Here is a 104,901-nt window from a genome sequence, read left to right on the forward strand (position 1 = left end):
GGACGGTGGCGGGCGCGGGATTTTGGTCGGGCACAAAATAAGTGTGGGAGCTGGCTTGCCTGCGATGGCGGTGGGGCAGGTCAGCTTATCGGCTGCTGGCACAGTGTTGACCGAGCTTGGTGTCACAGATCAGGCGGCCTTGAGCGTGTTGTTGATCCTGGGGAGCTGCCTGCCTCTTGTCAGTCAAACTTGTAGCTGATCGCGGTCTGCACCTGGCCTTGGTTCACGTTGCCGGTCTCCTTGACGATGGTGCTGTTCGCCGCCGAGCCGACCAGGTGCGTCCAGCTGGCGCTGGTCAGCAGCGACCAGTGGTTAGCCAAAGGGAACTCGAAACTCTGGGTCAGCGTCAGGTTCTGGAAACCGGCGCTGGCGTTATAGGCACGAATGCCCGAGGCCGCGGATTCCTTGTCGTTTACGCCGAAAAAGGTTTGGGTCTGGCGGGCATCGGCAAAGTGCGCCATCAGGCCCGTGCTGCCAATGATGCCGTCACCCAGCGGGTAACCCAGCTCGCCACCGACCTTGCCCAACACACCGCCCTGATCACGCGCGCCGCCTACGGCCTGGCCGACTTGCGCGTACACGCGCCAGAACTCGGCCGGGGCGTATTGGATGAAACCACCGACTTCAGCCATGTCCGACACATCGCGCAAGCCGCGCAGTGAACCGTTGGCCGTACGGCCAGGCAAGTAATTGATGAAGGGCCCGGCGGTGATGCCACTGGTATTGAGTGCGCTCCAGGTCAAGCCGTCATCAGAGCCGAGGCTGACACTGCCCCAGTCCAGGTCGAAATAGGGAATCGCCTGGGTTTCGTAACGGCCGCCGGTGGGGTCTTGGGGTTGATAACTGATGCCTGCACCGACTTCACCGGTAATGCCGTCCGCCAATACCGTGCTGGAAAAACTCCACAGCCCGAGCAAACCGGCGAATACAGCAGAAGTAACCTTGTACATCGAGCGTTTCCTTATCTGAACGTACGCGCATTCACGCGCGAAGGGCACCCCTGGCGCAAGCACTCATCTTGTTTGTAGCAAGCTACAAAAATTGTAGCTTGCCCGACACATATAACCACGGGACTCAAGCAAAACCCCAGCCCCGCTGGGCTTTAAGCAGTTGGCACAGTCCCTGCTAAAGCCCTGTTGCAAGCGCATAGAGCGTTCTCTTCAAGCCCTCCAACTTCAAGGACAGGCAATGATCCAGTGGCATATCGTGTGCGACTTCGACGGGACTATCACCCCGACCGACGTCATCGACAACGTCCTCCAGCGCTTCGCCGGGCCTGAGTGGGAAACCATCGAACAGGAATGGCTGGATGGGCACATCGGTTCCCGCGAATGCCTGAGCCGCCAACTGGCCTTGATCAAGGCCACACCGGCTGAACTGTTGGCGTATTTCGACAGCGTCGAGATCGACCCGGACTTCCCGGATTTCGTCGATCACGTCATGGGCCAGGGCGCGACCATCGAAGTGGTCAGCGACGGCATCGAGCAAGGCATCGCGCGCATTCTGTCGCGTAACTACGTGACCTTGCTGCCGATCCTGGCCAACCGTCTGCGCCAGGTCGACCAGAACAGCTGGCGCATCGACTTCCCGTATTCCAGCGACGCCTGCCGTGCCGCGTCCGGCAACTGCAAGTGCAAATCCACCCCGCGCAACAAGCGCGTGCTGGTGATCGGCGACGGCAAGTCCGACATGTGCGTGGCCTCTACCGCCGACTTCGTCTTCGCCAAAGGCAGCCTCGCCAAATACTGCGAAGCCAACAACATTCCCCATGCGCGCTTCGACACCTTTGCCGAACTGCCCGCATTGCTGGCCAAGCTGCCCCAGGGCATCGCGGCCAACGCCACCACCTTTACTGCTGCTGACAATCAGGAACTCTTCCACCATGTCTGATATCCGTATCGCCACCGCCGAAGACCAGATTCTTCTGGATAAAGAAGCCAAGTACTGCTCCTACGGCGACACTGTTCACTACATCGAGCCACCGCGTATTTTCAGCCGTTGCGAAGGCTCCTACGTGTGGGACACCGAAGACCAGGCTTACCTCGACCTGCAAATGTGGTACTCGGCCGTTAACTTCGGCTACGCCAACCCACGCCTGAACAACGCGCTGAAACAGCAGATCGACACCCTGCCGCAAATCGCCAGCCAGTACCTGCACAAAGGCAAGATCGAGCTGTCGGAAATGATCGCGGTCGATGCCAAGAAGAAATTCGGCCTCGACGGTCGCGTGCACTTCAACGTCGGTGGTTCGCAATCCATCGAAGACTCCCTGAAGGTCGTGCGTAACGCCACCAACGGCAAGAGCCTGATGTTCGCCTTCGAAGGCGGCTACCACGGCCGTACCCTCGGCGCTTCGTCGATCACTTCCAGCTACCGCTACCGTCGTCGCTACGGCCACTTCGGCGAGCGCGCCAACTTCATCCCGTTCCCGTACCACTTCCGCGGCCCTAAAGGCATGACCAAGGAAGAATACGGCAGCCACTGCGTGCAGCAATTCGCCCGTCTGTTCGAGACCGAATACAACGGCGTCTGGGACCCGAAAGTCGGCCAGAGTGAATACGCAGCGTTCTACGTCGAGCCGATCCAGGGCACCGGCGGCTACGTGATTCCGCCGATGAACTTCTACCGCGAACTCAAGCACGTACTGGATCAGCACGGCATCCTGATGGTGTCCGACGAAATCCAGATGGGCTTCTACCGGACCGGCAAACTGTGGTCGATCGAGCACTTCGACGTGCAGCCGGACGTGATCGTCTTCGGTAAGGCGCTGACCAACGGCCTGAACCCACTGGGCGGCATCTGGGCCCGTGAAGAGTTGATCAACCCGAAGATCTTCCCGCCAGGTTCGACCCACTCTACCTTCGCCTCCAACCCACTGGGGACGGCGGTAGGCCTGGAAATGTTCAAGATGACCAGCGAAGTCGATTACGGCGCAATGGTTATGGCCAAGGGCAAATACTTCCTGGAAGGCCTGCAAGACCTGCAGAAACGTTTCCCGATCATCGGCGACGTCGACGGCCTGGGCCTGGCCCTGCGCTGCGAAATCTGCGGCCCGGATGGTTTCACGCCGGACAAGGCGACCCTGGACTACATGGTCGAAGAAGGCATGAAGGGCGACATGGTCGTGGATGGCCAGAAACTCGGCTTGATCCTCGACGTGGGCGGCTACTACAAAAACGTGATTACCCTGGCACCGTCCCTGGAAATCAGCTACCCGGAAATCGACTTGGGCCTGAAGTTGCTTGAGCAATTGCTGGTGCGAGCGACCCAGCGGTGAGCCATTACGAGATCGACCTCGGTGAAGGTGATGCCGGCTTCGTTCTCGGTGAAGGTCCGGTCGGGATCCTGTTGATCCACGGCCTGACCGGCACCCCGACGGAATTGCGTCAAGTTGCCAAAGGGTTGGCCAAGGCGGGTAACTGCACAGTGTACGTGCCGACCCTGGCCGGGCACTGCGGCGACAACAGTGACCTGCAGGCCACCGGTTGGCTGGATTGGTACGAAGGCGTGCGCAAGACCTTTGCCCAGGTCAAGCAACGCCACGCGCAAGTGTTTGTCGGTGGCTTGTCCATGGGTGCGGTGATGTCGATGTACGTGGCTGCCGAGCACCCTGGGCAAGTCGCCGGGCTGTTGATGTATTCCACGACCTTGAAATACGACGGCTGGAGTATCAACAAGCTGGCGTTCCTGACGCCGTTGCTGATGAAAATTCCATTCGGCGTGCACATCTGTCGCTTCGAAGAGAAGCCGCCTTACGGCATCAAGAACGAGCGCCTGCGGGCCATCGTCGAGCGTCAGATGAAGGAGGGCGAAAGCAGCGAGGCCGGTTTGCTGACCATGGAAGGCATCACGGTGCGCGAGTTGCATCGGATGAATGCCGTGGTCAAGAAACGCATGCCTGAGGTCAAGGTGCCGGCACTGGTGTTGCACTCCATCGAGGACGACATCACCAGCCGCTGGAACGCCGATTACGTGGAGCGCCACCTGGGCGGGCCCGTCACCAAGATCCTGCTGGACAACTGTTACCACATGATCACCGTCGACCTGCAATACCGTCGGGTGATTGAGTTGAGCGCTGAGTTTGTCGAGCAACACGCCGCTACTGCCCAGGTGTCCGAAGACTACCGACAGCGTGCCTAAGCTTAAGGACAAGACGTGATCACCGCCCAAGCCTTCTCGACTATCCGGGCCATCCAGCGCAGTGCCTGGAACGACTGTTTTCCCGGGGCCCTGGAGGATTGGGACTTTTACGTTGCTGTGGAAAACGCCGCTATCGATGATTTCAGGTGGCGTTACCTGGCTGTTTACGACGATGAAACGCTGGTGGCGGTTGCCGCCGCGTTCATCACTTATTATCGCCTCGACACCACGGTGTCGGGTGCAGGCAAGCGCTTTACCGAGCGTCTGGAGCGACTGTGGCCGGGTGTTTTGCGCCTGGAGTTGTATGCCATCGGCTCGCCGGTGGCCGAGCGTTGCGACGCAGGCATGGCCAGCCATGTTGCCGAGGCGCAGCGCCCGTTGTTGATCAAGCACTTGCTGAAGGCTGCGCGCCAGGACGCCAACGCGTTCGGGATTGGCCTGGTGGCGGTCAAGGACGTGCCGACCAACGACCCGTGCTGGGCTGACAGTTGCCGCCTGGCAGGTTTTCAGAGCATGCCGAGTTTGCCCAGCGGGTTGTTGACGGTGCCTTACGGCTCAGTGGACGCCTACCTGGGCTCGCTGTGCAAGGCCACCCGCAAGGACTTGCGCCGCAAACTGCGGGCGCCGGGCCCGCGGGTAGAGTGGCGGCACAACATTGATGATGTGTTACCTGAGGTGATGCGCCTGTACGAAGACACGCTCAATCGCGCGGACTTGCAGTTCGAGCGCCTGCCGGCGAGTTACTTCACCGGCATCCTTGAACGGTTGGAAGGCCGCGCGGTTTGTGCGCTTTATTGGGTGGACGAGCACCTGGTGGCGTTCAACCTGATCCTGTTGGACCAGCACCGTTTGATCGACAAGTTTTTCGGGCATGACCGCGAGTTCAGCCGGGAGTACAACCTGTATTTCAGAAGTTGGCTGACCAATGTCGGTTATTGTATTCAACACAATATTCCGGTTTACGAGTGCGGTCAGGAGGGGTACGCCAGTAAGCTGCGCCTGGGTTGCGAGTTCCGCGGCAACAGCATGTTCTTCCGCCACCGTAACCGGCTGCTCAATGGCCTGCTCAAACTCGTTAAAATGTATATAAGACCGGACCGATCCGACCCTGCCATGGCTGCTGCGATAAGCGAAACCTGATGATCACCAAGACCCGCCAGAAAGCCCGCCCCTTTGCCATTTCGCGCTGGAGCGTCCAGCGCAAGCTGGTGCTGGCGTTCTGGCTGGTCAGCGTCATCCCGACCATGATCGCTGCCGAGTTGGCGGCGACCACGCTGTCGCAGATATTCGACAGCAACGTGCGTATCTGGCTGCAAGAGTCGACCAAGATCGTCAAGGACGAGATCGGCGACATCCTTCATGACAACGCGCGCATGGCCAAGCTGTTCCTGCGCTACACGGCTCCGCCGTTGAACAAACAAGCTGCCAAGCATGACCGGCTCACCGCCGATATCGCCGAGGCCACCGATATCGACGTGGTCTCGCTGATTCGTGTCAGTGACCACAAGATTATGTTCAGCACGGCCCCTGACGATGTCGTCAAGCAGATCAACCTGACCAGCAACGCGGTGTTGCAAACCATCCAGGTGGCCGGCGTGACGACGGGCCTGGTGGTCTCAACGTTCGAAACCACCCAAGAGGGCGTCGACTACGTGCTGTTGGTGGCCACGTACCTGGACAGCAGCTTCCTCACCAGCGTGGCCGATGTGCACTCCCTCGACCTGCGCCTGTACCTGGCCAACCCCGCGGGTTTTTCCGAGATATTCTCGACTCAGCGTTTCGAAAATCACCCTTCGCGCATCCCGAAGAATGTCGAAACGGCTATGCGCAGCACCAAGCAGCCGAGTGAGCAGTTCACCAATAATTACAGCGGCCTGTATTGGCCCATCTTCAACGACGCCGGCGACTTGCAAGGCGTGATCTTCAGCGGCCTGCTGCGTCATACCAGCCTGGTTGGGCTGGTGAACCAGAGCAATTTGTTCGTGCTGATATTCCTGCTGAGTTCGGCGTTGTCCCTGGGCGCCGGCGTACTGGTGTCACGGCGCCTGACCAAGCCTTTGCGGGACTTGTCCCAAGGCGTCGACGCGGTGATCTCGGGCGATTACGAACATCGCGTATTGGTCAGCGGCGGCGATGAGCTGGCGCAGTTGAGCAGCACCTTCAACCACATGACCGAGCGGCTGGGCGAGCTGCACTACCTTGAGGCCCAGTTACGCCGCCGTGATCGGCTGCATGCGCTGGGCGAAGTCGCGATGGGCCTGGCCCACGAAATCCGCAACCCGTTGGGCATCATCAAGACCGCCACCCAGCTGCTGCACCGTCGCGTCGACCTGCCGGAAACCGACAAGCGCCACCTCGAATACGTGATCAGCGAAGTCAGCCGCATCAACGACCTGATCACCGAGTTTCTCGACTTCGCCAAACCCAACCCGCCCCTGCGGGTGTTGCAGGCGGCGCGTCCGGTGGTGGAAGAAATCCTTGGCTTCTGCAGCCCGGAGCTGGCGACCCATAACATTGATGCGAAAATCGATGATCAGGCCCCCGGCGCGACTATCTATGCCGATGCCAAGCAGCTGAAGCAGGCCTGCCTCAACCTGATTCTCAACGCCATTGATGCGATGCCCGACGGCGGGCGCCTGACCTTGGGCATTCGCAGCGCGGGTGGCAACACAGTGATTAGCATCGCCGACACCGGCCAGGGCATTCCGGCGGATATGATCGAGCGGATCTTCACACCGTTCGTCACCACCAAGGCCTCGGGCACGGGCCTGGGCCTGGCCAAAGTCTATTCGATCATGGAAAGTCACGACGGCAGCATCGAATGTGCCAGTGAGAAAGATGCCGGCGCCACCTTCAGCCTGTACATTCCGGCCCACGGTGAAGACGACGGCGACGATGAGGAAGGTCATGACGCATAACGTATTGGTAGTCGACGACGAGCCCAAGCTCTGCGACTTGCTGTCGTCGGCATTGAGCCAGAACGGCATTCAGGTATTCACCGCAAGCAACGGCCTGCACGCGCTGAAGGTGCTGGAACAGGAAGACATCGACCTGGTGATCAGCGACTGGCGCATGCCGGGCATGGACGGGCCGGCGCTGTTGGCCGAGATCAAGCTGCGTTTCCCTGAGCTGCCGGTGATCGTGATGACCGCCTACAGCACGGTGAAAAATGCGGTGCAGTCGATGCGCAATGGTGCCTATGACTATATTGCCAAGCCGTTCGATATCGATGAGCTGGACATTACCGTAGCCAAGGCCCTGCAGTTTCGCGACATCATGCGCGACAACGCACGCTTGCGCGCCGAGCTTGACCACCATGCGCAGTTTGACAGCCTGGTAGGCGACAGCCCGGCGTTTCGCGAGGTGCTGCATGCCATCGATTCAGTGCGTGACAGCAACGCAACCATCCTGCTGACCGGCGAAAGCGGCACCGGCAAGGAAATGGTTGCCCGTGCCATCCACAAACACGGCAGCCGTGCCGACAAACCGTTCGTGGCGGTCAACTGCGCGGCCATCCCCGAAGGGCTGCTCGAAAGCGAAATGTTCGGCCATCGCAAAGGCGCGTTTACCGGCGCCGTGGCGGATCGGGTCGGGCGCTTTATGCAGGCCGACAAGGGCACGCTGTTTTTGGATGAAGTGGGCGATATGCCCCTGGCGTTGCAGGCCAAGATTCTGCGTGCCTTGCAGGAGCGAGTGATCGAGCCGGTGGGCGACCCGCGCGAGCGCAAGGTGGATGTGCGGGTAATCGCCGCCACCAACAAAAACCTGCTGGATGCGGTGGCCAATAAAGAGTTTCGTGAAGACCTGTATTACCGCCTCAACGTGTTCCCGATCCCATTGCCGGCCCTGCGCGAACGCGCTGAAGACATCGTGCCCCTGGCCCGACACTTCGCCCAGACCCTGAGCGCGACCGCCGGTAAACGCATCACCGGCTTCAGCCCCGAGGCGTTGCAGGCCATGGCCGCTTACCACTGGCCGGGCAATATTCGCGAGCTGCAAAACTGTGTGGAGCGGGCGACCATCGTGGCAGCCAAGCCGGTGATCGAAGACATCGACCTGCCGGCTTACCTGTTTGCGTCCAAGCCTGCCGAGGACGGTGTCACGGCGCTGCTGGGTGACACACCGGGTGTGCCTGCCGATCTGGATGCGGCGCTGGCTGAGGTGGAGAAAACCTACATCATGGCGGCGTTGAATGAGAGCAACGGCGTGCAGGCGGCGGCGGCGGCGAAGATCGGGATTTCCGAGAGAAGTTTCTGGTATCGGCTGAAGAAGCTGGGGATTCAGGTCGACAAGATCGTGCGCTGATCTCCCAGGCACACATCATTGCTCTAAATGTGGGAGCTGGCTTGCCTGCGATTGCGGTGTATCAGTCATCAGATCTGGTGCAGACATACCGCCATCGCAGGCAAGCCAGCTCCCACATGTTTACCCAGTTGGGTCAGGTGTGGACGCGCACCCACACACTCACCAATACCGTCGCCGCCATCAACCACGCCACCGCTGCCACGGCGAGTGACGCCTCCAGGCGCATGCGGTCGACCATCACATACAGCGTCGCCAAATACACAAAATACGGAATGATCGACCACATCCCAAACAGGATCGTGGTCTTCAGGTCGTCCACCGAACGGCCCTTGCCGACGATGTAATGCGCAATCAACGCAAAGGTCGGAAACAGCGGCACCAGCCCTGCGATGTAATAGTTCCTGGTCTTGGCCAGTGCAGCCAGGATCAACACCACCGCCGCGCCCAGGGCGGCTTTCAAAAACAGATCCACACCGTGCTCCTTAGTGGCTCAAGCCGTATTTCTTGACCTTGTCGAACAGGGTGGTCTTGGCCATTCCCAGCTCCTGGCTGGCTTGGGTCAGGTTGCCACCGCTGCGTTGCAGGGCGTCATTGAGCAGGTTGCGTTCGAAGGCTTCGACCGCCTCGGTAAAGGCCAGGCCATGGTTGCTGGTGCCGTTGCCGCTTTTCTTGAAGGCGGGCAAGCCCAGGGCGAAGCGTTCGGCGACGTTGCGCAGTTCCCGCACGTTGCCGGGCCAATCGTGGCTCATCAGGCTCGACACCGTCTGGTTGTCCAGTTCCGGCACGCTGCGATCAAAGCGCAGCGACGACTGCTGCAGGAAGTGTTCGAACAATTGCAGGATGTCTTCGCGGCGTTCGCGCAGCGGCGGCAGCTCCAGGGTCACTACGTTGAGACGGTAGTAAAGGTCACTGCGGAACTGACTGGCGCGGCTCAGCTCGTCGAGGTCGGACTTGGTCGCGGCGATCACCCGGCAATCCACCGCCACGCTCTGGTTCGAACCGAGGCGTTCGAGGGTGCGTTCCTGCAGCACCCGCAGCAATTTGATCTGCAGGTTGATCGGCATGCTTTCCACTTCATCGAGGAACAGCGTGCCTTCGTGGGCGTGCTCGATCTTGCCGATGCGGCGTTTGCCCGCGCCGGTAAAGGCGTTGGCTTCGTGGCCGAAAATCTCGCTTTCGAACAGGTTCTCCGGCAGGCCACCGCAGTTCAAGGCGACGAACTGGTGGGAATGGCGCCGGCTGAAATCATGCAGGCAGCGTGCGACCAATTCCTTGCCGGTGCCGGTCTCACCTTCGATCAACACGTTGGCGGAGGTGTCGGCGACGTTGGCGATCAGCTCGCGCAGCGTCTGCATCGCCGGTGAGCGGCCGATGATGCGCCCTTCCAGGGAGTCGCGCTCAGCCAGCTGGCGGCGCAGCGACCACACCTCGCGCGCCAGCCCGCGTTGTTCCAGGGCGCGGCGTGCCACGTCGACCAGGCGCTCGGGTGAGAAGGGTTTCTCCATGAAGTCATAGGCGCCGTTGCGCATGGCACCGACGGCCATCGAGATATCGCCATGGCCGGTGATCAGCACCACCGGCAGGCTTTTGTCCAAGGCCTTGAGGCGGGTCAACAGCTCCAGGCCGTCGATGCCCGGCAGGCGAATATCGCTGATGACGATACCGGCAAAGTTTTCCCCGATGCGCTTGAGGGCCTCTTCGGCACTGCCGACGCCCACACTGGGAATGTCTTCCAGCGCCAGGGCTTGCTGGCAGCCGAGCAGCACATGGGGGTCGTCTTCGACGATCAGAACGGTGAGGTCGTCTTTAGAGGCAGTAGCGTCTGTATTCATGTCGACTCAGCTTTTTGGGTGCCTGCCAGCGGCAGGCACAAGACAAAGGCCGTACCACCGGTGGCCGGGTGTTCCACGGCAAGGGTGCCGCCCGTCGCCGCCGCGAGGCTGGCGGAAAGCGTCAGGCCCAGCCCCAGGCCTTGCTCGCCGGGTTTGGTGGTGAAGAACGGTTCGAATAGATGTTTGCGGGTTTCGGGGTCGATGCCATGGCCATTGTCGCGCACATGCAAGCGGTACTTGCCGTCGGCGCTGTGGCCGTCCAGCCACAGTTCGGGCGTGGGCTGCGCTTGCATCGCGTCCAGGGCGTTACCGATCAGGTTGACCAGAATTTGCTCCAGGCGTGTCTGGTCGATCTGCAATTGGGCGTTGCTGAAGTCGCGGTGCAGGGTCAACGGCAGGCCATCGAGGCGGGCGCCCAGTACCTGGAACGCGGCGTCCACGGCTTTGCCGAGGTTGGCTTCGCCCTGGTCATCGCCACGCCGGGCAAACGAGCGCAGGCTGGCGGTGATGCGGCCCATGCGGTCGATCAGTTCGTTGATGGTCTTGAGGTTGGCGCTGGCGGTGTCCAGCGCGCCACGCTCCAGGAAGCGCACGGTGTTGCCCGACAGGGTACGCAGCGCTGCCAGTGGCTGGTTCAACTCATGGGCAATGCTGGTCGACATCTGGCCGATGGCGGCGAGTTTGCCGGCCTGGACCAATTCATCCTGGGCGTGGCGCAGGGTCTCTTCGGCCTGGCGCCGTTCGCGAATCTGGCCCTTGAGCCGTTCGTTGCTGGCGCGCAGGTCGGCAGTGCGTTCGGCAATCCGACGCTCCAGCTGGCTGTTGGCTTCCTGCAAGGCTTCGCGCGCGGCAAGGCGGGTGGCGATAACCTTGCGGCGCTCGTTCCAGGCAATCAGCAGGAATGCGACCAGGCCAAACGCGACGGCCACCAGAATGCCCTGGTTGATCGCGGCCCGCCGCAGGTCGTTGAGCGGGGTCAGCAGGGTGAAATTCCACGGTGTATCACTCAGCGGGCGGGTCTGGGCCAGGTAGCTGACTTCATGCTCGTCATTGACCACTTCGCTGTTGGCGGGGAAGGTCAGCTTCTCGGTGCCTTCGTTAAGGCGCTCGCGGGCCAGTGGCTCCAGCTCGTTGAGCGTCGCCCAGTAATATTGCAGGCTGTGCGCCAGGCGTTCCTTGGTGTCATCGCTCAGCGGGCGCACGGCCTTGAGGCGGCGGGCCGGGTCGCTGGAGAGGATGATGATGCCGTTCTCGTCGCTCACAAAGGCTTCGAGGCGCGCGCGCTGCCAGCGTTCTTCCAGGGCTTCGAGGCGCACTTTGACCACCGCGACGCCAATGATCTTGCCGTGCTCTTCCAGGCCATGGGCCAGGTAATAGCCGGGTTCGCCGTTGGTGCTGCCAATGCCATAGAAACGGCCGGGCTGGCCGCGCACGGCATTCTGGAAATAGGCACGGAAGGACAGGTCTTCACCTTGGTAACTGTCGGCATCGCGCCAGTTACTGGTGGCCAATACGCGGCCGGTAGTGTCCATCACGTAGATGGCCCGACTGCGACTGCGTCGGTTCAGGCCTTCGAGGTAATCGTTGACCGTTTTGCGGGTTTCCTGGTTCGGGTCGGCCAGCAGCTTGGAGACGCTCGACTCCAGCTCCAGGAGGCTGGGCAGGTAGGTGTATTTGCTCAGCTCGCTTTCGACGGTGCGGGCGTGCAGCTCCAACTGGCGTTCGCCGTTGTCGCTGAGGGTGCGGATGCCATAGTACTCACTGACCCAGAAGCCGATATAACCCAAGCCGATCATCAGGGCGATGATCAACGGCGGCAGGAACAGTTGGCGAATCAGGCGTGGTTTCACGGCAAGTGATGGCGGTGCGGCGCGAAATTGGTTGGGGTCGCATTTCATCACAGATGCCTTGGGTCAACCAGAGCTTGCCGGCCTGCTCGGTCCAGTGTGGGAGCGGGCTTGCTCGCGAATGCGGTGTGTCAGTCGCTGAATGTATCGACTGATCCAGCGCATTCGCGAGCAAGCCCGCTCCCACATTGGCCTTGTTTTTCAGCAGTGGCAGCAATGTAGGGCTTAGTGCTGCAGGATTTTCTCAAGGAAGTGCTGCGCACGTTCGGAGCGGGCGCTGATATCGCCGAAGAATTCCTCTTTCGGGCAGTCTTCGATGATCTTGCCGGCGTCCATGAAGATCACGCGGTCGGCCACTTTGCGGGCGAAGCCCATTTCGTGGGTCACGCACATCATGGTCATGCCTTCCTGAGCCAGTTGCACCATCACGTCGAGCACTTCGTTGACCATTTCCGGGTCGAGGGCGGAGGTCGGTTCGTCGAACAGCATGACAATCGGGTCCATGGCCAACGCGCGGGCAATCGCCACACGCTGTTGCTGGCCGCCGGACAGTTGGCCGGGGTGCTTGTGGGCGTGTGCCGACAGGCCGACGCGCTCAAGCAGTTGCAGGCCTTTCTTGGTGGCTTCTTCCTTGCTGCGGCCGAGCACCTTGATCTGCGCGATGGTCAGGTTTTCGGTGATGGTCAGGTGCGGGAACAGTTCGAAGTGCTGGAACACCATGCCGACGCGTGAGCGCAGTTTTGGCAGGTTGGTCTTCGGGTCGGCGATCGACGTGCCGTCGACCACGATGTCGCCTTTCTGGAACGGTTCCAGCGCGTTGACGCATTTGATCAGGGTGGATTTGCCCGAACCCGATGGCCCGCACACCACGATCACTTCGCCTTTTTTAACCTCGGTGCTGCAATCGGTCAGCACCTGGAAGTCGCCATACCACTTGTTGATATTCTTGATAGAGATCATACGGCAAACCTTTTTTGCAGACGCTTGACCAGCAGCGAGGCGGAAAAGCTGATGATGAAGTAGACGACACCGGCGAAGATCAGGAACTCGTTGGAGCGGCCGATGATGTCGCCGTTGGAGCGGGCGGAGTTGAGGAAGTCCACCAGGCCTACGGTGTAAACCAGCGAGGTGTCCTGGAACAGGATGATCGACTGTTGCAGCAGCAACGGGGTCATCTTGCGGAACGCCTGGGGCAGGATGATCAGACGCATGGTCTGGCCGTAGGTCATGCCCATTGCCTGGGCTGCGCCCATCTGGCCCTTGGGAATCGACTGCACGCCGGCCCGTACGATTTCACAGAAGTACGCGGCTTCGAACATCATGAAGGCCACGACGCAGGAGGCGAACGCCCCGATCGGGGTGTCTTCGCCGGTGATCCAGCGCAGCACGAACGGCACTGCCAGGTAGAACCAGGTAATGACCAACAGCAGCGGGATCGAGCGGAAGTAGTTCACGTAGGCGCCGGCCAGGCGCGACAGCAGTTTGTTGGACGAAAGGCGCATCAGCGCGAGCACGGTGCCCAATGCGATGCCGCCGATCACGCCCATGACCATTAACTGCAAGGTCATGACCATGCCGTTCCACAGGCCCGGAATGGCGGGGATGATGCCGCTGAAATCAAAGTCCATTATTTACCCCCCACGGAGATCAGGCCGGGCACGGCGACTTTCTTCTCGACCAGGCGCATCAGCAACATCAGGCTCATGTTCAAGGTGAAGTAGATCAGCGTGGCCAGGGTGAAGGCCTCAAACAGGTTGGCCGAGAACTCGGCGGTCTGTTTGGTTTGCGCCAGCAATTCCATCAGGCCGATCAAGGACGCCACGGAGGAGTTCTTGAACACGTTGAGGAATTCCGAGGTAAGGGGCGGAATGATGATGCGGTAGGCCTGTGGCAGCAGCACGTTCCAGTAGATCTGTGGCAGCTTGAAGCCCATGGCACGCGCGGCGGCTTCCTGGCCACGTGGCAGCGCCTGGATGCCGGTACGCACCTGTTCGCACACACGGGCGGCGGTGAACAGGCCCAGGCACACGACAACGCTCAGGTAAGCCGAGGTGGTCGGGTTGAGGTCTTGTTTGTACCAGTCCTGCAGGTTTTGCGGGAGCATATCGGGTATCAGGAAGTACCAGATAAACAGCTGAACCAGCAGCGGCACGTTACGAAACAGTTCCACGTAGCAGGTCGCGATGCCCGATACGAGGCGGTTTGGCACAGTGCGCATGACCCCCAGAATGGAGCCCAGCAACAAGGCGATAATCCATGCCACGACGGCGATGGCAATGGTCCAGCCCAAACCGGAGATGTACCAGTCGAGATAGGTCTCGCTGCCCACGCCGGTGGACTTGAAGAACACGCCCCAGTCCCAGTTGTAATTCATTAGGGTCTCCCCTCGAAATCGATCGATGTACAAGCACCCGCTTGGGGAAGATCCTTTCCCGCCCGACGTTGAACGTCAGGCACACACGATCGGCTCGAAAACCGCCAGGTCGAGTGTTCCACATTAAAGCCAGCAGGTAGTAACAGACGCCTGAGGGAGGGTTGGCTCCCTCAGGAGATAAGGTTAGTCAGGAATCAGATTTTTACGTCAGGCGCTGGTTTGTCGCTTGGGTTAGCGATCAGCTCCTTAACCTTTTCACTCATCGGGAAGTTAAGGTTCAGGCCTTTAGGTGGGATCGGGCTTTCGAACCACTTGCTGTAGATCTTGTTGATTTCGCCGGATTTGTACAGGGCGACGATGGCGTCATCCACGGCTTTCTTGAAGGCCGGGTCGTCTTTACGCACCATGCAAGCGTAGGCTTCAAAGGACTGCGGCGTACCGGTGATGACCCAGTCGTCAGGCTTCTTGGCCTTGGCTTCTTCACCGGCCAGCAGGGCGTCGTCCATCATGAAGGCTACGGCGCGGCCGCTTTCCAGCATCTGGAAGGATTCGCCGTGGTCTTTGGCGGAGATGACGTTCATGCCCATCTGCTTGTCGGCGTTCATCGCTTTGATGATGCGCTCGGAGGTGGTGCCGGCGGTGGTCACGACGTTTTTGCCTTTCAGGTCGGCAAAGTCAGCGTAGGACGGCTTGCCATCCTTGTCTTTCTTGACCAGCAGACGGGTGCCGATTTCGAAGATGTTAACGGTGAAGTCGACTTGCTGGGCGCGTTCGGCGTTGTTGGTGGTCGAACCACACTCAACGTCCGCAGTGCCGTTCTGGATCAACGGGATACGGGTTTGCGAGGTCACCAGGTTGTACTTGGTTTTCAGATCGGGTTTGTTCAGGTCTTTTTTCAGTTGTTCGACGATAGCCAACTGAATGTCGTGGGAGTAGCCCACTGGTTTGCCCGAACCGTCTGCGATGTAGGAGAACGGAATGGAGCTGTCGCGGTGCGCGAGAGTGATGGTGCCGGAGTCGTTGATTTTCTTCAGTGTGCCGGTGAGTTCGGCGGCGAAAACTGGAGTGCTGATCAGAGCAGCAGCGATAGCTGCGCCCAGGATATGGGGAACGATGCGCATCAATACTTCCTCGACATTTGTTTTTTTTATGAAGCCGGCTAAACGGCTCTCTTGTACAGCGAATGCCCGTAACGGCTCCTGAAGCGTCCTCAGGCAATCGTCAGGGAGTGTAGAGCATGAGTCGTGCCATACCTGAAACAAAAGGTTATCTGTTTGATTTATAAGGAGATTAACTTTGTGTTACTGGCAATTTATGGCTATCAGGTCCGGCAAACCGAATGGTGCGGGGTGTGCTGTTCGGAAAACCGAATGCCACGACCGGCATAAAAAAGCCCCTGGGCCATACGGCGCAGGGGCTTTTTTACGCGGTGCGGATCAGGCCGCTTCAATCTTCGTGCGGTTCTGCTCAACCTTGGACAGGTAACGTTGCACGTTTTCCTGTTCTTGCGCGGTGGTGAACAGGCCAAGCTTGGTACGGCGCCACAGGACGTCCTGAGGTTGAGTCGCCCATTCTTCGGCACACAGGTAATCGACTTCGCGGGTGTACAGGCCACCGCCGAGGTGGTCGCCCAGGTCGGCCAGGGATTGCACGCCTTCCAGCAGGCGCCAGGTGCGGCTGCCATAGGTCGTGGCCCAGCGGCGCGCGATCTCGTTAGGCACCCAGTCGAACTTGGCGCGAATCGCCTCGGCCAGCGCTTCTGGCGTGGTCATATTCTCGCCGCCAGGCAGGCTGGCGGTGGCCGTCCAGCTTGGGCGCATCTGCGTGAAGTAAGGCGCCAGCTGTGCCATCGCCGACTCAGCGAGTTTGCGGTAGGTGGTGAGCTTGCCGCCGAACACTGAAAGGATCGGTGCTTCGCCCGTGCCGCCCGACAGCGACAGTGTGTAGTCGCGGGTGATGGCCGACGGGTTATCCGACTCGTCGTTGCACAGTGGGCGCACGCCGGAGTAGGTGTGGACGATGTCGGCGCGGCTCAGTTGCTTCTTGAAGTGAGCATTCACCACGTTGAGCATGTAGTCGGTTTCACCTTCAGTGATCGCCACTTTCGCCGGGTCACCGGTGTATTCACGGTCGGTGGTGCCGATGATGGTCAGGTGGTTCAGGTACGGAATGGTGAAGACGATGCGCTGATCTTCGTTCTGCAGGATGTGCGCGTGAGCGCCTTCGTACAGTTTCGGCACGATCAGGTGGCTGCCCTGGATCAGGCGGATGCCGTAGGGCGAATCCAGCTTCAGGTCTTCCTTGATGAACTTGGCGACCCATGGGCCGGCGGCGTTCACCAGTGCACGAGCACGGATCGAGAACAGGCTGCCATCGGCGCGTTCCATGTTCATTTCCCACATGCCGTTGCTGCGGTGTGCGCTGACGCAACGGGTCTGGGTGTGGATGTGCGCACCTTTTTCACGCGCGGCCATGGCGTTGAGTACGACCAGACGGGCGTCGTCGACCCAGCAATCGGAGTATTCGAAGCCTTTGGTGATCTCGCTTTTCAGCGGGCTGTCAGGGCCGAACTTGAGGCTTTTAGAGCCGGCCAGTTTTTCGCGCTTGCCCAGGTGGTCATAGAGGAACAGGCCGGCGCGAATCATCCACGCCGGACGCAGGTGCGGGCGGTGCGGCAGCACGAAGCGCATCTGCTTGACGATGTGTGGCGCTTTGGCCAGCAGCACTTCACGTTCTGCCAGGGCTTCGCGCACCAGGCGGAATTCGTAATGTTCGAGGTAGCGCAGGCCGCCGTGGATCAGCTTGCTGCTGGCGGAAGAGGTGTGGCTGGCCAAGTCGTCCTTTTCGCAAAGGAATACCGACAAACCGCGACCGGCTGCGTCTGCTGCAATGCCGACGCCATTGATCCCGCCACCGATTACGGCAACGTCATAGACTTCGGCAAGCGGTGGAGCAGGCAAGGTGGAAGGGTTCATCGGCTGGCCTCGCGATTTATTCGTCTTTGAATTCGAACATTAATGTTCATTTGCGAAAATGGTAGCTGATAAACGCGCGCACAGCCACCCGACTTCGATTGAAAAAACTCATCGAAGGGCGGGGAAAGGAACAATTGTGAACATGAGCTTAGGGCAGGCTCAAGAGATGGGGTGTCGGATCTAACGCTATCGCGGGCAAGCCCGGCTCCCACAGCTGACCGAGTTCCAGCATGAGAATGCGGTCAACTGTGGGAGCGGGCTTGCCCGCGATGAAGTCAGCCCAGGTGCTAAACCACTTCCAGCCGAACCTTGTGCTGGTTCAACAACTGCACCAGTGCCGGCACTGGCTGCTGATCCGTCACCAGACAGTCGACCAAACTGATCGGCCCCAAGCGAATCATGGCGTTGCGCCCGAATTTACTGGAGTCCGCCGCCAGGATGACTTGGCGTGCATTGGCGATGATCGCCTGGGAAACCCGCACTTCCTGATAATCAAAGTCGAGCAGGCTGCCGTCTTCGTCGATGCCGCTGATACCCACCAGGGCAAAATCAACCTTGAACTGGTTGATGAAGTCGACACTGGCCTGACCGACCACACCGCCATCACGGCGCACATTACCGCCGGTCAACAACACATCGAAATCGTCCTTGGCACTGAGCATGGTGGCGACGTTGAGGTTGTTGGTGATGATTTTCAGGTGATTGTGATTGAGCAGCGCACGCGCGATCGATTCGGTCGTGGTGCCGATATTGATGAACAACGAGGCGTGGTCGGGGATTTGCGCGGCAATGGCTTCGCCGATGCGTTGTTTCTCATCGCGCATCTGGTCGGCACGCATGGCGTACGCGGTGTTCTCGACACTGGAGTCATAGGCGGCGCCGCCGTGGTAGCGGCGCAGCAGATTGGCGTCCGCCAGCTGGTTGATATCGCGGCGGATGGTTTGCGGGGTGACAACGAATAGCTGCGCCATCTCCTCGATACTGACGTAACCGCGTTCGCGGACCAGTTCGAGGATTTGTTGCTGGCGGGGAGGCAGATTCATGGGGCGTCCTTTGGGCTGCCATACAAAAGTGGCCCATGATGACGCAGCAAGCGGCTCCCCGCCAGTTACAACCCTATATGGATCCGGCGGTTGGCTTATTCAGCGCCTTCGTGCGGTTCCCAGTCGCGGGTGCGGCTGACCGCTTTTTGCCAGCCGGCGTAGAGTTTTTCTTTGGCGGCTTCATCGAGCATCGGCTCGAATTCGCGTTCGATCACGGCTTTGCCGCGCAACTCGTCCAGGCTGCCCCAGAAGCCACAGGCCAGGCCTGCCAGGTAAGCGGCGCCGAGTGCCGTGGTTTCGCGCATTTGCGGGCGCTCGACCTGGGTACCCAGGATATCGGCCTGGAACTGCATCAGGAAGTTGTTGGCCACCGCGCCGCCGTCCACGCGCAGGGCTTTGAGGCGTTCGCCCGAGTCCTGTTGCATGGCGTCCAGCACGTCGCGGGTCTGGTAGGCAATCGACTCCAGGGCTGCGCGAATAATGTGATCCACGCGTACGCCACGGGTCAGGCCAAACAAAGCGCCACGGGCATACGGGTCCCAGTACGGAGCGCCCAGGCCGGTAAAGGCCGGCACCAGGTAGACGCCGTTGCTGTCCTTGACCTTACCGGCGAAGTATTCGGTGTCGGTGGCGTCCGCGATGATCTTCAGCTCATCACGCAGCCACTGCACGGTGGAACCACCGTTGAACACCGCGCCTTCCAGCGCATAAGCCACTTCGCCGCGTGGACCGCAGGCGATGGTGGTGAGCATGCCGTGTTTGGATTTGACGGCTTTGTCGCCGGTGTTCATCAGCAGGAAGCAGCCGGTGCCATAAGTGTTCTTGGCCTGCCCGGCTTCCACGCACATCTGGCCGAACAGAGCAGCCTGTTGGTCGCCCGCGATGCCGCCGATAGCGATACCGCTTTTGGTGCGGCCGTAGATTTCTGAAGACGACTTAACTTCCGGCAGCATCTCGCGCGGCACGTCGAGAATCTCCAGCATCTTCGCATCCCACTCCAGCGTGTGGATGTTGAAGAGCATGGTGCGCGAGGCGTTGGTGTAGTCGGTGACGTGGGTTTTGCCGCCGGTAAATTTCCAGATCAGCCAGCTGTCGACGGTGCCGAACAGCAATTCGCCATTGCGCGCACGCTCGCGGCTGCCTTCGACGTTGTCGAGGATCCACTTGAGCTTGGTGCCGGAGAAGTACGGGTCGGTGACCAGGCCAGTGGTGTCGCTGATGTATTGCTCGTGGCCATCGCGCTTGAGCTGCTGGCAGATCTCGGTGCTGCGGCGGCACTGCCAGACGATTGCGTTGTAGATCGGGCGGCCGGTGATCTTGTCCCACACCACGGTGGTTTCACGCTGGTTGGTGATACCGATGGCAGCGACCTGGTCATGGTGCAGACCGGCTTGTGCCAGGGCCTCGACCATCACCGCGCTTTGGGTGGCGAAGATTTCCATCGGGTCATGTTCGACCCAGCCGGCTTGCGGGTAATGCTGAGCGAATTCACGCTGGGCGGTGCAGACCACGTTGGCATCGCGATCAAAGATGATCGCCCGCGAACTGGTGGTGCCCTGATCAAGGGCAATGATGTAGTTCTTATTCTGAATGTCGGTCATGTCGATTGCCTTGGACGGAAATAAGGAAGTGAGTAATCAGCCTGGGCCGCAAAAGGGCAGTGGGCACCAGGCTGGCGGTATCAGGAAATACGCGTCTTGCCGTTGACTGCCGTGTCAGTTGTTACTTCAGCTATAGCAGGTGCGGCGCTTGGCAGATGACGGGCAATCAGCCCGCGATAGGCCGCAGCACCGAGGCATGCGCCGACAATTGGCGCGAAAATCGGAATCAGGAAGTAAGGAATATCGCGGCCGCCAGTAAAGGATATTTCACCCCAGCCGGCGAAAAAGGTCATCAGCTTGGGCCCGAAATCCCGCGCCGGGTTCATCGCAAAGCCGGTCAACGGGCCCATGGCGCTGCCAATCACGGCGATCAACAGGCCGATCAGCAGCGGGGCCAGCGGGCCACGTGGCAGGCCATTGTTATCGTCGGTAAGGGCCATGATCACGCCCATCAGGATCGCGGTGATGACCATTTCAACCAGGAACGCCTGGGCAGTGCTCAGCAGCGCATGCGGGTAGGTAGAAAACACCGACGCCAATTCCAGGCTGGCCTGGGAGCCGCGAACCATGTGGTGGGTTTGTTCGTAATCGAAAAACAGGTTGCTGTAGAGCGTGTAGACCAGCGCGGCGGAACAGAAGGCGCCGGCGATCTGGGCGAGGATGTAGAAGGGCAGTTTGCGCTTTTCGAAATCGGCAAAAATGCACAGGGCGATACTGACCGCCGGATTGAGGTGTGCCCCGGAAATACCGGCGCTCAGGTAGATCGCCATGCTCACGCCGACCCCCCAGATGATACTGATTTCCCACAACCCAAAGCTGGCACCCGCGACCTTGAGCGCAGCGACACAGCCTGTACCGAAGAAGATCAGAAGCGCAGTCCCCAGAAACTCGGCCATGCATTGGCTCGAAAGTGAAGGCTGTTGAAGAGCAGTTGTCATGGCAAACCTCGATTGTTGTTCTTGTTGGGCGCACAACCTCAACGGGCCGTTGCGCAATTTTCACCGTCATCAGAATCCCCATCCTGGCGACGGCTTACTGCTGAACACTCAGGGGCTATTCCTACAGTATTCGGAAACGAAAAAATATAGACAAGAATGACCGCTGTCAAAGGTCGAAAGTGAACCATTGGTCATTTTCGAACTATTGGTCTGGTGAATGATCATGCCTGGCCCTGTCAGCACTCATTTCAGGAGGCGCGCCCTAGAGCGTTTTACGTGGGCTTGGCCTAGAATTGAGCCTCTTTTAGCCGCGACCGGAGTAGCCATGACCCCCGCACTGGACCTGTTGAAAAAAGTTCGCGCCGAACATCATATTCACAGTTACGAACATGACCCCAAGGCTGCGTCGTATGGCTTGGAGGCCGCGGAAAAGTTGGGGCTCGATCCAGCGCAGGTGTTCAAGACCTTGCTGGCCAGCAGTGAGAAAGGTGAATTGCTGGTGGCGGTGGTGCCGGTCGTCGGAAGTCTGGATTTAAAAGCGTTGGCCCACGCGGCGGGGGTGAAAAAAGTCGAGATGGCCGACCCGGCAGCAGCGCAACGCTCCACCGGCTACCTGTTAGGCGGCATCAGCCCGTTGGGGCAAAAAAAGCGCTTACGCACGTTCATTGATGTAACGGCGCAGCCGTTCGCGACGATTTTTGTCAGTGCGGGAAGAAGGGGATTGGAAGTTGAACTGCCCGCGGCGGTGTTGGCTGAGCATACCCAGGCCAAATTTGCGCCGATTGGTCGGGGCTGAAATTCATATTTTGAAGAGTATGAGAGCCAATGTGGGAGCGGGCTTGCTCGCGAATGCGGTGTGTCAGTTGATAGATTCATTACTGAACCACCGCATTCGCGAGCAAGCCCGCTCCCACATGTTTTACCCGGTTTCGTCAGTTGCTTAGTGCGCGGGGCTGTAGCGGCGAACGCCGGATTCGACCTGAGGAATCTGCGCCGCCGTACTGCCGGACGCTTGGAACAACACCAGATGCTCCGCCGCCACCCGAATCCCCACCTGCGCACCCACCTGATGGTCGGCATGGCTGGGGAAAATCGACTCCAACTGCGCGCCCGTAGGCAGTTGCAGGCGGTACAGCGTCGAGGCGCCGAGGAACGTCTTGCCGACGATCCGCGCTTTCAACGCGCTGTCCGGTGCGTAGACGATGTCATCCGGGCGCAGCAACACGTCCACCGCGCCACCTGTTGGCCAGGTGTAGGCGCGATTGCCGCGCAGGTCACCCAGTTCGGTGCTGACCGATTCCGGTGAGCTCAATTGACCGCGGATGAAATAGCCCTGGCCGATAAAGCTCGCGACGTAAGGTGTCTGTGGTTCGTGATAGAGGTTGTATGGCGTGTCCCACTGCTCAAGACGGCCTTCTTTGAAAACCCCCACGTGGTCGCTCACGGCGAAGGCTTCTTCCTGATCATGGGTGACCAGAATCGCGCTGGTGCCGCGTGCCTTGAGGATGTCGCGCACCTCATGGCTGAGCTTGCGCCGCAGTTCGCCGTCAAGGTTGGAGAACGGCTCATCCAACAGCAACAGTTGTGGCTCCGGCGCGAGGGCGCGGGCGAGGGCGACGCGTTGCTGCTGGCCGCCGGAAAGCTCGTGAGGAAAACGCTGGCCGAGGTTGTTCAGGTTGACCAGTTCCAGCAGCTCGGCGACGACACGGTCTTTTTGCGGGTGCTTGCGAATGCCGAAGGCGATGTTGTCGGCCACGCTCAAGTGCGGAAACAGCGCGTAGTCCTGGAACACCATGCCGATCCGGCGTTTCTCCGGTGCCAGGGTGAACCCGGCACTGGAAATCACTTCGCCGGCCAGGCTGATTTCACCTTCGTGCACTGGCTCAAACCCTGCAATCGCGCGCAAGGTCGTGGTTTTGCCGCAGCCCGAAGAGCCCAGCAGGCAGCCGATGTCGCCGGCGTTGAGGTGCAGGTTGAGGTTCTGCACCACCCGTTGATCTTGATAGCCGCACGCCAGGTTGCGCAGGGTCAGCAGTAATGGCTGGCTCATGCGTGGTGATACGACGGCGGGACGAGGAATTCCAGCAGCGCCTTTTGTGCGTGCAGACGGTTTTCCGCCTGGTCCCAGGCCACCGAACGCGCATCGTCGAGCAGGTCGAGGCTGATTTCTTCGCCACGGTGAGCGGGCAGGCAGTGCATGAACAGCACGTCCGGCGCAGCCAGGTCGAGCAGCGCACGGGTCACCTGGAACGGTGCGAACAGCGCGAGGCGCTTGGCGGTCTCATCTTCCTGGCCCATGGAGGTCCAGACGTCGGTGCTCACCAGGTGCGCGCCGATGACCGCGTCACGCGGGTCGCGCACCACGGTGACCCGGTCACCGGCCTGTTCCAGGAACCGCGCGTCAGGCTCGTAGCCTTCCGGGCATGCGACGCGCAGTTGGAAGTCGAACTGGATCGCCGCTTCTATATAACTGTTGCACATGTTGTTGCCGTCACCGATCCAGGCCACGGTCTTGCCCTGGATCGAACCACGGTGCTCCAGGAAGGTTTGCATGTCGGCCAGCAGCTGGCAGGGGTGCAGGTCATCGGACAGGCCGTTGATCACCGGTACCCGCGAGTTCGCGGAAAATTCGGTCACGGTGCTGTGGGCAAAGGTACGGATCATCACCGCATCGAGCATGCGCGACATGACCCGGGCGCTGTCGGCAATCGGCTCGCCACGCCCCAGTTGGGTGTCGCGCGAGGACAGGAAGATGGCTTGGCCACCCAGTTGGATCATGCCGGCTTCGAACGACACGCGGGTGCGGGTCGACGACTTCTCGAAAATCATCCCGAGCACACGGTTTTTCAAAGGCTCGAACAGTACGCCGCGGTTACGCAGGTCTTTAAGCTCAATGCCTCGACGGATCACGCTGACCAGCTCTTCGGGCGTGCAATCCATCAGGGAGAGAAAGTGCCTTGCGCTCATCATTAACTACCTTTTTGCAACAGACCGCAGATACTCAAAGCCTTGTTTATTGTTACAACGGGCGAGACCTGCGGCGAAAGCCGCACGGGGCGACGAAATAGGGGAAGGCGCGATCTTATAATTAAATGTCGCGTCTTACCAATAGGGCTACGGTTTTTAAGGGTGTTCAAGCAGGGCGCCAAAGCGCTTTTGAAGACTGATTCCTGACAGCAGCACCCCATTTGTACACTGGCGCCAAGACCTTTTGCAATGTGTGAGGGCGGGCCCAGAGCGGGTTGTGTCGGTTTCAGCAACGCTGTGTAAGGTTCTGAAACATTTGCACATGTTTAGCCATGTCCTGGCCTGATGCTTGCCGATTCACAAGACGAACGTTGCTGGTGCCCGCCCAGGCGACGGCCCATAGTTGGGCCAAAGCCCAATAAAAGAGACTGGCCATGACCAAGACTCTCCACCACCGTGCCTGCCATCTGTGTGAAGCCATCTGCGGCCTGACCCTGGAAACGACCCAGGCCGAGGACGGCAGCCTGGCGATTACGTCGATCAAGGGCGACCCGCTGGATACGTTCAGCCGCGGGCACATCTGCCCAAAGGCCGTGGCGCTGCAAGACATCCAGAATGACCCCGACCGCCTGCACCAACCCATGTTGCGCGTGGGCAGCGAGTGGCAGCCGATTCCCTGGGATGAGGCGTTTGCGTTGGTGGCCGAGCGATTGGCAGGTATCCAGGCCAGGCATGGGCAGAATGCGGTGGCGGTGTATCAGGGCAACCCTAGCGTGCACAACTATGGGTTGATGACCCACAGCAACTACTTCCTCGGTCAGCTCAAGACACGCAACCGGTTTTCCGCGACCTCGGTGGACCAGTTGCCCCACCACCTCACCAGCCACCTGATGTACGGGCATGGCCTGTTGCTGCCGATTCCGGATATCGACCACACCGACTTCATGCTGATCCTGGGCGGCAACCCGCTGGCGTCCAATGGCAGCATCATGACCGTGCCCGATGTGGAGAAGCGCCTCAAGGCCATCCAGGCGCGCGGCGGCAAGGTGGTGGTGGTTGACCCTCGGCGCAGTGAAACGGCGGCGATTGCCGATCAGCATATGTTCGTGCGGCCCGGCGGCGACGCGGCGCTGTTGTTCGGTTTGCTCAACACGTTGTTTAGCGAAAACCTGACCCGTGACAGTCATTTGCCGGTTGAGGGGCTCGACGCCGTGCGCAAGGCGATCGCCGGGTTTACCGCCGAAGCCATGAGCCGCCAGTGTGCGGTGCCTGCCGAGCAGATCCGCCAGCTGGCACGGGACTTCGCGGCGGCGGACAAGGCGGTGTGTTACGGGCGCATGGGGGTTTCGACCCAGGCATTTGGCACGCTGTGCCATTGGCTGGTGCAGTTGATCAATCTGGTGACCGGCAACCTTGATCGCGTCGGTGGCGCCTTGTGCACCACGCCGGCGGTGGATTTGGTGGCATCGACCGGTGGCGGGCATTTCAATCGCTGGCAGAGCCGCGTGTCCGGGCGCCCCGAATACGGTGGTGAGTTGCCGGTGTCCGCGTTGGCCGAAGAAATGCTCACCGAAGGCGACGGGCAAATCCGCGCCCTGGTGACGGTCGCCGGTAACCCGGTGCTGTCGACGCCCAACGGACGCCAACTTGAGCAAGCCCTGGACGGGCTGGAGTTCATGGTCAGCATCGACCTCTATATCAACGAGACAACCCGTTACGCCGACCTGATTTTGCCGTCCACCTCGGCGTTGGAAAACGATCACTACGACACCACGTTCAATATGTTCGCTGTGCGCAACGTCACCCGTTTCAATCGCGCGATTCTGCCCAAGCCTGCGGGCGCGTTGCACGATTGGGAGATCTTTGTCGGCTTGGCCAAGGCCTTCGCCGCGCAGACCGGCGTGGCGCTCAAACCGACCATGGCGCCTGCGCAGATGATCGACCTCGGGCTGCGCGCGGGAACCTACGGTGATGCGTCCCGCCACCAACTGTCGGTGGCGATGCTGGCGGATCATCCCCATGGCGTGGACTTGGGGCCGCTCACGCCCAACCTCGCCGCACGCTTGAAAACCGCGAATGGCCAGGTGCAGGCGGCACCAGCAGTCATCCTCGCTGACCTGGCGCGCTTCGCGGCGCAACCTGAGCCGGTGGCGAATGAGCTTCTGTTGATCGGCCGTCGCCATGTGCGCAGCAATAACTCGTGGATGCATAACTATCACCGACTGGTGAAGGGCAAGCCGCGTCATCAACTGCACATGCACCCGGATGACTTGGCTCGTCGGCAATTGAGCGATGGCCAGCGCGTGCGTGTCAGTTCGCGCATCGGCATGATCGAAGTGGAGGTGGTTTCCAGCCTGGACATGATGCCCGGTGTGGTCAGCTTGCCCCATGGTTGGGGCCATGGTCGCCCGGGCGTGCGGATGGCCATTGCCAGCGGGCAGCCAGGGGCGAGTGCGAATGACTTGACTGACGAGCGGCAGTTGGACGAATTGTCTGGAAACGCCTCGCTGAACGGGGTGCCGGTGCAGGTGGCAGCCGCATAAGGCCTGAGCACCGCGCTGGAATTTTGCGTTACAATGCGCCACCGTGCCGACCTGTGAGTCGCGAAGTTCCTGCAGAGGTGTTCCATGGATATCATCGAAACGATCAAAGAGCAGATTGCCAACAACACCATTCTGCTTTACATGAAGGGCGCGCCAAACGCTCCTCAGTGCGGTTTCTCCGCGAAAGCGTCCCAGGCCGTTATGGCGTGTGGCGAGAAATTCGCTTACGTGGATATCCTGCAAAACCCGGAAATCCGCGCCAACCTGCCGAAATACGCTAACTGGCCAACTTTCCCACAACTGTGGGTAGCCGGTGAGCTGGTCGGCGGTAGCGACATCATCGTTGAGATGGCGGCTGATGGTTCGCTGCAAGCGTTGATCAAAGAGGCAGCGGTAAAAGCAGCCGGCAAGACTGAAGCTTGATGCTTGTGTAAAAAGCACTGCAATAAAAAGCCCCGCTTCTCCTGAGAGAGCGGGGCTTTTTTGTACCTGTGCGCGGGGGGGTTATTCACCCATCTGCGATTGCAGGTAGTTCTCCAGGCTGACTTTGACGATCAGGCCTTGTTGGGTTTCCAGCCAGTCGATATGTTCTTCCTGGTCTTCCAGGATATCTTCCAGCAATTCGCGGCTACCGAAGTCGGCCTTGATTTCGCAGTGCGCGATAGCGGCCTTGAGGTCGCTGTGGCTCTTCTGTTCGAACTTCAGGTCGCTGGTGATCATTTCCTGGGTGTGTTCGCCGATGTTCAGCTTGCCCAGGTCCTGCACGTTCGGCAGGCCTTCCAGGAACAGGATGCGCTTGATCAGCGCGTCCGCGTCCTTCATGGCCTTGATGGACTCTTTGTATTCGCGCTTGCCCAGCTTTTCCAGGCCCCAATCGTCATACATGCGCGCATGCAAAAAGTACTGATTGATCGCGACCAGTTCATTGGCAAGGATTTTGTTGAGTTGCTGGATGACTGAGATGTCGCCTTTCATGACTGGGGTCCTGCCCTGTAATAGCTGTCTATAAGCCGGAGTTTGAGCGGCGAACCCCCTAGTGTCAAACCTAAGTTATTGAATAATAAATGAAAATAAATCTGAATAAGAATGTTTGTGTTCCGCGTCTTGGCGCTAACTAATTGAATTGCAGACATAAAAAAACCGGACACGTGGTCCGGTTGTTTAAAACACGCTGATTTAAGCGTGTGTAAATTCTGCTGAATAGGGGAGCGCGGCCTGGGCTGTCTGCAGCTGCGTCAGGGTCTCCCGTACCACTTGCTTGGCGAGGCAAGCGCATTTGCCACACTGGCTGGCAACGCCGGTGGTTTCACGTACTTCCTTGTAGCTGCAGCAACCTTCATAGATTGCTTCGCGGATTTGTCCGTCGGTGACGCCAGTACAAAGGCAGACATACATAAGGGAGAACCATCGCGGGTTAAGGCTTAAGTGCGATGGATCTTAATGTTAACGAGAATGATTGTCAAAGTAGATTCGTAGCTGTTTGCGGCCTCACCGCCGTCGCGCTGACGAACGGTTTTTTCAGTGTATGATGGTCGGTCTTTACGAAGCGTGACTGCGTCACAGGGCTGTCGCTTATAAACGGCAGACTTGGAAGCGGTCCTTTTACTTCAATCGTCACCCTTGCATCAGGAGATATCCAATGAGCGTACTCGTCGGCAAACAAGCCCCGGATTTCGACGTACCTGCCGTCCTCGGCAATGGCGAAATCGTTGACAGCTTCAAGCTGTCTGAAGCCATCAAAGGCAAATACGGCCTGGTGTTCTTCTACCCGCTGGACTTCACCTTCGTCTGCCCTTCGGAGCTGATCGCTCTGGACCACCGCATGGACGATTTCAAGGCGCGCAACGTTGAAGTGGTAGCCGTTTCCATCGACTCCCATTTCACCCACAACGCCTGGCGCAACACCGCTATCAATGATGGCGGCATCGGCAAAGTCAAATACACCATGGCTGCCGACATGAAGCACGACATCGCCAAGGCCTACGACGTTGAATCCGAAGGCGGCGTGGCTTTCCGTGGCGCGTTCCTGATCGACGACAAGGGCGTTGTGCGCTCGCAGATCATCAACGACCTGCCGCTGGGCCGTAACATGGAAGAGCTGATCCGTCTGGTCGACGCTCTGCAATTCCACGAAGAGCACGGCGAAGTTTGCCCTGCCAACTGGAAGAAAGGCGACAAAGGCATGAACGCTTCGCCAGAAGGCGTTGCGGCTTACCTGACTGAGAACGCTGGCAAGCTGTAAGCCACGCTCGAAGCAAAAAAAACCGGCCTGAGAAGGCCGGTTTTTTTATGCGCGGGAAACGACCTCAGTCGTTGAAGTCTTCCCAGCCGCCCATCTGCTTCCAGCGATTGACGATGCCACAGAACAGCTCGGCGGTCTTCTCGGTGTCGTAGCGCGCCGAGTGGGCCTCACGGCCGTCAAAGTCGATGCCGGCAGCCTGGCAGGCTTTGGCCAGCACGGTCTGACCGTAAGCGAGGCCGGCGAGGGTGGCGGTGTCGAAACTGGAGAACGGGTGAAACGGGTTGCGCTTCATGTCCAGTCGCGTCACGGCGGCGTTGAGGAAGCCCAGATCGAAACTGCTGTTGTGGCCGACCAGGATCGCGCGTTTGCAGCCATTGGCCTTCAACGCTTTGCGCACGCCACGGAAGATATCGGTCAGCGCCGCTTCTTCACTCACCGCCATACGCAGTGGGTGGTCGAGTTTGATGCCGGTGAACTCCAGGGCTGCCGCTTCGATATTGGCGCCTTCGAATGGCTCGACACGAAAGAAGTGGGTGTGTTCCGGGAACACAAAACCCTGTTCGTCCATGCCGATGGTAGTGGCGGCAATTTCCAGCAGGGCGTCGGTGGCGCAATTGAAGCCACCGGTTTCTACGTCGATGACAACCGGCAGATAACCGCGAAACCGCTCGGCCATCGGGTGACGGGAACCGCCACCACTGTGCTCGTGTTCGTCATCGTAATGGTCTTCACTCACTTGCTTTCCTCCAGCAGGCGCCAGCGCAGTGTTTCACCGGCGCGCAGCGGGATAACAGTCAGCTCGCCAAACGGCAGGCTGGCGGGGGCGGTCCAGTCTTCACGAACCAGGGTAATACGGTCGGTGTTCGCCGGCAGGCCATAGAAGCGCGGGCCGTTCAGGCTGGCGAAACCTTCGAGCTTGTCCAGGGCATTGCGCTGTTCAAACGCTTCGGCGTACAGCTCGATCGCAGCAAACGCGGTGTAGCAACCGGCACAGCCACACGCGGCTTCTTTAGCGTGCTGGGCGTGGGGCGCGGAGTCGGTGCCGAGGAAGAATTTCGGGTTGCCGCTGGTCGCGGCATCGAGCAAGGCCACCTGGTGGGTATTGCGCTTGAGAATCGGCAGGCAATAGAAGTGCGGCCGAATCCCGCCCACCAGCATGTGGTTGCGGTTGTAGAGCAAGTGATGCGCGGTGATGGTCGCACCGACGTTGGCCGAAGCTTCGGTGACGAACTGCACGGCATCTGCGGTGGTGATGTGTTCGAACACCACCTTGAGGGTCGGGAACAGCTCGACCACACGGCGCATGTGCTCGTCGATGAAGATCTTCTCGCGATCAAAGACGTCCACATCGCCACGGGTGACTTCACCGTGGATCAACAGCGGCATACCGACTTCAGCCATGGCTTCGATCGCCGGCAGAATCTTGTCGATACTGGTCACGCCGGAGTCAGAGTTGGTGGTCGCGCCCGCCGGGTACAGCTTGGCGGCGTGCACGAAACCACTGGCCTTGGCCTGGCGGATTTCTTCAGGCTGGGTGCGGTCGGTCAGGTAGAGCACCATCAACGGTTCGAAGCGGCTGCCGGCCGGTCGTGCAGCGAGGATACGCTGGCGATAGGCGTCGGCTTCTGCGGCATTACGCACCGGAGGTACCAGGTTAGGCATGATGATGGCGCGACCAAACGTGCGCGCTACATCAGCCACGGTTTGGGGTAACGCAGCACCATCGCGAAGATGAATATGCCAGTCGTCGGGACGCAGCAGGGTCAGGCGGTCGGACATTGGGGATTCCAGGCGGGTCAATCTGGTGGGAATGCTACCGGAAAAGACTCTTGCAGGCACTCGCTATCAAGTTTTACAGGACGCTACCGATATCCCAAGGTATGCCTTAACGACGTATGACGCTTTGAAGTGTTGTAGAAACCAGTGGAGCCGCCCGTGCGCCAGCATTATCTAGCCCTGCTCAGTGTGTTCGCCAGCCTGCCTGCGATGGCCCTCACGTTCCAGACACGTCTGGAGAATATTGAGTGGAAGGTGGAAGGCGACCAGTTCGAGTGCCGCTTGACCCAACCGATCACCGATTTCGGTTCGGGTGAGTTTGTGCGCCGGGCCGGCGAGCAGGCGACATTTCGTCTGAAAGCCTACAACGGCGCACTCGGCGCGGGCTCGGCGACCTTGTTGGCCGCCGCTGCCCCGTGGCAGCCGGGCCGGGGTGATATCAACCTCGGTGCTGTGCGTGCCGGCAGTGGCGACGTGTTGTTCAACAGCTCTCAGGCCCAGGCCGGCCGGTTGTTCATGGGCTTGCTGGAAGGGCGCAGCCCAACCGTGCGGCATTACGCGCGTGAAGGCGGCTACTCGGAAATCCGTTTGCTGCCGGTGAAGTTCAACAAGGCCTACAACGACTATCAACTGTGTACCACCAAGCTGTTGCCGATGAATTACGATCAGGTCAAACAGACTGAAGTCGGCTTCCCGGGGGGTGGCATTGAGCTGGATGCGGCAGCCAAGAAGAAGCTGGCCGTCATTGTCGCGTTCATGAAAGCCGATCCTACGGTCAACCATATCGAGTTGAATGGCCATTCGGACAACAGCGGCAACCGCCTGACCAACCGCGACGTCTCGCGCCGTCGGGCCCTGGCGGTCACGGACTACTTCAAGGCCAATGGCATCCCCGAATCGCAGATCACCATGCGCTTCCACGGTGAAAGCTACCCCCTGGCGCCGAATACCAACGCCGCCAACCGGGCACGTAACCGTCGCGTGAACATTCAGCTCGAACGCGTGGCAGCTCCCGAGAAACCCGCGCCTCAGGCGACTGGCCCGAGCAACCCTGCGCACACGTCATAAAATGCGCTTATAAGGTGCGACCATCAGTCGCCCACTCGACATAATCTGTCGCTTTATCTTCATTTGCTGTCGCGCCTCTGTAAATCCACGGTTTTGGTCGGTAGAATCAACGGCTTTCCGTACAACCCCGTGGAGTGATGGCATGGCCGACGTAAACAAGGTCGTTCTCGCGTATTCCGGCGGCCTGGACACTTCGGTGATCCTCAAGTGGCTGCAGGATACTTATAACTGTGAAGTGGTGACCTTCACCGCTGACCTGGGTCAGGGCGAAGAGGTCGAACCTGCACGTGCCAAGGCGCAAGCCATGGGCGTGAAAGAGATCTACATTGACGACCTGCGCGAAGAATTCGTCCGCGATTTCGTCTTCCCGATGTTTCGCGCCAATACCGTCTACGAAGGCGAGTACCTGCTGGGTACTTCCATCGCACGTCCGCTGATCGCCAAACGCCTGATCGAAATCGCCAACGAAACCGGCGCCGACGCCATTTCCCATGGTGCTACCGGCAAGGGCAACGACCAGGTGCGTTTCGAACTGGGCGCCTACGCGCTCAAGCCTGGCGTCAAAGTGATTGCCCCTTGGCGTGAGTGGGACCTGCTGTCCCGTGAAAAGCTGATGGATTACGCTGAAAAGCACGCTATCCCGATCGAGCGTCATGGCAAGAAGAAGTCCCCGTACTCGATGGACGCCAACTTGCTGCACATCTCCTATGAAGGCGGCGTGCTGGAAGACACCTGGACCGAGCACGAAGAAGACATGTGGAAATGGACCGTCTCCCCGGAGAACGCTCCTGACAAGGCCCAGTACCTGGAACTGACCTACCGCAACGGCGACATCGTCGCGCTGGATGGCGTCGAAATGACCCCGGCCACTGTGCTGGCGACCCTGAACCGTATCGGTGGTGAACACGGTATTGGCCGTCTCGACATCGTCGAGAACCGCTACGTCGGCATGAAGTCCCGTGGCTGCTACGAAACCCCGGGCGGCACCATCATGCTGCGTGCGCACCGCGCCATCGAGTCCATCACCCTGGACCGTGAGGTGGCTCACCTCAAAGACGAGCTGATGCCCAAGTACGCCAGCCTGATCTACACCGGCTACTGGTGGAGCCCAGAGCGTCTGATGCTGCAGCAGATGATCGACGCCTCCCAGGTTCACGTGAACGGTGTGGTGCGTTTGAAGCTGTACAAAGGCAACGTGATCGTGACCGGTCGCAAGTCTGACGAGTCGCTGTTCGACGCCAATATCGCCACCTTCGAAGAAGACGGCGGTGCTTATAACCAGGCGGACGCGGCAGGCTTCATCAAGTTGAATGCACTGCGCATGCGCATTGCTGCCAACAAGGGCCGCAAGCTGTTCTGAGTGCTCCCCTCGTTGTGAAAAAATGGCCCCTTGATCAAAGGGGCCATTTTTTTTGCCTGTCTATAAAGGCGCGCGGTTAAATAGGGTGTGATGTTTATTGTTTGGCTCGGTTGTTTAAGTTTTGTTGAATCTCGAAGTTAATGAGTGGCTTCTCGGATGGTGGTGTGTTTATTTCTGAACGGTTGAATGAATTTTTTACACCTGCATAGGAACTATGTCTTACAGAAGATTCACTACATAACTAAGGTGAGTGTGTAGGGCGCTGAATATTCCGTAGGAAATAAGGGTGTAAGTCGGTATGTTGGATGGAACTGAAACAGTTGATTGTATTTCACCTGCTCGCTCGCCTGGCAGCGACAAGCAAGGGGTGTTTCCTGAGCACCCTGTGCGGCGCTTACACCGCGTGCCGCTTATGGGGTGGATGTTTAACTCACTCTATCCAAGACCCCGGAAAGTTCTGAAAGTCTCCGTAAAACTCGATACGCCTGAAGTTGTGATTTTTTGTAGGGTAATTCCTATATCGTTGTGGGTTGGGTCTCTGCTTGCTGTTGCTTGGGGGGGAGCGCTATGCCAACGAAGAAACGACTAGGCTATTGTGCTTGCTCTAAATAATTCGAACAGCGAAATTGGACTTTCTCATGAATAAAGTGCTGATCGTGGATGATCATCCCGTCATTCGTCTTGCTGTGCGCATGCTAATGGAACGTCATGGTTATGAGGTCGTTGCCGAGACTGATAACGGCGTCGATGCGTTGCAACTTGCACGGGAACATGTGCCGGACATTGTCATACTGGATATCGGGATACCCAAACTTGATGGGCTGGAAGTTATTTGTCGCCTGGCGTCTACCAAGCAGCCTGCACCGGTCAAGGTGCTGGTGCTGACGTCTCAGGCGCCTGGCCATTTTTCGATGCGCTGCATGCAGGCGGGGGCGGCAGGCTACGTATGCAAGCAACAGGACCTGACCGAGTTGTTGAGTGCCATCAAGGCCGTCCTCTCCGGCTACAGCTATTTCCCTAACCAGGCACTCAACTCGGTCCGCTCCACCATGGGCAATGCCAGCGAAGCGGACATGGTCGAGCGCTTGTCGGGGCGCGAGATGATGGTGTTGCAGCAACTGGCCCGTGGCAAAACCAACAAGGAGATCGCTGACGGTATGTTCCTCAGCAACAAAACCGTCAGTACCTACAAGACTCGCCTGTTGCTCAAGCTCAATGCGCGCTCCCTAGTGGATCTGATCGAGCTGGCCCAGCGCAACGGCCTCGTTTAGAGGTGGGTGCCATTGCGCACCGAAGCTAGAACCACCGGCAGAAAAAAGCCTCCGTCAGGGAGGCTTCCGGTCGTCAACGGGTCGATCAGAGATCGAAGTCGTAATCGGCCAGTTGTTTTTGCAAGCGTCGCTCTTCCAACAGGTTGTCGATGGTGCGGCGTTTGCTCAAATTGGTCTTGGCCACCTCTGCAACAGGTGCTTCCCCATCGTCATCAGACTCTGCAACCAGGTCGTCGTCTACATCCAGTTGTTCTTTGCCAGTGCTCATAAGGTTAACTCCAGGCTAAGACTGCCGTTGGCGCTCCTTATAACGATAATCCATGAACGGGTAAAAAAGATTTTTTCAATCGACTGATCGAGAAAACCAATGAACCCTCAATCGTCGGACGTCTTTTCCTTGTATTCGCACAGGTCTTCGATGCGGCAGCTGCCACAGCGCGGTTTGCGGGCCTGACAAACGTAGCGCCCGTGAAGAATCAACCAGTGGTGGGAGTCGAGCAAATATGGCTTGGGCACGAACTTCATCAGCTGCTTTTCTACTTCCATCACGTTCTTGCCACGGGCGATGCCGGTTCGGTTGGCGACGCGAAAGATATGGGTGTCCACGGCCATGGTCAGTTGCCGAAACGCGGTATTGAGCACGACATTGGCGGTTTTACGACCCACGCCTGGGAGTGCTTCGAGGGCTTCGCGAGTTTGTGGCACTTCGCTGCCATGCAACTCGACCAGCAGCCGGCAGGTTTCGATGACATTCTTGGCCTTGCTGTTGTACAGCCCGATGGTCTTGATGTACTCCGACAAACCTTCCACGCCCAAGGCGTAAATGGCCTCGGGCGTATTGGCCACCGGGTAAAGCTTGGCCGTCGCCTTGTTGACGCCGACATCAGTGGACTGGGCCGACAAGATCACCGCAATCAGCAACTCGAACGGCGAAGAGTAGGCCAGTTCGGTTTTGGGCTCCGGATTGTCTTCGTGAAACCTGCGGAAAATTTCCAGGCGTTTTGCGGCGTTCATGGGGCAGGCGGTTCCTTGCAGGCGATCAACGTGGTGTTCAAGGTAGGTGCAGGCGTTGCAGGATAAACCATCGCCAGTACGGCCGGCAGCGACCGTGGCCGATCAGGTGCCACCGTAGGTGTCCACCAGGCGTTGCGCGTCATCCAGCTTGCGCTGGGCGGCTTCCAGCTCATCTGCGCTGACGTGCGCTTGGCGTTGTAACTTGCTCACATCGGCGCGAGCATAGGCCAGGGCGGTTTTCAGCTGACGCAGTTGGGCATCGATGGGGCGTTTTTCCACACGCTGCAAGTCTGGCCGGGGTTGCTCACTGCCGGCTTCGGCGTCATGCAAGGCTTGCTCTGCGCTGGACAGCGCGACGCTCAAGGCCGCCAGTTGCTGTTCGTCTGCGTTCAGGTCCTGGGCTTTTTTAAGTTCGGCGCGACGCATGGCCAGCTGGATTTTGGCGCGTTTGAGCGCCGGGTCTTTTTGTGGCGGCGGGGGCGCCGGGCTGCTCACTTCCAGGGCTGCAAGTGCCTGCTCTGCCGCTTCGAACTGTTGTTGCAGGACGATCAACTGCGTCTGTTGCTCGAACGTCGGTGGGTGACCAAACGCTTTCAGGGACTTATGCAATTGGGCACGGCTCATTGCGACAGTGATTTTGGCCTTCTTGACCGCCGCATCCCTGGCCGCCTGAGCGGTATCAGCGGGTACCGGCGCAACCGGCGCCGAGCGCTTGGCCCGTGCCAGTCGCTCGGCGAGCTTGTGCGCTTCTTCCCGCTGCAGGCGCGCACTGCGTTGTTCGCAGCGCCGCCGCGCGCGGTCGCGCTTGAGGCCTCGTTCCTGGCGTTGCTGATCATCAGCCGCCAGGCCACCCACAATCGGCACCACCGTGGCCGCTGGGCGCATCTCAATGCAGTCGACAGGGCAGGGCGCGACACACAGGTCACAACCTGTGCACTCATCCATGATGACGGTGTGCATCAACTTGGCGGCGCCAACAATCGCATCCACCGGGCAGGCCTGGATGCATTTGGTGCAGCCGATGCACTCGGCTTCGCGAATATAGGCGACTTGAGCCGGGGCCTCGCCTCGGCTGGTGTCGAGTTCCAGAACCGGCACCCGTAGCAATTGGGCAAGACCTGCGATGGTTTCCTGCCCACCGGGCGGGCACTTGTTGATCGCCTCGCCAAGCGCGATGCCCTCGGCATAAGGCTTACATCCCGGGTGCCCACATTTGCCGCATTGGGTCTGCGGTAGCAGCGCGTCGATACGTTGAATCAGAGTCATGAGGGAATCACTGGCATGCCGGTTAAGCAATCAGGGCCTGTCGGGGTGGGCAGGCCTGTCGTGGCGAGCGGGCTTGCCCCGCGTAGGGCTGCGAAGCGGCCCCATTGAGGGCCACTGCATTTTACACCGATGACGCCGGGTGCTCGGTTTAGGGCTGCTGCGTGCCACAACGCGGGCAAGCCCGCCTGTCACAACAGCCCTCACACCAGGCTGTTTTACTTGATGCGTTGACCCGGCTTGGCGCCGCTGTCCGGGCTCAGCAAGTAGATTTCTTCGCCGCCAGGGCCAGCCGCCATCACCATGCCTTCGGAAATGCCGAACTTCATTTTCCGTGGCTTGAGGTTGGCGATCATCATGGTCAGGCGACCATCGAGCTTGGACGGGTCCGGATAAGCACTTTTGATCCCGGAGAACACGTTGCGTTGCTCGCCACCGAGGTCGAGGGTGAGGCGCAGCAGCTTGTCGGCACCTTCCACGGCTTCGGCCTTGACGATCAGCGCAACACGCAGGTCCACGGCGGCAAAGGCGTCGAAGTCGATTTCCGCGGAAATCGGGTCCTTGGCCAATTCGCCATTGCCCGCCGGTGCCGCTTCGCCGGTGTCGGTCTGGCTGGCGACCAGGTCTTCTTTCGAAGCATCGGTCATGGCCTGCACTTTCACTGGGTCGATACGCGTCATCAACGGCTTGAACTCGTTCAACTGATGGTTGCTGAGCAAGGTGGCGTGGTCGTTCCAGGTCAGTGGCGCAACGTTGAGGAACGCCTCGGCATCGGCGGCCAGCAGCGGCAGCACCGGTTTGAGGAAGATCACCAACTGGCGGAACAGGTTGACGCCTGTGGCGCAGATCGCCTGGACTTCCGCCTGCTTGCCTTCCTGCTTGTTCAGCGACCACGGCGCCTTGTCGGCGATCCAGGCGTTGGCACGGTCGGCCAGGCCCATGATCTCGCGCATGGCGCGCGCAAAGTCGCGGGCTTCATAGGCGTCGGCAATGCTTGGCGCGGCAGCCAGGAACGCTTCGGTCAGCTCCGGTGCGGCGTTTTCTGCCACCAGCAGCCCGGCATTACCCTTATGGATAAACCCGGCGCAACGGCTGGCGATGTTGACGACTTTGCCGACCAGGTCCGAGTTGACCTTCTGTACGAAGTCTTCCAGGTTCAGGTCCAGGTCGTCGACGCCACGGCCCAGTTTGGATGCGTAGTAGTAGCGCAGGTATTCCGGCGACAGGTGGTCCAGGTACGTGCGCGCCTTGATAAAGGTGCCACGGGACTTGGACATTTTCTGGCCGTTGACCGTCAAGTAGCCATGCACGGCAATACCGGTCGGTTTACGGTAGCCCGAGCCTTCGAGCATCGCCGGCCAGAACAGGGCGTGGAAGTTGACGATGTCCTTGCCGATGAAATGGTACAGCTCGGCGGTGGAGTCCTTGGCCCAGAAGGCATCGAAGTCCAGCTCCGGCGTGCGGTCGCACAGGTTCTTGAAACTGGCCATGTAGCCGATCGGCGCGTCCAGCCACACGTAGAAATACTTGCCTGGCTCGCCCGGGATCTCGAAACCGAAGTACGGTGCATCGCGGGAAATGTCCCACTGTTGCAGGCCGGCATCCAGCCATTCGGCGATCTTGTTGGCCACGGCCTCCTGCAGCGTGCCGCTGCGGGTCCAGGTTTGCAGCATCTGCTGGAAATCCGGGAGCTTGAAGAAGAAGTGCTGGGAATCCTTGAGCACCGGGATGGCGCCGGAGATAGCTGACCGCGGGTTCTTCAGGTCAGTCGGTGCGTAGGTGGCGCCACACTTCTCGCAGTTGTCGCCGTACTGGTCTTCAGTGCCGCATTTGGGGCAGGTGCCCTTGATGAAGCGGTCGGCCAGGAACATTTTCTTTTCCGGGTCGAAATACTGCGTGATCGAACGCGTGGCAATGTGCCCGGCGTCGCGCAAGCGTGTGTAGATCTGGCTCGACAGCTCGCGGTTTTCGTCGGAGTGGGTCGAATGGAAGTTGTCGAAATCCACCAGGAACTCGGCAAAGTCGGCGCTGTGTTCAGCCTGCACATTGGCGATCAGTTGTTCCGGGGTGATCCCTTCCTTTTCGGCGCGCAACATGATGGCCGATCCGTGGGCGTCGTCCGCGCAGACATAAATGCATTGATTGCCGCGATGCTTCTGGAAGCGCACCCACATATCGGTCTGGATGTACTCAAGCATATGGCCAAGATGGATGGAACCATTGGCATAGGGCAGGGCGCTGGTGACGAGGATCTTGCGTGGCTCGGACATGGGGCTCGGCTACTTGATGAAACGGAGGTCGGCCACTATAAAGCGCCGGGAAATATATTTCACCCCGTGGTGCTGTTTCTGAATCTTCCCAGGCCTGCGAAAGCATGCCGTTGGGCGCCCGGAACGGTTAGGATAGCCGCCTGTTTCAGTCAGTCTTTTTTCGGGAGTAGCCCATGAGCGCCGTCAATCGCGCAGCGGTGGAAGCCGTTCTTCGCCAATACACCGACCCCTATTTGAACCAGGACCCGGTCAGTGCCGGCTGTGTACGTGCCATTGAGGTCCAGGGCGACCAGGTTTCGGTTCAGTTGCAACTGGGCTATGCCGCAGGCCTGTTCAAGAGCGGCTGGTCGCAGATGCTGCAAATGGCCATCGAGGGCCTGGACGGCGTGCGTTCGGCCAAGGTCGACATTCAGTGCGTGATCGCCCCGCACAAGGCCCAGGCGCAGATCCCGGGCCTGGCCAACGTCAAGAACGTGATCGCCGTGGCGTCCGGCAAGGGCGGCGTGGGTAAGTCCACCACGGCGGCCAACCTGGCGCTGGCCCTGGCTCGTGAAGGCGCCCGCGTGGGGATTCTCGACGCCGACATCTATGGCCCGAGCCAAGGTGTGATGTTCGGCATCGCCGAAGGCACCCGACCGAAGGTCAAGGACCAGAAATGGTTCGTGCCGATCGAGTCGATGGGCGTGGAGGTCATGTCCATGGCCTTCCTGACCGATGACAACACGCCGATGGTCTGGCGCGGGCCGATGGTCTCCGGCGCGCTGCTGCAATTGGTCACCCAGACCGCCTGGGGCGACCTGGATTACCTGGTGATCGACATGCCGCCGGGCACCGGTGATATCCAATTGACCCTGGCGCAGAAAGTCCCGGTGGCCGGCTCGGTGATCGTGACCACCCCACAGGACCTGGCGTTGCTCGACGCGAAGAAAGGCGTGGAGATGTTCCGCAAGGTCAATATCCCGGTGCTGGGCGTCGTGGAAAACATGGCGGTGCATATCTGCTCCAACTGCGGGCATGCCGAGCACCTGTTTGGCGAAGGCGGCGGTGAGAAGCTGGCGACCCAGTATGGTGTCGAATTGCTCGCCTCGTTGCCGTTGGCGATGGAAATTCGTCAACAGGCCGATGGTGGCAAGCCCACCGTGGCGGCCGAACCCGATGGGCCAATCGCTATGATCTACCAGGAGCTGGCTCGTCACGTCGGCGCGCGGATCGTCCTGCAGGAAGCCGCGGCTCCGGCGATGCCGACCATCACGGTCAGCGACGACTGATTCCGGTTGAAGGAAAAAAGCCTCGACCTTGTCGGGGCTTTTTTATGCCTGCTGATCAGTCAACGGTTCTCAATGACTCATTTACGCAATTGCGCGTGTAAGCATTCGCTTACTTTTTCGTAAGTGTTTGGGTTTTTTACCGGCCATAGACATCTCGAAATATCGAGAGATTTTTCTATCTAGTTGAAAAATAACAGTTATTTATACTTGATCAGGCGTTCAATTCTGCCTTTGTGCAGCTTGGATCCCGTTGAACTTCCCTCGGAACTCTCTAAGATCAGCCCTGTGTCCACGGATTGACACAGCCATCAAGGAACGATGGTTAGGGAACGTCGCAGGATGCGATTCATCAGGATGATGAAAAGGAATACAGGGACTAGGGAAAAAATGTGGGCGGGTCATACCGCCCCTTTTTTCGTCTGCAGGAAAGTGAAACCTACCCTGTGGAAATGCAAAAAGGCCCGCAAGGGGCCTTTTTTATTGGGCGGCGGCGCTTTTAGCGCTCGAGTTGGGCAATCTTGCCTTTCTTGCCATCCCACTCCGCTGCATCCGGCATCGGATCTTTACGCTCAGTAATATTCGGCCAGATTTCCGCCAGATCGACGTTCAACTGAATGAATTCCTGCATCTCTGCCGGGACTTCGTCCTCGGAGAAAATAGCGACGGCCGGGCATTCTGGTTCACACAGGGCGCAGTCGATGCACTCATCCGGGTGGATAACCAGGAAGTTCGGGCCTTCGTAGAAGCAGTCCACCGGACACACTTCGACGCAGTCGGTGTACTTGCACTTGATGCAGTTGTCGGTAACGACGAAGGTCATTTCTAATTTTCTCCTCAGGCGGCGGCAGCGAAACCCCTTATGGTGGGGCTCGCGAGGTTCGGGAGCGATAGTCTGCAGGCCAGGCTAAAAGCCCGCAGCATCCCAAACCGCGCGAGATTCTATCAGCTTGCAAGCGTCTGCGTTATATCCGAGTCTTCAGTGCATATAACATTTCGAGCGCTTTGCGCGGCGTCACGTCGTCCAGGTCAAGCTTGGCCAACTCATCCAGCACCGGATGGGGCAGGCTGGCGAACATATCGCTTTGATGCGGCGCGCTGGGTTTGGTGCTGGCTTTGGCCGGGCTGGCCACGGGAATCTCGTGGGGCAGCGCGGTTTCTTCCAGGCGGCTCAGGTGCTCACGGGCACGGGTAATCACCTCGCTCGGCACACCGGCCAACTGCGCCACAGCCAAGCCGTAACTCTGGCTCGCCGGCCCTGGCAGCACATGGTGCAGGAACACGATACGCTCGTTGTGCTCGGTCGCATTGAGGTGCACGTTGGCCACCAACGGCTCGCTTTCCGGCAGCACCGTCAGCTCAAAATAGTGGGTAGCAAACAGCGTGTAGGCGCGCAGATGCGCCAGCCGTTCGGCTGCTGCCCATGCCAGCGACAGGCCGTCGAAGGTGCTGGTGCCGCGACCGACTTCGTCCATCAGCACCAGGCTGCGTTCAGTGGCGTTGTGCAAGATGTTGGCGGTTTCGCTCATTTCCACCATAAAGGTCGAACGGCCACCGGCCAGGTCATCGCTGGAGCCTATCCGCGTGAAAATGCGGTCCACCAGCGACAATTCGCAACTGGCTGCCGGCACAAAGCTGCCGATATGTGCCAGCAACACAATCAATGCGGTCTGACGCATGTAGGTGGATTTACCGCCCATGTTCGGACCGGTAATCACCAGCATGCGGGTATCGTCGTCCAGCGACAGGTCGTTGGCGACGAACGGCGTGGTCAACACCTGCTCCACCACCGGGTGGCGGCCCTGCTCGATACGCATGCACGGCTCGCTGACAAACCGCGGGCAGTTCAAATCAAGGTTCAGCGCCCGCTCGGCCAGGTTGCTCAACACGTCCAGTTCCGCCAGGGCGGCGGCGGTGTCCTGCAATGGCGCCAGGCGGCTGATCAGGTCTTCGAGCAACGCCTCATAGAGCATCTTTTCCCGCGCCAGGGCACGGCTCTTGGCCGATAGCGCCTTGTCTTCGAACTCTTTAAGTTCCGGCGTGATAAAGCGCTCGGCACCTTTAAGGGTTTGGCGACGTTGATAGTCGATCGGCGCCGACTCGGCCTGCTTGCTCGGCAACTCAATAAAGTAGCCGTGCACGCGGTTGTAGCCGACCTTCAAGTTGGCCAGGCCGGTGCGGGCTTTTTCGCGTGCTTCGAGGTCAATCAGGAACTGCCCGGCGTTTTCGCTCAGCGCCTGCAGCTCATCCAGTTCGCTGTCGTAACCGGTTTTCAGCACGCCGCCGTCACGGATGATCGCTGGCGGGTTATCGATGATGGCCTTTTCCAGCAGCGCTGCCAGGTCCGGGTAGGTGCCGGCCGTCACGGCAAGTTGTTGCAGGTGCGGCGTGTCCAGTTCGGTCATCGCCACTTGCAGCTGTGGCAGCGCGCTCAAGGCATCGCGCAGGCGCGCCAGGTCACGGGGTCGCGCATTGCGCAGGCCGATCCGCGCCAGGATGCGCTCGATATCGCCGATTTCCTTCAGCTGTGGCTGCAGCTTTTCGAAGCGATAGCCATCCAGCAGGCAGGTAATAGACGTCTGACGCGCTTGCAGCACGGTCAGGTCGCGCAACGGACGGTTCAGCCAGCGGGTCAGCAAACGGCTGCCCATGGCGGTCTGGCAACGGTCGACCACTGATTGCAGCGTGTTGTCGCGACCACCGGCCAGGTTGGTGTCCAGTTCCAGGTTGCGACGGCTGGCGCCATCGAGTACCACGGTGTCATCCAGGCGTTCATGGCGCAGGCTGCGCAAATGCGGCAGGGCGGTGCGCTGGGTTTCCTTGGCATAGCTGAGCAGGCAACCGGCGGCGCCGATGGCCAGGGTCAGTGTTTCGCAGCCAAAGCCTTTAAGGTCCTGCACCGAGAATTGCTGGCACAGACTTTTCAGCGCTGAATCACGCTCGAAATCCCACGGCGCGCGGCGCTTGGTCCCGCGACGCTTCTCCGCCGGCAAATCCTTTGGCCAATCATCCGGAATCAACAACTCCACCGGATTGATACGCTCAAGTTCCGCCAGCAGGTTCTCCCAGCCCTTGATCTCCAGCACGCTGAAATTACCGCTGGTGATATCCAGGACCGACAGGCCGAACAAACGCTCATCACCCAAAACGGCGGCAATCAAATTGTCGCGACGCTCGTCCAGCAACGCCTCATCACTCACCGTGCCCGGCGTAATAATGCGCACCACCTGACGTTCAACGGGCCCTTTGCTGGTGGCCGGGTCGCCGATCTGCTCACAGATCACCACCGACTCGCCCAGCTTCACCAGCTTGACCAGGTAGCCCTCCAACGAATGGTAAGGAATCCCACACATCGGAATCGACTGCCCCGCCGACTGCCCGCGCGCGGTCAAGGTGATGTCCAGCAGCTTGGCGGCCTTCTTCGCGTCTTCATAGAAGATCTCGTAGAAGTCGCCCATGCGATAGAACATCAACTGATCAGGGTGCTGGTTTTTCAGACGCCAGTACTGCTGCATCATCGGCGTGTGGGAGGACAGATCGGACGTGTTTTTACTCATCAGATAGTTAGCAAATTCGTTAAAAGGAGTGGGGCAAAGATGGGGCGCTTGGCCCTGCTAATTTTGCGATGGCGGCAAGGTTAACACGCGAGGTCGAGGGTTCGCAGGTCACAAACAGCCAGGTAAAAGCCAAAAATGGCGCAACGCCCAATGGCCATCACTATTAAGGATGAACACTCAGTAAGGAACACCGAACCCGTGGCGAGGGAGCAAGCTCCCTCGCCACGGGTTCGCGGTGCTTGTGCTATCGCTTAACTGATCGGAATCAGGCGCCGCGCCCGTGTTGGATTCGCCCCTTACTGAAGGTTACCGGGCGAATCCAACACCTTCACCACATCATCAACCACGGCCTTGACCATCTCCTGCAAGTAATGCGACGCCCAGGCGTAACGGTCCGTCTCTTTGGTCATGGCCGCATCTTCGGCGAGTTGCTTGGCGACGTGGAGGAGGTCCGAGGCGTGGTGTAAAGCTTCGTGCAGGGAGACGCCGCTGTTGACGCGAAATAGCGGTTGGTCGGAGTGGAAGGAGAAGGGCGTGACGCCGAGGGTGGTTAATGCAGACGGATTTGTAGCGGTCATCGGTAAAAACTCCCATATCAATTGAGAGCTACCACATTCGTTATCAGGCGAATTGGGTGGCAGCTGTGCGCAGGCTGATAAACCGGAGATACAGGAACCCGGCAGACCCGAAGGTCTCCCACGCACAGCCGCCATTGCACGAAATGGTGGGCGAAAAAAACGCCTGCAAATCGGGTTTTGGGGGCGCTTGGTGCGCCTGCATCTTGCCGGGTTATCAGGCCCGGTCGCTGAATTGGCAGCGACGGAAGGGAGGGTAGCGTGGGGGCGTGCTGGGTGCAACTGAGGAAATGGATATGTCGCTATGCTGCTGTCGAAAAGCACATTGGGGCATGGATAATGAACGTGTCTTCTAGGGCCAACTAATAAGTTGGCCCAATAAAAAGCCCAGCACAGTGCCGGGCTTCAGAAAGCGGTGTGGGAAGCAATCAGGCTCTTTTCGCCTCTGCTTTCATCATCACGAGATTCTGCTGCTTGGTAGCCTCGGTCAGAACTTCGCTGTAAACGCGCTTTTTTTGATCGGATTTTGCGTCACGAATAAAGTCGGCAAAAGAGCTTTTTGCGCCTTTGGACAAGCCCAGCTTGATCGAAATCATCAATGCGCTCCTGATGGTGGCCCGAGCCTGGCCTCTAGATCGGCCCGCGTATGCTGCTCAGGGATATGGTAGTCAATCTTATCCACGCCCGCTTTGTAAAGCCGTCCAGAGTTGTCGATATGCTTGATGAGCAAATCCACATGAACGTCGCCTCGATACTCTAGCTTAAGGGCATTCACTACGTCACGCGCTGCAAAGTATTGCTCGATGAAATGCTCTTTATGAATTCTTCTGCCTTCGGCCTCCTCGCGAGCTTTCACGAAATCCCAAGCGAGCATGGGGTCTTGATATACGTATAAGATCTGTACGAATCTTCCCTTTTTCAATGAGCGTTCAACATTACTTCTGGCGACTTTGAGATTCGAAAAGGTGCCGTCGAGTAGGAGGGACTGTCGTTGATTCAGTGCTTGATCAATTATTTTTTCGACCAAAATCGATACCCCTCGTTGGAAAAGCCACGAATTGGGCCCCTTGTAAGCGGCAAATTCGTTGCGAAGTTCATCAGGGTTGATTCGCAGAATTGGGGTGTCGGCGAATAGATTTACAAGAGCAATCGATGCCTCTGTTTTTCCTGCGCCGGGCGATCCTGCCATGAAGACGGAAACTGGCGACTCCTCCGACGGATAGATCGCTTTGTCTGTCAGGCGTCTGGCAATTGACTTTTTATTTGAGCGCGCAAAACGCAGTGCTTCTTCTGAAATCTCGATTTCCGCGGGTGTCATCCTGTCGGTGTCGTGAAATGCGGTGTGTTCCATCAAAAGCATCCCCATCTGCTCCAGCGGTGTGTCAAAGACTATCACTCGGTTAAAACATCGCGACGGGCCGAAACTTCACTTAACACATCCTTATTTTGCATAAAATATGCAATTTAGCATTTGCCAACCCCCAAAACTCCCGCCATTATCCCCGTTATGCAAAAACGCAACGTTTCTATCGTCTTAAGAGAATTGCTGGACCGCGACCGGATCTCCCCCACGGAGCTTCACCGGCGTACCGGCGTGCCTCAATCCACGTTGTCACGGATCCTCAGCGGCAAGATCGTTGATCCGTCGGACAAGCACATCTCCCGCATCGCCGAGTATTTCCGCGTCAGCACCGACCACTTGCGTGGGCGTGCAGCCGTGGGCGCTTTGCGCGATGACGGGCGTGACCCGATGCATTCGGAACTCAAGGACATAAGCCTGTGGGATGACGACACGCCCGTTAATGATGACGAGGTGTCGATCCCCTTTCTGCGCGAGGTTGAATTGGCTGCTGGATCAGGAAGATTCGTCATCGAGGAAAGCGAGAAGGCCAGCCTGCGGTTCGGCAAGCGCAGCCTTCGCCATAACGGTGTGCAGTTCGACCAGGCCAAGTGTGTGACGGTGCGCGGCAACAGCATGTTGCCGGTGCTGCGCGATGGCGCGACGGTGGGGGTGAATGCGGGCAAGAGCGGCATTGGCGATATCGTTGATGGCGACCTGTATGCGATCAATCACAATGGCCAATTGCGGGTCAAACAGCTCTACCGCCTGCCTTCCGGCATTCGTCTGCGCAGCTTTAATCGCGATGAGCACCCGGACGAAGACTACAGCTTCCAGGATATCCAGGATGAGCAAATCAGCATCCTCGGTCATGTGTTCTGGTGGGGCATGTACGCCCGTTAACCTCCTTGCGTAAGACAAAGCCCGCCACCGAGCGGGCTTTTTTTCGCCTGCAAAAAACCGGTAAACCCTTCACCCGCAAGGCTTGAAATGCATTCGTGCATTTAATGGGGAAAAATAAATGCATTTGTGCATTGACTGTATATGCATACATGCATATTCTCCATCTCAAGCCAGCCAACATGGTGGTGGAGGCGGCAAGGATGCTGCCAAGGAAAGTGACAAGGACGGCACGCAACATCGGCAAGGACGCCATCGAAGCGATGGCAGGGATGCCAGGTAACACCGGCAAGGATGCCGACGCTCTTTAGTTACACCGCTTCAAAAAACAGGCAGCGATGAACCGGCCTTAACGGTTCAGAGGGTTGGCAACTGACCCGGGTGTGCAGCGTAAAGCACCAGAAGCAGTTATCCGGCAGACAGGGATCGTGGTCGGAAAAACATTGAGGAAAGAACCGTACCGCGCCAGTAGCGCCGAACGTTCGAGGAAATCATTACTGAAAAGCCCGGGCAACCGGGCTTTTTGGAATGCCGACCTATCGAAGCATGTGTGAATGAAAAACGGACTATTGAGTGCTCAGCCAGGAGGCGTGACATGACAAATGAACAGCAAGCGTTAGCGGAAATGCCTATCTGGCTGGTCATCGTATTGGCAGTGATCGGCGGGGTGTCCGGTGAAATGTGGCGCGCCGACAAGGAAGGCGCACGTGGCTGGTCGCTGATCCGCCGCCTGGCCCTGCGCTCCGGCGCGTGCATGGTCTGCGGTGTTTCGGCCTTGATGCTGTGCTACGCCGCCGGCATGTCGATCTGGACCGCCGGCGCGATTGGTTGCCTCACCGCAATGGCCGGTGCCGATGTCGCCATCGGCCTTTATGAACGCTGGGCCGCCAAGCGTATCGGGGTCAACCAAGGCTCCGGCCAAGACCCGCAGTAACCGTTGCAAGGACGCTACTTAATATGACCCTTATCGAAAAAACCTCCCAACTGCCCCTCGCCATCGGCGCGGCGCTGCACGCGGCCTTCCCGGACTTGAAGGTTGGCAATCACCAGGATTTTCAGGGCGCCGTGGATAAAACCGGCGTGTTGATCACGGTCGAAGGCAATGGCCCAGGCATTCGCTCTCGCGAAGGGCGCAAAGCGCATGCCCTGACGATTTCGCTCCGGGCCATGGTGGCGCCGGGTGCGCTGCCGTTTGATGCCTGCGACCTGGCCAGCCAGCTTATGGACCAGGTGCTGGATAACCGCTGGGGCCTGCCCTTGGCCCAGTGCGATTTGCCGATAAATATCGTCGCCGCTCCGGTTGCTGCAACAACAGCAGAAACGGACTACGACACCTGGACTGTCTCCTTCACCCAGACCGTCTACATCGGGCCGGTATTACTCACAGATCCTACCGGCCAGCCGCTGTTTGCCCGCACCTGGGAAGTGTCGAACATCGACGATCCCGACCAATACAAACCCCTGGCGGAGTAGCCCATGTTCGACGCGCTGTTACGCATGCAACTGGGGCCGATTGTCGAGCGCCTGGCAGAAATGGAAACGCAACTTGAAGACCTGTATCGACGCGCCGAGAGTTTTTGTCGGATCGGCACGTGTCAGTCAGTCGACGCCGCCAGCAATACCTGCAAGGTCAGCCATGGTGATTTGCTCACGCCGGCGATCCGTTTTTTCAACCCCAGCGCGGGTGCGCAAACCGAAACGCGCATCCCGTCCGTGGGTGAACAATGCCTGTTACTCAACTACGGCGGCGGCGAAGGCGGTGGTCAGTCGGTGGCCTTGTTCGGCCTCAACAGTCGTCAGTTTCCGCCAGTTTCCGACGTTGCCACAGTGACCCGGCGGCGCCATCAGGACGGCACCCAAAGTGACTATGACGACGCCAGCCACACCTTCAACTGGGCCAACGGCCCCACCACATTCAGCGGTTCCCGCGAACAGGTAGACGTCAAGGTCGGCGCCGCCAGCTTGGTCATGAGCGCCCAGAACATCACCCTGCAAATCGGCGGCACCAGCCTGGTACTGGACGCTGGCGGCGCGCACTTCAGCGGCCCGCTGGTGGACCATCAAGGCCGCGTCATCAGCCCTCGATAAGGACATTCCATGCTCGGCATCGATCGAAACACCGGGGCAGCCGTCGATGACTGGCTGCAATTCGTGCAGCGCGCCACCCGAGCGCTGACCACCCCGGTGGGCACTCGGCAGAAACGCCCACTGTACGGCTCGCTGATCCCGCAACTGCTCGGCCAAAACCTTGGCGACGACCTGCTGATCCTCGCCCAAAGCCACGCCGCGCAAGCGTTCTACAACAGCCACAACGGCATCGGCGATTTTCAACCCCAAGTCATCGTCGCCACCCGCCAAGGCGCCGGCCTGCTCTTGCGTTTCGCCGGCACCTGGAAAAACCGCCAACAAACCTTCGAGGTCGTGACATGAGCATGCTGATCCCCGGCCAGAATCAACTGGCGGAACCGGCCATCATTGCGGTGGATGCGTTCGAGCCGCTGCTGGCCGAATTCAAGGCGTTCGTTGTTGACTACGTCGCCACCCGAGCACCGCAAAGCGCGGCCAAACTGAAGGTCAGCCTCGACAACGAAAGCGAGTTGCTGACCCTCGCTCTGGAAGCGTTTTGTGTACGTCTGCAAACCCACGAACGCAAATACAATGCGCGTATCAAGCAGATGCTGGCGTGGTGGGCCACCGGCAGCAACCTGGATGCACGCTTGGCCGATATGGGCCTGGAACGCCAAGTGCTCGACCCCGGCGACCCGGCGGCGTTTCCGCCGGTGCCGCCGACGTTGGAGAGTGACGACGACGCTCGCTTGCGTTATTACCTGGCGCCGCATGCACCGGCAGCCGGCTCGCGGATGCAGTATCGCCGCGAGGTGTTCACCTTGGGCGAGCGACCGTCGGTGAAGGTGCAAAGTGCCACGCCGGGCGTGGTGACGGTCAGCTACACCTTTGACCCGGACGGCTACGCGGCGCAGGTCAAGGACGGCAACGCGCGTCGAACGGCGCCCGGCGAAGTGATGGTCACGGTGCTTTCTCGTGAGGCCGACGGCAGCCCATCCGCCGATTTGCTTGACGGCGTTCGTCGCCATTTCGCACGGCCGGATGTGAGGCCAGAGACCGATCTGGTCAGCGTGCAAGGCGCGCACATCCTGCGCTACAAAATCCGTGTGGTCGCGAAGATCAACGCCGGTCCGGACTCGGGGCTCACTCAGGTAGCGGCGCAGAAATTACTGCAAGACTATGCAGAATCCTGTCATCGCCTCGAGGGGCGGGTAGACCCCAGTTGGATCGACTACGCGATTCACAGCGCGGGTGCAGCGCAGTTGCAAATCGTTGAACCGCTCGAACCCATTATCAGCAACGCCTTCCAGGCCCCGTATTGCACGGGTGTCGAGGTGGAGGTGCGCACGCTATGAGTGAGCCCAAAGCGAGTTTGTTACCTGGCAACAGCTCACCGTTGGAAAAGGCCCTGGATTTGGGATTCGGGCAATTGCTCGACCGCGTCATTCCGCCGTTTCCGGTGTTGATGAATCCACTGCAAACGCCTGGCGAGTTTCTGCCTTACCTGGCCGCCGACCGAGGCGTCAGTGAATGGGATGCCGATGCCAGCGAACCTGAAAAACGTTTGACGGTCGCATTGTCCTGGCAGATTCAGCGCCAGGCGGGTATGCCCAAAGCATTGAGCTACGCGGTGGAGTCACTTGGATTCACCCCCAACATCATCGCCTGGTATCAGCAGCGTCCGTCGGGATTACCTTACACCTTCGACATACAGGCGATCATCGGGCGAAGTTGGTCCAGTGGTGATCACAACCGGCTGATTCGCCGCATCAACGCGGCACAAAGCGAACGCGACCGGGCGACGATCACCATCGTGCATGAAACCTCGCAGGGGTTGCGACTCGCCGCAGCGGCTGATCCGGGGCTGAGTATTCTGGACGACAGCCAACCGGGTGCTTTGCCCGACATGAAGCTACACAGCACTGGATCCTTCTGCAGCGCAGCTCACACACCACTGACTGATGGCGAGCTGCAGTTGGAAGGCGTGTTGCCTGAATTCGGGTTAGCCGCCCGGCTTAATAGTGCCGGGTTTGCCCGGCACTTCACCATTAACGACTACGACCTCAGGGCGCAGCCATGACAGATGACATTACGCGCCTGGTGCGCTTCACCTCCAAGGGTTTGGATGAAGTGCTGCAGGCAAAGAACCAGGGTTTGAAAGGCGAAATCACCCATATCGGTGCTGGCACCGGCCGCTACAACCCAGACGGCACAGAAGTGGCTTTGCGTGATGAGCGCCAACGGGCCGCCATCGTGGATTACGAGGACCTGAGCAACCGGCAACTCAGAATGGCCGCGCTGTTTGATGGCGAGGCCGAATATGAGATTGGCGAGTTTGGTTTTTACCTCGCCAGTGGGACCTTGCTGGCGGTGTATTCCGTGGCGGGGAAGTTGCTGACCTATAAAGCGGCAGCGGCGCGGGTGCTGCAGAAGTTTACGCTGGATATTTCACCGTTGCCGGTGGACAGCGTGACGATTGTGGTGGGGAGTGACAACCTCAATATTTTGTTGGGGGAGGATATTGCAGTGCTAGCGACGGCGAATATCGACAACATGGCGCGTCATACTGAGTTGCTGTTTCGTGTGATGTCGCTGGAATCTGGCCGTTAAGGCGTAAACAGTTAAGGAGTTTTAAACGTGAGTCTAGAAACGACTATTGCGTCGCTGGTGACAGCGGCGAATAACTTGACCACATCGGTCAATGGAAAGATCGGTAGTATCAATGCGACAATGGCTGGGGCCTTGTCCCAGTTCAACGAGTGGCGCAGCCTAAAGGATGTCGAGGGAGACCCGAACTATCCAGGCACCATTCGCAGCACTATTCTTCAAGGGCATGTTTACGGTACGGGAGGCGTATATGAAGCATTGGCAATAGGCGATTTTAAGTCTACCGACTTGGGCGCGAGTACCAATGTCTATATGCATTTTCAGGTTCCGTTGAATCTTAATGTCAACGCAGAAATGTTCTGGTTCAATATCAAAGGTTACAGCTACGGGACGGCAAAAATTATCGATGAAACGTTGGTCGGGTATTGCTATAAACCGAATCGAACGCTGCACAATGTTTCAACCTTTGGCAATATGACACCTGCTGTTTACGTTGATGCGAACGGAAACATTGTTATGCGAATTTTGATTCCTAATATTTATTACACCACCGTCCGTATCGACACTATGCGAGTGGGTAATGGTCGTCTGTTTAATTTGGGTGATCTCAAAACCAAGGTTTCGTTGGCAGATACCGTCGTTTTTAGTTAAGGAAATAGAGCATGTCTGAAATATCTAGCAATGAGAGTCCATCTGTAGGTATAGCTGTGCCGACGCCTGAAATTGAATGGGCAGCCATTCGTGCTCGTCGCGATCAACTATTGCGCTCAACCGACTTCACTCAATTGCCGGACTATCCTGCAATTGCGGCGCAGCGAGCAGAAATAGCGGCCTATCGTAAGGCTTTGCGTGACATCCCAGAGCAGGCGGCAGAACCTTCGAAGATTGACTGGCCCGTACTACCCACCTTCCTGAAGTAACCCACCGCGAAAGCGGTTTTTTTTCGCCTCTCCAAAGTCCCTCCCGTAGGGGCTTTGGCGTTTTCCATACGGAGAATTCCACCCATGCACAACCGCCAAACCTACACCGTCCTCATCCCATTCCCCACCGGAGGTGGCCACTGGTCCACCGTCGGCGAGGAGTTGGAACTGCTCGACGTCGAAGCATCCGCTCTACGCACCGCTGGCCGCCTGGAACTGACCAGCGTCCTCAACTCCACCCCCAAGAAGGCTGACTAACCATGGCTGAGGTTCTTAACTTCGAGCACAACGGCATCACTGTAAATGCCACTGAATCCCCGGAGGCCATGGGTGGCCTGGGCGATAATGTTATCGGTCTGGTCGGCACCGCGCCGAATGCCCACGCGTCGATCCCGAAAAACGCGCCGTTCCGCATCAACAGCTTTACCACCCAGGCGCTGCTGGACCCGACCGGCGCTGAGTCGGGCACGCTATTTCAGGCGGTTTACCAGATCCTCAAAGTGGTGAAGGTGCCGGTCTATGTGGTGATCGTGGAGGAGGGCGCAACCCCGGCCGATACGATCAACAATGTGATCGGCGGCAACGAGCCGACCACCGGCCGCAAGCTGGGCCTGGCGGCCTTGAGCAGCGTGCCTGAAGACCTGACCATCATTGGCGCCCCAGGCTTCACCGGCACCAAGGCCGTGGCCGGTGAGTTCGCTGCCTTTGGCAAGCGCATCAAGGCCCGTGTGGTGCTGGACGGCAAGGATGCGTCCGTCGCTGACCAAGTGACCTACAGCGGCGAGCTGGGCGGTGCCGACCTCGGTTTCGACCGCTGCCTGCTGGTGCACAACATGCCGTCGGTGTACTCCAAAGCGGCGAAGAAAAACGTGTTCCTGTCGCCATCCTCGCTGGCTATTGCTGCACTGGCCAAGGTCAAGCAGTGGGAAAGCCCAGGCAACCAGGTGACGTTCGCCGAGGACGTGTCCCGCGTGGTCGAGTACAACATCCTCGACACCTCGACCGAAGGCGATCTGCTCAACCGCTATGGCGTGAGCTACTACGCGCGCACCATCCTCGGTGGTTTCTCGCTGCTGGGTAACCGCTCCCTCACCGGCAAGTTCATCAGCTATGTCGGCCTGGAAGATGCGATCAGCCGCAAGCTGGTCAAGGCCGGCCAGAAAGCCATGGCCAAGAACCTCACCAAGTCGTTCATGGACCAGGAGGTCAAGCGCATCAACGACTGGCTGCAAACCCTGGTGGCCGACGAAACCATTCCCGGCGGCAGTGTGTACCTGCACCCGGAACTGAACAGTGTCGAGAAGTACAAGAACGGCACCTGGTTCATCGTCATCGACTACGGTCGTTACGCGCCAAACGAACACATGATTTATCAACTCAATGCCCGCGATGAAATCATCGAGCAGTTCCTGGAGGACGTTCTCTAATGTTTACCAACCGTGTAAGACAGGCCATTGCGGCCACCCTTCAAGGCCTGCCGTTGTCCGCGACCGTGGAGGAGTTCACCCCGCCGAAGATCGAGTTCGACATGGAGGCCATGTCCGGCGGGCGCTTTATTGCCGAAGAAATGGCCAAGAGCGGCAAGGTGCTCGGCGCCACTTTGGTGCTGCAAGGTGCGGGGCCGGAAATCATGTTGGCCCTGGGCGTGCGCCTGGGTGACGACATCTTGCTCAACGTGCGTGAAGCCGGGCAAGACCAGGACGGCAAGACCTACTTCACCTACCACACCGTCGGCGGCAAATTGAAGTCCCTGGCCGAGGCGAAGCTGAAGATGGGCGATAAGGTCACCACCACCCTGGAATTGTCCTGCCGCACCTACAACCGTCTGGAAAATGGCATTTCGGTGATCGACATCGACGTGCGCACCCAGAAGTTTGTGCTTAACGGCGTCGACATTCTCGGCGATGCACGCCGCGCGGTGCTGATGCCGTAAGCCTTCACGGCACCTGAAGTGGACACTGTCAGTGTGGGGGCGGGGTTGCTCGCGAATACGGAGTGTCAGTCAATACATGTGTGACTGATAGACCGCATTCGCGAGCAAGCCCGCTCCCACATGGACCGGTGTTGTCTTGCAGATACTTTCTCATCAAGGAATTGCCCCATGGCCTGGATGCCACCGCTGCACATTCTGCTGTCCCCGATCACCGCCGACACGGGCGCGACGATCCAGCAGATTCAACTCAAGCCGTTGTTTTACGCCGCGCAGAAAGACGCGCTGGCCCGGGCCGGTGATGACGAGGACGAGCAGTTTTTTGAACTGGCGAAACTCGCCACCGGCCTGTCGGAAAAAGAGCTCGACCAACTCAAGCGTCCGGACTACGTGAGCATCGCGCAGTACGTGCATGAAATATCGACGCGCCCTGCGGCGTTCTTCCTGGATCAACACCAGGAGGCGTCCCACGACGAGCCCGTGCATCTGCTGCTGCCCCTCGACGCTGCCGGTCGCAGCCTCACCGAACTATCGCTGGAAATGCCCGCCTTGCGCGCCACCAAAGTGATGAAAAAACTCACCACCAACAAAGAGCGTGCCGAGTTCATCACCGCGCACTGCACCGGTTTGATGATCCCCGATCTCGCCGGCCTGACGGTGCCCGACTGGACGCAACTGCAGGAGCGCATCGACGATTTTTTAAATCAACCGGCGGACTTCTTTCGCAGCGCGACATCGAAGTAATTCTCGATGTGGTGCCGTTGATTTACTCGGTCAATGAGGCGGAGATCCTCGACTGGGACGCCGGCAAAGCATTGCGCCGCTACGACATTGCGATCACTCGCCTTGGCGTTAAACAGGAGTAAGCGGGATGCAGAACAAGTATTCGCTCGCGAATGCCATGGCCAAGGATAGCCATGACATTTTCGGTCGTGCAGACGGCGCATCTGATGCCGATATCGTCAGCTCAGGTGCTCTCGGGCCAGACAAAACTGTCGACACCACGGCGCTGGAGCCGTTATCCGGGATGGTGCTGGAATTGGCCAATGCCGGCTTGAAACTGAATGAATTCGCACAGTCGTTGGGCGTATTGCGCGAGAACGTGGATTCGCTTGCAACGTCGTTGTCTTCGCTGAAGGCGGCTGATGCGCCATTGGTGAACACACAGGTACACACCGACACAACCAAGGTTGCCGAGTTTAAATCGACCCGGTCTGAAGACCGGCGCATTACTCGGGAAGCAATGACGGTGGGCAGCGGGCAGGTTCTCGACCCGGTCGCAGCACTTCGGTACACGAATGCCCACCGTTCGTTTGATGCGACGGCGACTTCGGAAAAGTCGACAACGGTTCTGCGCGAGGAGTCCAGCGCAAGCGAAAAACGGCTTTCCAAGACGCTGGAGCCTGTGTCGGTTTTGCTTGAGCCCACATGGCTGCAAGTGAAGACTGGCGTGATGAATACGGCCAATGATTTGGCCAGTCAATCGCCGGTTATGGCCAAGACGGTTAAAACGGCTGAGGCGGTCATTTTGCCGGTGGTTTCGCCGGTGTTCACCGGGTTTTTCGCGGGCTTGGGGGACACGATCAAAACCCGTGTGACCGGTAATCTTATCGATGTGACACTGGGTAAGTTGGGCGGCGGGGTTGGCAAGTTGTTCAAGGACAAGGGCTTTGAAAAGGAAAAGTCCTGCTGCTGTTCAGCGGCGGCCGAAAAGCCCATCACAAGTAGCCGTTCTGCACCGCAAGGTTCTTCCGGGAAAAAGAACGCCCGAAAACCACAGTCCGAAAACACAAAAAAGTCGCCAAACCCCAAAAAATCCCAGAACACACCCAAGAAGCAAACGTCTGCACCGAAACCAGCCGCCACAAAACGCTCTTCGGCAAAAGGCGCTGGTTGGGGGGCATCGCTGCGTGGCGTGGGCGAACGTCTTTCCACGTTGTTTTCCCGGCAACAGTCTGTCGGTTTCCATGCTGGGCCCGCGGCGCCAGGTTTACAGCCTCGCGCAGCCAGTACAAACAGGCGTAAGAACAACACGGCGTCATCTCAATTACCCACAGGCAGAGGGCCTGGGTTGATCGAAGCCTTGGAGCGAGGACGTGTGCCGTTGCCCTCCGACGTTCATGCCAATACCCCGTCACGCGTGCAGCCTGTCAGCCGTGAGCATCTGCCCGTTCCAACGGCGCGTTCACTGCAAATGCCCGCTTCAGGCGTGTGGGGGGCGATGGGCAAACTGGAGTCGTCCGCCGCCCGCCGCCTCGGCCCGTTGAAGTACGTAGACACCGCCCTGGACGTGGTTCAGGGCGTGCGCAACGGCGACGCCAAAGCTGTCGGTGCCGGCCTCTCAACGGCAGGTGGCGCCTGGGCTGGCGCGTCTGCCGGCGCCGCGATCGGCACGCTGGTATTTCCCGGTGTCGGCACGGCTGTCGGTGGCGCTATCGGCGGCTTGCTCGGCAGTGAAGCGGGCACCTGGCTGGGAGACAAATTGTTCGGCTCAAGTGATCGCCTGCCTGCACCCGGTGCGGTGAGCAAAGAACTCAACGCTGCGCGTACCGACAACGTGCAAGTCACCCTCGCGCCGAGCATTCAAATTACTGGCGTGAACCCCGCCGATGCCCAGCAAGTCGTCAACCAGGTGATCCAGGCCCTGCAATTTCAATGCATGCCGATGGTCACCGACAGCCTGGGGATTCGGCGCAACGCGGCACTGGCCGATCCTCCGGGAGGTGATTGATGCGACAACAAATGGTCCTCGGCGAGTTTATTTTTGGCCTGTCCCGAGGCTTCGCCTATTCCTCGCTGGTGCGTACCAGCGACGGTGGCTGGAGTGACCTGGCGATTATTGCCAGCAAGCCCCAGTCGCGGCAAAGCGGCCAGAAGCTGGAGAAACTCACGTTCACTGGGGCAGCGATGTACGCCATCGGCATGCAGCGCCTGGACGAGTTACGCGCCCTGCAAAATGCCCGGATACCGTTGCCGCTGGTCGATGGCATCGGCCGTAACTGGGGCCTGTGGCGAATCAACTCGGTGATGGAAACCCAAAGCAACGTGATTGATGACGGCACGGCCATGGTCATGGCCTGGACTATGGAACTGGAGGAATTCGTCAATGCGTAGAGTGCGAAGTATTGCCGGTGATTCGGTCAACCTGTTGCTCTACCGCGAATTGGGCCGTTGCGATGACGCGGCGGAAGAAACCCTTTGGCGCCTGAACCCCGAACTTGCCGAGTACGGGCCGGTACTGCCCGCCGGTGTGTGGGTCATCGTGCCGGAAATGCAAGCGCGGCCGGCTGCTGTGCGGCCTGTTCTGGCGTGGGATTAAGGAGGCAACATGGCACAGGGATTTACGCCGATCGTGGAGTTTTATGGCGCGAATGCCGCGCTGCTCAATCAACGCCTGATGCATTGGAGCCATACCGACGCCGCAGGCATCGAGTCTGACCGGCTGGAGTTGACCCTCAATATCGAAGGGCTGGAAGGCTTGCCCAGCCTGAGCGGCAAGATCGGTTTGCGCGTGGGTTACCAGGAATCGGGGTTGGTGGAAAAAGGCGAGTTCGTGATCACCCAGCGCACGCCCGTGCTGTTTCCCATGCGCTTGATGATCGTGGCGACTGCCGCGCCTTTCAGCATGCTCGACGCCAGCGGTTATCGCCAGCGTCGGTCCGCCAGTTACGGGCCAACCACGCTGGGCGCACTGTTTCGCCAACTGGTCAGTCGCCACGGGTTTTCACCGCGTGTGGCACCTGCGCTGGAAGGCATTGCGATTGCGCATATCGACCAGTCCAACGAAAGCGACATGGCGTTCATCACCCGCCTTGCCCGGCGCTACAGCGCGGTCACCAAACCGATCAACGCGTTGTATGTGCTGGCCGAAGCGGGGCAGGTCAAATCGCTGTCCGGCCAACTGTTACCGCAGGTGAAGCTGTCTGTGACCCAGGACAATCGTCCCGGTGACCAGGCCTTCATCACCGCCAAGCTCGACGAAAAGTCTCGCTCCAAATACATGGGCAGCCGCGTGACCTGGTGGGATGGCGCCGGTGGCAAACAACAGATCGTTGAGGTTGGGGTGGCCCCGTTCAAAACCTTGCGTCAGCGCTGCCAGAACGAAGCCGAGGCCCGTGCCGTGGCTGAAGGCGAACTGCGTCGTGTGGGACGCGAAGGCTTGAAACTGCTGATCGATTGCCCTGGCAACCCGCTGCTGGCCGCTGAGGGGTTGCTGGTGCTGGATGAAACCTGGCCTTCGTATATGCAGGGCCAGTGGTCGATGAAACAGGTGGTGCATGTTGGCGATCCGGTAACGGGGTATCGCAGTTCAATCACGGCGAATGGGTTGTCGGCATAGACATTTTCAAAGGTAAAGCCCGATGGTGATAACGCTTCCTCAACTGCTTCAAGTGATGCCTGGAGCCCGCCTTAGCGCGGGTATTTTTTTATCTTCGTTAAACGCGGCGCTTCTTCGCTACGACATAAGCACGCCAAAACGCAGCGCCGCGTTCCTCGCCCAAATCGGCCATGAATCCGGCGAACTGCGCTACGTCCGCGAACTGGGCAGCGATCAATACTTGAGCAAATACGACACCGGCACCCTGGCCGCGCGTTTGGGCAACACCCCCGAAGCCGACGGCGATGGCCAGAAGTTCCGGGGCAGGGGGCTTATTCAGATCACGGGGCGCCGCAACTACCTCGCCTGCAGCCAAGCGTTGTTCGGCGACGACCGCCTGTTGCAGCAACCGCAACTGCTGGAGCAGCCGCAATGGGCGTGTGAGTCCGCCGCATGGTTCTGGCACAGCAATGGTTTGAACGAACTCGCCGACAAAGACCAGTTCACCACCATTACCCGGCGCATCAATGGCGGGCTGAACGGGCTGGACGAGCGTTTGCAACGGTGGGCGCGGGCCAAGGCGGTGCTGGGCGTTTGCTGAGGTGGCGTGCGTGTCGTCGGGCGTTAGCGTCTTGATGCACTCTGTAACTTGCATGGCCGATGGGCTCCTGTAGGGTAGGCAAACCCCCGCCCATTCCTGGAGACGACCGTGAAGGAAATCACTCAACTGGCTGCTGAACTGGGTCGCCGTTTGCAGGTGCTCAATGCTCACGTCACCACTGCCGAGTCCTGCACCGGCGGCGGTATTGCCGAAGCGATCACGCGGATTCCGGGCAGTTCGGCCTGGTTCGAGGCCGGGTATGTCACGTACTCCAATCGACAGAAGACCCGGCAGCTGGGTGTGCCGGAAGCATTGTTCCGCAAAGTCGGCGCCGTCAGCCAGGACGTGGTGGAGGCGATGGTCAGGGGCGCGCAGGAAAGAAGCCTGTCGCGCTTTGCCGTGGCCGTCAGCGGTGTCGCGGGGCCCGACGGCGGTTCGCCGGACAAGCCAGTGGGCACCGTATGGCTGGCGTTTGGTGTTGGCGAGGACGTGAGCGCTGAGCTTGCGCACTTCCCCGGCAACCGTGACGAGGTCCGCCGACAAACGGTAAAGGCCGCCCTGGAGGGCTTGTTGCGACGAGCTGCAGCAGAAATCGAAAATCAGGGGTAGGCGATCCCGGATCTTTGTGGAACAATACTGTCTACTTATACAGGTGTTGGCCGTCAGGCCTTATTGATTACGTGAGGACTTTAATGGACGACAACAAGAAGAAAGCCTTGGCTGCGGCCCTGGGTCAGATCGAACGTCAATTCGGCAAGGGTGCCGTAATGCGTATGGGCGATCACGACCGTCAGGCGATCCCGGCTATTTCCACTGGCTCTCTGGGTCTGGACATCGCACTCGGCATTGGCGGCCTGCCAAAAGGCCGTATCGTTGAAATCTACGGCCCTGAATCTTCCGGTAAAACCACCCTGACCCTGTCGGTGATTGCCCAGGCGCAAAAAATGGGCGCCACTTGTGCGTTCGTCGATGCCGAGCACGCTCTTGACCCTGAATACGCCGGCAAGCTGGGCGTCAACGTTGACGACCTGCTGGTTTCCCAACCGGACACCGGTGAGCAAGCCTTGGAAATCACCGACATGCTGGTGCGCTCCAACGCCATCGACGTGATCGTGGTCGACTCCGTGGCTGCCCTGGTGCCAAAAGCTGAAATCGAAGGCGAAATGGGCGACATGCACGTGGGCCTGCAAGCCCGTCTGATGTCCCAGGCGCTGCGTAAAATCACCGGTAACATCAAGAACGCCAACTGCCTGGTGATCTTCATCAACCAGATCCGTATGAAGATTGGCGTGATGTTCGGCAGCCCGGAAACCACCACCGGTGGTAACGCGTTGAAGTTCTACGCTTCGGTCCGTCTGGATATCCGCCGTACTGGCGCGGTGAAGGAAGGCGACGAGGTGGTGGGTAGCGAAACCCGCGTTAAAGTTGTGAAGAACAAGGTGGCCCCGCCATTCCGTCAGGCTGAGTTCCAGATTCTCTACGGCAAGGGTATCTACCTGAACGGCGAGATGATCGACCTGGGCGTACTGCACGGTTTCGTTGAGAAGTCCGGTGCCTGGTATGCCTACAACGGCAGCAAGATCGGTCAGGGCAAGGCCAACTCGGCCAAGTTCCTGGCGGACAACCCGGATATCGCTGCCACGCTTGAGAAGCAGATTCGCGACAAGCTGCTGACCCCGGCACCAGACGTGAAAGCTGCTGCCAACCGCGAGCCGGTTGAAGAAGTAGAAGAAGTCGACACTGACATCTGAAGCAAACGATGACTGTTGTACTGGATACACTCGTCGCCGTTCGGCGCACTGCGATGGACCTGCTCGCTCGCCGCGAGCATGGTCGAGTCGAGCTGACGCGTAAACTGCGTCAGCGAGGCGCAGAGCCCGAGATGATCGAAAGCGCCCTCGACCGTTTGACGGAAGAGGGGCTGCTGTCGGAAGCCCGTTACCTTGAAAGCTTTGTCTCCTACCGAGCGCGCTCCGGCTATGGCCCTGCGCGAATTCGCGAAGAGCTGAGCCAGCGTGGCCTGCAACGTGCCGATATCGACCTCGCCCTGCGTGAGTGCGGTATCAGTTGGCAGTCGCAGCTGGAAGATACCTGGCGCCGCAAGTTTTCCGGGCATCTACCAATTGATGCCAGAGAGCGTGCGAAGCAAGGGCGCTTCCTGAGCTATCGCGGGTTTTCGATGGAGATGATCAGCCGCTTACTGAGCGGCCGTGACATGGATGACTGAGCGTTGAGATCCCAGATCGAATCTGCTGCATCCGTTAGATCCTGCAAAAAAGGCCCACTATGAAAATAGTGGGCCTTTTTTTTTGCCTTGAAAATCACGCAGGCTCTGGCGTTACTCGCTGCTGGGTCTTGCCCTGAGCCTGTGCCCAGTTCTCCGGCAAGTTGATGTAATCCACCAACTCCCGCAACCGGCCCTGATCACGGCCGTTGAAGTTGAACACCAGCCGGGTCAAATGGCTGAACCTGGGTTCATCATGTTCCTCGCCTGTGTAAGCCAGCTGCTGGAACTCACCACTTAGCCGTAGACTGGCAAACTCGCTCTGCAAGTGGGCCAGTGCACGCTCACTGAGCGGATGATTCATGCGCACCACAAACTCACGCTTCAACCAGCGTGTGGAATGGAAGTTGGCATAGAACTGGTTTATCTCGTCCACGGCTGCTTCAGCGCTGTGCACCAGGCGGACCAGCTTGAGGTCGGTGGGCAGGATATAGCGATTGGCTTCCAGTTGGCTGCGAATGAAGTCCAGTGCGCCTTGCCAGAAACCACCGCCGGGTGCATCCAGCAATACCACCGGCACCAGCGGGCTTTTGCCGGTCTGGATCAGGGTCAGCACTTCAAGGGCTTCATCCAGCGTGCCAAAACCGCCCGGGCACAGCACCAATGCGTCGGCTTCCTTGACGAAGAACAGTTTGCGGGTAAAGAAGAAGTGGAAAGACAGCAGGTTCTCGGTGCCATCAATGGTTGGGTTGGCGTGCTGTTCAAACGGCAGGTTGATGTTGAACCCCAGGCTGTGTTCCAGGCCTGCTCCCTCGTGGGCAGCCGCCATGATGCCGCCGCCACCGCCGGTGATTACCATCAGCTCGGATTGCGCCAGCAGCGTGCCGACTTCCCTTGCCAAGGCGTACAGCGGGCTTTCGACCGGTGTGCGCGCCGAGCCAAACACCGTGACCTTGCGGCGGTCCTTGAACTGTTCCAGCACGCGGAAGGCGTTATCCAGCTCACGGATTGCCTGCAGCGTGATTTTTGCATTCCAACGGTTGCGGTCATCCTGGGCCATGCGCAGCACGGTGAGGATCATGTCGCGATAAAGGGGGATATTCGGGCTGTTGGGGGCGATCAACTGGAGTTGTGCGTCGACCTGCTGCGTGAGGTCCGCCCCGTTTTCGTCAAAATGACGGTGCAGGTGGTCATTCGATTCGTAAGGCATTCAATTTCTCCTTCTTCACAGAACCTGGGCCGTCGGCGAGATATTCGTCCGCGGCCACGACACTGCATGTGTCGCTGCATGCCCAAGGCATTGCACGGTGTTCGCCAAGCGGCAAAGCGGGCTCTGTATGTTCCTTGTGATTTAGAAACCTTTGCACTGCAAGTCGCAGGAGGGCAACCCTCTTTTGCCCTGAAAATATTACAGAACGGCGTGGGAAACGCTGTGGAGGGGCGACTGGGATGACTTGATCATGAGCCGAAAAACCCTTGGCTGGCAACCGCTTATTGGTCACTCATCAAGCAGTTTGGTTGGCGGCTGGCCAATGCGGCGGGGGAGGTGCGCGCCACTGGACAGCAGCGCGCGATGATCGAGCAACAGTTACTTTTTCTTCTTGGCCGCAGCGGGCGCCGGGCAATCCGCTTCGACAAACTTGACCGATGCCACCGGGCGGTTGGTCTTGTTCTCGGTGATTTCATAGCGCATCACTGCGCCCTTGGCCATCAACTCGCGGTAACCCTTGTTCAGGCACACGCTTTGGCCCAGTTGGAAATACACGGCCTTCGGGTTGGCGCGCATCTGTTCGGCACGATCAGGTTGCACACTGAGGTGATCGATCAGTTGCATGCCTTCAACGGTGTAGGCCACTTCCAGGGTTTTTTCATCGATTTCCCGGGGCAGGTCCTTGTTGCTTTCTGCCGCGACGCTTTGCAGCTTCCTGTTCATTTGGGCCTCCAGCAGCGAGGCCGCGTGGGCGCCCATGGGCAGAACCAGCGCAAGGGCGACGGATGGGGCAACAAGACGCAGCATGGAACGCAGCATGAAACTCTCCTGATTCGGTTACTGGTGCATAGACCAGCCACTGCGCTGTGCGTTCAGTGGCGCGCAATTATAGGGGAGCGCTTGCCACTACAGCCAGGCGTATCGCTGAGAAGTGTCAGTGGCTCTGGTAAACTGCCGCCACTTAAAGCCTGCCTCGAGTTCCTTCAGTGTCGATTTCCCCTGCTACGCGGCGCATCCGATGAGCCACGCCGTCTCCCGCTTGCGTACCCAGCGCCTTGCGCGGGCCGTCAGGCCGTTTCTCAACCGCGGCTCGCGCGCCGAGCGTTGCCCTGGTTGCCGGGTGATTCCCGAGTACTGCCTGTGCGCCTGGCGCCCGACGGTGCAGGCTCGATCCGCCATGTGCCTGCTGATGCACGATGTCGAACCGATGAAACCCAGTAACACTGGCTGGCTGATCGCCGACGTAATCGCTGACACCACCGCGTTTGCCTGGTCGCGCACCGAGGTTGATCCCGAATTACTGACGCTGCTGGCCGACCCGCAGTGGCAGCCCTATATCGTGTTTCCGGGCGAGTTTGTGGCCCCTGAGCGGGTTGTCAGCGAAGCAGTGGTTGAGAAGGGCAAACGCCCGCTGTTCATCCTGTTGGATGGCACCTGGAGCGAAGCGCGCAAGATGTTCCGCAAAAGCCCCTACCTGGAACACCTGCCCGTTCTGAGCCTGGCGCCCGAGCAGTTGTCGCGCTACAAGCTGCGTCGTTCCAAGCGTGACGATCACTTCTGCACCGCCGAAGTGGCCGCGCTGTGCCTGGAACTGGCTGACGACCTGGCCGCCAGCGAAGTGCTCGACGCTTACCTCGACGTGTTCAGCACCCATTACCTTGCGGCCAAGTTCAACTTATCACTGGACTCGACGGATAGCGTCCATACTCGTCTTGCACCCTATATCCCGGTGCGATAACCAGACGACGTTTGCATGATGGCACCGTAAAACCTCACCTGGCTAAAATGCCCACGGGTGTAGTGCTTGACCCTCCAGGCTACGCTGGGCATGCTGGGCGCCGATTGGGGCGTGAGCGTGAATTTTCAGCGTCGTTTCAGGTGTTTTTGACGTTGAACGTGCCCTGTGGCGATGGCTGCCTGGCCGTCGCCTTGTGTACTGGCGAACCCTGAACCCATCAGGGTTCCCATAAAAAACAGGATCATTTAATCAATGGCCACATACGAAATCCTGATAGCCGATGACCATCCGCTGTTTCGCAGTGCGCTGCACCAGGCCGTGACCCTGGGCCTTGGTCCGGACGTGCGCCTGGTTGAAGTGGCCAGCATTGCCGAGCTGGAAGCGCGCCTCACCGAGAAATCCGACTGGGACCTGGTGCTGCTCGACCTCAACATGCCGGGTGCCTACGGTTTTTCGGGGCTGGTGCTGTTGCGCGGGCAATACCCGCAAATTCCGGTGGTGATGGTCTCGGCCCAGGAAGACGCCGACGTGGTGGTGCGCTCCAAGGAGTTTGGCGCCAGTGGCTTTATTCCCAAGTCGAGTGCCATGGAGGACATCCAGAACGCCGTTCGCAAGGTGTTGGATGGCGATGTGTCCTGGCCGCCGCAAGCGTTTGAAGAAATCAACGTGTCCGACGAAGCCAAGGCCGCCCGCGATGGCCTCGCCAGCCTGACGCCCCAGCAGTTCCGGGTATTGACCATGGTCTGCGAAGGTTTGCTGAACAAGCAGATTGCGTATGAGCTCAGCGTGTCGGAAGCGACCATCAAGGCCCATGTCACTGCGATCTTCCGCAAATTGGGGGTACGTACGCGCACCCAGGCGGCGCTGCTCTTGCAACAACTTGAGTCAATTTCGCAGCATTAAGCGGTTAGCGATTCACGCTTTTTTGACTTTGCGTCATCTAGTTTCCCCACTTCTTTGGTTCAGTTGCCTACATCTATGTCGCCTTTCAAGGGTCAAACCGGTATCAAACGTATCTTCAACGCAGGGAGCTATTCCCTGGATGGCCTGCGCGCGGCCTTCACCGGCGAGGCGGCATTCCGTCAGTTGGTGTTGCTGAATGTCATCCTGATCCCGTTGAGCTTTTTCCTGCACGTCAGCCGCGTCGAGCGCGCTTTGCTGATCGCGGTGTGCCTGCTGGCGTTGATCGTCGAGTTGCTCAACTCAGCCGTAGAAGCGGCGATCGACCGCATCTCGCTCGACCGTCACCCGTTGTCGAAAAACGCCAAAGACATGGGCAGCGCCGCGCAATTCGTGGCACTGACCATGATCACCCTGGTGTGGGCCGTGATCCTGATCTGAGGATCAGGCAATGCTCGGCAGCACGATCTCGTCGCTGCGCTGAACCCCGGCGGTGAAGGCGCGGCACAGCTCCAGAAACTCGCGCATCGCCGAGGTCTGGTACTTCTGTTTATGCCAGATGAAGTAGAACTGCCGGGCCAGGTCCAGGTCGGGGGTTTCGACTGGGACCAAACTGCCACGGCGGAACGCATCACGCAGCGCCAGCCGGGAAATACAGCCAATGCCCAACCCGGATTCCACGGCACGCTTGATCGCCTCGGTGTGTTCCAGTTCCAGGCGGATATTCAGCGCGCTGCGGTGATGGCGCATGGCTTGGTCAAACGTCAGCCGAGTGCCTGAACCTTGTTCGCGCAGGATCCACGCTTCGTGGGTCAGCTCTTCCATGGTCGCCACGCCGCGTTTGGCCAAGTGATGCTGGGGCGCACAAAACACCACCAACTCGTCTTCGACCCAGGTTTGCACCTCGATGTCCGGGTGGCTGCAGTCGCCTTCAATTAGACCCAGGTCAATTTCGTAGTGTGCGACCTGGTGCACGATATTCGCAGTGTTCTGCACATGCAGCTTCACCTGGCTCTCGGGATGCTGCTGCATGAAGCTGCCGATCAGCAGAGTGGCCAGGTAATTGCCGATGGTCAGGGTGGCGCCGACCGCCAGCGAGCCGAAGCCGGACTTGCCGTTGAGCAGGTCTTCGATCTCCTTGGCCTGGTCCAGCAGCGCCACGGCCTGGGGCAATAGCTGGTGGCCGAGGGCGTTGAGGCTCAGGCGTTTGCCCGCGCGGTCGAATAATTGGCAGCTGGATTGACGCTCCAGCTCGGTAATCGAGGTGCTGGCGGCGGATTGAGACAAGGCCAGAAGGCCAGCAGCGCGTGAGACGCTTTCCTGCTGGGCGACGGCGACGAAGACTTGCAGTTGACGTAGAGTAAATCGCATATCGATATAACCGATAACCCTTATCTTAATAATCCAGTTAACAGATATTGTCGCCGCCATTAGAATGCTGTGCAATTGCGCATATCAACCTTGGCGCAGACCTATTTCCAGGAGTTCCCCGTACATGAGCAACATGAACCACGAGCGTGTCCTCAGTGTTCATCACTGGAACGACACCCTGTTCAGCTTCAAGTGCACCCGTGATCCGGGCCTGCGCTTCGAGAACGGTCAGTTCGTGATGATCGGCCTGCAACAGCCCAACGGCCGCCCGCTCATGCGTGCTTACTCCATTGCCAGCCCGAACTGGGAAGAGCATCTGGAGTTCTTCAGCATCAAGGTGCCCGATGGCCCGCTGACTTCCCAATTGCAGCACTTGAAGGAAGGCGACGAGATCATCATCAGCAAAAAACCGACAGGCACCCTGGTGCTTGACGATTTGAAGCCGGGCAAACACCTGTACCTGCTCAGCACCGGTACTGGCCTCGCTCCATTCATGAGCGTGATCCAGGACCCGGAAACCTACGAGCGCTTCGAAAAAGTGATCCTGTGCCACGGCGTGCGTTACGTCAACGAAGTCGCCTACCGCGAATTCATCACCGAGCACCTGCCGCAGAACGAGTTCTTCGGCGAGGCGCTGCGTGACAAGTTGATCTACTACCCGACCGTGACCCGCGAGCCGTTCGAAAACGAAGGCCGCCTGACCGACCTGATGCGCAGCGGCAAGCTGTTCCGCGACATCGGCCTGCCTCCGATCAACCCGGAAGACGACCGCGCCATGCTGTGCGGCAGCCCAAGCATGTTGGACGAGACCAGCGAAGTGCTGAACAGCTTCGGTCTGAAGGTTTCGCCGCGTATGCGTGAGCCGGGTGACTACTTGATCGAGCGCGCGTTCGTCGAGAAGTAATCACCGATCCAAATGAATGTGGGAGCTGGCTTTTGTGGGAGCTGCTCCCACATTTGTTTTCGGCGCTTATTTGGCTGGAACCACTTCCAGCACACAGATCACGCCCGCCTCCGGATAGTGCCAGCGCACATCCACATCCCAGAACTGCGCCCCGTATTCACGCTCAGGCCCCGGCGTCTGATACGCCGGCCGTGGGTCCTGTGCCAGGCACTGCTCGATCAACGCCACCAATGGCTCGTCAAGGCGCTGAGCGTGGCCTTGGGCCTGGAGCAGGGCGGTCTTCAGCCACTGCACCGGAATCAACTGCGGCGCGCTGCTCGCGATGCGGTTGGTGGCGCTGTCGATGATGTCGGCATACGGCACGTACGGCTTGATATCCAGCACTGGCGTGCCATCAAGCAAATCAATCCCGGAAATCCACAGCCGGCCTGGCTCAACCTTGTCCAGCTTGACCACTGACTGGCCGATGCCGTTGGGGCGGTGGGTGGCGCGGGTGGCAAATACACCCATGGAGGTATTGCCGCCCAGGCGTGGCGGGCGCACTTTGAGCCGAGGCTTGTCTTCCAGAGCCTGGTGGAACAAAAACAGCAACCAGACATGGCTGACCTGTTCCAGGCCCTGCACCGCCTCGCCCTGGTCGAACGGCGCCACCAGCTCCAGCACGCCACGGGCGGCCGGGGCCAGTTGCGGCTGGCGCGGGATGGCGAACTTCTCCTTGAAGCAGGAGCGCACGAAGCCGACGGGCGAGACCTGGTAACTCATGGCTTACGCACGAACCCGCAGGGTCAGGCCCTTGAGGAAGTTACGCAGCAACTGGTCACCGCAGGTGCGGTAGTTGGTATGGCCGAACTTGCGGAACAGCGCGCTGAGCTCAGGCTTGGACACCGGGAACTCGGCGGCCTTGAGGATGGCGTGCATGTCGTCTTCTTTCAGTTCGAAGGCAACGCGCAGCTTCTTCAGGATGATGTTGTTGGTCACCGGGGTTTCGATCGGCTGCGGCGGACGCGTTTCGTCCTTGCCGCGCTTGAAGATCACCAGGCCATCAAGGAAGTGAGCCATGACGTCGTCCGGGCAGAATACAAAACCTTCTTCCTCATCTTTCTTGAGGTAGGTCAGCAGGTCTTCCTTGGTCACGTCCATGCCGCCGAGTTTGATGATCTCGACCATCTTGTTGTCGCTGATGTCGAGCATGTAGCGCACGCTGCGCAGTACGTCGTTGTGAATCATGGTGGGCAATCCTGGTATTCAACTGAGGACACCGCCCAGTCAGGCGGTGTCAGGAAAGGGGTGCGGCTTAGAACTTCTCTTTGCCGGACAGGTAACGCCATTGGCCCACTGGCACTTTGCCGATGGACACGCCGCCAATGCGAATACGGCGGATGGCGATGACTTTCAGGCCAACCGCCTCGCAGAACAGAGCGATTACGCCCGGTTGCGGGTTTTTCATCGCGAAGCGCAGGCGGTTTTCGTTCTGCCAGCTGGCTTTAACGGCCGGCAGCTCTTTGCCTTTATAGGTCAGGCCGTGGTTCAGGCGATTGAGGCCGTGGGCAACCATGTCGCCTTCGACCTCCACCACGTATTCCTGCTCGATTTTGGCGGCATCGGCGGTCAACTTGCGCAGAATCTTCCAGTCCTGGGTGAACACCAGCAGGCCGCTGGCCTTGGCTTGCAGGTCGGCACTGGCGGTCAGGCGCAGAAAGTGGCCTTTGAGCGGGCGTTTGCTGAAGCGGTGTTCTTCGGACAGGGTCTCGGCGCTGATCGAGGCCATCGCCGTTTCGGCGTCCACGCCTACCGGCGCATGCAACAGAATCGTCACCGGCTCCGGCGCGGTGGCCTTGGCCTCAGGGTCGAGCTCGACCTTCTGGGTGGTGACCTTGAACTGCGGTTCGTCAATCACTTCGCCGTCCACCGAGACCCAGCCGCCTTCGATAAACAGCTCAGCCTCCCGACGGGAGCAACCGACCAGTTCAATAAGGCGTTTGGAAAGGCGTATGGGGTCAGTCATGACAAGGGCCGTAGCAAAAGGGGGCGGCTATTGTACCTGTGTGGGCGCGGTTAATCCCGGCCCCATTTCAGCGTAGTGGCTTTATTGGTGGGTACACGGTTCAAAATGTGGGAGCGGGCACTGTGTTTCGTCAGCCACTGCGCCGTTGCTGTTGGCGCAAGCGCATGTGCAGCAACGGGTACGGTTGGCCCAGGCCATCATGCTCCGCGCGTCCGATCACCTCAAAGCCCTGCTTGAAGTAAAAGCCCAGGGCCTGGGGGTTCTGTTCGTTGACGTCCAATACCTCGGCGTTCATGTGCTCGATCGCATAGCGCAGCAATTGTCGGCCCAAGCCCTGGCCGCGGTGCTGCGGGTCGATAAACAGCATCTCGACTTTACCCGCCGCTACCCCGGCAAACCCGGTAATACGCTGGCGCGCGTCTTTGGTGCAGATCAGCATGACGGCGTCCAGGTAGCGGCTCAGCACCAGTTCCTTAAGCAGCACGATGTAACTGTCCGGCAAGAAGTCGTGGGTCGCGCGCACGGACGCTTCCCAGATCTGCGCCAATTGCGCGAAGTCGCTGATTTTAGGTGTGTGGATAACCGAATGCTGACGCATGCCCGCTGCCCCTTGCCGATGATCGGCGCCGATGGGCAAACGATAGACCTAAAAAAGCCCCGCATCTTGTTCAGAGGCGGGGCTTTTTCAATTTTTTACACCCTTAATCGCGCTTTTCAGCCCACAGGTCGTATTCGTCGGCATCCGTCACCGTGCACCAGACCTTGTCGCCCGGCTTCAGGCCGCTGGCATCGTCGATAAACACGTTACCGTCGATTTCCGGCGCATCGAAGAAGCAACGGCCAACGGCGCCTTGCTCGTCGACTTCGTCGATCAGCACTTCGATTTCCTTGCCGATACGCAGTTGCAGGCGTGCCGAGCTGATGGCCTGTTGATGGGCCATGAAGCGCTCCCAACGGTCCTGCTTGACGTCGTCTGGAACGATGGCTGCGTCCAGCAGGTTGGCTGGCGCGCCTTCTACCGGCGAGTACTGGAAGCAACCGACGCGGTCGAGTTGGGCTTCGGTCAGCCAGTCCAGCAGGTACTGGAAGTCTTCTTCGGTCTCGCCAGGGAAGCCGACGATGAAGGTCGAACGGATGATCAGCTCAGGGCAGATCTCGCGCCAGTTCTTGATGCGCGCCAGGGTCTTGTCTTCGAAGGCTGGGCGTTTCATGGCCTTGAGGATTTTCGGGCTGGCGTGCTGGAACGGGATGTCCAGGTACGGCAGGATCTTGCCGGCGGCCATCAGTGGGATCAGCTCGTCCACGTGCGGGTACGGGTAAACGTAGTGCAGGCGCACCCATACGCCCAGGCTGCTCAAGGCTTCGCAGAGTTCGGTCATGCGGGTTTTCACCGGCGCGCCGTTCCAGAAGCCGGTGCGGTATTTCACATCGACGCCGTAGGCGCTGGTGTCCTGGGAGATCACCAACAGCTCTTTCACGCCGGATTTGACCAGACGCTGGGCTTCGTCGAGCACGTCGCCGACCGGGCGGCTGACCAGCTTGCCGCGCATCGACGGGATGATGCAGAAGCTGCAGCTGTGGTTGCAGCCTTCGGAAATCTTCAGGTACGCATAGTGGCGCGGCGTCAGCTTGATGCCTTGCGGCGGCACCAGGTCGATCAGTGGGTTGTGGTCCTGGCGAGGCGGCACCACCTGGTGCACGGCGTTGACCACTTGCTCGTACTGCTGCGGGCCGGTTACGGCCAGCACGCTTGGGTGCACGTTGCGGATATTGCCTTCTTCCACGCCCATGCAGCCGGTCACGATGACCTTGCCGTTTTCCTTGATCGCTTCACCGATCACTTCCAACGACTCAGCCTTTGCCGAGTCGATGAAACCGCAGGTGTTGACCACCACCACGTCGGCGTCCTGATAAGTGGACACGACGTCATAGCCTTCCATACGCAGTTGCGTGAGGATGCGCTCGGAGTCAACGAGAGCCTTCGGGCAACCCAGGGATACAAAGCCGACCTTTGGGTTGGCTTTTGCGATGGTGGTGGACATGTCTAACCTCGGTATTGAATGACGCCGCCGCCCAGGAGGGCAGGGCAGCGGACGGGCGCTTAGCGCGCCTCTGATCAAAAAGTGCGCAATTCTAGCGACGGGCAACGCACTTGACCAGCTTTATGCAGGGAAATGCGACGAGTGCTGCGCTATGCTTCGCGCCGTTGCACGCGGGTAAAACCTCGGGGTCAATAAAACGTCTGTTACGAGAAGTAAAACAGCGCATGCTAGGGTCAGCTTAGACGCGTTGTTTATATAAGACCTCAGGTCAAAGGGCAGGAGTGGTTGATGGGTCAGGCAAATAGTCAGGCAGCAGGTGCCGAGCATTCCAATGCAAAGCCGATCGGCATGTTGGTGGCGGCAGTCGGGGTGGTTTACGGCGATATCGGTACCAGCCCGCTCTATACCCTTAAAGAAGTGTTTACAGGTGGTTATGGGGTTCAAGTCAATCACGACGGGGTCTTTGGCATTCTGGCGCTGATTTTCTGGTCGCTGGTGTGGGTCGTGTCGATCAAGTACGTGCTGTTTATCCTGCGCGCGGACAACCAGGGCGAAGGCGGCATCATGGCCCTGACGGCGCTGGCGCGACGGGCGGCGTCGCCGTACCCCAAGTTGCGTTCGGTGCTGGTGATCCTCGGCTTGATCGGTGCGGCGCTGTTCTACGGCGATAGCATGATTACCCCGGCGATCTCGGTATTGTCGGCGGTTGAGGGCCTGGAACTGGCCTTTGACGGGATTGAACGTTGGGTGGTGCCGCTGTCGCTGGTGGTGCTGGTGGGGCTGTTCCTGATCCAGAAACACGGCACTGACCGCATCGGCAAGCTGTTCGGGCCGGTGATGGTGGTGTGGTTCCTGGTGCTGGGCGGTCTTGGCGTGCACGGCATCCTGCAACATCCCGAGGTGCTCAATGCGCTGAACCCCGTGTGGGGCGTGCGTTTCTTTGTGTCCCATCCGGGCATGGGCGTCGCGATTCTTGGCGCCGTGGTGCTGGCCTTGACCGGTGCCGAAGCGCTGTACGCCGACATGGGCCATTTCGGCCGCAAGCCGATCGCCCGCGCCTGGTTCGCGCTGGTGCTGCCGGCGCTGGTGCTCAACTACTTCGGCCAGGGCGCGTTGCTGCTGGAAAACCCCGAAGCGGCGCGCAACCCGTTCTACTTGCTCGCGCCGGAATGGGCCTTGGTGCCATTGGTCGCGCTGTCGACCCTGGCCACCGTGATTGCATCCCAGGCGGTGATTTCCGGCGCGTTCTCGCTGACGCGTCAGGCGATCCAGTTGGGTTACATCCCGCGCATGCACATCCAGCACACCTCCAGCGCCGAGCAAGGCCAGATCTACATCGGCGCGGTGAACTGGTCGCTGATGGTCGGCGTGATCCTGCTGGTGCTCGGCTTCGAATCCTCCAATGCCCTGGCCTCCGCCTACGGCGTGGCAGTCACCGGCACCATGTTGATTACCAGCATCCTGGTGTCGGCGGTGATGCTGCTGCTCTGGAAGTGGCCACCGGTGCTGGCGATTCCGGTGCTGATCGGCTTCCTGTTGGTGGACGGCCTGTTCTTTGCCGCCAACGTGCCGAAGATTGTCCAGGGGGGCGCCTTCCCGGTACTGGCGGGGATTGTGCTGTTTATCCTGATGACCACCTGGAAGCGCGGCAAGGAACTGCTGATGGACCGCCTCGACGAAGGTGGCCTGCCGTTGCCGATCTTTATCAGCAGTATTCGCGTGCAACCGCCCCATCGCGTGCAGGGCACCGCAGTGTTCCTCACCGCGCGCCCGGACGCCGTGCCCCACGCGCTGTTGCATAACCTGCTGCACAACCAGGTGTTGCATGAGCAGGTGGTGATGCTGACGGTGGTCTATGAAGATATTCCGCGCGTGCCAGCCTCTCGGCGGTTCGAGGTGGATGCGTACGGGGAAGGGTTCTTCCGGGTGATCCTGCACTTCGGTTTTACCGATGAGCCGGACGTGCCCGAAGCCCTGAAACTGTGCCATCTGGACGATCTGGATTTCAGCCCGATGCGCACCACGTACTTCCTCAGCCGCGAAACGGTGATCGCCTCGCGTATCAAGGGCATGGCCCGCTGGCGGGAAAGTCTGTTTGCGTTCATGTTGAAGAACGCCAACGGTAACCTGCGCTTCTTCAAGCTCCCGGTAAACCGAGTGATCGAGCTGGGCACCCAGGTCGAAATGTAAGCCACTGCAACACGGGAGCCGGCAATCGGCTCCCGTTTTCCGTCTGAACCCTGTGCAAGCTACCGTTGTCGACTAGGCTCTAAGCACTGTTTGAAGAGTGCCCACAGAACCCAGAAGAGGTGCGTCATGAGTCAGCTGCTCGAACCCTATACCCTGCGCCAATTGACTTTGCTCAACCGGATTGCCGTGTCGCCGATGTGCCAGTATTCAGCCGAGGATGGCCTGGCCAATGACTGGCACCTGGTGCACCTGGGCAGTCGCGCCGTCGGCGGCGCCGGGCTGATTTTCACCGAAGCCACCGCTGTGACCGCAGAGGGCCGCATCACCGCCCAGGACCTGGGCTTGTGGAACGACGCACAGATCGAGCCGTTGCAACGCATTACGCGCTTTATTGCCGCCCAAGGCGCGGTCGCGGGTATTCAATTGGCCCATGCCGGGCGCAAGGCCAGCACTCACCGGCCTTGGATCGGCAAGCATGGCAGCGTCAAGCCGGAAGACGGCGGTTGGGTGCCGGTAGGCCCTTCGCCAATTGCCTTTGACCCGAATCACACCCAGCCCAAAGCCTTGGACGAAGCGCAGATCCAGAGCGTGATTGGCGACTTTGTGGCCGCCGCCAAGCGTGCACTGACCGCCGGGTTTGAAGTGGTGGAAATCCACGCTGCGCACGGTTATCTACTGCACCAATTCCTGTCGCCGATCAGCAACCAGCGTCAGGACCACTACGGTGGTTCGTTTGAAAATCGCATCCGCCTGGTGCTGGAAGTGACCAAGGCCGTGCGCGAGGTCTGGCCGCAGGAACTGCCGCTGTTTGTGCGGGTTTCGGCCACTGACTGGGTGGAAGACGGCTGGAACCCCGATGAAACCGTGGAACTGGCGCGTCGCCTCAAAGACCTGGGGGTGGACCTGATCGACGTATCCTCCGGCGGCACTGCCGCCAATGCCGAAATCCCGGTGGGCCCGGGTTACCAGACGCGCTTTGCCGAGCGTGTGCGCAAAGAATCGGGTATCGCGACCGGCACGGTGGGCATGATCACCGAACCGGCCCAGGCCGAGCATATCCTGCGCACCTGCCAGGCGGACATTATCTTCCTGGCCCGTGAGTTGTTGCGTGATCCGTATTGGCCGCTGCATGCCGACGATGACTTGGGCGGGCGCAAGGCGATCTGGCCAGCGCAATACCAACGGGCGACCCACCGCGATCAGCCGATTCATGAGTCTGACCTGAGGGATTGATCCGTCGCCGGTTGCATTCAAACCCACCCTGACCCGGTGGGTTTTTTCTTGCTCGCAGGTCATGCAAGCTAAGGTCGACGCACCGTGCATGTACCGACCTCTGTGTAGGAAATAGCTGTAGGTATTTGTTATCGAAGCGTTTTTTAAGTGAATGCTCTAAAAAAATCCCACGCGTGACGAGATTGTTTCTACGCTTAGGGTAAGTCTGATTTCTGGCCCAGGGAGTCAGCCGGCTTGGCCCCGAAGGTATCGCGCCTCAAGGGAATTTGGAGGTGGGCACTCGAAGTATTTGACTGAAATCAGGAGTAACGGTCCATGACCAAATCCTATGGCATAGCGGGTGCGGTGGCGTCTTTTCTGAGTCGCCACCTGCCCTTGCGAGGGCGAAGGTTGAGTTCGGATGAAAGGGAGCTGTTGGCGCAATATCGGGCATTGACCGAAAGCGATCAAATGGCGATGCGGTATTTGATCGGGGCAATGAAGAGCGTGTCGCGGTACTGAACCGCAGGCGGGAAGCGTTCCCACGCGAGCGTGGGAACGCGTTGTATCAGGTGTATTTGCGCTTGTCCGGCGCAGGCGGGAAGTACTGATACAGCCAGGTTTCACTCAAGGTGCGGTCCTGCGTGCGAATAAACAGGCGCAGTTCCACCGGCTCAACGCTGTCGCTGGTCGGGTACCAGTCGAACAGAATGCGATAGCCCTTGATGTTGTCGAGCACCAGCACGCTGAAGTCTTTCACTTCGCCGTGGGAACAGGTCACCACCGGCTCAATGCCGGTGCCAGCGGGCAGTCGGTCCAGGCCGCCACCTTTGAAATCCACCGCAAACCGGCGTGCCCACACCTCGGGGTAGTGCTCGCCCGGTGCCCAGCCTTCGATAAAGCCGCCCATGCCTGAGCGGGTGGCGTCGACTTGCGCCAGCGGGGTACTTACCGGCGGCAGTGCGCTCCAATACAGCTTGTAGCCATAGTTGAGCGAATCGCCCGCGGCCACCGGCTTTTTCGGGGTCCAGAAGGCCACGATGTTGTCCAGGGTTTCGCCGGTGGTGGGGATTTCCAGCAGGTCGATCGAGCCTTCGCCCCAGGCGGTGGTCGGTTCTACCCACAGGCTTGGGCGCTTGCTGTACCAGTCCACGGTGTCCTGGTAGCTGGCGAACTCATGGTCGGTCTGCACCAGGCCGAAGCCTTTTGGGTCGGTGTCGGCGAACGCGTTGAATTGCAACTTTTCCGGGTTGTTCAACGGGCGGCAGATCCATTCGCCGTTGCCGCGCCACATCGCCAGGCGATCCGAATCGTGGATTTGCGGGTGGATGGTGTCGCACATGCGCCGCTCAACGGTGCCGCAGCTGAACATGCTGGTCATTGGCGCGATGCCCAACTGTTCGATGGTGGTGCGCGCATTGATATGCGCGTCGATGGCCATCACCACCTGGTTGGCCTGGCAATCGATATCGAAGCGGTAGGCGCCGGTGGCGCTCGGCGAGTCGAGCAGGGCGTAGACCACAAAGCGCGTGGCGTCCTTGGCCGGGGTTTCGAACCAGAACTGCGTGAAATCGGGGAATTCTTCGCGCTTTTTCGCGTAGGTATCAATCGCCAGGCCGCGCGCCGAAAGGCCGTACTGGCCAGTAGAGTCGACTGCGCGAAAGTAGCTGGCGCCGAGGAATGACAGCACGTCATGGCGATCCAGTTCCGGCGCCTTGAACAGCTTGAAGCCGGAGAAACCCAGGTCGCCGGTCAGCTGCTGGGTGTCGACTGTGGTCTTTTCGTAGTTGAACAGCGACGGGCGGAAATGCACTTCGCGCGCTTCGCGGGTCTTGGGGTCGACGCTGTGCATGCGCACAGGGGTCTTGAAGCCCATGCCGACGTGGAAGAATTGCACGTCGAGTTGGCCGTTCAGCTCCTTCCACAGCGAATGGTTGCCGTCATAGCCAATGGCGTTGAAATTCTGCGGGGTCATGGTCGCCAGCGTCGGCGGCAGCACCTGTTTGGTGTCTTTATACGCGGTGCCGGCGAGCTGCTTGGCCTGGGCTTTAAGCGTTTCAAAATCAAACGCGACGGCCTTGCCATCGGCGGCACGGTTTGCGGCCCAGGCGTGCGCGGAGAGCAGGCCTGTGGCCGACAAACCGGTGTAAGCCGCAATGGCCATGGATGCTTTGAGCAAATTCCTGCGGTGCATAGAGACAACCTGTCGTGAGCAAATCCCGCGCCGTTCCTGGCACGTGCTGGATCAGAAATAACGGTTCGGACATGCCTTCGGCCAAACGCAACGGACTATAAACAGACGCCGGATAGCTTAAGCGGTTCGGTGGGGAAGGAAAATTGCTTGATAGCGCAGTGATAGCTTTGCATATGAAACAAGACGTTTCCGTTACCACGGCGACGGCGTTACATCTGGAAGCACTCTAGATCGTGGCTTTTTGGCACTTAGTTTTACGCTGGGGGCCTACTGGTCCTATGAACCCAAGTGTCTGGAGGCTATGAATGAATACCCGTGGATTGCTCGACCAACTGCTCAAATCAGGCCAGGACATGTTGCAAAACAAGGCCGGCGGCCAGCGCAAGTCGGACGACAAAGGTGCCCTCGGCGGTCTGCTCGGCAGTGGTGGGCTGGGCAGTTTGCTCGGCGGTGCGGGTGGCGGAGCCCTGGCAGCCGGTGCGATGGGGCTGCTGATGGGGAATAAGAAGGCGCGTAAATTTGGTGGCAAGGCCCTGGCCTACGGTGGCCTGGCGGCATTGGGCGTGATTGCCTACAAAGCTTATGGCAATTGGCAGGCGCAGCAGGCCGGCGCGCCTCAAGGCGAACCGCAAACCATCGACCGCCTGCCACCGGCTCAGGTCGAGCAGCACAGCCAGGCCATTCTTAAGGCACTGGTCGCGGCGGCCAAGGCCGACGGGCACGTGGATGAGCGCGAACGCGCACTGATCGAGGGCGAATTCACCAAGCTGGACGACGACCGTGAACTGCAAAGCTGGCTGCATGCCGAGCTGAACAAGCCCTTGGACCCTGCCGATGTGGCGCGTGCGGCGGGCACCCCGGAAATGGCCGCCGAGATGTATGTCGCCAGCGTGATGTTGGTGGACGAGGAAAACTTCATGGAGAAGGCCTATCTGGATGAATTGGCGCGTCAGTTGAAACTCGAGCCCGGCCTGAAGACCGAGCTGGAAAAACAGGTTCGCCAAGCCACCCTCTGACCCACATCCAGCGTGATCCAACACCCCGGTCCAGACAATGGATCGGGGTGTTTTTGCATTCTGTGCGGGCTGCATCAAAACCCATTGATTAATGAGGGCTTGCGCTCAGCTATACTCCCTCCATTTGAATGGCCCTTCGAGGAATTACTGTGAAGAACTGGACCTTGCGCCAACGGATCTTGGCTAGCTTTGCGGTCATTATCGCCATCATGCTGTTAATGGTTGTGGTCTCTTATTCACGGTTGTTGAAGATTGAGTCTGGCGAGACTGCGGTCCGTGATGATGCAGTGCCGGGGGTTTATCTCAGTTCGATGATCCGCAGCGCGTGGGTCGACAGCTACCTGCACACCCTGGCTATGCTCGGTCTGCGTGACGACAAGCGCCTGACCGACGCCGACAAGGCCGACTTCAAAGCCTTCGAAGGGCGCGTCCAGACACAGATGGCCAACTACCAGCAAACCATCAACGGTCGTGAAGACCAGGCTGAGTTCAACCAATTCGAAGCCCTCCACCAGGCCTACAACAAGAGCCTGGCCACGGTGCTTGAGAGCCTGGCGCGCAATGATCTGGTCGCCGCGCGCAATGAGTTCAATAACAACCTGACGCCGGCATGGACGGCCGGGCGATTGAAGCTCAACGACATCATCACCGAAAACAAAGACGTCGCCGACCGTGCAACCAATGCCATTGATGACGCGGTATCGGCTGCAAAAATCAGCATGTTTGTATCGCTGTTGGTGGCGGTCATCGCCGCCGGCCTGTGTGGCCTGCTGCTGATGCGCGCGATCATGGCGCCGATGCAGCGCATCGTGGCGATCCTGGGCACCATGCGCGACGGTGACCTGAGTAAACGCCTGAACCTGGATCGCAAGGACGAGTTCGGCGCCGTCGAAACCGGCTTCAACGACATGATGACCGAGCTGACGGCCCTGGTGTCCCAGGCCCAGCGTTCGTCGGTACAGGTGACCACCTCGGTCACCGAGATCGCGGCTACGTCCAAGCAGCAACAGGCCACTGCCACCGAAACGGCGGCAACTACCACCGAGATTGGCGCGACTTCACGCGAGATCGCCGCCACGTCCAAGGACTTGGTTCGCACCATGACCGAAGTCTCCACCGCCGCCGACCAGGCATCGGTCGCCGCCGGTTCCGGCCAGCAAGGCCTGGCGCGCATGGAAGAAACCATGCATTCGGTAATGGGCGCTGCCGACCTGGTCAACGCCAAGCTGGCGATCCTCAATGAGAAGGCCGGCAACATCAACCAGGTGGTGGTCACCATCGTCAAGGTGGCCGACCAGACCAACCTGCTGTCGCTCAACGCCGCCATCGAGGCCGAGAAGGCCGGTGAATACGGTCGAGGGTTTGCCGTGGTGGCCACTGAAGTGCGGCGCCTGGCCGACCAGACCGCCGTGGCCACCTATGACATCGAGCAAATGGTGCGCGAGATCCAGTCGGCGGTGTCGGCCGGCGTGATGGGCATGGACAAGTTCTCTGAAGAAGTCCGTCGCGGAATGTTCGAAGTGCAGCAAGTGGGCGAGCAACTGTCGCAGATCATCCATCAGGTACAGGCCCTGGCGCCGCGGGTGTTGATGGTCAACGAAGGCATGCAGGCCCAGGCCACCGGCGCCGAGCAAATCAATCACGCGCTGGTGCAATTGGGCGATGCCAGCAGCCAGACCGTGGAGTCCCTGCGCCAGGCCAGCTTTGCCATTGATGAGCTGAGCCAGGTTGCGGTCGGCCTGCGCAGCGGCGTCTCGCGTTTCAAAGTCTGATGAGCGACCTCGCGGCTAAACGCGGTGCCGTCCCGGCAGCGAAAAAGGCGTTGTTCCTGGTGTTCCACATCGGCGGTGAACGCTACGCGCTGAGGGCCACGGAAGTGGCCGAGGTGCTGCCGCGCCTGCCGCTCAAACCGATTGCCCACGCGCCGCTGTGGGTAGCGGGGATCTTTGCCCACCGGGGTGTGTTGGTGCCTGTTATCGACCTGTGTGCCTTGACCTTCGGTACGCCGGCAAAGGCCCGCACCAGCACGCGCCTGGTGCTGGTCAATTACCAGCCGCAGCCATGGGTGCAGGCGCGCTGGCTGGGGTTGATCCTGGAACAAGCCACCGACACCCTGCGTTGCAGCCTTGAGGAATTCAAGCCGTATGGGCTGGATAATCGCGAAACGCCATACCTGGGGCTGGTGCGTGAAGATGCCTTGGGCTTGATGCAGTGGATTGGTGTCAACGAACTGCTCACTGAGCCTGTGCGCACCTTGCTGTTTTCCGCCGAGCTGAGCCTATGAACCACGACCCGCGGTTCTTTGCCTTCTTGAAGGAACGCATCGGCCTGGATGTCGCTTCGGTGGGTGAGGCGATTATCGAACGCGCGGTGCGTCAACGCAGCCAGGCCGTGCAAGCGTCCACCGCCGAGGCTTATTGGCAGCACCTGCAAAGCTCCCATGATGAGCAGCAGGCGCTGATCGAAGCGGTGATCGTCCCTGAAACCTGGTTTTTCCGTTACCCCGAATCCTTTGCGACCCTGGCCCGCTTGGCCAAGGCACGTCTGGCCGAGATCAAGCACATGCGTGCCCTGCGCATTCTCAGCTTGCCGTGCTCCACCGGTGAAGAGCCGTATTCGATTGCCATGGCCTTACTCGATGCCGGGCTTGCGCCGCACCAATTCAAGGTGCAGGGCATGGATGTCAGCCCGTTGTCGGTGGAGCGTGCCAAACGTGGGGTGTATGGCAAGAATTCCTTTCGCGGCAGCGACATCGAGTTTCGTGAGCGCCATTTCACGGAGCAGGCCGATGGTCATCGCATCGCTGACCGGGTGCGTGAACAAGTACGCCTGCACGTCGGCAACCTGCTGGACCCTGCGCTGCTGGCCCATGAGTCGAGCTACGACTTTGTGTTCTGTCGCAACCTGCTGATCTACTTTGACCAGCCGACCCAGAAGCAAGTGTTCGACGTGCTCAAGGCCCTCACCCATGTCGACGGTGTACTGTTTATCGGCCCGGCCGAAGGCAGTTTGTTGGGGCGTCATGGCATGCGCTCGATTGGCGTACCGCAATCCTTTGCGTTCAGCCGGCATGACGAGCCGGTCAAGCCGGAGCCGGTTTTTATCCCCATGCCTGCGCCGGTGCCACAGCGCAGCGCGGCGCCGATGCCGCTCAAGCCGCGGCCGTTCAGCACCGTGAGTGCCCAGGTGGTGCCCATCAAGGCGCCGCACACCGATACCGGCGACTTGCTGAGTCGGATCGCGACCCTGGCCAACGAAGGTAAAAGCGTTGAGGCCCGCGCCGCCTGTGAACAGTATTTGAGTAACCATCCGCCTGCCGCCCAAGTGTTTTACTGGCTGGGGCTGCTCAGCGATGTGGCCGGCAGCGCCCTGGAAGCCCAGGGTTATTATCGGAAAGCCTTGTACCTGGAACCGCAGCACCCGCAGGCCCTGATGCACCTGGCCGCGTTGCTCGAATCCCAGGGCGACCGTGCGGGGGCGCGCCGATTGCAGGCGCGTGCCGCCCGTAGCGAGCGAGCTGACAGTGAGTCCAAACGATGAGTAGCCCTGACGCACTCAATACCGCAGGCCTGGACCTGACCCTGGCCGACACCCAAGCCATTGATGATTGCTGGAACCGTATCGGCATCCATGGCGACAAGTCCTGCCCTTTGCTGCCCGAGCACATTCACTGCCGCAACTGCTCGGTGTATTCCGCCGCCGCCACGCGCTTGCTCGATCGTTACGCTTTGCAGCAAGACGACCAACGCCCGCAGGCGGCCGCTGAAGTCGAGAGTGACGTCGTCACTCGATCGCTGTTGATGTTCCGTCTTGGCGAAGAATGGCTGGGCATTGCAACCCGTTGCCTGGTGGAGGTGGCGCCGCTGCAACCGATTCATTCGCTGCCGCATCAGCGTTCCCGCGCACTGCTCGGTGTGGCCAATGTGCGCGGCGCGCTGGTGGCGTGTTTATCGCTGGTCGAGTTGCTGGGGCTGGACCCCGCCAACCCTGGCGCGACGGGCGGGCGTGTGATGCCGCGCATGTTGATTATTGCCGCGCAGGACGGCCCGGTGGTGGTGCCGGTGGATGAGGTCGACGGCATTCATGCCATCGACGAACGCACCTTGAAGGCGGCGTCGGCCTCCGGCACCCAGGCCAGTGCGCGTTTTACCCAAGGTGTGTTGCAGTGGAAAGGCCGCAGCCTGCGGTGGCTGGATGAGGAGCAATTGCTGTCTGCCGTGACCCGGAGCCTTACATGACCCCCGACCAGATGCGTGACGCCTCGCTGCTGGAGCTGTTCAGCCTGGAAGCCGATGCGCAGACCCAGGTATTGAGCGCCGGCCTGTTGGCTCTGGAGCGCAACCCGACCCAGGCCGACCAGCTTGAAGCCTGCATGCGCGCCGCGCACTCGCTCAAGGGCGCGGCGCGGATTGTCGGGGTGGACGCCGGCGTCAGCGTGGCTCACGTCATGGAGGATTGCCTGGTCAGCGCCCAGGAAAACCGCCTGTACCTGCAACCCGAGCACATCGACGCCTTGCTGCAAGGCACCGACCTGCTGATGCGTATCGCCACGCCCGGCAACGACGTGGGCTCGGCGGATATCGACGCCTATGTGGCCCTGATGGAACGCCTGCTCGACCCGTCGCAGCCGACCGTCAGGGTTGAGCCGGCGCCAGCGCCCACGCCCGCTCCGGCGCCTGTGATCGAGGAACTGTCACCGGAGCCCGAGCCTGCGCCCGCGGTGATGCCTTCAGCGCCGCGCCAGAACAAACCCATGACCGAAGGCGGCGAGCGCGTGCTGCGGGTGACCGCCGAGCGCTTGAACAGCCTGCTGGATCTGTCCAGCAAATCGCTGGTGGAAACCCAGCGCCTCAAGCCTTACCTGGCCAGCATGCAGCGCCTCAAACGCATTCAAAGCAACAGTGCGCGCGCCTTGGAAACGCTGGATGGGCAACTTAGGGCGCTGGATTTGAGCCTTGAAGCGCAGGAGGCCCTGGCCGACACCCGCCGTCTTTTAAGCGAAGCCCAGGCCTTGCTGGCGGAAAAAACCGCCGAGCTGGATGAGTTCGGCTGGCAGGCCGGGCAGCGTGCCCAGGTGCTTTACGACACGGCGTTGGCCTGCCGCATGCGGCCGTTTGCCGATGTCCTCGCCGGGCAGGTGCGCATGGTCCGCGACCTTGGCCGCAGCCTGGGCAAGCAGGTGCGCCTGGAGATCGAGGGTGAAAAGACCCAGGTCGACCGCGACGTGCTGGAAAAACTCGAAGCGCCGCTCACCCACTTGCTGCGCAATGCCGTCGACCACGGTATCGAAATGCCCGAGCAGCGCATGCTCGCCGGCAAACCTGCTGAAGGCTTGATCCGCCTGCGCGCCTCCCACCAGGCCGGCCTGCTGGTGCTGGAACTGAGTGACGACGGCAATGGTGTTGACCTGGAGCGCCTGCGCGGCACCATCGTCGACCGGCACCTGTCACCCCTGGAAACCGCCCAGCGCTTGAGCGAAGAAGAACTGCTGACGTTCCTGTTCCTGCCGGGTTTCAGCCTGCGCGACAAGGTTACCGAAGTGTCCGGGCGTGGCGTCGGCCTCGACGCGGTGCAGCATATGGTTCGCCAACTGCGCGGCGCGGTGGTGCTGGAGCAGACGGCGGGGCAGGGCAGTCGCTTCCATCTGGAGGTGCCCTTGACCCTGTCGGTGGTGCGCAGCCTTGTGGTGGAAGTCGGCGAAGAGGCCTACGCATTCCCATTGGCCCACATCGAGCGTATGTGCGACCTGGCACCCGACGACATCGTGCAATTGGAAGGCCGTCAGCATTTCTGGCACGAAGGCCGGCATGTCGGCCTGGTTGCCGCCAGCCAGTTGTTGCAGCGCCCCCCGGGGCAGAGTAATGAAGAAACCTTGAAGGTGGTGGTGATCCGCGAGCGCGATGCGGTGTATGGCATTGCGGTGGAGCGCTTTGTCGGCGAGCGCACCCTGGTGGTGTTGCCGCTGGATGATCGCCTGGGCAAAGTCCAGGACATCTCCGCCGGGGCCTTGCTGGATGACGGCTCGGTGGTATTGATCGTCGACGTCGAAGACATGCTGCGGTCGGTGGATAAATTGCTCAACACCGGCCGCCTGGAGCGCATCGCCCGGCGCAGCCAGCAGGCTACCGAAGCGCCGCGTAAGCGGGTGCTGGTGGTGGATGACTCGCTCACCGTGCGAGAGCTGCAGCGCAAATTGTTACTTAATCGTGGTTATGAAGTGGCCGTAGCGGTGGATGGCATGGACGGTTGGAATGCGCTGCGCTCCGAAGACTTCGACTTGTTGATCACTGACATTGATATGCCTCGAATGGACGGTATTGAATTGGTCACACTCTTGCGCCGTGATACTCGCCTGCAATCGTTGCCGGTGATGGTGGTCTCGTATAAGGATCGCGAAGAAGACCGGCGTCGTGGGCTGGACGCCGGTGCCGACTATTATCTGGCTAAAGCCAGTTTCCATGATGACGCCTTGCTGGACGCCGTGATCGAACTGATTGGAGGCGCCCGGGCATGAGAATCGCGATCGTCAATGACATGCCCCTGGCGGTGGAAGCCTTGCGGCGCGCCTTGAGTTATGAACCCGCGCACGAAGTGGTGTGGGTGGCCAACAATGGCCTTGAAGCGGTACAGCGCTGCGCCGAACTGACGCCGGACATGATCCTGATGGACTTGATCATGCCGGTGATGGACGGCGTGGAAGCCACCCGGCAGATCATGGCCGAGACCCCGTGCCCGATCCTGATCGTCACCGTGGACCGTCAGGCCAATGTCAGTCGGGTGTTTGAAGCCATGGGCCACGGCGCCCTGGACGTGGTGGATACACCGGCGCTGGGCGTGGGCAACCCCAAGGATGCGGCGGCACCGTTACTGCGCAAGATCCTCAACATTGGCTGGCTGATCGGCCAGCGCGGCACCCGCGTACGCGCCGAAACCGCGCCCCCGCGCGCCACCGGCAAGCGCCAGCGCCTGGTGGCGATCGGGTCGTCGGCGGGCGGGCCGGCCGCCCTGGAAATCCTCCTCAAGGGTTTGCCGCGAGACTTTCCTGCGGCCATTGTGCTGGTGCAGCATGTGGACCAGGTGTTTGCCGCCGGCATGGCCGAGTGGCTGAGCAGCGCCTCTGGCCTGCCGGTGCGCCTGGCCCGTGAAGGTGAACCGCCACAGGCGGGTACGGTGTTGCTGGCCGGCACCAACCACCATATTCGCCTGTTGAAAAATGGCACGCTAGCCTATACCGCAGAGCCGGTGAACGAGATTTACCGGCCGTCCATCGACGTGTTTTTCGAGAGCGTCGCCAGCTACTGGAACGGCGATGCCGTCGGCGTATTGCTCACCGGCATGGGGCGCGACGGCGCCCAGGGCCTCAAGTTGTTGCGTGAACAAGGATATTTGACCATCGCCCAGGATCAGCAAAGCTCGGCGGTGTATGGCATGCCCAAAGCGGCGGCGGCGATTGATGCTGCTGTTGAAATTCGCCCACTGGATAGAATTGCGCCCCGATTGCTGGAGGTATTTGCGAAATGATCCGTACCTCCCGCTGCTGGCTTGCAGGTAGTAATTCAGGTGACTGCACATGAGTGATTTACAGATCGACGACATCAAGACCGACGAAAACGCAGCCATGGTGTTGCTGGTCGACGACCAGGCCATGATCGGCGAGGCCGTGCGGCGTGGGCTGGCCCATGAAGAGAACATCGACTTTCACTTTTGCGCCGATCCGCACCAGGCGATTGCCCAGGCAATCCGTATCAAGCCCACCGTCATCCTGCAAGACTTGGTCATGCCGGGCCTCGACGGCCTGACGCTGGTGCGCGAATACCGCAACCACCCGGCCACGGCGAACATCCCGATCATCGTGCTCTCGACCAAGGAAGACCCGCTGATCAAAAGCGCGGCGTTCTCGGCCGGGGCCAATGATTATTTGGTCAAGCTGCCGGATAACATCGAGCTGGTGGCGCGCATTCGCTATCACTCGCGCTCGTATATGACGCTGTTGCAGCGGGATGCGGCCTACCGCGCGCTGCGGGTCAGCCAGCAACAGCTGCTGGATACCAATCTGGTGCTGCAACGGTTGATGAACTCCGACGGCTTGACCGGGCTGTCCAACCGCCGCCACTTTGACGAATACCTGGAGCTGGAATGGCGCCGTGCCATGCGTGACCAGACGCAGCTGTCGCTGTTGATGATCGACGTCGACTTCTTCAAGACCTACAACGACAGCTTTGGCCATGTCGAGGGTGACGAAGCCCTGCGTAAAGTCGCCGCTGCCATCCGCGAAGCCAGCAGCCGTCCTTCCGACCTGCCGGCGCGTTACGGCGGTGAAGAGTTTGCGCTGGTGCTGCCGAACACCTCGCCGGGTGGTGCGCGCCTGGTGGCGGAAAAGCTGCGCATGGCCGTTGCCGCGCTGAAAATCCCGCATATCGCACCGGCTGAAGGCTCGAGCCTGACCATCAGCATCGGCCTGTCGACCATGACCCCGCAGCAGAGCAGCGACTGTCGGCTGCTGATCATGGCGGCCGACAAGGGTTTGTATACGGCCAAGCATAATGGGCGTAACCAGGTGGGTATCGAATAATTCGGTACAACGCTAATCCCTTGTGGGAGCGGGCTTGCTCGCGAATGCGGTATGTCAGGTAATGAATCAGTGACTGACCCACCGCATTCGCGAGCAAGCCCGCTCCCACATTTGGATCTTGATTGTTCTTGTGATCGCCTGCAAACCCGCCTTTTCGCCAAGCGGGCTGCCGTTCGCGTGTGTTTGTCGTTATACTCGTCGGCTTTCAAAAGTTCGCCAACGAGTGCTGCCCGCCATGGAAATCAACCCGATCCTTAACACCATCAAGGACCTGTCCGAGCGCTCCGAAACTATTCGGGGGTATCTTTGACTACGATCAAAAGCATGAGCGTCTGACCGAAGTCAATCGCGAGCTTGAAGATCCGGCTGTCTGGAACAAACCTGAATACGCCCAGGAACTGGGCCGCGAGCGCGCTGCGCTGGCGCAGATCGTCGACACCCTCGACGAATTGAACACCGGTCTGGGCGATTGCCGCGACCTGCTGGACATGGCCGTTGAAGAAAACGACGAAGGCGCAGTGGGCGATGTCGTCGCCGAGCTGGCCCGTCTCGAGGAAAACCTCGCCAAGCTTGAATTCCGCCGCATGTTCAGCCACGAAATGGACCCGAACAACGCCTACCTGGACATCCAGGCCGGTTCCGGCGGCACCGAGGCCCAGGACTGGGCCAACATCCTGTTGCGCATGTACCTGCGTTGGGCTGACAAGCGCGGTTTCGACGCCACCATCATGGAACTGTCGGCCGGTGAAGTCGCCGGTATCAAGGGCGCGACCGTGCACATCAAGGGTGAATACGCCTTTGGCTGGCTGCGTACCGAGATTGGTGTGCATCGCCTGGTGCGCAAGAGCCCGTTCGACTCCGGCAACCGTCGCCACACGTCGTTCTCCGCGGTGTTCGTCTCCCCAGAGATCGACGACAAAGTGGAAATCGAGATCAACCCGGCCGACCTGCGAATCGACACCTACCGCTCCTCCGGTGCCGGTGGTCAGCACGTAAACACCACCGACTCGGCCGTACGTATTACCCACGTACCGACCAACACCGTGGTCAGCTGCCAGAACGAACGTTCCCAGCACGCGAACAAGGACACCGCCATGAAAATGCTGCGGGCCAAGTTGTACGAGCAGGAAATGCAGAAGCGCAACGCGGCTTCGCAGGCCTTGGAAGACACCAAGTCGGATATCGGCTGGGGTCACCAGATCCGTTCTTATGTGCTCGATGCGTCGCGGATCAAGGATCTGCGCACTAACATCGAACGCAGCGACTGCGACAAGGTGCTCGACGGTGATATCGACGAATACCTGGAAGCCAGCCTGAAATCGGGCCTGTAAAAAGACTGTAGGAGCCGGGCGGACGTCTAGTCCTTGCCCGGCGATCCCCTGCCGAAGGCTGGGGAAAACGTACCTGTGATGGAATTTCAAAAGACATGAGCGACCAACAACTCGACCCGCAAGCCCTGCAACAGGAAGAAAACTCCCTGATCGCCCTGCGCAAGGAAAAGCTTGCTGCCGAGCGCGCCAAGGGCAATGCCTTCCCGAACGACTTCCGCCGCGAAAACTACTGCGATGCCTTGCAGAAACAGTACGCGGACAAGACCAAGGAAGAGCTGGCAGAGGCTGCAATCCCGGTCAAGGTGGCAGGTCGCATCATGCTCAACCGTGGCTCGTTCATGGTGATCCAGGACATGACCGGGCGCATTCAGGTTTACGTCAACCGTAAAACCCTGCCCGAAGAAACCCTGGCCTCGGTGAAAACCTGGGACATGGGCGACATCATTGCCGCCGAAGGTACGCTGGCGCGTTCCGGCAAGGGCGACCTGTACGTTGAAATGACGAACGTGCGCCTGCTGACCAAATCCCTGCGCCCGCTGCCGGACAAGCACCACGGCCTGACCGACACCGAACAGCGCTATCGCCAGCGTTACGTTGACCTGATCGTCAACGAAGACGTGCGTCAGACCTTCCGCGTGCGTTCCCAGGTTATCGCGCACATCCGCAGCTTCCTGATGAAGCGTGACTTCCTGGAAGTGGAAACGCCGATGCTGCAAACCATCCCCGGTGGTGCCGCAGCCAAGCCGTTCGAAACGCATCACAACGCGCTGGACCTGGAAATGTTCCTGCGTATCGCGCCTGAGCTGTACCTCAAGCGCCTGGTGGTTGGCGGTTTCGAAAAAGTCTTCGAGATCAACCGTAACTTCCGTAACGAAGGCGTCTCGACCCGTCACAACCCTGAATTCACCATGTTGGAGTTCTACCAGGCGTACGCCGACTACGAAGACAACATGGACCTGACCGAAGAACTGTTCCGCGAACTGGCGCAGCTGGTACTGGGCAGCACCGACGTGCCTTACGGCGACAAGGTGTTCCACTTCGGCGAGCCGTTTGTGCGCCTCTCGGTGTTCGACTCGATCCTCAAGTACAACCCCGAGTTGACCGCTGACGACCTGACCGACATCGACAAGGCTCGCGCCATCGCCAAGAAAGCCGGCGCCAAGGTGCTCGGCTTTGAAGGCCTGGGCAAACTGCAGGTGATGATTTTCGAGGAGCTGGTGGAGCACAAGCTGGAGCAGCCGCACTTCATTACCCAGTACCCGTTCGAAGTGTCGCCGCTGGCCCGTCGCAACGATGACAACCCGAACGTCACCGACCGTTTCGAGCTGTTCATCGGCGGCCGTGAAATTGCCAACGCCTACTCCGAGCTTAATGACGCGGAAGACCAGGCTGAACGCTTCATGGCGCAGGTGGCCGACAAGGACGCCGGCGACGACGAAGCCATGCACTACGACGCCGACTTCGTCCGCGCGCTGGAATACGGCATGCCGCCGACTGCCGGTGAAGGCATCGGTATCGACCGGTTGGTGATGTTGTTGACCAACTCGCCGTCGATCCGCGACGTGATCTTGTTCCCGCACATGCGGCCACAAGCGTAACCGTAGCGAAATTCGAAGCCGCCTTTTATAAGGCGGCTTTTTTATGGGGTGTATTTAGCCGTCAAGAGAACGGCGCCAGGTGATCGTTCCCACGGCGATTGGTTTGCGTGGGAATGCAGCCCGTGACGCTCCGCGTCACCTTTTAAAGGAAGATCTGTGGTGAACCGCGTAATGGCTCAAGAAGGCGCCGCCGGCATTGCTGCTGCCGTGGCTGAAAGCGTCCAATACCAGGGCCGCAAGGCCAGTCGCCGGGGCAGCGAGCAACGCAGGCAAGACATTCTCGATGCGGCCATGCGCATTGTCGTGCGCGATGGTGTACGGGCCGTGCGCCATCGCGCGGTGGCGGCGGAAGCCGGTGTGCCATTGTCGGCCACCACCTACTATTTCAAGGACATCGATGACTTGCTCACCGATACCTTCGCCCAATACGTCGAGCGCAGCGCGGCCTTCATGGGCAAATTGTGGGTGCGCAACGAAGGCCTGCTGCGCGAGATGGTCGCCTATGGCGATGGCAGCCAGGCATCACGCTCGCAACTGGCGGATGACATCGCAAAGCTGACCGCCGATTACGTCATGCGCCAACTGACCAACCGCCGTGAGCACTTGATGGCTGAACAGGCCTTTCGCCAGGAGGCCTTGCTCAACCCGCGTCTGGCGGAACTGGTGCGTTCCCATCAGCAAATTCTGTTGCAGGGCACCGGGCAGTTTTTCCAGGTATTGGGTTCCCGCGAGCCGCAACAGGATGCCAAAGTGTTGACGGCGATAATCGGTCGGATGGAATATCAGGGCCTGCTTGGCGGCCCAGAGCCTCTGACCGCTGAAGAGATGCTTGAGATTCTCAAGCGTTACATGCATTTGGTGTTGGCCTCGGTCTAGCTGAATGCGGGATCTGCTTTATGTGGGAGTTGGCTTGCCTGCGATAGCATCACCTCGAGTCACCTGACGCACCGAGGTGCCTGTATCGCAGGTAAACCAGCGCCCACACAGGATGGGGTGCTCAATGAAAGCCTGGCGTGTCGCAGTCATCACCTTGTCGTTCCTGTTACTCAGCGGGTGCCTGGTGACGTTCAAGGACCCGCTGCCGGCCAAAGAAGCCGCACCGGATGCCTTGCTCGGCCGCTGGTCGAGTAAAAATGCCTGGGGCGAGCCGCTCAACCTGCAGATTACCCGCGTCGGTGAGCACCGTTACAAAGCGGTGAGCTACCCTAAAGCCAAGCCGGGCCAGCGCGATGAATACCTGTTCACGGTCTCTCGCCATGGCAACCGCTGGTACCTGTCGGCGCCATTACCGGACACATTCGGCGGGCATTTCTTCCTGGCGGGTTTCGACTTTGAAGGCGAGCGCGACAAAAAGCATGAATTGGTGGTCTACAACCTCGACCTTGAGCAAATCCATCAAGCCATCGGCCAACAGGCGCTGCATGGCAGCAGCGTGGACACCGTCGAGGGCGCCGGCGTGTTGGTGGACAGCCCGATGGACCAGGTGTTTGCCTACCTGGATGACCCGGCCAATGCCGATGTGTTCGTTGAAGCCGTGCGCTACCAGCGTGCGGGCAAATAACGTTTAAAGAGGAAGCACCGGGTGGACGATTACCAGCAGACGATACGCACCTTGTCCGATCGCATAGTGCTGGCGCAAACACCGATTCGCGTGCTCGACGCCGTGAAGTGGGACGAGAACATTCGCCAGGGATTCCTCAAGGCCAAGGGCAAGGCGATGCCCGCCGTGGACCGCGACTATTACCTGAACCGGCCGCTGTCGTTCGACTCCAGTGCGGTGAAGCTGGAGTTCCAGAACATCGAGCGCGACATTACCCGACGTCTCGGCCAGTTCAGCCCGGTGGGGCAGATCATGCGTCGCATGTGCCGCGAATACCGCATGGTGGTGCGTATGCTGGAAGCCCGTGGCACCGAGGACTTCGGCCTGATCTCCCAGGAACTCTACGGCGCCGCCTCCGATGCTTTCCACGCCGGCGATCCGACCCTGGCGGACCTGGGCTTGATGCTCTCCGACTACCTCAACAACATCGACGGCCGTGGCGACCTCAAGGACGAAGCCAAGACCCTTACCGCCAAAGATGCCGTGGCGCTGTTGCAAACCCGCCTCAACAAGGTGTTTGGCGAAGCGGAAGAAACCATTCGCGTGTTCGAGTCTGACGGGATCGTCGCCGACGCGGCGGCGGGCGCCGACTACATCAAGATCCGCGCCGACGCGATGTTCAACGAGCGTGATGTACGCGCACTGGAAGTGCACGAAGGCCTGGTGCACGTCGGCACCACGCTCAATGGCCAGAATCAGCCGATCTGCACCTTCCTGTCCAAGGGGCCGCCGTCGTCCACGGTGACCCAGGAAGGCCTGGCGATTCTGATGGAAATCATTACCTTTGCGTCCTACCCCAGCCGCCTGCGCAAACTGACTAACCGCACCCGCGCCATCCACATGGTGGAGGAGGGCGCCGACTTCCTGCAGGTGTTCGAGTTCTTCCGCGAGCAAGGCTTTGAAATGGCCGAAAGCTACGGCAACGCCAGCCGGGTGTTCCGTGGCTCGACGCCCACAGGCCTGCCGTTTACCAAGGATTTGTCCTATCTCAAGGGCTTTATCATGGTCTACAACTACATTCAGCTGGCCGTGCGCAAAGGCAAGCTGGAACAAGTGCCGCTGTTGTTCTGCGGCAAGACCACCCTGGAAGACATGCGTACCTTGCGCCAACTGGTCGATGAAGGCCTGGTGGTGCCGCCCAAGTACCTGCCCGAGCAGTTTCGCGACATGAACGCACTGGCGGCGTGGATGTGTTTCTCCAACTTCCTCAACCACTTGAGCCTGGACCGGATCGAGGCGGATTACTCGAATATCCTTTAGGCAATTTAACTGACGAAACCGATTAAAAAATGTGGGCGCGGGCTTGCTCGCGAAAGCGGTGCATCAGCCACACATGTATCGACTGACACGCCGCCTTCGCGAGCAAGCCCGCTCCCACATTTGGATCTCCACAAGGCTGCAGATCGCGGCCAAATCGCGAGGCTTCAACGGATGAGAATCCTCGGCATTCTTTGCCTGCTACTCACATTGAACGGCTGCAGTTCGCTGCTGTTCTACCCTGAACCCGGGCTGCCGTTCACGCCGGAAAAAGCCCACCTGCAATACCGCGATGTCACGTTGACCACCGCCGACGGCGTCAAGCTGCATGCCTGGTGGCTGCCGGCCAAACCCGGGGTGCCCGTCAAAGGCACGGTGCTGCACCTGCACGGCAACGGCGGCAACCTCGCCTGGCACTTGGGCGGCAGTTGGTGGTTGCCGGAGCAGGGCTACCAAGTGCTGCTGCTGGACTATCGCGGTTATGGGCTGTCGCAAGGCAAGCCGTCGTTGCCAGCGGTTTACCAAGACATCGATGCTGCCTTTAAGTGGATCGACAAGGCGCCCGAAACCCAGGGCCAGCCGCTGGTGGTGTTGGGCCAAAGCCTGGGTGGTGCGCTGGCGGTGCATTACCTGGCGGCGCACCCGGAACGTCAGCCACAACTGAAGGCGCTGGTGCTGGATGGCGTGCCTGCCAGTTATCGTGACGTAGGACAATTCGCGCTCAGCACGTCCTGGTTAACATGGCCGTTTCAGGTGCCGCTGTCCTGGCTGGTGCCGGACGCTGACAGTGCGATCAACGCCATGCCCCGACTGACCGGTGTGCCGAAGCTGCTGTTCCATAGCCTGGATGATCCGATTGTGCCGGTGGCTAACGGTATTCGCCTGTATCAGGCCGCGCCGCCGCCGAGGGTGTTGCAGTTGACCCGTGGCGGCCATGTGCAGACCTTTGCCGACAAGACCTGGCAAACCGTGATGCTGCGTTACCTGGACGACCCGCAGCACTTCAACGGCCTGCGCCGCCTGGGTGAAATTCCGAATTACCCTGTTCCTAAAGTTGATTCATCAGAGAGCCCGCAATGAGCGAAGAACGCAATATGATCCCGCTGATCCTCACCGGTATCGGCACCATCATCGGTACCGTCGGTTGCCTGTGGTTCTATGGCTACCTGCACTTCGCCAAGCCGGAAGATGCATTGCTGCTCAGCGACTTCACGATGCTCAAGACCGTACCGGGCGAGGACTATAAAATTTCCCTGACCCCGGCCGCACAAATCGCGCAATGCGTTGATGGCGTATTGGTGATGTTCGATACCGAGCAGAAAGGCTTGAGTGGCGTGCTGGTCAACAACAAGAAGCAAGCGGTGCGTTGCATGGGGCAGGAAACCCCGCAACTGCAGGAATAGCCCGATCACCGAAATATCTGGAACCGTCTTGCGTAACACGCCACAGAGGGCGATGTAACTTACGCAAACGGGGCGGGGAAGGTGGTCATAAATATTGGCGCAATACGCAACATGCTGGACATGGCCAGAGGGCATGAGTCGCTGACGCGGCAGGATGCGCAGGCTGAGGGGCTAAGGCAGCTGATGGAGCGGCTGTCGGACAACACCGATGAGCGCAAAAAGGTCATGCATGCGGACGAGCCGGAGCGTCCCATTACCTTCGGATAGCCGAAAAAAAACCCACCGTAAGGTGGGTTTTTTTATCCAGCTTCAGTCAATCAGTTCGCCATCGACGAACGTGGCTTCACTGGCTGGTTGTCGTTGGAGATGGTCACTTCAACGCGGCGGTTCATGGCACGGCCCGAGACGCTGCCGTTGTCGGCAACCGGGTATTCCTTGCCGTAACCCTGGGTCACGATGCGCGAGATATCCACGCCCTGTTGAGCCAGTGCACGCTGTACGGACGCCGCACGACGTTCGGACAGGCTCTGGTTGTACGAGTCGGAACCGGTGCTGTCGGTGTAGCCTTCGACGATCACTTTACGGTCCGGGTTATCACGCAGGAACTGCGCCAGCTTGGTGATGTTCACCAGGCCGCTGGATTTCAGGTCGGACTTGTTGGTGGCGAACAGCACGTCACCGAAGGTCACCAGGGTGCCGCGATCAGTCTGCTTGGCGTTCAAGCTGTCTTGCAGTTGCTTGATCTGCGCATCACGGGCTTGCAGCAGGGCGCGGGCACGTTCGTCACCGGCGTTTTTCAGCTGGGCTTCGGATTGGCGCAGGGCGATGGTGTCTTTCGCCACTTCAACGCGCTGGTTGGTCAGGTAGGCCAGTTGGTCGACTTTCTTCTGGTCTTCCTTGTCACGGTAGGCCTTGTCAGCCTTGTCCAGCCAATCCTGGGCGTCCTTGGTTTCCAGCGCCGCTACCTTGGTGGCATTCGGGTTGGCTTGCAGGGCCGAGAAGTTGGTCCGTGCGTTTTCCAGGTTCGCGTTCGGCGGGGTGGAGCAGGCCGCCAGAGCAACGCTCATCGCCAGCAGGGCAGGGATCATCAGTTGTTTACGCATAGTCGTGTCGTCCTTTCAATTCGATATCGGGTGCACTGCAATCAGTGGCGGCGGCTTATTGCTGTTTGATAACAGCCGGGCGCATGCCTTCCTGACGCAGCTCCTGAACAGCTTTCTGGGAGTCCTTCACAGCCTGGTCAGCCTTGGCAGCCTGGGCTTTGCGCTCAGCGACGCGGGCATCCCATTCGGCTTGTTCGGCCAGCTGACGCGCCTTGTCGTAGTTCTTGTCGTGCATGGCGATTTCAGCTTCTTTGAGCTTGTCCTGAGCCGACTTCATTTCTACGGCGGCGTACTCGGTACCCCCGGCGCTGACGGCGCTGTTCACCGCAGATTGGGTCACGGCGTATTGCTCGGTCGGTGGGTTACCGGCGCAGCCCGCCAGTACGAAGCTGGTGCCGATTGCCAGCGCGGCCAATTTGAGCCCGCGCAGGTGGTTAAACGAGGATTTGGCAGTGCTGGTCTTCATCGTCTTCAACTCCATTGGATTACTCCTCAAAAACATCAAAATCCACTTCGTTGGTCAGCGGTCGCGGCCCCTGCGGTAAAGCGCGTGGTGCCTTTTCAAACGGCCGTTCCAACTGATGGCTTACTGGCTGTGACCTGATGCTTTTTTCAAAAGTTCAGAGAAGATGGCGATTTGCCTAAAAAAATATCTGACTGTTTGGTCAGCGTTTAAAAGTTTGAACTTTTGCTTTGCGCAAAGGTACGCCGAGCCTGCGCGAGGCCCGGAATACCTGGGGTTGGAAGGGGTTTAACGGAGGGTAATCAGTGCTTCTGTTCGTCGGTACCGGCCGATAAATCATGCAGATAGCGCCGCGACAGGGTGAGAAAACGCGGAGTAGGGCCGACGTCTTCGTACAGCGGGTCCCCCTCTTCATCGGTGGCGATCACGTGCTGACCCTTGATGTAGGGAAAGCTGGCTTCCAGCTCTTCAAGGGCGGCGCCGATCAGCTCACCGAGCAGTTCTTCGGGGTGGCGCTTGGGGTACATTTCGGCGATCGCGGCCAGCCGTGCGGCGGACTCCATGTCCAGATGGATCGCATACTCGGTTTTGGTCAGGCGACCCTTGGCGGTCTCTTCCCAATGCTGGGCCAGTTCTCGAATTTTCATGGCAACCTCAATAAGCCCGCGATGGCAGGCGGTGATGAGTGTCCAGCCGCCTGCGTGGATAAACGCGACGACTCACTGTTGAGACTAGCTGTAACCGGCAAGGTTTAAAGTGTCTTGTCAGAAACCGATGCGAGCGGCACTCTGGAAGGCCTGCGCGTCCCGGATTTCTGGCTGGAGATTGGCTGATGAGTGATATCGATGCACGCTTGCGTGAGGATGTTCACCTGCTGGGTGAGCTGTTGGGCAACACCATTCGAGAGCAATACGGCGATGATTTTCTCGACAAGATCGAGCAGATCCGCAAAGGCGCCAAGGCCGACCGCCGAGGTGGCGTAGCCGAGCAAACCGCCGGCGAGGAACTCAGCGCCAGCTTGAACCAATTGCAGGAAAGCGAACTGTTGCCTGTGGCACGAGCCTTTAACCAGTTCCTCAACCTGGCCAACATCGCCGAGCAGTATCAATTGATCCACCGGCGCGATGAGTCGCAACCGGCACCGTTCGAATCCCGCGTATTGCCGGAACTGCTGGCCCGCTTGCAAAGCGAAGGTCATAGCAACGAATCCCTGGCCCGCCAGTTGGCGCGGTTGGAGATTGAATTGGTGCTGACCGCCCACCCGACTGAAGTGGCGCGCCGCACCCTGATCCAGAAATACGATGCGATCGCCGCGCAACTGGCGCTGCAGGATCACCGCGACCTCACCACGGCCGAGCGCGAGCAGATCCGCGAACGTTTGCAGCGGTTGATCGCCGAAGCCTGGCACACCGAAGAAATCCGCCGCGTGCGGCCCACCCCGGTGGATGAAGCCAAGTGGGGCTTTGCAGTCATTGAGCATTCGTTGTGGCAGGCCATCCCCAATTACTTGCGCAAGGCTGACCACGCCTTGCACGCGGCCACTGGCCTGCACCTGCCACTGGAGGCCGCACCGATTCGGTTTGCCTCGTGGATGGGCGGCGACCGTGATGGCAACCCGAATGTCACCGCGCCGGTCACCCGCGAAGTGCTGTTGCTGGCGCGCTGGATGGCGGCGGATTTGTATTTGCGTGATATCGACCACTTGGCGTCCGAGTTGTCGATGCAACAGGCCAGCCCGGCGTTGCAAGCCAAGGTCGGCGACAGCGTCGAGCCGTATCGCGCCTTGCTCAAGCAATTGCGTGAGCGCCTGCGTGCCACGCGGCAATGGGCGCACACCGCGTTGAGCGCCAACACCCCGGCGCCCGTTGAGGTCTTGCAGAACAACCGCGACCTGCTGGACCCGCTGGAGCTGTGCTACCAGTCGCTTCACGAGTGCGGCATGGGCGTGATCGCCGATGGCCCGCTGCTCGATTGCCTGCGCCGTGCGGTGACCTTCGGCTTGTTCCTGGTGCGGCTGGATGTGCGCCAGGATTCCAGTCGCCATTCGGCGGCCATGACTGAAATCACCGATTACCTGGGCCTGGGTCGCTACGAAGACTGGGATGAAGAGGCGCGTATCAGCTTTCTGACCAAAGAGCTGACCAACCGTCGACCGTTGCTTCCGGGTTATTTCAAACCGTCGGCGGACACCGCCGAGGTGTTGAATACCTGCAAGGAAATTGCCGCCGCACCGGCCGCGTCGCTCGGCTCGTACGTGATTTCGATGGCGGGCGCCGCGTCGGACGTGCTGGCCGTGCAATTGCTGCTTAAAGAGTCGGGCGTGCAACGACCGATGCGCGTGGTCCCGCTGTTCGAAACCCTGGCCGACCTGGATAACGCTGGGCCGGTGATGGAGCGGCTGCTGCAATTGCCGGGCTACCGCGCGCGCTTGCAAGGCCCGCAGGAAGTGATGATCGGTTACTCGGACTCCGCCAAGGACGCCGGCACCACAGCGGCCGCCTGGGCGCAGTACCGGGCGCAGGAACGGTTGGTGGATATCTGCCGCGAGCAGCAGGTGGAACTGCTGTTGTTCCACGGTCGTGGCGGCACCGTTGGGCGTGGCGGTGGTCCGGCACACGCGGCGATCCTGTCGCAACCGCCCGGCTCGGTGGCGGGGCGTTTCCGCACCACCGAACAAGGCGAAATGATCCGCTTCAAGTTCGGCTTGCCGGACATTGCCGAGCAGAACCTCAACCTCTACCTGGCCGCAGTGCTGGAAGCCACGCTGTTGCCACCGCCGCCGCCCGAGCCGGCCTGGCGCCATTTGATGGACGAATTGGCAGCAGACGGTGTCAGCGCTTACCGCGCCGTCGTGCGAGAAAATCCCCAGTTCGTCGAGTACTTCCGCCAGTCCACGCCGGAGCAGGAACTGGGCCGCTTACCCTTGGGCAGTCGCCCGGCCAAGCGGCGTGCGGGCGGTATCGAAAGCCTGCGGGCGATCCCGTGGATTTTCGGCTGGACCCAAACCCGCCTGATGCTACCTGCCTGGCTCGGCTGGGAAGCGGCCTTAAGCAAGGCGCTGGAGCGCGGCGAAGGCGAATTGCTGGGGCAGATGCGTGAGCAATGGCCGTTCTTTCGCACCCGCATCGATATGCTGGAAATGGTGCTGGCCAAGGCCGATGCCGATATAGCGCGTTTATATGACGAGCGTCTGGTGCAGCCTGACCTTCTGCCATTGGGTGCGCACTTACGCGACCTATTGTCGCAGGCGTGCAGCGTGGTCCTTGGCCTGACTGGCCAGTCGCAACTGCTGGCCCACAGCCCAGACACCCTGGAGTTTATCCGTTTACGTAACACCTACCTCGACCCGCTGCACCTGTTGCAGGCCGAGTTGCTGGCGCGCTCGCGTCGGCAGGAGGCAGCGCAGGACAGCCCTCTGGAACAGGCGCTGCTGGTGTCCGTGGCCGGTATTGCCGCCGGTTTGCGCAACACCGGATAAGGTTTCTTGCGTGTTCTCAACGACTTGCAGATAAACAATGACGGCCGCCCTGAAAGGGGCGGTCGGCGTTTGCGCGGCCGGGTTGCACCCAGGCACACCCGGCCTATGACGCATGCCCTGCGCGGGTTACTCCGACTTTCGGCGGCTTGTATGGATAGGGCCCGCTGTGTATCTTGATCAGCCTTTGGGGTTTTGATCGGCTTGGGCCCATATTTTCACGAGCCATATTTTTACGAGATTGGCCCCACGCGGCGAATCCGAGCGTCATCTCTATAAAAAATTGAGGAGCACATCGATGCGCGTCATTCTGCTGGGAGCTCCCGGGGCCGGTAAAGGTACTCAGGCAAAGTTCATCACTGAAAAATTCGGCATTCCACAAATCTCCACCGGCGACATGCTGCGCGCGGCCGTCAAGGCTGGCACCGAGCTGGGCCAGATCGCAAAAAGCGTGATGGACAGCGGTGGCCTGGTTTCCGATGACCTGATCATCAACCTGGTCAAGGAACGCATCAACCAGGACGACTGCAAGAACGGTTTCCTGTTCGACGGCTTCCCACGCACCATTCCCCAGGCTGAAGCCCTGGTGAAGGCGGGCGTCGAGTTGGATGCCGTGGTTGAAATCGCGGTTGAAGACGAAGAGATCGTGCAGCGTATCGCCGGTCGTCGTGTTCACGAGGCCTCGGGCCGCGTGTACCACACCGTCTACAACCCGCCCAAGGTTGAAGGCAAGGACGATGTGACTGGCGAAGACCTGGTACAGCGCAAGGACGACACCGAAGAAACCGTGCGCCATCGTCTGTCGGTCTACCATTCCCAGACCAAGCCACTGGTGGACTTCTACCAGAAACTGTCGGCTGCTCAGGGCAAGCCGAAGTACAGCCACATTCCTGGCGTGGGCTCGGTAGAAGCGATCACCGCCAAGGTGCTGCAAGCGCTGAGCTGATCAAACGCTTAGCTGCATGCACAACGGCCCGCTTGCGGGCCGTTGTTGTTTATACTGGCGCACTTTTTTCCGATTTGGACACCTACACTGATGAGCACCCTGCTGGCCCTGGACACCGCGACTGAAGCTTGCTCTGTTGCCTTGCTGCACGATGGCAAGGTAACGAGCCACTACGAGGTGATCCCGCGCCTGCATGCGCAGAAGCTGTTGCCGATGATCAAGCAACTGCTCGAAGACGCCGGCACCAGCCTTGCTGCGGTCGATGCCATTGCCTTTGGGCGTGGCCCGGGCGCGTTTACCGGCGTTCGCATTGCGATTGGCGTGGTGCAGGGCCTGGCGTTTGCGTTGGAACGCCCGGTGTTGCCGGTCTCCAACCTCGCGGTGCTGGCCCAGCGTGCGCTGCGTGAGCACGGCGCCTCGCAAGTGGCGGCGGCCATTGATGCACGGATGGATGAAGTCTATTGGGGATGCTACCGCGAGACAGCTGGCGAAATGCGCCTGGTGGGCGTGGAAGCCGTGCAACCGCCGCAAGTCAGCGCGTTGCCCGTGGATGCCAGCGGTGACTGGTTTGGCGCCGGTACCGGCTGGGGTTATGGCGAGCGTATCAATGTGCACGTGGTCGGCCAGGACGCCGCCATGTTGCCGCATGCCGAAGACCTGTTGACCCTGGCGCGCTTCGCTTTCGAGCGTGGCGAAGCGGTCCCCGCCGATCAGGCTGCACCGGTTTATCTGCGCGATAAAGTGGCGCAAACCAAGGCTGAGCGCGGGATTATTTGACGCCAAAAAAGCGAGATTTTTGTGGCGATTTTCGCCAATCGTCAGAATTTGACCGGGTTTGTAAACCTTTTACAAATTATGTGTTCTAGTTATCACCAGAGCATTTGCGCACATCGGAAAGTGCCGCTAAATTGCCATCATTGATACCGAGTCTGCATGTATGCGTATAGACGGCTTTTCCTCACAGTCCTACCCCCTCAAGCGTAAGCCACGTAAGGCGAACGTGACGGTAGACGATTCCGTCGAGGATTCGCCGGACTTCATTGAGGTCCAGTCCGACGTGCAGTCCAACGCCCAGGCGTCCGCCGGTGCACGTATCAGTGGTCTTCCCGCCCGTCAGCAAGACATGGTGTTCCACCGTTCCATGAGCAAAAGCGTCGCCACCGCCCTGGCCAGCTACCTGACCACCGCCGGCTTTGTCGAATGGGATATGGAAGTGCTGGGTCTCGACATCCACATCTGATGCGCCTGCCTTACTTTATTGGTTGCCCGTCCTGGAGTGAAAACGCCTGGCGCGAGTACCTGTACCCGGCCGACGCGCGCTCCAGCGATTACCTCGCCCTGTACTCCCAGGTCTTCAACGCCGTTGAAGGCAACACCACTTTCTATGCTCGCCCCTCGGCCGCCACGGTGCAGCGCTGGGCTGAAATCATGCCTGAAGATTTTCGCTTCACCGCCAAATTCCCGGGCGACATCAGCCACGGTGGCGACTTGCGCGAGCAGTTGCCGGCGGCGGAAAGTTTTGTCGGCCTGATGAGCCCATTGGGTGCGCGTGTTTCGCCATTGTGGCTGCAACTGTCGGCGAGCTTTTCGCCGCAACGCCTCGGCGAGCTCGCCGGTTTTATTGATGGCCTGGAACGCCCGTTGGCCGTGGAAGTTCGCCACCCGGAGTTCTTCGCCAAGGGCGATGCCGAACGCACGCTCAACCGCTTGTTACGTGACCGTGGTGTCGAGCGGATCTGCCTCGACACCAGAGCCTTGTTCAGTTGCACGTCGACCTCGGCCGCGGTATTGCACGCCCAATCGAAAAAGCCCAAGGTGCCGCCGCGCCCAGCGGCGCTGACCCAGTTTCCCCAAGTGCGTTTCATCGGCCACCCGGAGCTGGAGGCCAACGACCCGTTTTTGCTGCCGTGGGTGGAAAAAGTCGCCGGCTGGATCGAAGAGGGGCGCACACCCTACGTATTCCTGCACACCTCGGATAACCGGCTCGCTGCGCAACTGGCGCTGCGCTTTCATGAAAAACTGATGGCCCGTTTGCCGGGCCTGCCGCCGCTGCCGACCTTGCATCGAGAGCCCGAAGCGGAGCAACTGGGGTTACTCTAGGGCTCCTTTTTCCGCCAGGAGTGAGTCATGGATGCCCAAACCCTTCGCGCCGAAACCTTCAAGGCGTTGCATGAACGTGATCGCGCGTTCGTGATGCCCAACCCATGGGATGCGGGCTCCGCAATCATGCTGGCCAGCCTCGGCTTTGAAGCCTTGGCCACCACCAGTGCGGGCTATGCGTTCAGCCTGGGGCGGCCGGATGCGGAAGGTGCGTTGTCGCTGGAGGACACGTTGGCTAATGCTACTTCGATTGTCCGGGCGACTGCGCTACCGGTGGCGGCGGATCTGGAAAACGGCTTCAGCGATACGCCCGAAGGCTGCGCCCAAACCATCCTGCGCGCAGCGGCTACGGGAATTGTCGGCGGCTCCATCGAAGACGCCACGGGCATTGCCGTCGATCCAATCTACCCGTTCGATTTGTCTGTTCAACGCGTCGAAGCGGCGGTTGCCGCAGCGCGTAGTTTGCCGTTCGCGTTCACGCTGACCGCCCGCGCGGAAAACCTCCTGCATGGCCGCCTGGATTTGCCTGACACCATCCGCCGGTTGCAGGCCTACGCCGAAGCCGGTGCCGACGTGCTGTATGCCCCAGCGCTAAGCAGCGCCGAGGAAATACTTGCAGTGGTCAAGGCCGTTGCGCCCAAGCCGGTGAACGTGTTGATGTCCGGCGGCTTGAACCTCAGCGTGGCGCAATTGAGCGAGATGGGCGTGCGGCGCATCAGTGTCGGCTCGGCCATGGCGTTGGCGGCGTATGGCGAGTTTTACCGCGCCGCGCAGGAGGTGTACGCGTTGGGCACCTTTACCTTCACCGAGCGCAAGATGCCGTTCAGCCAGGCCAACCAGTTCTTCAAGGGCTAAGCCGTGCGTTTTTTTAAAGTGCTCGGTGCGCTGCTGGTGCTGGCCGGGGTGTTTGCCTTGGGTGTGTGGCGAGGCTGGGTGCCGTTGCCCAGTGAATGGAACCCCTGGGCGCCGCTGGATGTGCGCACCCGCCCGAACCTGTTGACGCGCTTCAAACTCGGGCGGCTGCAGGATGATCCGGCGCTGTGCGAGCAGGTGCTGAAAACCTCTGGTTTACGCGTCAGCCATCAGGCAGACAGTCCGGCTGACGCCGCGTGCCCATTGCGCAACATCTTGCGCGTGCAAGGCGCCGACGTGGCCTTGAGCAGCAGCTTTCTTGCCAGTTGCCCACTGGCCGTAGCGTTTGCCTTGTTCGAGCGCCATAGCCTGCAACCGGCCGCCCAGGCGGTATTTGGCCAGGCGGTGACGCGGGTCGATCACTTGGGCAGCTTTGCCTGTCGCAACGTGTATAACCGTGCCGACGGGCGGCTCAGTCAACACGCATCGGCGAACGCCCTGGACATTGCCGGCTTCCGCCTGGCGGATGGGCGCAGCATCAGTGTGCTCAAGGACTGGCCGGGAGCAGGCGATGGCGCGCGGTTTTTGCGGCAGGTGCGAGAGGCAGCCTGCGCGGATTTCAACGTGGTGTTGAGCCCGGACTACAACGCGGCCCATCGTAACCACTTCCATCTGGACATGGGGCCCTGGTGGGTGTGCCGCTGAGGGTCAGGCGGCGAGGCGCAGGTTGTTGACGATCAGTGGGCGCGCCCAGTGGTAATCGAAGTCCAGCGCTTTCTGTTGCGCTGCCAGTGCTTCGGTCGGGTACGGCGTGGCGGGTGGTGGCAGCAGGTCCAGTTCGAACTCGGCAATCGGCAGGTGCAAGGGCTGTGGTTCCGGTGCCGGGCCTGGCGCGGGCAGTGGTTGACCGGCGTTCAGGACAATCGGGCGTACCCAGCTGCTTTCAAAGGTTTGCTGGCGCTGCTGGGCGACGATTTCTTCTGCCGGGAACGGTACAGGGGGCGGTGGCAGCAACTCGGTTTCAAATTCGGCGATGGGCAGGAACAATGGCTCCGGCGGCGCGATCTCGGTTTCCTTCACATCGCACTCACGCTGGGTGAGGATCTGTGACAACAGGTCGGCGCCTTCGCTGGGTTCCAGCGCCGGGTCTCTCGGTGCCGGTGCCTTGGCGGCGAGCGCCTGCGGCGTATCGCCGAGCTGTTCGGCCAACGCACGGGCGAAGAAGTCCTGCCACACATGACTCACGCCGGCCAGCGCTTGAGTATTACGCAGGCCGTAGTGGTTGTGGGTCGGCAGTACACCGATAGTTAGGGGAAGAATGTCTGACATTTTTCTCGGTCGACGCTCAGCTCTGGCAAAATACCTGACTGTTGTTTTTATCGGCCGTTATGTGCCGATCCTTAATATTTTTGAGCGTAGCGATTGATGAGCGAACTACCAGCGGCCAGCCGCATTCGGGTCGAGGCCTTGGCCGAAGGTTTTACGGCGCGTGCCGAGCAGTGGGCTTCGTTGCTGGGCCTGCCGTTGCACCTGGAGGAAGCGGACTTTTCCCTGCAAGTTGGGGAGCACGGCCTGCAACTCCAGCAGCTTGGGCCTGACGCACCGGGGCCGGTGCGCGTGGATTTTGTCGAGGGCGGCGCAGCTCACCGGCGTTTGTACGGCGGAGGCAGCGGGCAGATGATCGCCAAGGCGGTCGGCGTTGCTCAGGGGGTACGCCCGCGTGTGCTGGATGCCACGGCAGGCTTGGGCAAGGACGCGTTCGTGTTGGCCAGCCTGGGCTGCGAGATGAGCCTGATCGAGCGTCAACCGCTGATTGGCGCCTTGCTCGAAGACGGCCTGGCACGTGGCGCGGATGATTTTGAAGTGGCGCCTATTGTGGCGCGCATGAAGCTGCTCAAGGGCAATTCCATCGATGTGATGCTCAATTGGGAGGGCGAACCGCCGCAGGTGATCTACCTGGACCCGATGTTCCCTCATCGTGAGAAAACCGCCCTGGTGAAGAAGGAAATGCGTTTGTTTCGGCCGCTGGTTGGCGATGATCCCGACGCACCGGCGTTGCTGGCGGCCGCGCTGGCGTTGGCCAGCCACCGGGTGGTGGTCAAGCGTCCGCGCAAAGCGCCGTGCATTGAAGGGCCGAAGCCGAGCCATGCGCTGGATGGTAAATCGAGCCGGTATGACATCTATCCGAAGAAAGCACTCAAGCCTTGAGGGCCTCATCGCGGTATAGGTATCTACGCAACTCTTTGTGTCGCTTTAAGCCTGTGAGGGGTTAGGTAGGTTGAGTACA

109 protein-coding genes are annotated in these 104,901 nt (G+C 59.7%); 69 read left to right on the forward strand and 40 right to left on the reverse strand.

Features of this window, described 5'->3' with window-relative positions:
- Window positions 1–199: hypothetical protein (locus A7D21_RS36060; RefSeq protein WP_218188688.1), on the forward strand; the 199-nt coding region annotated here is incomplete at its 5' end.
- Here A7D21_RS36060 and A7D21_RS16450 read toward each other — a convergent pair.
- Complete coding sequence (locus A7D21_RS16450; protein WP_069552170.1) at window positions 180–950, reverse strand: MipA/OmpV family protein; 771 nt, start codon at window positions 948–950, stop codon at window positions 180–182. The two genes, A7D21_RS36060 and A7D21_RS16450, sit on opposite strands and share 20 nt — an antisense overlap.
- A gap of 238 nt (window positions 951–1,188) precedes the next feature.
- On the opposite strand from A7D21_RS16450, the gene A7D21_RS16455 reads away from it, so the two are divergent.
- The 6 genes from A7D21_RS16455 to A7D21_RS16480 are packed head-to-tail and all read left to right on the forward strand — an operon-like array spanning window position 1,189 to window position 8,445.
- Window positions 1,189–1,890 carry an MtnX-like HAD-IB family phosphatase gene (locus A7D21_RS16455; protein WP_053254628.1) on the forward strand — a complete coding sequence of 234 codons (702 nt, stop codon included), beginning with the start codon at window positions 1,189–1,191 and terminating at the stop codon, window positions 1,888–1,890.
- Window positions 1,883–3,277: an aspartate aminotransferase family protein gene (locus A7D21_RS16460; RefSeq protein WP_053254629.1), complete on the forward strand. Its 1,395-nt coding sequence runs from the start codon at window positions 1,883–1,885 to the stop codon at window positions 3,275–3,277. Before A7D21_RS16455 ends, A7D21_RS16460 begins: the two co-directional genes overlap by 8 nt.
- Window positions 3,274–4,140: a carboxylesterase gene (locus tag A7D21_RS16465; protein WP_053254630.1), complete on the forward strand. Its 867-nt coding sequence runs from the start codon at window positions 3,274–3,276 to the stop codon at window positions 4,138–4,140. Before A7D21_RS16460 ends, A7D21_RS16465 begins: the two co-directional genes overlap by 4 nt.
- A 15-nt stretch (window positions 4,141–4,155) precedes the next feature.
- Complete coding sequence (locus A7D21_RS16470) at window positions 4,156–5,280, forward strand: GNAT family N-acetyltransferase (RefSeq protein ID WP_053254631.1); 1,125 nt, start codon at window positions 4,156–4,158, stop codon at window positions 5,278–5,280.
- A complete protein-coding gene (locus A7D21_RS16475) occupies window positions 5,280–7,058 on the forward strand; it encodes a HAMP domain-containing sensor histidine kinase (RefSeq protein WP_053254632.1) in 1,779 nt (592 codons plus the stop codon). The genes A7D21_RS16470 and A7D21_RS16475 overlap by 1 nt, the downstream gene beginning before the upstream one ends.
- A complete protein-coding gene (locus tag A7D21_RS16480) occupies window positions 7,048–8,445 on the forward strand; it encodes a sigma-54 dependent transcriptional regulator (protein ID WP_053254633.1) in 1,398 nt (465 codons plus the stop codon). Before A7D21_RS16475 ends, A7D21_RS16480 begins: the two co-directional genes overlap by 11 nt.
- Window positions 8,446–8,578: 133 nt before the next feature.
- On the opposite strand, the gene A7D21_RS16485 is transcribed toward A7D21_RS16480, so the two are convergent.
- From A7D21_RS16485 to A7D21_RS16535, 11 genes are all read right to left on the reverse strand, one after another.
- Window positions 8,579–8,917, reverse strand: coding sequence for a GlpM family protein (locus A7D21_RS16485; protein ID WP_069552171.1), 339 nt, complete (start codon window positions 8,915–8,917; stop codon window positions 8,579–8,581).
- A gap of 10 nt (window positions 8,918–8,927) precedes the next feature.
- Window positions 8,928–10,277, reverse strand: a complete 1,350-nt coding sequence (locus A7D21_RS16490; RefSeq protein WP_053254635.1) for a sigma-54 dependent transcriptional regulator — start codon at window positions 10,275–10,277, stop codon at window positions 8,928–8,930.
- Window positions 10,274–12,175: a sensor histidine kinase gene (locus A7D21_RS16495; RefSeq protein WP_053254636.1), complete on the reverse strand. Its 1,902-nt coding sequence runs from the start codon at window positions 12,173–12,175 to the stop codon at window positions 10,274–10,276. Before A7D21_RS16495 ends, A7D21_RS16490 begins: the two co-directional genes overlap by 4 nt.
- 174 nt (window positions 12,176–12,349) lie before the next feature.
- A complete protein-coding gene (locus tag A7D21_RS16500; protein WP_042560754.1) occupies window positions 12,350–13,084 on the reverse strand; it encodes an amino acid ABC transporter ATP-binding protein in 735 nt (244 codons plus the stop codon).
- Complete coding sequence (locus tag A7D21_RS16505) at window positions 13,081–13,752, reverse strand: amino acid ABC transporter permease (RefSeq protein ID WP_069552172.1); 672 nt, start codon at window positions 13,750–13,752, stop codon at window positions 13,081–13,083. Before A7D21_RS16505 ends, A7D21_RS16500 begins: the two co-directional genes overlap by 4 nt.
- Window positions 13,752–14,498, reverse strand: a complete 747-nt coding sequence (locus A7D21_RS16510; protein ID WP_053254638.1) for an amino acid ABC transporter permease — start codon at window positions 14,496–14,498, stop codon at window positions 13,752–13,754. Before A7D21_RS16510 ends, A7D21_RS16505 begins: the two co-directional genes overlap by 1 nt.
- A 194-nt stretch (window positions 14,499–14,692) precedes the next feature.
- Window positions 14,693–15,619, reverse strand: a complete 927-nt coding sequence (locus tag A7D21_RS16515; protein WP_053254639.1) for a glutamate/aspartate ABC transporter substrate-binding protein — start codon at window positions 15,617–15,619, stop codon at window positions 14,693–14,695.
- Between the two features lie 315 nt (window positions 15,620–15,934).
- Window positions 15,935–17,473, reverse strand: coding sequence for a glycerol-3-phosphate dehydrogenase (gene glpD, locus A7D21_RS16520; RefSeq protein WP_053254640.1), 1,539 nt, complete (start codon window positions 17,471–17,473; stop codon window positions 15,935–15,937).
- Window positions 17,474–17,760: 287 nt separating this feature from the next.
- The gene (locus A7D21_RS16525; protein WP_010212755.1) at window positions 17,761–18,516 is read right to left on the reverse strand and encodes a DeoR/GlpR family transcriptional regulator; all 756 of its coding nucleotides are present in this window, start codon (window positions 18,514–18,516) and stop codon (window positions 17,761–17,763) included.
- A gap of 95 nt (window positions 18,517–18,611) precedes the next feature.
- Complete coding sequence (glpK, locus tag A7D21_RS16530) at window positions 18,612–20,117, reverse strand: glycerol kinase GlpK (RefSeq protein WP_053254641.1); 1,506 nt, start codon at window positions 20,115–20,117, stop codon at window positions 18,612–18,614.
- Window positions 20,118–20,197: 80 nt separating this feature from the next.
- Window positions 20,198–21,055, reverse strand: coding sequence for an MIP/aquaporin family protein (locus A7D21_RS16535; RefSeq protein ID WP_053254642.1), 858 nt, complete (start codon window positions 21,053–21,055; stop codon window positions 20,198–20,200).
- Window positions 21,056–21,380: 325 nt separating this feature from the next.
- On the opposite strand from A7D21_RS16535, the gene ybaK reads away from it, so the two are divergent.
- Entirely contained in the window at window positions 21,381–21,851 is a 471-nt protein-coding gene (ybaK, locus tag A7D21_RS16540) for a Cys-tRNA(Pro) deacylase (protein ID WP_053254643.1), read from the forward strand.
- Between the two features lie 144 nt (window positions 21,852–21,995).
- On the opposite strand, the gene A7D21_RS16545 is transcribed toward ybaK, so the two are convergent.
- Together A7D21_RS16545 and argF are read right to left on the reverse strand one after the other, a co-directional pair.
- The gene (locus A7D21_RS16545) at window positions 21,996–23,105 is read right to left on the reverse strand and encodes an ABC transporter ATP-binding protein (RefSeq protein ID WP_069552173.1); all 1,110 of its coding nucleotides are present in this window, start codon (window positions 23,103–23,105) and stop codon (window positions 21,996–21,998) included.
- Complete coding sequence (gene argF / locus A7D21_RS16550) at window positions 23,102–24,022, reverse strand: ornithine carbamoyltransferase (protein WP_053254645.1); 921 nt, start codon at window positions 24,020–24,022, stop codon at window positions 23,102–23,104. The genes A7D21_RS16545 and argF overlap by 4 nt, the downstream gene beginning before the upstream one ends.
- A 434-nt stretch (window positions 24,023–24,456) precedes the next feature.
- On the opposite strand from argF, the gene A7D21_RS16555 reads away from it, so the two are divergent.
- Entirely contained in the window at window positions 24,457–26,565 is a 2,109-nt protein-coding gene (locus A7D21_RS16555) for a molybdopterin oxidoreductase family protein (RefSeq protein ID WP_069552174.1), read from the forward strand.
- 84 nt (window positions 26,566–26,649) lie between these two features.
- A complete protein-coding gene (gene grxD / locus A7D21_RS16560; RefSeq protein WP_053254647.1) occupies window positions 26,650–26,988 on the forward strand; it encodes a Grx4 family monothiol glutaredoxin in 339 nt (112 codons plus the stop codon).
- 81 nt (window positions 26,989–27,069) lie between these two features.
- On the opposite strand, the gene bfr is transcribed toward grxD, so the two are convergent.
- Window positions 27,070–27,540 carry a bacterioferritin gene (gene bfr / locus A7D21_RS16565; RefSeq protein WP_053254648.1) on the reverse strand — a complete coding sequence of 157 codons (471 nt, stop codon included), beginning with the start codon at window positions 27,538–27,540 and terminating at the stop codon, window positions 27,070–27,072.
- Window positions 27,541–27,741: 201 nt separating this feature from the next.
- Window positions 27,742–27,960 carry a bacterioferritin-associated ferredoxin gene (locus A7D21_RS34415; RefSeq protein WP_010564137.1) on the reverse strand — a complete coding sequence of 73 codons (219 nt, stop codon included), beginning with the start codon at window positions 27,958–27,960 and terminating at the stop codon, window positions 27,742–27,744.
- Between the two features lie 244 nt (window positions 27,961–28,204).
- On the opposite strand from A7D21_RS34415, the gene A7D21_RS16570 reads away from it, so the two are divergent.
- Window positions 28,205–28,807 (forward strand): peroxiredoxin, encoded by a 603-nt coding sequence (locus tag A7D21_RS16570; RefSeq protein ID WP_003172097.1) that lies wholly within the window; start codon window positions 28,205–28,207, stop codon window positions 28,805–28,807.
- Window positions 28,808–28,871: 64 nt separating this feature from the next.
- On the opposite strand, the gene rnt is transcribed toward A7D21_RS16570, so the two are convergent.
- Together rnt and pyrC are read right to left on the reverse strand one after the other, a co-directional pair.
- On the reverse strand, window positions 28,872–29,543 hold the full coding sequence (rnt, locus tag A7D21_RS16575) for a ribonuclease T (protein WP_017137041.1): 672 nt from the start codon (window positions 29,541–29,543) through the stop codon (window positions 28,872–28,874).
- Complete coding sequence (gene pyrC / locus A7D21_RS16580) at window positions 29,540–30,586, reverse strand: dihydroorotase (RefSeq protein WP_027604589.1); 1,047 nt, start codon at window positions 30,584–30,586, stop codon at window positions 29,540–29,542. The genes rnt and pyrC overlap by 4 nt, the downstream gene beginning before the upstream one ends.
- Before the next feature lie 156 nt (window positions 30,587–30,742).
- Here pyrC and A7D21_RS16585 point away from each other — a divergent pair, with 156 nt between their 5' ends.
- The 3 genes from A7D21_RS16585 (at window position 30,743) to A7D21_RS16595 (ending at window position 34,282) form a co-directional block, all read left to right on the forward strand.
- Entirely contained in the window at window positions 30,743–31,651 is a 909-nt protein-coding gene (locus A7D21_RS16585; RefSeq protein WP_053254649.1) for an OmpA family protein, read from the forward strand.
- A 142-nt stretch (window positions 31,652–31,793) separates the two neighbouring features.
- A complete protein-coding gene (locus A7D21_RS16590) occupies window positions 31,794–33,011 on the forward strand; it encodes an argininosuccinate synthase (RefSeq protein WP_003208700.1) in 1,218 nt (405 codons plus the stop codon).
- 638 nt (window positions 33,012–33,649) lie between these two features.
- Window positions 33,650–34,282, forward strand: coding sequence for a response regulator transcription factor (locus A7D21_RS16595; protein WP_053254650.1), 633 nt, complete (start codon window positions 33,650–33,652; stop codon window positions 34,280–34,282).
- Between the two features lie 85 nt (window positions 34,283–34,367).
- Here A7D21_RS16595 and A7D21_RS16600 read toward each other — a convergent pair whose 3' ends face one another.
- From A7D21_RS16600 to metG, 4 genes are all read right to left on the reverse strand, one after another.
- Entirely contained in the window at window positions 34,368–34,550 is a 183-nt protein-coding gene (locus A7D21_RS16600) for a PA3496 family putative envelope integrity protein (protein WP_053254651.1), read from the reverse strand.
- 107 nt (window positions 34,551–34,657) lie between these two features.
- The gene (nth, locus tag A7D21_RS16605; protein WP_069552175.1) at window positions 34,658–35,296 is read right to left on the reverse strand and encodes an endonuclease III; all 639 of its coding nucleotides are present in this window, start codon (window positions 35,294–35,296) and stop codon (window positions 34,658–34,660) included.
- A gap of 102 nt (window positions 35,297–35,398) precedes the next feature.
- Window positions 35,399–36,562, reverse strand: coding sequence for an electron transport complex subunit RsxB (rsxB, locus tag A7D21_RS16610; RefSeq protein ID WP_069552176.1), 1,164 nt, complete (start codon window positions 36,560–36,562; stop codon window positions 35,399–35,401).
- Between the two features lie 215 nt (window positions 36,563–36,777).
- The gene (gene metG, locus A7D21_RS16615; RefSeq protein ID WP_069552177.1) at window positions 36,778–38,829 is read right to left on the reverse strand and encodes a methionine--tRNA ligase; all 2,052 of its coding nucleotides are present in this window, start codon (window positions 38,827–38,829) and stop codon (window positions 36,778–36,780) included.
- Between the two features lie 173 nt (window positions 38,830–39,002).
- On the opposite strand from metG, the gene apbC reads away from it, so the two are divergent.
- Window positions 39,003–40,097, forward strand: a complete 1,095-nt coding sequence (gene apbC, locus A7D21_RS16620; protein WP_053254655.1) for an iron-sulfur cluster carrier protein ApbC — start codon at window positions 39,003–39,005, stop codon at window positions 40,095–40,097.
- Window positions 40,098–40,593: 496 nt separating this feature from the next.
- Here apbC and fdxA read toward each other — a convergent pair whose 3' ends face one another.
- From fdxA to A7D21_RS16640, 5 genes are all read right to left on the reverse strand, one after another.
- Complete coding sequence (gene fdxA, locus A7D21_RS16625; RefSeq protein WP_053254656.1) at window positions 40,594–40,917, reverse strand: ferredoxin FdxA; 324 nt, start codon at window positions 40,915–40,917, stop codon at window positions 40,594–40,596.
- Between the two features lie 142 nt (window positions 40,918–41,059).
- Window positions 41,060–43,651, reverse strand: coding sequence for a DNA mismatch repair protein MutS (mutS, locus tag A7D21_RS16630; protein WP_069552178.1), 2,592 nt, complete (start codon window positions 43,649–43,651; stop codon window positions 41,060–41,062).
- A 296-nt stretch (window positions 43,652–43,947) separates the two neighbouring features.
- On the reverse strand, window positions 43,948–44,229 hold the full coding sequence (locus tag A7D21_RS16635; protein WP_069552179.1) for a DUF3077 domain-containing protein: 282 nt from the start codon (window positions 44,227–44,229) through the stop codon (window positions 43,948–43,950).
- Window positions 44,230–44,654: 425 nt separating this feature from the next.
- Window positions 44,655–44,822 carry a hypothetical protein gene (locus A7D21_RS35805; RefSeq protein WP_167422741.1) on the reverse strand — a complete coding sequence of 56 codons (168 nt, stop codon included), beginning with the start codon at window positions 44,820–44,822 and terminating at the stop codon, window positions 44,655–44,657.
- Complete coding sequence (locus A7D21_RS16640; protein WP_069552198.1) at window positions 44,822–45,544, reverse strand: zeta toxin family protein; 723 nt, start codon at window positions 45,542–45,544, stop codon at window positions 44,822–44,824. Before A7D21_RS16640 ends, A7D21_RS35805 begins: the two co-directional genes overlap by 1 nt.
- A gap of 189 nt (window positions 45,545–45,733) precedes the next feature.
- On the opposite strand from A7D21_RS16640, the gene A7D21_RS16645 reads away from it, so the two are divergent.
- From A7D21_RS16645 to recX, 23 genes are all read left to right on the forward strand, one after another.
- Complete coding sequence (locus A7D21_RS16645) at window positions 45,734–46,468, forward strand: XRE family transcriptional regulator (protein WP_073637233.1); 735 nt, start codon at window positions 45,734–45,736, stop codon at window positions 46,466–46,468.
- Between the two features lie 149 nt (window positions 46,469–46,617).
- Entirely contained in the window at window positions 46,618–46,776 is a 159-nt protein-coding gene (locus A7D21_RS35810) for a hypothetical protein (RefSeq protein WP_171902618.1), read from the forward strand.
- A 284-nt stretch (window positions 46,777–47,060) separates the two neighbouring features.
- Complete coding sequence (locus tag A7D21_RS16655) at window positions 47,061–47,399, forward strand: phage holin family protein (RefSeq protein WP_053254660.1); 339 nt, start codon at window positions 47,061–47,063, stop codon at window positions 47,397–47,399.
- Between the two features lie 23 nt (window positions 47,400–47,422).
- Window positions 47,423–47,938 carry a hypothetical protein gene (locus A7D21_RS16660; protein ID WP_069552181.1) on the forward strand — a complete coding sequence of 172 codons (516 nt, stop codon included), beginning with the start codon at window positions 47,423–47,425 and terminating at the stop codon, window positions 47,936–47,938.
- A 3-nt stretch (window positions 47,939–47,941) separates the two neighbouring features.
- A complete protein-coding gene (locus tag A7D21_RS16665; protein ID WP_053254662.1) occupies window positions 47,942–48,553 on the forward strand; it encodes a phage baseplate assembly protein V in 612 nt (203 codons plus the stop codon).
- A 9-nt stretch (window positions 48,554–48,562) separates the two neighbouring features.
- A complete protein-coding gene (locus A7D21_RS16670) occupies window positions 48,563–48,895 on the forward strand; it encodes a hypothetical protein (protein ID WP_053254663.1) in 333 nt (110 codons plus the stop codon).
- On the forward strand, window positions 48,892–49,887 hold the full coding sequence (locus tag A7D21_RS16675) for a baseplate J/gp47 family protein (RefSeq protein WP_053254664.1): 996 nt from the start codon (window positions 48,892–48,894) through the stop codon (window positions 49,885–49,887). Before A7D21_RS16670 ends, A7D21_RS16675 begins: the two co-directional genes overlap by 4 nt.
- Window positions 49,884–50,612 (forward strand): phage tail protein I, encoded by a 729-nt coding sequence (locus A7D21_RS16680; protein ID WP_053254665.1) that lies wholly within the window; start codon window positions 49,884–49,886, stop codon window positions 50,610–50,612. The genes A7D21_RS16675 and A7D21_RS16680 overlap by 4 nt, the downstream gene beginning before the upstream one ends.
- Complete coding sequence (locus A7D21_RS16685; protein ID WP_053254666.1) at window positions 50,609–51,142, forward strand: hypothetical protein; 534 nt, start codon at window positions 50,609–50,611, stop codon at window positions 51,140–51,142. Before A7D21_RS16680 ends, A7D21_RS16685 begins: the two co-directional genes overlap by 4 nt.
- Before the next feature lie 27 nt (window positions 51,143–51,169).
- Window positions 51,170–51,790, forward strand: a complete 621-nt coding sequence (locus A7D21_RS16690) for a hypothetical protein (protein ID WP_053254667.1) — start codon at window positions 51,170–51,172, stop codon at window positions 51,788–51,790.
- A gap of 11 nt (window positions 51,791–51,801) precedes the next feature.
- On the forward strand, window positions 51,802–52,059 hold the full coding sequence (locus tag A7D21_RS34420) for a tail fiber assembly protein (RefSeq protein ID WP_073637230.1): 258 nt from the start codon (window positions 51,802–51,804) through the stop codon (window positions 52,057–52,059).
- Window positions 52,060–52,143: 84 nt separating this feature from the next.
- On the forward strand, window positions 52,144–52,317 hold the full coding sequence (locus A7D21_RS35815) for a hypothetical protein (RefSeq protein ID WP_162843515.1): 174 nt from the start codon (window positions 52,144–52,146) through the stop codon (window positions 52,315–52,317).
- A 2-nt stretch (window positions 52,318–52,319) separates the two neighbouring features.
- Window positions 52,320–53,486, forward strand: coding sequence for a phage tail protein (locus tag A7D21_RS16695; RefSeq protein WP_069552182.1), 1,167 nt, complete (start codon window positions 52,320–52,322; stop codon window positions 53,484–53,486).
- Entirely contained in the window at window positions 53,486–53,992 is a 507-nt protein-coding gene (locus A7D21_RS16700; RefSeq protein ID WP_053254669.1) for a phage major tail tube protein, read from the forward strand. Before A7D21_RS16695 ends, A7D21_RS16700 begins: the two co-directional genes overlap by 1 nt.
- A gap of 168 nt (window positions 53,993–54,160) precedes the next feature.
- Entirely contained in the window at window positions 54,161–54,733 is a 573-nt protein-coding gene (locus A7D21_RS16705) for a phage tail assembly protein (RefSeq protein ID WP_069552183.1), read from the forward strand.
- A gap of 127 nt (window positions 54,734–54,860) precedes the next feature.
- Window positions 54,861–56,720 carry a phage tail tape measure protein gene (locus tag A7D21_RS35820; protein ID WP_069552184.1) on the forward strand — a complete coding sequence of 620 codons (1,860 nt, stop codon included), beginning with the start codon at window positions 54,861–54,863 and terminating at the stop codon, window positions 56,718–56,720.
- Complete coding sequence (locus tag A7D21_RS16715; protein ID WP_053254672.1) at window positions 56,720–57,103, forward strand: phage tail protein; 384 nt, start codon at window positions 56,720–56,722, stop codon at window positions 57,101–57,103. The genes A7D21_RS35820 and A7D21_RS16715 overlap by 1 nt, the downstream gene beginning before the upstream one ends.
- A complete protein-coding gene (locus A7D21_RS16720; protein ID WP_017137071.1) occupies window positions 57,096–57,308 on the forward strand; it encodes a tail protein X in 213 nt (70 codons plus the stop codon). The genes A7D21_RS16715 and A7D21_RS16720 overlap by 8 nt, the downstream gene beginning before the upstream one ends.
- 9 nt (window positions 57,309–57,317) lie before the next feature.
- Entirely contained in the window at window positions 57,318–58,328 is a 1,011-nt protein-coding gene (locus A7D21_RS16725; RefSeq protein ID WP_053254673.1) for a contractile injection system protein, VgrG/Pvc8 family, read from the forward strand.
- Between the two features lie 22 nt (window positions 58,329–58,350).
- On the forward strand, window positions 58,351–58,908 hold the full coding sequence (locus A7D21_RS16730; protein ID WP_069552185.1) for a glycoside hydrolase family 19 protein: 558 nt from the start codon (window positions 58,351–58,353) through the stop codon (window positions 58,906–58,908).
- 108 nt (window positions 58,909–59,016) lie between these two features.
- Complete coding sequence (locus tag A7D21_RS16735; RefSeq protein ID WP_053254675.1) at window positions 59,017–59,517, forward strand: CinA family protein; 501 nt, start codon at window positions 59,017–59,019, stop codon at window positions 59,515–59,517.
- 83 nt (window positions 59,518–59,600) lie between these two features.
- A complete protein-coding gene (recA, locus tag A7D21_RS16740; protein WP_017137075.1) occupies window positions 59,601–60,659 on the forward strand; it encodes a recombinase RecA in 1,059 nt (352 codons plus the stop codon).
- A gap of 8 nt (window positions 60,660–60,667) precedes the next feature.
- Window positions 60,668–61,135: a recombination regulator RecX gene (recX, locus tag A7D21_RS16745; protein WP_053254676.1), complete on the forward strand. Its 468-nt coding sequence runs from the start codon at window positions 60,668–60,670 to the stop codon at window positions 61,133–61,135.
- Window positions 61,136–61,229: 94 nt separating this feature from the next.
- Here recX and A7D21_RS16750 read toward each other — a convergent pair whose 3' ends face one another.
- Both A7D21_RS16750 and A7D21_RS16755 read right to left on the reverse strand, forming a co-directional pair.
- Window positions 61,230–62,342, reverse strand: coding sequence for a TIGR00730 family Rossman fold protein (locus A7D21_RS16750; RefSeq protein WP_053254677.1), 1,113 nt, complete (start codon window positions 62,340–62,342; stop codon window positions 61,230–61,232).
- A gap of 378 nt (window positions 62,343–62,720) precedes the next feature.
- On the reverse strand, window positions 62,721–63,161 hold the full coding sequence (locus tag A7D21_RS16755; protein WP_053254678.1) for a PA3611 family quorum-sensing-regulated virulence factor: 441 nt from the start codon (window positions 63,159–63,161) through the stop codon (window positions 62,721–62,723).
- 199 nt (window positions 63,162–63,360) lie between these two features.
- Between A7D21_RS16755 and A7D21_RS16760 the strand changes: the two genes are divergently transcribed.
- From A7D21_RS16760 to A7D21_RS16770, 3 genes are all read left to right on the forward strand, one after another.
- Window positions 63,361–64,080, forward strand: a complete 720-nt coding sequence (locus A7D21_RS16760) for a tRNA-uridine aminocarboxypropyltransferase (protein ID WP_053254679.1) — start codon at window positions 63,361–63,363, stop codon at window positions 64,078–64,080.
- 252 nt (window positions 64,081–64,332) lie between these two features.
- Window positions 64,333–64,983, forward strand: coding sequence for a response regulator transcription factor ErdR (gene erdR, locus A7D21_RS16765; protein ID WP_053137423.1), 651 nt, complete (start codon window positions 64,333–64,335; stop codon window positions 64,981–64,983).
- 75 nt (window positions 64,984–65,058) lie between these two features.
- Complete coding sequence (locus A7D21_RS16770; RefSeq protein ID WP_053254680.1) at window positions 65,059–65,421, forward strand: diacylglycerol kinase; 363 nt, start codon at window positions 65,059–65,061, stop codon at window positions 65,419–65,421.
- Between the two features lie 3 nt (window positions 65,422–65,424).
- Here A7D21_RS16770 and A7D21_RS16775 read toward each other — a convergent pair whose 3' ends face one another.
- Complete coding sequence (locus A7D21_RS16775; RefSeq protein WP_042944277.1) at window positions 65,425–66,351, reverse strand: LysR family transcriptional regulator; 927 nt, start codon at window positions 66,349–66,351, stop codon at window positions 65,425–65,427.
- A 124-nt stretch (window positions 66,352–66,475) separates the two neighbouring features.
- Between A7D21_RS16775 and fpr the strand changes: the two genes are divergently transcribed.
- Window positions 66,476–67,255 carry a ferredoxin-NADP reductase gene (gene fpr / locus A7D21_RS16780; protein ID WP_017529767.1) on the forward strand — a complete coding sequence of 260 codons (780 nt, stop codon included), beginning with the start codon at window positions 66,476–66,478 and terminating at the stop codon, window positions 67,253–67,255.
- A 66-nt stretch (window positions 67,256–67,321) separates the two neighbouring features.
- Here fpr and tsaA read toward each other — a convergent pair whose 3' ends face one another.
- From tsaA to rimO, 5 genes are all read right to left on the reverse strand, one after another.
- Window positions 67,322–68,017: a tRNA (N6-threonylcarbamoyladenosine(37)-N6)-methyltransferase TrmO gene (tsaA, locus tag A7D21_RS16785; RefSeq protein WP_053254681.1), complete on the reverse strand. Its 696-nt coding sequence runs from the start codon at window positions 68,015–68,017 to the stop codon at window positions 67,322–67,324.
- Between the two features lie 3 nt (window positions 68,018–68,020).
- Window positions 68,021–68,482 carry a DUF1456 family protein gene (locus A7D21_RS16790; protein ID WP_053254682.1) on the reverse strand — a complete coding sequence of 154 codons (462 nt, stop codon included), beginning with the start codon at window positions 68,480–68,482 and terminating at the stop codon, window positions 68,021–68,023.
- A 67-nt stretch (window positions 68,483–68,549) separates the two neighbouring features.
- Window positions 68,550–69,260, reverse strand: coding sequence for an rRNA pseudouridine synthase (locus A7D21_RS16795; RefSeq protein WP_053254683.1), 711 nt, complete (start codon window positions 69,258–69,260; stop codon window positions 68,550–68,552).
- A gap of 130 nt (window positions 69,261–69,390) precedes the next feature.
- On the reverse strand, window positions 69,391–69,858 hold the full coding sequence (locus A7D21_RS16800; RefSeq protein WP_053254684.1) for a GNAT family N-acetyltransferase: 468 nt from the start codon (window positions 69,856–69,858) through the stop codon (window positions 69,391–69,393).
- A gap of 103 nt (window positions 69,859–69,961) precedes the next feature.
- The gene (rimO, locus tag A7D21_RS16805; protein WP_053254685.1) at window positions 69,962–71,302 is read right to left on the reverse strand and encodes a 30S ribosomal protein S12 methylthiotransferase RimO; all 1,341 of its coding nucleotides are present in this window, start codon (window positions 71,300–71,302) and stop codon (window positions 69,962–69,964) included.
- A gap of 288 nt (window positions 71,303–71,590) precedes the next feature.
- Here rimO and A7D21_RS16810 point away from each other — a divergent pair, with 288 nt between their 5' ends.
- The 3 genes from A7D21_RS16810 to A7D21_RS16820 all read left to right on the forward strand — a co-directional run bounded on the left by A7D21_RS16810 (window position 71,591) and on the right by A7D21_RS16820 (window position 75,226).
- Window positions 71,591–73,492 carry a potassium transporter Kup gene (locus A7D21_RS16810; protein WP_053254686.1) on the forward strand — a complete coding sequence of 634 codons (1,902 nt, stop codon included), beginning with the start codon at window positions 71,591–71,593 and terminating at the stop codon, window positions 73,490–73,492.
- A 126-nt stretch (window positions 73,493–73,618) separates the two neighbouring features.
- A complete protein-coding gene (locus A7D21_RS16815; RefSeq protein WP_053254687.1) occupies window positions 73,619–74,725 on the forward strand; it encodes an NADH:flavin oxidoreductase/NADH oxidase in 1,107 nt (368 codons plus the stop codon).
- Window positions 74,726–75,040: 315 nt separating this feature from the next.
- Entirely contained in the window at window positions 75,041–75,226 is a 186-nt protein-coding gene (locus A7D21_RS16820) for a hypothetical protein (RefSeq protein ID WP_053254688.1), read from the forward strand.
- 46 nt (window positions 75,227–75,272) lie between these two features.
- Here A7D21_RS16820 and A7D21_RS16825 read toward each other — a convergent pair whose 3' ends face one another.
- A complete protein-coding gene (locus A7D21_RS16825; RefSeq protein ID WP_053254689.1) occupies window positions 75,273–76,898 on the reverse strand; it encodes a glucan biosynthesis protein D in 1,626 nt (541 codons plus the stop codon).
- 305 nt (window positions 76,899–77,203) lie between these two features.
- On the opposite strand from A7D21_RS16825, the gene A7D21_RS16830 reads away from it, so the two are divergent.
- From A7D21_RS16830 to A7D21_RS35825, 16 genes are all read left to right on the forward strand, one after another.
- Entirely contained in the window at window positions 77,204–77,914 is a 711-nt protein-coding gene (locus A7D21_RS16830; RefSeq protein ID WP_053254690.1) for a tellurite resistance TerB family protein, read from the forward strand.
- Window positions 77,915–78,063: 149 nt separating this feature from the next.
- On the forward strand, window positions 78,064–79,686 hold the full coding sequence (locus tag A7D21_RS16835; RefSeq protein WP_069552186.1) for a methyl-accepting chemotaxis protein: 1,623 nt from the start codon (window positions 78,064–78,066) through the stop codon (window positions 79,684–79,686).
- Window positions 79,686–80,198, forward strand: coding sequence for a chemotaxis protein CheW (locus A7D21_RS16840; protein WP_069552187.1), 513 nt, complete (start codon window positions 79,686–79,688; stop codon window positions 80,196–80,198). The genes A7D21_RS16835 and A7D21_RS16840 overlap by 1 nt, the downstream gene beginning before the upstream one ends.
- A complete protein-coding gene (locus A7D21_RS16845; protein WP_069552188.1) occupies window positions 80,195–81,454 on the forward strand; it encodes a protein-glutamate O-methyltransferase CheR in 1,260 nt (419 codons plus the stop codon). The genes A7D21_RS16840 and A7D21_RS16845 overlap by 4 nt, the downstream gene beginning before the upstream one ends.
- On the forward strand, window positions 81,451–82,152 hold the full coding sequence (locus A7D21_RS16850) for a chemotaxis protein CheW (RefSeq protein ID WP_069552189.1): 702 nt from the start codon (window positions 81,451–81,453) through the stop codon (window positions 82,150–82,152). The genes A7D21_RS16845 and A7D21_RS16850 overlap by 4 nt, the downstream gene beginning before the upstream one ends.
- Window positions 82,149–84,428, forward strand: a complete 2,280-nt coding sequence (locus A7D21_RS16855) for a hybrid sensor histidine kinase/response regulator (protein WP_069552190.1) — start codon at window positions 82,149–82,151, stop codon at window positions 84,426–84,428. Before A7D21_RS16850 ends, A7D21_RS16855 begins: the two co-directional genes overlap by 4 nt.
- On the forward strand, window positions 84,425–85,435 hold the full coding sequence (locus tag A7D21_RS16860) for a chemotaxis response regulator protein-glutamate methylesterase (protein ID WP_053254696.1): 1,011 nt from the start codon (window positions 84,425–84,427) through the stop codon (window positions 85,433–85,435). Before A7D21_RS16855 ends, A7D21_RS16860 begins: the two co-directional genes overlap by 4 nt.
- A gap of 49 nt (window positions 85,436–85,484) precedes the next feature.
- On the forward strand, window positions 85,485–86,486 hold the full coding sequence (locus A7D21_RS16865) for a diguanylate cyclase (protein WP_069552191.1): 1,002 nt from the start codon (window positions 85,485–85,487) through the stop codon (window positions 86,484–86,486).
- Between the two features lie 235 nt (window positions 86,487–86,721).
- Window positions 86,722–87,817 (forward strand): peptide chain release factor 2 gene (gene prfB, locus A7D21_RS16875; RefSeq protein ID WP_096236834.1). Its coding sequence is split into 2 segments (ribosomal slippage): window positions 86,722–86,793 and window positions 86,795–87,817, totalling 1,095 coding nucleotides; the frame shifts between segments, so codons are not numbered across the junction.
- A gap of 95 nt (window positions 87,818–87,912) precedes the next feature.
- A complete protein-coding gene (gene lysS, locus A7D21_RS16880; RefSeq protein WP_053254698.1) occupies window positions 87,913–89,415 on the forward strand; it encodes a lysine--tRNA ligase in 1,503 nt (500 codons plus the stop codon).
- Window positions 89,416–89,574: 159 nt separating this feature from the next.
- The gene (locus tag A7D21_RS16885; RefSeq protein ID WP_053254699.1) at window positions 89,575–90,291 is read left to right on the forward strand and encodes a TetR/AcrR family transcriptional regulator; all 717 of its coding nucleotides are present in this window, start codon (window positions 89,575–89,577) and stop codon (window positions 90,289–90,291) included.
- A 124-nt stretch (window positions 90,292–90,415) separates the two neighbouring features.
- Window positions 90,416–90,976: a hypothetical protein gene (locus A7D21_RS16890; RefSeq protein WP_053254700.1), complete on the forward strand. Its 561-nt coding sequence runs from the start codon at window positions 90,416–90,418 to the stop codon at window positions 90,974–90,976.
- Between the two features lie 21 nt (window positions 90,977–90,997).
- Window positions 90,998–92,275 (forward strand): flavohemoglobin expression-modulating QEGLA motif protein, encoded by a 1,278-nt coding sequence (locus A7D21_RS16895; RefSeq protein WP_053254701.1) that lies wholly within the window; start codon window positions 90,998–91,000, stop codon window positions 92,273–92,275.
- 171 nt (window positions 92,276–92,446) lie between these two features.
- Window positions 92,447–93,352 (forward strand): alpha/beta hydrolase, encoded by a 906-nt coding sequence (locus tag A7D21_RS16900; protein WP_053254702.1) that lies wholly within the window; start codon window positions 92,447–92,449, stop codon window positions 93,350–93,352.
- On the forward strand, window positions 93,349–93,675 hold the full coding sequence (locus A7D21_RS16905) for a hypothetical protein (RefSeq protein WP_053254703.1): 327 nt from the start codon (window positions 93,349–93,351) through the stop codon (window positions 93,673–93,675). The genes A7D21_RS16900 and A7D21_RS16905 overlap by 4 nt, the downstream gene beginning before the upstream one ends.
- Window positions 93,676–93,786: 111 nt before the next feature.
- On the forward strand, window positions 93,787–93,942 hold the full coding sequence (locus tag A7D21_RS35825) for a hypothetical protein (RefSeq protein WP_155512278.1): 156 nt from the start codon (window positions 93,787–93,789) through the stop codon (window positions 93,940–93,942).
- 50 nt (window positions 93,943–93,992) lie between these two features.
- Here the strand turns inward: A7D21_RS35825 and A7D21_RS16910 are convergent, their stop codons facing one another.
- The 3 genes from A7D21_RS16910 to A7D21_RS16920 form a co-directional block, all read right to left on the reverse strand.
- On the reverse strand, window positions 93,993–94,778 hold the full coding sequence (locus tag A7D21_RS16910; RefSeq protein WP_053254704.1) for an OmpA family protein: 786 nt from the start codon (window positions 94,776–94,778) through the stop codon (window positions 93,993–93,995).
- Window positions 94,779–94,833: 55 nt separating this feature from the next.
- Window positions 94,834–95,259, reverse strand: a complete 426-nt coding sequence (locus A7D21_RS16915) for a DUF4398 domain-containing protein (RefSeq protein ID WP_064451039.1) — start codon at window positions 95,257–95,259, stop codon at window positions 94,834–94,836.
- 284 nt (window positions 95,260–95,543) lie between these two features.
- A complete protein-coding gene (locus A7D21_RS16920) occupies window positions 95,544–95,888 on the reverse strand; it encodes a hypothetical protein (protein WP_053254706.1) in 345 nt (114 codons plus the stop codon).
- A gap of 185 nt (window positions 95,889–96,073) precedes the next feature.
- Between A7D21_RS16920 and ppc the strand changes: the two genes are divergently transcribed.
- The 7 genes from ppc (at window position 96,074) to A7D21_RS16955 (ending at window position 103,319) form a co-directional block, all read left to right on the forward strand.
- Entirely contained in the window at window positions 96,074–98,719 is a 2,646-nt protein-coding gene (gene ppc / locus A7D21_RS16925; protein WP_053254707.1) for a phosphoenolpyruvate carboxylase, read from the forward strand.
- Between the two features lie 295 nt (window positions 98,720–99,014).
- A complete protein-coding gene (gene adk / locus A7D21_RS16930; protein ID WP_069552192.1) occupies window positions 99,015–99,662 on the forward strand; it encodes an adenylate kinase in 648 nt (215 codons plus the stop codon).
- Window positions 99,663–99,752: 90 nt separating this feature from the next.
- Window positions 99,753–100,439, forward strand: coding sequence for a tRNA (adenosine(37)-N6)-threonylcarbamoyltransferase complex dimerization subunit type 1 TsaB (gene tsaB, locus A7D21_RS16935; RefSeq protein ID WP_069552193.1), 687 nt, complete (start codon window positions 99,753–99,755; stop codon window positions 100,437–100,439).
- Window positions 100,440–100,599: 160 nt separating this feature from the next.
- Window positions 100,600–100,902, forward strand: a complete 303-nt coding sequence (locus tag A7D21_RS16940) for a hypothetical protein (RefSeq protein ID WP_053254710.1) — start codon at window positions 100,600–100,602, stop codon at window positions 100,900–100,902.
- Window positions 100,902–101,762: a DUF72 domain-containing protein gene (locus tag A7D21_RS16945; RefSeq protein ID WP_069552194.1), complete on the forward strand. Its 861-nt coding sequence runs from the start codon at window positions 100,902–100,904 to the stop codon at window positions 101,760–101,762. The genes A7D21_RS16940 and A7D21_RS16945 overlap by 1 nt, the downstream gene beginning before the upstream one ends.
- 27 nt (window positions 101,763–101,789) lie before the next feature.
- Window positions 101,790–102,617 (forward strand): oxaloacetate decarboxylase, encoded by an 828-nt coding sequence (locus A7D21_RS16950; RefSeq protein ID WP_069552195.1) that lies wholly within the window; start codon window positions 101,790–101,792, stop codon window positions 102,615–102,617.
- A gap of 3 nt (window positions 102,618–102,620) precedes the next feature.
- A complete protein-coding gene (locus A7D21_RS16955) occupies window positions 102,621–103,319 on the forward strand; it encodes an extensin family protein (RefSeq protein WP_069552196.1) in 699 nt (232 codons plus the stop codon).
- Between the two features lie 3 nt (window positions 103,320–103,322).
- Here the strand turns inward: A7D21_RS16955 and A7D21_RS16960 are convergent, their stop codons facing one another.
- A complete protein-coding gene (locus A7D21_RS16960; RefSeq protein ID WP_053254714.1) occupies window positions 103,323–103,943 on the reverse strand; it encodes a hypothetical protein in 621 nt (206 codons plus the stop codon).
- A gap of 96 nt (window positions 103,944–104,039) precedes the next feature.
- Here A7D21_RS16960 and A7D21_RS16965 point away from each other — a divergent pair, with 96 nt between their 5' ends.
- The gene (locus tag A7D21_RS16965; protein WP_069552197.1) at window positions 104,040–104,822 is read left to right on the forward strand and encodes a class I SAM-dependent methyltransferase; all 783 of its coding nucleotides are present in this window, start codon (window positions 104,040–104,042) and stop codon (window positions 104,820–104,822) included.
- Window positions 104,823–104,901: the final 79 nt, after the last annotated feature.

This window comes from Pseudomonas sp. AP19, from assembly GCF_001728855.1.
Lineage (GTDB): Bacteria > Pseudomonadota > Gammaproteobacteria > Pseudomonadales > Pseudomonadaceae > Aquipseudomonas > Aquipseudomonas fluorescens.

Excerpts from the sequence above, each read along its gene's own strand:
- A7D21_RS16450 (WP_069552170.1), bottom strand. The coding sequence starts at position 950 with ATGTACAAGGTTACTTCTGCTGTATTCGCCGGTTTGCTCGGGCTGTGG.
- A7D21_RS16455 (WP_053254628.1), top strand. The coding sequence starts at position 1,189 with ATGATCCAGTGGCATATCGTGTGCGACTTCGACGGGACTATCACCCCG.
- A7D21_RS16460 (WP_053254629.1), top strand. The coding sequence starts at position 1,883 with ATGTCTGATATCCGTATCGCCACCGCCGAAGACCAGATTCTTCTGGAT.
- A7D21_RS16475 (WP_053254632.1), top strand. The coding sequence starts at position 5,280 with ATGATCACCAAGACCCGCCAGAAAGCCCGCCCCTTTGCCATTTCGCGC.
- A7D21_RS16480 (WP_053254633.1), top strand. The coding sequence starts at position 7,048 with ATGACGCATAACGTATTGGTAGTCGACGACGAGCCCAAGCTCTGCGAC.
- A7D21_RS16490 (WP_053254635.1), bottom strand. The coding sequence starts at position 10,277 with ATGAATACAGACGCTACTGCCTCTAAAGACGACCTCACCGTTCTGATC.
- A7D21_RS16495 (WP_053254636.1), bottom strand. The coding sequence starts at position 12,175 with ATGAAATGCGACCCCAACCAATTTCGCGCCGCACCGCCATCACTTGCC.
- A7D21_RS16500 (WP_042560754.1), bottom strand. The coding sequence starts at position 13,084 with ATGATCTCTATCAAGAATATCAACAAGTGGTATGGCGACTTCCAGGTG.
- A7D21_RS16505 (WP_069552172.1), bottom strand. The coding sequence starts at position 13,752 with ATGGACTTTGATTTCAGCGGCATCATCCCCGCCATTCCGGGCCTGTGG.
- A7D21_RS16510 (WP_053254638.1), bottom strand. The coding sequence starts at position 14,498 with ATGAATTACAACTGGGACTGGGGCGTGTTCTTCAAGTCCACCGGCGTG.
- A7D21_RS16515 (WP_053254639.1), bottom strand. The coding sequence starts at position 15,619 with ATGCGCATCGTTCCCCATATCCTGGGCGCAGCTATCGCTGCTGCTCTG.
- glpD (WP_053254640.1), bottom strand. The coding sequence starts at position 17,473 with ATGAACCCTTCCACCTTGCCTGCTCCACCGCTTGCCGAAGTCTATGAC.
- A7D21_RS16525 (WP_010212755.1), bottom strand. The coding sequence starts at position 18,516 with ATGAATCTGCCTCCCCGCCAGCAACAAATCCTCGAACTGGTCCGCGAA.
- glpK (WP_053254641.1), bottom strand. The coding sequence starts at position 20,117 with ATGACCGACATTCAGAATAAGAACTACATCATTGCCCTTGATCAGGGC.
- A7D21_RS16535 (WP_053254642.1), bottom strand. The coding sequence starts at position 21,055 with ATGACAACTGCTCTTCAACAGCCTTCACTTTCGAGCCAATGCATGGCC.
- ybaK (WP_053254643.1), top strand. The coding sequence starts at position 21,381 with ATGACCCCCGCACTGGACCTGTTGAAAAAAGTTCGCGCCGAACATCAT.
- A7D21_RS16545 (WP_069552173.1), bottom strand. The coding sequence starts at position 23,105 with ATGAGCCAGCCATTACTGCTGACCCTGCGCAACCTGGCGTGCGGCTAT.
- argF (WP_053254645.1), bottom strand. The coding sequence starts at position 24,022 with ATGAGCGCAAGGCACTTTCTCTCCCTGATGGATTGCACGCCCGAAGAG.
- A7D21_RS16555 (WP_069552174.1), top strand. The coding sequence starts at position 24,457 with ATGACCAAGACTCTCCACCACCGTGCCTGCCATCTGTGTGAAGCCATC.
- grxD (WP_053254647.1), top strand. The coding sequence starts at position 26,650 with ATGGATATCATCGAAACGATCAAAGAGCAGATTGCCAACAACACCATT.
- bfr (WP_053254648.1), bottom strand. The coding sequence starts at position 27,540 with ATGAAAGGCGACATCTCAGTCATCCAGCAACTCAACAAAATCCTTGCC.
- A7D21_RS34415 (WP_010564137.1), bottom strand. The coding sequence starts at position 27,960 with ATGTATGTCTGCCTTTGTACTGGCGTCACCGACGGACAAATCCGCGAA.
- A7D21_RS16570 (WP_003172097.1), top strand. The coding sequence starts at position 28,205 with ATGAGCGTACTCGTCGGCAAACAAGCCCCGGATTTCGACGTACCTGCC.
- pyrC (WP_027604589.1), bottom strand. The coding sequence starts at position 30,586 with ATGTCCGACCGCCTGACCCTGCTGCGTCCCGACGACTGGCATATTCAT.
- A7D21_RS16590 (WP_003208700.1), top strand. The coding sequence starts at position 31,794 with ATGGCCGACGTAAACAAGGTCGTTCTCGCGTATTCCGGCGGCCTGGAC.
- A7D21_RS16595 (WP_053254650.1), top strand. The coding sequence starts at position 33,650 with ATGAATAAAGTGCTGATCGTGGATGATCATCCCGTCATTCGTCTTGCT.
- A7D21_RS16600 (WP_053254651.1), bottom strand. The coding sequence starts at position 34,550 with ATGAGCACTGGCAAAGAACAACTGGATGTAGACGACGACCTGGTTGCA.
- nth (WP_069552175.1), bottom strand. The coding sequence starts at position 35,296 with ATGAACGCCGCAAAACGCCTGGAAATTTTCCGCAGGTTTCACGAAGAC.
- rsxB (WP_069552176.1), bottom strand. The coding sequence starts at position 36,562 with ATGACTCTGATTCAACGTATCGACGCGCTGCTACCGCAGACCCAATGC.
- metG (WP_069552177.1), bottom strand. The coding sequence starts at position 38,829 with ATGTCCGAGCCACGCAAGATCCTCGTCACCAGCGCCCTGCCCTATGCC.
- apbC (WP_053254655.1), top strand. The coding sequence starts at position 39,003 with ATGAGCGCCGTCAATCGCGCAGCGGTGGAAGCCGTTCTTCGCCAATAC.
- fdxA (WP_053254656.1), bottom strand. The coding sequence starts at position 40,917 with ATGACCTTCGTCGTTACCGACAACTGCATCAAGTGCAAGTACACCGAC.
- mutS (WP_069552178.1), bottom strand. The coding sequence starts at position 43,651 with ATGAGTAAAAACACGTCCGATCTGTCCTCCCACACGCCGATGATGCAG.
- A7D21_RS16635 (WP_069552179.1), bottom strand. The coding sequence starts at position 44,229 with ATGACCGCTACAAATCCGTCTGCATTAACCACCCTCGGCGTCACGCCC.
- A7D21_RS35805 (WP_167422741.1), bottom strand. The coding sequence starts at position 44,822 with ATGATTTCGATCAAGCTGGGCTTGTCCAAAGGCGCAAAAAGCTCTTTT.
- A7D21_RS16640 (WP_069552198.1), bottom strand. The coding sequence starts at position 45,544 with ATGACACCCGCGGAAATCGAGATTTCAGAAGAAGCACTGCGTTTTGCG.
- A7D21_RS16645 (WP_073637233.1), top strand. The coding sequence starts at position 45,734 with ATGCAAAAACGCAACGTTTCTATCGTCTTAAGAGAATTGCTGGACCGC.
- A7D21_RS35810 (WP_171902618.1), top strand. The coding sequence starts at position 46,618 with ATGCATATTCTCCATCTCAAGCCAGCCAACATGGTGGTGGAGGCGGCA.
- A7D21_RS16655 (WP_053254660.1), top strand. The coding sequence starts at position 47,061 with ATGACAAATGAACAGCAAGCGTTAGCGGAAATGCCTATCTGGCTGGTC.
- A7D21_RS16660 (WP_069552181.1), top strand. The coding sequence starts at position 47,423 with ATGACCCTTATCGAAAAAACCTCCCAACTGCCCCTCGCCATCGGCGCG.
- A7D21_RS16665 (WP_053254662.1), top strand. The coding sequence starts at position 47,942 with ATGTTCGACGCGCTGTTACGCATGCAACTGGGGCCGATTGTCGAGCGC.
- A7D21_RS16670 (WP_053254663.1), top strand. The coding sequence starts at position 48,563 with ATGCTCGGCATCGATCGAAACACCGGGGCAGCCGTCGATGACTGGCTG.
- A7D21_RS16675 (WP_053254664.1), top strand. The coding sequence starts at position 48,892 with ATGAGCATGCTGATCCCCGGCCAGAATCAACTGGCGGAACCGGCCATC.
- A7D21_RS16680 (WP_053254665.1), top strand. The coding sequence starts at position 49,884 with ATGAGTGAGCCCAAAGCGAGTTTGTTACCTGGCAACAGCTCACCGTTG.
- A7D21_RS16685 (WP_053254666.1), top strand. The coding sequence starts at position 50,609 with ATGACAGATGACATTACGCGCCTGGTGCGCTTCACCTCCAAGGGTTTG.
- A7D21_RS34420 (WP_073637230.1), top strand. The coding sequence starts at position 51,802 with ATGTCTGAAATATCTAGCAATGAGAGTCCATCTGTAGGTATAGCTGTG.
- A7D21_RS35815 (WP_162843515.1), top strand. The coding sequence starts at position 52,144 with ATGCACAACCGCCAAACCTACACCGTCCTCATCCCATTCCCCACCGGA.
- A7D21_RS16695 (WP_069552182.1), top strand. The coding sequence starts at position 52,320 with ATGGCTGAGGTTCTTAACTTCGAGCACAACGGCATCACTGTAAATGCC.
- A7D21_RS16700 (WP_053254669.1), top strand. The coding sequence starts at position 53,486 with ATGTTTACCAACCGTGTAAGACAGGCCATTGCGGCCACCCTTCAAGGC.
- A7D21_RS16705 (WP_069552183.1), top strand. The coding sequence starts at position 54,161 with ATGGCCTGGATGCCACCGCTGCACATTCTGCTGTCCCCGATCACCGCC.
- A7D21_RS35820 (WP_069552184.1), top strand. The coding sequence starts at position 54,861 with ATGCAGAACAAGTATTCGCTCGCGAATGCCATGGCCAAGGATAGCCAT.
- A7D21_RS16715 (WP_053254672.1), top strand. The coding sequence starts at position 56,720 with ATGCGACAACAAATGGTCCTCGGCGAGTTTATTTTTGGCCTGTCCCGA.
- A7D21_RS16720 (WP_017137071.1), top strand. The coding sequence starts at position 57,096 with ATGCGTAGAGTGCGAAGTATTGCCGGTGATTCGGTCAACCTGTTGCTC.
- A7D21_RS16725 (WP_053254673.1), top strand. The coding sequence starts at position 57,318 with ATGGCACAGGGATTTACGCCGATCGTGGAGTTTTATGGCGCGAATGCC.
- A7D21_RS16730 (WP_069552185.1), top strand. The coding sequence starts at position 58,351 with ATGGTGATAACGCTTCCTCAACTGCTTCAAGTGATGCCTGGAGCCCGC.
- recA (WP_017137075.1), top strand. The coding sequence starts at position 59,601 with ATGGACGACAACAAGAAGAAAGCCTTGGCTGCGGCCCTGGGTCAGATC.
- recX (WP_053254676.1), top strand. The coding sequence starts at position 60,668 with ATGACTGTTGTACTGGATACACTCGTCGCCGTTCGGCGCACTGCGATG.
- A7D21_RS16750 (WP_053254677.1), bottom strand. The coding sequence starts at position 62,342 with ATGCCTTACGAATCGAATGACCACCTGCACCGTCATTTTGACGAAAAC.
- A7D21_RS16755 (WP_053254678.1), bottom strand. The coding sequence starts at position 63,161 with ATGCTGCGTTCCATGCTGCGTCTTGTTGCCCCATCCGTCGCCCTTGCG.
- A7D21_RS16760 (WP_053254679.1), top strand. The coding sequence starts at position 63,361 with ATGAGCCACGCCGTCTCCCGCTTGCGTACCCAGCGCCTTGCGCGGGCC.
- erdR (WP_053137423.1), top strand. The coding sequence starts at position 64,333 with ATGGCCACATACGAAATCCTGATAGCCGATGACCATCCGCTGTTTCGC.
- A7D21_RS16770 (WP_053254680.1), top strand. The coding sequence starts at position 65,059 with ATGTCGCCTTTCAAGGGTCAAACCGGTATCAAACGTATCTTCAACGCA.
- A7D21_RS16775 (WP_042944277.1), bottom strand. The coding sequence starts at position 66,351 with ATGCGATTTACTCTACGTCAACTGCAAGTCTTCGTCGCCGTCGCCCAG.
- fpr (WP_017529767.1), top strand. The coding sequence starts at position 66,476 with ATGAGCAACATGAACCACGAGCGTGTCCTCAGTGTTCATCACTGGAAC.
- tsaA (WP_053254681.1), bottom strand. The coding sequence starts at position 68,017 with ATGAGTTACCAGGTCTCGCCCGTCGGCTTCGTGCGCTCCTGCTTCAAG.
- A7D21_RS16790 (WP_053254682.1), bottom strand. The coding sequence starts at position 68,482 with ATGATTCACAACGACGTACTGCGCAGCGTGCGCTACATGCTCGACATC.
- A7D21_RS16795 (WP_053254683.1), bottom strand. The coding sequence starts at position 69,260 with ATGACTGACCCCATACGCCTTTCCAAACGCCTTATTGAACTGGTCGGT.
- A7D21_RS16800 (WP_053254684.1), bottom strand. The coding sequence starts at position 69,858 with ATGCGTCAGCATTCGGTTATCCACACACCTAAAATCAGCGACTTCGCG.
- rimO (WP_053254685.1), bottom strand. The coding sequence starts at position 71,302 with ATGTCCACCACCATCGCAAAAGCCAACCCAAAGGTCGGCTTTGTATCC.
- A7D21_RS16810 (WP_053254686.1), top strand. The coding sequence starts at position 71,591 with ATGGGTCAGGCAAATAGTCAGGCAGCAGGTGCCGAGCATTCCAATGCA.
- A7D21_RS16815 (WP_053254687.1), top strand. The coding sequence starts at position 73,619 with ATGAGTCAGCTGCTCGAACCCTATACCCTGCGCCAATTGACTTTGCTC.
- A7D21_RS16820 (WP_053254688.1), top strand. The coding sequence starts at position 75,041 with ATGACCAAATCCTATGGCATAGCGGGTGCGGTGGCGTCTTTTCTGAGT.
- A7D21_RS16825 (WP_053254689.1), bottom strand. The coding sequence starts at position 76,898 with ATGCACCGCAGGAATTTGCTCAAAGCATCCATGGCCATTGCGGCTTAC.
- A7D21_RS16830 (WP_053254690.1), top strand. The coding sequence starts at position 77,204 with ATGAATACCCGTGGATTGCTCGACCAACTGCTCAAATCAGGCCAGGAC.
- A7D21_RS16840 (WP_069552187.1), top strand. The coding sequence starts at position 79,686 with ATGAGCGACCTCGCGGCTAAACGCGGTGCCGTCCCGGCAGCGAAAAAG.
- A7D21_RS16845 (WP_069552188.1), top strand. The coding sequence starts at position 80,195 with ATGAACCACGACCCGCGGTTCTTTGCCTTCTTGAAGGAACGCATCGGC.
- A7D21_RS16850 (WP_069552189.1), top strand. The coding sequence starts at position 81,451 with ATGAGTAGCCCTGACGCACTCAATACCGCAGGCCTGGACCTGACCCTG.
- A7D21_RS16855 (WP_069552190.1), top strand. The coding sequence starts at position 82,149 with ATGACCCCCGACCAGATGCGTGACGCCTCGCTGCTGGAGCTGTTCAGC.
- A7D21_RS16860 (WP_053254696.1), top strand. The coding sequence starts at position 84,425 with ATGAGAATCGCGATCGTCAATGACATGCCCCTGGCGGTGGAAGCCTTG.
- A7D21_RS16865 (WP_069552191.1), top strand. The coding sequence starts at position 85,485 with ATGAGTGATTTACAGATCGACGACATCAAGACCGACGAAAACGCAGCC.
- lysS (WP_053254698.1), top strand. The coding sequence starts at position 87,913 with ATGAGCGACCAACAACTCGACCCGCAAGCCCTGCAACAGGAAGAAAAC.
- A7D21_RS16890 (WP_053254700.1), top strand. The coding sequence starts at position 90,416 with ATGAAAGCCTGGCGTGTCGCAGTCATCACCTTGTCGTTCCTGTTACTC.
- A7D21_RS16900 (WP_053254702.1), top strand. The coding sequence starts at position 92,447 with ATGAGAATCCTCGGCATTCTTTGCCTGCTACTCACATTGAACGGCTGC.
- A7D21_RS16905 (WP_053254703.1), top strand. The coding sequence starts at position 93,349 with ATGAGCGAAGAACGCAATATGATCCCGCTGATCCTCACCGGTATCGGC.
- A7D21_RS35825 (WP_155512278.1), top strand. The coding sequence starts at position 93,787 with ATGCTGGACATGGCCAGAGGGCATGAGTCGCTGACGCGGCAGGATGCG.
- A7D21_RS16910 (WP_053254704.1), bottom strand. The coding sequence starts at position 94,778 with ATGCGTAAACAACTGATGATCCCTGCCCTGCTGGCGATGAGCGTTGCT.
- A7D21_RS16915 (WP_064451039.1), bottom strand. The coding sequence starts at position 95,259 with ATGGAGTTGAAGACGATGAAGACCAGCACTGCCAAATCCTCGTTTAAC.
- A7D21_RS16920 (WP_053254706.1), bottom strand. The coding sequence starts at position 95,888 with ATGAAAATTCGAGAACTGGCCCAGCATTGGGAAGAGACCGCCAAGGGT.
- ppc (WP_053254707.1), top strand. The coding sequence starts at position 96,074 with ATGAGTGATATCGATGCACGCTTGCGTGAGGATGTTCACCTGCTGGGT.
- adk (WP_069552192.1), top strand. The coding sequence starts at position 99,015 with ATGCGCGTCATTCTGCTGGGAGCTCCCGGGGCCGGTAAAGGTACTCAG.
- tsaB (WP_069552193.1), top strand. The coding sequence starts at position 99,753 with ATGAGCACCCTGCTGGCCCTGGACACCGCGACTGAAGCTTGCTCTGTT.
- A7D21_RS16940 (WP_053254710.1), top strand. The coding sequence starts at position 100,600 with ATGCGTATAGACGGCTTTTCCTCACAGTCCTACCCCCTCAAGCGTAAG.
- A7D21_RS16945 (WP_069552194.1), top strand. The coding sequence starts at position 100,902 with ATGCGCCTGCCTTACTTTATTGGTTGCCCGTCCTGGAGTGAAAACGCC.
- A7D21_RS16950 (WP_069552195.1), top strand. The coding sequence starts at position 101,790 with ATGGATGCCCAAACCCTTCGCGCCGAAACCTTCAAGGCGTTGCATGAA.
- A7D21_RS16960 (WP_053254714.1), bottom strand. The coding sequence starts at position 103,943 with ATGTCAGACATTCTTCCCCTAACTATCGGTGTACTGCCGACCCACAAC.
- A7D21_RS16965 (WP_069552197.1), top strand. The coding sequence starts at position 104,040 with ATGAGCGAACTACCAGCGGCCAGCCGCATTCGGGTCGAGGCCTTGGCC.